The 115,343-nt window shown below is 51.7% G+C and carries 99 protein-coding genes, 3 pseudogenes, 1 CRISPR repeat array and 1 other annotated feature (1 of these 104 running past the window's edge); of the genes and pseudogenes, 22 read left to right on the forward strand and 80 right to left on the reverse strand.

Translation table 11 applies throughout. The annotated features are described in order from the left end of the window. The first annotated feature begins 112 nt into the window (after nucleotides 1–112). A CRISPR array of direct repeats spans nucleotides 113–3,802; the repeat unit is 32 nt; unit sequence GTTTCAATCCACGCTCCCGCACGGGGAGCGAC. A 169-nt stretch (nucleotides 3,803–3,971) separates the two neighbouring features. The 14 genes from cas2 to QOL74_RS13725 all read right to left on the reverse strand — a co-directional run bounded on the left by cas2 (nucleotide 3,972) and on the right by QOL74_RS13725 (nucleotide 20,862). Next, nucleotides 3,972–4,262 carry a CRISPR-associated endonuclease Cas2 gene (gene cas2 / locus QOL74_RS13660; RefSeq protein ID WP_283410055.1) on the reverse strand — a complete coding sequence of 97 codons (291 nt, stop codon included), beginning with the start codon at nucleotides 4,260–4,262 and terminating at the stop codon, nucleotides 3,972–3,974. 11 nt (nucleotides 4,263–4,273) lie between these two features. Beyond that, nucleotides 4,274–5,305 (reverse strand): type I-C CRISPR-associated endonuclease Cas1c, encoded by a 1,032-nt coding sequence (gene cas1c, locus QOL74_RS13665; RefSeq protein WP_283410056.1) that lies wholly within the window; start codon nucleotides 5,303–5,305, stop codon nucleotides 4,274–4,276. A gap of 42 nt (nucleotides 5,306–5,347) precedes the next feature. Then, nucleotides 5,348–6,004, reverse strand: a complete 657-nt coding sequence (gene cas4, locus QOL74_RS13670; protein WP_283410057.1) for a CRISPR-associated protein Cas4 — start codon at nucleotides 6,002–6,004, stop codon at nucleotides 5,348–5,350. A 4-nt stretch (nucleotides 6,005–6,008) separates the two neighbouring features. After that, complete coding sequence (gene cas7c / locus QOL74_RS13675; protein WP_283410058.1) at nucleotides 6,009–6,863, reverse strand: type I-C CRISPR-associated protein Cas7/Csd2; 855 nt, start codon at nucleotides 6,861–6,863, stop codon at nucleotides 6,009–6,011. A gap of 2 nt (nucleotides 6,864–6,865) precedes the next feature. Then, entirely contained in the window at nucleotides 6,866–8,845 is a 1,980-nt protein-coding gene (gene cas8c / locus QOL74_RS13680) for a type I-C CRISPR-associated protein Cas8c/Csd1 (RefSeq protein ID WP_283410059.1), read from the reverse strand. Further along, nucleotides 8,842–9,564: a type I-C CRISPR-associated protein Cas5c gene (gene cas5c, locus QOL74_RS13685; protein WP_283410060.1), complete on the reverse strand. Its 723-nt coding sequence runs from the start codon at nucleotides 9,562–9,564 to the stop codon at nucleotides 8,842–8,844. Before cas5c ends, cas8c begins: the two co-directional genes overlap by 4 nt. A 28-nt stretch (nucleotides 9,565–9,592) precedes the next feature. Further along, nucleotides 9,593–12,082, reverse strand: coding sequence for a CRISPR-associated helicase Cas3' (cas3, locus tag QOL74_RS13690; protein WP_283410061.1), 2,490 nt, complete (start codon nucleotides 12,080–12,082; stop codon nucleotides 9,593–9,595). A 216-nt stretch (nucleotides 12,083–12,298) separates the two neighbouring features. Beyond that, nucleotides 12,299–13,735, reverse strand: coding sequence for an Asp-tRNA(Asn)/Glu-tRNA(Gln) amidotransferase subunit GatB (gatB, locus tag QOL74_RS13695; protein ID WP_283410062.1), 1,437 nt, complete (start codon nucleotides 13,733–13,735; stop codon nucleotides 12,299–12,301). Continuing rightward, nucleotides 13,732–15,210: an Asp-tRNA(Asn)/Glu-tRNA(Gln) amidotransferase subunit GatA gene (gene gatA / locus QOL74_RS13700; RefSeq protein WP_283410063.1), complete on the reverse strand. Its 1,479-nt coding sequence runs from the start codon at nucleotides 15,208–15,210 to the stop codon at nucleotides 13,732–13,734. Before gatA ends, gatB begins: the two co-directional genes overlap by 4 nt. An 11-nt stretch (nucleotides 15,211–15,221) precedes the next feature. After that, nucleotides 15,222–15,509: an Asp-tRNA(Asn)/Glu-tRNA(Gln) amidotransferase subunit GatC gene (gene gatC / locus QOL74_RS13705; RefSeq protein ID WP_283410064.1), complete on the reverse strand. Its 288-nt coding sequence runs from the start codon at nucleotides 15,507–15,509 to the stop codon at nucleotides 15,222–15,224. 78 nt (nucleotides 15,510–15,587) lie between these two features. Then, nucleotides 15,588–16,874: an aspartate--tRNA(Asn) ligase gene (gene aspS, locus QOL74_RS13710; RefSeq protein WP_283410065.1), complete on the reverse strand. Its 1,287-nt coding sequence runs from the start codon at nucleotides 16,872–16,874 to the stop codon at nucleotides 15,588–15,590. A gap of 92 nt (nucleotides 16,875–16,966) precedes the next feature. Next, nucleotides 16,967–17,242 (reverse strand) — a binding site (T-box leader). A 110-nt stretch (nucleotides 17,243–17,352) separates the two neighbouring features. Continuing rightward, entirely contained in the window at nucleotides 17,353–18,288 is a 936-nt protein-coding gene (locus QOL74_RS13715) for a S1C family serine protease (RefSeq protein WP_283410066.1), read from the reverse strand. A gap of 186 nt (nucleotides 18,289–18,474) precedes the next feature. After that, nucleotides 18,475–19,719: an adenosylhomocysteinase gene (locus QOL74_RS13720; RefSeq protein ID WP_283410152.1), complete on the reverse strand. Its 1,245-nt coding sequence runs from the start codon at nucleotides 19,717–19,719 to the stop codon at nucleotides 18,475–18,477. A gap of 72 nt (nucleotides 19,720–19,791) precedes the next feature. After that, complete coding sequence (locus QOL74_RS13725; RefSeq protein WP_283410067.1) at nucleotides 19,792–20,862, reverse strand: HD-GYP domain-containing protein; 1,071 nt, start codon at nucleotides 20,860–20,862, stop codon at nucleotides 19,792–19,794. Between the two features lie 322 nt (nucleotides 20,863–21,184). Here QOL74_RS13725 and QOL74_RS13730 point away from each other — a divergent pair, with 322 nt between their 5' ends. The 5 genes from QOL74_RS13730 (at nucleotide 21,185) to QOL74_RS13750 (ending at nucleotide 25,983) form a co-directional block, all read left to right on the forward strand. Beyond that, nucleotides 21,185–22,390, forward strand: coding sequence for an ABC transporter substrate-binding protein (locus QOL74_RS13730; protein ID WP_283410068.1), 1,206 nt, complete (start codon nucleotides 21,185–21,187; stop codon nucleotides 22,388–22,390). A 156-nt stretch (nucleotides 22,391–22,546) separates the two neighbouring features. Next, complete coding sequence (locus QOL74_RS13735; RefSeq protein WP_283410069.1) at nucleotides 22,547–23,440, forward strand: branched-chain amino acid ABC transporter permease; 894 nt, start codon at nucleotides 22,547–22,549, stop codon at nucleotides 23,438–23,440. 8 nt (nucleotides 23,441–23,448) lie between these two features. After that, the gene (locus QOL74_RS13740; RefSeq protein WP_283410153.1) at nucleotides 23,449–24,510 is read left to right on the forward strand and encodes a branched-chain amino acid ABC transporter permease; all 1,062 of its coding nucleotides are present in this window, start codon (nucleotides 23,449–23,451) and stop codon (nucleotides 24,508–24,510) included. Further along, entirely contained in the window at nucleotides 24,507–25,277 is a 771-nt protein-coding gene (locus QOL74_RS13745; protein ID WP_283410070.1) for an ABC transporter ATP-binding protein, read from the forward strand. Before QOL74_RS13740 ends, QOL74_RS13745 begins: the two co-directional genes overlap by 4 nt. Further along, complete coding sequence (locus QOL74_RS13750; RefSeq protein WP_283410071.1) at nucleotides 25,270–25,983, forward strand: ABC transporter ATP-binding protein; 714 nt, start codon at nucleotides 25,270–25,272, stop codon at nucleotides 25,981–25,983. The genes QOL74_RS13745 and QOL74_RS13750 overlap by 8 nt, the downstream gene beginning before the upstream one ends. 62 nt (nucleotides 25,984–26,045) lie before the next feature. On the opposite strand, the gene QOL74_RS13755 is transcribed toward QOL74_RS13750, so the two are convergent. From QOL74_RS13755 to QOL74_RS13790, 8 genes are all read right to left on the reverse strand, one after another. After that, the gene (locus tag QOL74_RS13755; RefSeq protein ID WP_283410072.1) at nucleotides 26,046–28,133 is read right to left on the reverse strand and encodes a PAS domain-containing sensor histidine kinase; all 2,088 of its coding nucleotides are present in this window, start codon (nucleotides 28,131–28,133) and stop codon (nucleotides 26,046–26,048) included. Between the two features lie 63 nt (nucleotides 28,134–28,196). Next, the gene (locus tag QOL74_RS13760) at nucleotides 28,197–28,643 is read right to left on the reverse strand and encodes a hypothetical protein (RefSeq protein ID WP_283410073.1); all 447 of its coding nucleotides are present in this window, start codon (nucleotides 28,641–28,643) and stop codon (nucleotides 28,197–28,199) included. Between the two features lie 57 nt (nucleotides 28,644–28,700). Beyond that, nucleotides 28,701–29,354, reverse strand: coding sequence for an HAD family hydrolase (locus QOL74_RS13765; protein ID WP_283410074.1), 654 nt, complete (start codon nucleotides 29,352–29,354; stop codon nucleotides 28,701–28,703). A 190-nt stretch (nucleotides 29,355–29,544) separates the two neighbouring features. Further along, nucleotides 29,545–30,783: a GGDEF domain-containing protein gene (locus tag QOL74_RS13770; protein WP_283410075.1), complete on the reverse strand. Its 1,239-nt coding sequence runs from the start codon at nucleotides 30,781–30,783 to the stop codon at nucleotides 29,545–29,547. 150 nt (nucleotides 30,784–30,933) lie between these two features. Beyond that, nucleotides 30,934–32,304 carry a PhoH family protein gene (locus QOL74_RS13775; RefSeq protein ID WP_283410076.1) on the reverse strand — a complete coding sequence of 457 codons (1,371 nt, stop codon included), beginning with the start codon at nucleotides 32,302–32,304 and terminating at the stop codon, nucleotides 30,934–30,936. 122 nt (nucleotides 32,305–32,426) lie between these two features. Further along, a complete protein-coding gene (locus tag QOL74_RS13780) occupies nucleotides 32,427–33,836 on the reverse strand; it encodes a sensor histidine kinase (protein ID WP_283410077.1) in 1,410 nt (469 codons plus the stop codon). Beyond that, on the reverse strand, nucleotides 33,833–34,531 hold the full coding sequence (locus tag QOL74_RS13785) for a response regulator transcription factor (protein ID WP_283410078.1): 699 nt from the start codon (nucleotides 34,529–34,531) through the stop codon (nucleotides 33,833–33,835). The genes QOL74_RS13780 and QOL74_RS13785 overlap by 4 nt, the downstream gene beginning before the upstream one ends. Before the next feature lie 47 nt (nucleotides 34,532–34,578). Next, complete coding sequence (locus tag QOL74_RS13790) at nucleotides 34,579–35,490, reverse strand: MBL fold metallo-hydrolase (RefSeq protein WP_283410079.1); 912 nt, start codon at nucleotides 35,488–35,490, stop codon at nucleotides 34,579–34,581. A 109-nt stretch (nucleotides 35,491–35,599) separates the two neighbouring features. On the opposite strand from QOL74_RS13790, the gene QOL74_RS13795 reads away from it, so the two are divergent. Further along, nucleotides 35,600–36,421 (forward strand): nitroreductase family protein, encoded by an 822-nt coding sequence (locus QOL74_RS13795; protein ID WP_283410080.1) that lies wholly within the window; start codon nucleotides 35,600–35,602, stop codon nucleotides 36,419–36,421. Between the two features lie 46 nt (nucleotides 36,422–36,467). Next, nucleotides 36,468–36,929 carry a response regulator gene (locus tag QOL74_RS13800; protein WP_283410081.1) on the forward strand — a complete coding sequence of 154 codons (462 nt, stop codon included), beginning with the start codon at nucleotides 36,468–36,470 and terminating at the stop codon, nucleotides 36,927–36,929. Between the two features lie 34 nt (nucleotides 36,930–36,963). Here the strand turns inward: QOL74_RS13800 and QOL74_RS13805 are convergent, their stop codons facing one another. Genes QOL74_RS13805 through QOL74_RS13815 form a run of 3 tightly spaced genes read right to left on the reverse strand, consistent with a single transcriptional unit; the run spans nucleotide 36,964 to nucleotide 40,552 of the window. After that, a complete protein-coding gene (locus QOL74_RS13805) occupies nucleotides 36,964–38,331 on the reverse strand; it encodes a VanW family protein (RefSeq protein ID WP_283410082.1) in 1,368 nt (455 codons plus the stop codon). Between the two features lie 38 nt (nucleotides 38,332–38,369). After that, the gene (locus QOL74_RS13810; RefSeq protein WP_283410083.1) at nucleotides 38,370–39,188 is read right to left on the reverse strand and encodes a PRC-barrel domain-containing protein; all 819 of its coding nucleotides are present in this window, start codon (nucleotides 39,186–39,188) and stop codon (nucleotides 38,370–38,372) included. Further along, nucleotides 39,188–40,552: a hypothetical protein gene (locus tag QOL74_RS13815; RefSeq protein WP_283410084.1), complete on the reverse strand. Its 1,365-nt coding sequence runs from the start codon at nucleotides 40,550–40,552 to the stop codon at nucleotides 39,188–39,190. The genes QOL74_RS13810 and QOL74_RS13815 overlap by 1 nt, the downstream gene beginning before the upstream one ends. Nucleotides 40,553–40,897: 345 nt before the next feature. Here QOL74_RS13815 and QOL74_RS13820 point away from each other — a divergent pair, with 345 nt between their 5' ends. Then, on the forward strand, nucleotides 40,898–41,320 hold the full coding sequence (locus QOL74_RS13820; protein ID WP_283410085.1) for an Hsp20/alpha crystallin family protein: 423 nt from the start codon (nucleotides 40,898–40,900) through the stop codon (nucleotides 41,318–41,320). Between the two features lie 192 nt (nucleotides 41,321–41,512). Here QOL74_RS13820 and QOL74_RS13825 read toward each other — a convergent pair whose 3' ends face one another. The 4 genes from QOL74_RS13825 to QOL74_RS13840 all read right to left on the reverse strand — a co-directional run bounded on the left by QOL74_RS13825 (nucleotide 41,513) and on the right by QOL74_RS13840 (nucleotide 45,480). Next, entirely contained in the window at nucleotides 41,513–42,946 is a 1,434-nt protein-coding gene (locus QOL74_RS13825) for a flotillin family protein (RefSeq protein WP_283410086.1), read from the reverse strand. Continuing rightward, a complete protein-coding gene (locus QOL74_RS13830; RefSeq protein WP_283410087.1) occupies nucleotides 42,946–43,545 on the reverse strand; it encodes a hypothetical protein in 600 nt (199 codons plus the stop codon). Before QOL74_RS13830 ends, QOL74_RS13825 begins: the two co-directional genes overlap by 1 nt. A 351-nt stretch (nucleotides 43,546–43,896) precedes the next feature. After that, nucleotides 43,897–44,502 (reverse strand): 5' nucleotidase, NT5C type, encoded by a 606-nt coding sequence (locus QOL74_RS13835; protein WP_283410088.1) that lies wholly within the window; start codon nucleotides 44,500–44,502, stop codon nucleotides 43,897–43,899. Between the two features lie 105 nt (nucleotides 44,503–44,607). After that, a complete protein-coding gene (locus QOL74_RS13840) occupies nucleotides 44,608–45,480 on the reverse strand; it encodes a YihY/virulence factor BrkB family protein (protein WP_283410089.1) in 873 nt (290 codons plus the stop codon). Between the two features lie 88 nt (nucleotides 45,481–45,568). On the opposite strand from QOL74_RS13840, the gene QOL74_RS13845 reads away from it, so the two are divergent. Next, entirely contained in the window at nucleotides 45,569–46,477 is a 909-nt protein-coding gene (locus tag QOL74_RS13845) for a selenium metabolism-associated LysR family transcriptional regulator (RefSeq protein ID WP_283410090.1), read from the forward strand. A gap of 78 nt (nucleotides 46,478–46,555) precedes the next feature. On the opposite strand, the gene QOL74_RS13850 is transcribed toward QOL74_RS13845, so the two are convergent. The 5 genes from QOL74_RS13850 to QOL74_RS13870 form a co-directional block, all read right to left on the reverse strand. Next, nucleotides 46,556–47,275: a HesA/MoeB/ThiF family protein gene (locus QOL74_RS13850; RefSeq protein WP_283410091.1), complete on the reverse strand. Its 720-nt coding sequence runs from the start codon at nucleotides 47,273–47,275 to the stop codon at nucleotides 46,556–46,558. A gap of 114 nt (nucleotides 47,276–47,389) precedes the next feature. Next, entirely contained in the window at nucleotides 47,390–48,493 is a 1,104-nt protein-coding gene (locus tag QOL74_RS13855) for an FAD:protein FMN transferase (protein WP_283410092.1), read from the reverse strand. A 174-nt stretch (nucleotides 48,494–48,667) separates the two neighbouring features. After that, entirely contained in the window at nucleotides 48,668–49,786 is a 1,119-nt protein-coding gene (locus QOL74_RS13860; protein ID WP_283410093.1) for a hypothetical protein, read from the reverse strand. Between the two features lie 354 nt (nucleotides 49,787–50,140). Further along, nucleotides 50,141–50,884, reverse strand: coding sequence for an OmpA/MotB family protein (locus tag QOL74_RS13865; protein WP_283410094.1), 744 nt, complete (start codon nucleotides 50,882–50,884; stop codon nucleotides 50,141–50,143). Continuing rightward, a complete protein-coding gene (locus tag QOL74_RS13870) occupies nucleotides 50,868–51,689 on the reverse strand; it encodes a motility protein A (RefSeq protein WP_283410095.1) in 822 nt (273 codons plus the stop codon). Before QOL74_RS13870 ends, QOL74_RS13865 begins: the two co-directional genes overlap by 17 nt. A gap of 253 nt (nucleotides 51,690–51,942) precedes the next feature. On the opposite strand from QOL74_RS13870, the gene speD reads away from it, so the two are divergent. After that, the gene (speD, locus tag QOL74_RS13875; RefSeq protein ID WP_283410096.1) at nucleotides 51,943–52,770 is read left to right on the forward strand and encodes an adenosylmethionine decarboxylase; all 828 of its coding nucleotides are present in this window, start codon (nucleotides 51,943–51,945) and stop codon (nucleotides 52,768–52,770) included. Nucleotides 52,771–52,801: 31 nt separating this feature from the next. Here the strand turns inward: speD and QOL74_RS13880 are convergent, their stop codons facing one another. Together QOL74_RS13880 and QOL74_RS13885 are read right to left on the reverse strand one after the other, a co-directional pair. Then, nucleotides 52,802–53,794 carry a RibD family protein gene (locus tag QOL74_RS13880; protein WP_283410097.1) on the reverse strand — a complete coding sequence of 331 codons (993 nt, stop codon included), beginning with the start codon at nucleotides 53,792–53,794 and terminating at the stop codon, nucleotides 52,802–52,804. Nucleotides 53,795–53,923: 129 nt separating this feature from the next. Further along, nucleotides 53,924–54,106, reverse strand: a pseudogene (locus QOL74_RS13885) (hypothetical protein); the annotation flags it as partial. 174 nt (nucleotides 54,107–54,280) lie between these two features. Between QOL74_RS13885 and QOL74_RS13890 the strand changes: the two are divergent. Then, nucleotides 54,281–56,140: a YgiQ family radical SAM protein gene (locus QOL74_RS13890; RefSeq protein WP_283410099.1), complete on the forward strand. Its 1,860-nt coding sequence runs from the start codon at nucleotides 54,281–54,283 to the stop codon at nucleotides 56,138–56,140. A gap of 87 nt (nucleotides 56,141–56,227) precedes the next feature. Here the strand turns inward: QOL74_RS13890 and msrA are convergent. The 19 genes and pseudogenes from msrA to QOL74_RS13985 form a co-directional block, all read right to left on the reverse strand. Next, nucleotides 56,228–56,797 (reverse strand): annotated as a pseudogene (gene msrA, locus QOL74_RS13895) (peptide-methionine (S)-S-oxide reductase MsrA); the annotation flags it as partial. A gap of 12 nt (nucleotides 56,798–56,809) precedes the next feature. After that, complete coding sequence (locus QOL74_RS13900) at nucleotides 56,810–57,007, reverse strand: hypothetical protein (protein WP_283410100.1); 198 nt, start codon at nucleotides 57,005–57,007, stop codon at nucleotides 56,810–56,812. Next, on the reverse strand, nucleotides 57,004–57,879 hold the full coding sequence (locus QOL74_RS13905; RefSeq protein ID WP_283410101.1) for a universal stress protein: 876 nt from the start codon (nucleotides 57,877–57,879) through the stop codon (nucleotides 57,004–57,006). Before QOL74_RS13905 ends, QOL74_RS13900 begins: the two co-directional genes overlap by 4 nt. Before the next feature lie 114 nt (nucleotides 57,880–57,993). Continuing rightward, nucleotides 57,994–58,587: a TetR/AcrR family transcriptional regulator gene (locus QOL74_RS13910; RefSeq protein WP_283410102.1), complete on the reverse strand. Its 594-nt coding sequence runs from the start codon at nucleotides 58,585–58,587 to the stop codon at nucleotides 57,994–57,996. Nucleotides 58,588–58,768: 181 nt separating this feature from the next. After that, nucleotides 58,769–60,805 carry a hybrid sensor histidine kinase/response regulator gene (locus QOL74_RS13915; protein ID WP_283410103.1) on the reverse strand — a complete coding sequence of 679 codons (2,037 nt, stop codon included), beginning with the start codon at nucleotides 60,803–60,805 and terminating at the stop codon, nucleotides 58,769–58,771. A 201-nt stretch (nucleotides 60,806–61,006) separates the two neighbouring features. Then, nucleotides 61,007–61,675, reverse strand: coding sequence for a response regulator (locus QOL74_RS13920; protein WP_283410104.1), 669 nt, complete (start codon nucleotides 61,673–61,675; stop codon nucleotides 61,007–61,009). 104 nt (nucleotides 61,676–61,779) lie between these two features. After that, the gene (locus QOL74_RS13925; RefSeq protein WP_283410154.1) at nucleotides 61,780–62,922 is read right to left on the reverse strand and encodes a sensor histidine kinase; all 1,143 of its coding nucleotides are present in this window, start codon (nucleotides 62,920–62,922) and stop codon (nucleotides 61,780–61,782) included. 57 nt (nucleotides 62,923–62,979) lie between these two features. Next, nucleotides 62,980–63,951, reverse strand: a complete 972-nt coding sequence (locus tag QOL74_RS13930) for a HAMP domain-containing protein (protein ID WP_283410105.1) — start codon at nucleotides 63,949–63,951, stop codon at nucleotides 62,980–62,982. After that, complete coding sequence (locus QOL74_RS13935) at nucleotides 63,951–64,298, reverse strand: DUF192 domain-containing protein (protein ID WP_283410106.1); 348 nt, start codon at nucleotides 64,296–64,298, stop codon at nucleotides 63,951–63,953. The genes QOL74_RS13930 and QOL74_RS13935 overlap by 1 nt, the downstream gene beginning before the upstream one ends. A gap of 29 nt (nucleotides 64,299–64,327) precedes the next feature. Continuing rightward, nucleotides 64,328–65,248: a type II secretion system F family protein gene (locus QOL74_RS13940; protein WP_283410107.1), complete on the reverse strand. Its 921-nt coding sequence runs from the start codon at nucleotides 65,246–65,248 to the stop codon at nucleotides 64,328–64,330. A 36-nt stretch (nucleotides 65,249–65,284) separates the two neighbouring features. After that, on the reverse strand, nucleotides 65,285–66,247 hold the full coding sequence (locus QOL74_RS13945) for a type II secretion system F family protein (protein ID WP_283410108.1): 963 nt from the start codon (nucleotides 66,245–66,247) through the stop codon (nucleotides 65,285–65,287). 23 nt (nucleotides 66,248–66,270) lie between these two features. Then, nucleotides 66,271–67,641: a TadA family conjugal transfer-associated ATPase gene (locus tag QOL74_RS13950; protein ID WP_283410109.1), complete on the reverse strand. Its 1,371-nt coding sequence runs from the start codon at nucleotides 67,639–67,641 to the stop codon at nucleotides 66,271–66,273. A 12-nt stretch (nucleotides 67,642–67,653) separates the two neighbouring features. After that, a complete protein-coding gene (locus QOL74_RS13955) occupies nucleotides 67,654–68,880 on the reverse strand; it encodes a CpaE/TadZ family protein (RefSeq protein ID WP_283410110.1) in 1,227 nt (408 codons plus the stop codon). A gap of 46 nt (nucleotides 68,881–68,926) precedes the next feature. Further along, on the reverse strand, nucleotides 68,927–69,661 hold the full coding sequence (cpaB, locus tag QOL74_RS13960) for a Flp pilus assembly protein CpaB (protein ID WP_283410111.1): 735 nt from the start codon (nucleotides 69,659–69,661) through the stop codon (nucleotides 68,927–68,929). An 18-nt stretch (nucleotides 69,662–69,679) separates the two neighbouring features. Continuing rightward, a complete protein-coding gene (locus QOL74_RS13965; RefSeq protein WP_283410112.1) occupies nucleotides 69,680–70,702 on the reverse strand; it encodes a pilus assembly protein TadG-related protein in 1,023 nt (340 codons plus the stop codon). Between the two features lie 7 nt (nucleotides 70,703–70,709). Then, nucleotides 70,710–71,129 (reverse strand): TadE family protein, encoded by a 420-nt coding sequence (locus tag QOL74_RS13970; RefSeq protein WP_283410113.1) that lies wholly within the window; start codon nucleotides 71,127–71,129, stop codon nucleotides 70,710–70,712. Between the two features lie 13 nt (nucleotides 71,130–71,142). Then, nucleotides 71,143–71,655, reverse strand: coding sequence for an A24 family peptidase (locus QOL74_RS13975; RefSeq protein ID WP_283410114.1), 513 nt, complete (start codon nucleotides 71,653–71,655; stop codon nucleotides 71,143–71,145). A gap of 93 nt (nucleotides 71,656–71,748) precedes the next feature. Next, complete coding sequence (locus QOL74_RS13980) at nucleotides 71,749–71,913, reverse strand: Flp family type IVb pilin (RefSeq protein ID WP_283410115.1); 165 nt, start codon at nucleotides 71,911–71,913, stop codon at nucleotides 71,749–71,751. Nucleotides 71,914–71,972: 59 nt separating this feature from the next. Beyond that, a complete protein-coding gene (locus QOL74_RS13985) occupies nucleotides 71,973–72,110 on the reverse strand; it encodes a Flp family type IVb pilin (RefSeq protein ID WP_283410116.1) in 138 nt (45 codons plus the stop codon). A gap of 320 nt (nucleotides 72,111–72,430) precedes the next feature. Here QOL74_RS13985 and QOL74_RS13990 point away from each other — a divergent pair, with 320 nt between their 5' ends. Both QOL74_RS13990 and QOL74_RS13995 read left to right on the forward strand, forming a co-directional pair. After that, a complete protein-coding gene (locus QOL74_RS13990; protein WP_283410117.1) occupies nucleotides 72,431–72,976 on the forward strand; it encodes a sigma-70 family RNA polymerase sigma factor in 546 nt (181 codons plus the stop codon). Further along, on the forward strand, nucleotides 72,969–74,285 hold the full coding sequence (locus QOL74_RS13995) for a hypothetical protein (RefSeq protein WP_283410118.1): 1,317 nt from the start codon (nucleotides 72,969–72,971) through the stop codon (nucleotides 74,283–74,285). Before QOL74_RS13990 ends, QOL74_RS13995 begins: the two co-directional genes overlap by 8 nt. A 226-nt stretch (nucleotides 74,286–74,511) precedes the next feature. Here QOL74_RS13995 and QOL74_RS14000 read toward each other — a convergent pair whose 3' ends face one another. Next, entirely contained in the window at nucleotides 74,512–74,733 is a 222-nt protein-coding gene (locus tag QOL74_RS14000; protein WP_346771756.1) for a DUF4143 domain-containing protein, read from the reverse strand. Between the two features lie 346 nt (nucleotides 74,734–75,079). Between QOL74_RS14000 and relB the strand changes: the two genes are divergently transcribed. Together relB and QOL74_RS14010 are read left to right on the forward strand one after the other, a co-directional pair. Beyond that, nucleotides 75,080–75,304 carry a type II toxin-antitoxin system RelB family antitoxin gene (relB, locus tag QOL74_RS14005; RefSeq protein ID WP_283410119.1) on the forward strand — a complete coding sequence of 75 codons (225 nt, stop codon included), beginning with the start codon at nucleotides 75,080–75,082 and terminating at the stop codon, nucleotides 75,302–75,304. Continuing rightward, a complete protein-coding gene (locus QOL74_RS14010; protein ID WP_283410120.1) occupies nucleotides 75,304–75,567 on the forward strand; it encodes a type II toxin-antitoxin system RelE family toxin in 264 nt (87 codons plus the stop codon). Before relB ends, QOL74_RS14010 begins: the two co-directional genes overlap by 1 nt. A 177-nt stretch (nucleotides 75,568–75,744) precedes the next feature. Here QOL74_RS14010 and QOL74_RS14015 read toward each other — a convergent pair whose 3' ends face one another. Further along, nucleotides 75,745–76,185, reverse strand: coding sequence for a GyrI-like domain-containing protein (locus tag QOL74_RS14015; RefSeq protein ID WP_283410121.1), 441 nt, complete (start codon nucleotides 76,183–76,185; stop codon nucleotides 75,745–75,747). 76 nt (nucleotides 76,186–76,261) lie between these two features. Next, nucleotides 76,262–77,158 (reverse strand): helix-turn-helix transcriptional regulator, encoded by an 897-nt coding sequence (locus tag QOL74_RS14020; protein ID WP_283410122.1) that lies wholly within the window; start codon nucleotides 77,156–77,158, stop codon nucleotides 76,262–76,264. A 243-nt stretch (nucleotides 77,159–77,401) separates the two neighbouring features. Between QOL74_RS14020 and QOL74_RS14025 the strand changes: the two genes are divergently transcribed. Continuing rightward, nucleotides 77,402–79,606, forward strand: coding sequence for a DUF3160 domain-containing protein (locus QOL74_RS14025; protein ID WP_283410123.1), 2,205 nt, complete (start codon nucleotides 77,402–77,404; stop codon nucleotides 79,604–79,606). After that, nucleotides 79,603–81,390, forward strand: a complete 1,788-nt coding sequence (locus tag QOL74_RS14030) for a CapA family protein (RefSeq protein ID WP_283410124.1) — start codon at nucleotides 79,603–79,605, stop codon at nucleotides 81,388–81,390. Before QOL74_RS14025 ends, QOL74_RS14030 begins: the two co-directional genes overlap by 4 nt. Here QOL74_RS14030 and QOL74_RS14035 read toward each other — a convergent pair. The 16 genes and pseudogenes from QOL74_RS14035 to QOL74_RS14105 all read right to left on the reverse strand — a co-directional run bounded on the left by QOL74_RS14035 (nucleotide 81,387) and on the right by QOL74_RS14105 (nucleotide 101,249). After that, nucleotides 81,387–83,567: a serine/threonine protein kinase gene (locus QOL74_RS14035; RefSeq protein ID WP_283410125.1), complete on the reverse strand. Its 2,181-nt coding sequence runs from the start codon at nucleotides 83,565–83,567 to the stop codon at nucleotides 81,387–81,389. The two genes, QOL74_RS14030 and QOL74_RS14035, sit on opposite strands and share 4 nt — an antisense overlap. A 126-nt stretch (nucleotides 83,568–83,693) precedes the next feature. After that, nucleotides 83,694–83,960, reverse strand: coding sequence for a Txe/YoeB family addiction module toxin (locus tag QOL74_RS14040; RefSeq protein ID WP_283410126.1), 267 nt, complete (start codon nucleotides 83,958–83,960; stop codon nucleotides 83,694–83,696). Further along, nucleotides 83,957–84,205: a type II toxin-antitoxin system Phd/YefM family antitoxin gene (locus tag QOL74_RS14045; protein WP_283410127.1), complete on the reverse strand. Its 249-nt coding sequence runs from the start codon at nucleotides 84,203–84,205 to the stop codon at nucleotides 83,957–83,959. Before QOL74_RS14045 ends, QOL74_RS14040 begins: the two co-directional genes overlap by 4 nt. Before the next feature lie 63 nt (nucleotides 84,206–84,268). Further along, nucleotides 84,269–86,185 carry a DUF2207 domain-containing protein gene (locus QOL74_RS14050; RefSeq protein ID WP_283410128.1) on the reverse strand — a complete coding sequence of 639 codons (1,917 nt, stop codon included), beginning with the start codon at nucleotides 86,183–86,185 and terminating at the stop codon, nucleotides 84,269–84,271. A gap of 207 nt (nucleotides 86,186–86,392) precedes the next feature. Continuing rightward, nucleotides 86,393–87,385, reverse strand: a complete 993-nt coding sequence (locus QOL74_RS14055; RefSeq protein ID WP_283410129.1) for a DUF4013 domain-containing protein — start codon at nucleotides 87,383–87,385, stop codon at nucleotides 86,393–86,395. Nucleotides 87,386–87,464: 79 nt separating this feature from the next. After that, entirely contained in the window at nucleotides 87,465–89,255 is a 1,791-nt protein-coding gene (locus tag QOL74_RS14060; protein WP_283410130.1) for an Ig-like domain-containing protein, read from the reverse strand. A 168-nt stretch (nucleotides 89,256–89,423) separates the two neighbouring features. Then, nucleotides 89,424–90,848, reverse strand: coding sequence for a hypothetical protein (locus tag QOL74_RS14065; RefSeq protein ID WP_283410131.1), 1,425 nt, complete (start codon nucleotides 90,846–90,848; stop codon nucleotides 89,424–89,426). A 242-nt stretch (nucleotides 90,849–91,090) separates the two neighbouring features. Beyond that, on the reverse strand, nucleotides 91,091–92,920 hold the full coding sequence (locus QOL74_RS14070; protein WP_283410132.1) for a serine/threonine-protein kinase: 1,830 nt from the start codon (nucleotides 92,918–92,920) through the stop codon (nucleotides 91,091–91,093). 11 nt (nucleotides 92,921–92,931) lie between these two features. Continuing rightward, nucleotides 92,932–94,551, reverse strand: a complete 1,620-nt coding sequence (locus tag QOL74_RS14075; RefSeq protein ID WP_283410133.1) for an Ig-like domain-containing protein — start codon at nucleotides 94,549–94,551, stop codon at nucleotides 92,932–92,934. Between the two features lie 24 nt (nucleotides 94,552–94,575). Next, the gene (locus QOL74_RS14080; protein WP_283410134.1) at nucleotides 94,576–96,588 is read right to left on the reverse strand and encodes a protein kinase domain-containing protein; all 2,013 of its coding nucleotides are present in this window, start codon (nucleotides 96,586–96,588) and stop codon (nucleotides 94,576–94,578) included. Nucleotides 96,589–96,661: 73 nt separating this feature from the next. After that, nucleotides 96,662–97,234, reverse strand: coding sequence for an FHA domain-containing protein (locus tag QOL74_RS14085; protein ID WP_283410135.1), 573 nt, complete (start codon nucleotides 97,232–97,234; stop codon nucleotides 96,662–96,664). Between the two features lie 58 nt (nucleotides 97,235–97,292). Beyond that, nucleotides 97,293–98,033 carry a PP2C family protein-serine/threonine phosphatase gene (locus QOL74_RS14090; RefSeq protein ID WP_283410136.1) on the reverse strand — a complete coding sequence of 247 codons (741 nt, stop codon included), beginning with the start codon at nucleotides 98,031–98,033 and terminating at the stop codon, nucleotides 97,293–97,295. Between the two features lie 125 nt (nucleotides 98,034–98,158). After that, nucleotides 98,159–98,959, reverse strand: coding sequence for an FHA domain-containing protein (locus QOL74_RS18480; RefSeq protein ID WP_430383875.1), 801 nt, complete (start codon nucleotides 98,957–98,959; stop codon nucleotides 98,159–98,161). Between the two features lie 9 nt (nucleotides 98,960–98,968). Beyond that, nucleotides 98,969–99,706 (reverse strand): annotated as a pseudogene (locus tag QOL74_RS18485) (S1C family serine protease); the annotation flags it as partial. Beyond that, nucleotides 99,694–100,470 (reverse strand): PP2C family protein-serine/threonine phosphatase, encoded by a 777-nt coding sequence (locus QOL74_RS14100; protein WP_283410138.1) that lies wholly within the window; start codon nucleotides 100,468–100,470, stop codon nucleotides 99,694–99,696. The gene QOL74_RS14100 and the pseudogene QOL74_RS18485, both read right to left, overlap by 13 nt. Then, the gene (locus tag QOL74_RS14105; protein WP_283410139.1) at nucleotides 100,467–101,249 is read right to left on the reverse strand and encodes a sortase; all 783 of its coding nucleotides are present in this window, start codon (nucleotides 101,247–101,249) and stop codon (nucleotides 100,467–100,469) included. Before QOL74_RS14105 ends, QOL74_RS14100 begins: the two co-directional genes overlap by 4 nt. Before the next feature lie 322 nt (nucleotides 101,250–101,571). On the opposite strand from QOL74_RS14105, the gene QOL74_RS14110 reads away from it, so the two are divergent. Continuing rightward, a complete protein-coding gene (locus tag QOL74_RS14110; protein ID WP_283410140.1) occupies nucleotides 101,572–102,768 on the forward strand; it encodes a serine/threonine protein kinase in 1,197 nt (398 codons plus the stop codon). 99 nt (nucleotides 102,769–102,867) lie between these two features. Here the strand turns inward: QOL74_RS14110 and QOL74_RS14115 are convergent, their stop codons facing one another. Together QOL74_RS14115 and QOL74_RS14120 are read right to left on the reverse strand one after the other, a co-directional pair. Continuing rightward, nucleotides 102,868–103,428, reverse strand: a complete 561-nt coding sequence (locus QOL74_RS14115; RefSeq protein ID WP_283410141.1) for a LemA family protein — start codon at nucleotides 103,426–103,428, stop codon at nucleotides 102,868–102,870. A 42-nt stretch (nucleotides 103,429–103,470) separates the two neighbouring features. After that, nucleotides 103,471–104,889, reverse strand: a complete 1,419-nt coding sequence (locus QOL74_RS14120) for a hypothetical protein (RefSeq protein WP_283410142.1) — start codon at nucleotides 104,887–104,889, stop codon at nucleotides 103,471–103,473. Nucleotides 104,890–105,260: 371 nt separating this feature from the next. Between QOL74_RS14120 and QOL74_RS14125 the strand changes: the two genes are divergently transcribed. The 4 genes from QOL74_RS14125 to QOL74_RS14140 all read left to right on the forward strand — a co-directional run bounded on the left by QOL74_RS14125 (nucleotide 105,261) and on the right by QOL74_RS14140 (nucleotide 110,528). Next, complete coding sequence (locus QOL74_RS14125; RefSeq protein ID WP_283410143.1) at nucleotides 105,261–106,199, forward strand: alpha/beta hydrolase; 939 nt, start codon at nucleotides 105,261–105,263, stop codon at nucleotides 106,197–106,199. 390 nt (nucleotides 106,200–106,589) lie between these two features. Next, nucleotides 106,590–107,819 (forward strand): sugar ABC transporter substrate-binding protein, encoded by a 1,230-nt coding sequence (locus QOL74_RS14130; protein WP_283410144.1) that lies wholly within the window; start codon nucleotides 106,590–106,592, stop codon nucleotides 107,817–107,819. Nucleotides 107,820–107,914: 95 nt separating this feature from the next. After that, entirely contained in the window at nucleotides 107,915–108,637 is a 723-nt protein-coding gene (locus tag QOL74_RS14135; RefSeq protein WP_283410145.1) for a response regulator transcription factor, read from the forward strand. Between the two features lie 19 nt (nucleotides 108,638–108,656). Next, nucleotides 108,657–110,528 carry a sensor histidine kinase gene (locus tag QOL74_RS14140; RefSeq protein ID WP_283410146.1) on the forward strand — a complete coding sequence of 624 codons (1,872 nt, stop codon included), beginning with the start codon at nucleotides 108,657–108,659 and terminating at the stop codon, nucleotides 110,526–110,528. A 56-nt stretch (nucleotides 110,529–110,584) separates the two neighbouring features. Here the strand turns inward: QOL74_RS14140 and QOL74_RS14145 are convergent, their stop codons facing one another. From QOL74_RS14145 to QOL74_RS14160, 4 genes are all read right to left on the reverse strand, one after another. Further along, entirely contained in the window at nucleotides 110,585–111,052 is a 468-nt protein-coding gene (locus tag QOL74_RS14145; RefSeq protein ID WP_283410147.1) for a hypothetical protein, read from the reverse strand. A 170-nt stretch (nucleotides 111,053–111,222) separates the two neighbouring features. Next, nucleotides 111,223–113,556: a hydratase gene (locus tag QOL74_RS14150; RefSeq protein ID WP_283410148.1), complete on the reverse strand. Its 2,334-nt coding sequence runs from the start codon at nucleotides 113,554–113,556 to the stop codon at nucleotides 111,223–111,225. A 437-nt stretch (nucleotides 113,557–113,993) separates the two neighbouring features. Next, nucleotides 113,994–114,680, reverse strand: coding sequence for a DUF4956 domain-containing protein (locus QOL74_RS14155; protein ID WP_283410149.1), 687 nt, complete (start codon nucleotides 114,678–114,680; stop codon nucleotides 113,994–113,996). 63 nt (nucleotides 114,681–114,743) lie between these two features. Continuing rightward, on the reverse strand, nucleotides 114,744–115,343 hold the 3' portion of the coding sequence (locus QOL74_RS14160) for a polyphosphate polymerase domain-containing protein (RefSeq protein WP_283410150.1). Its footprint extends 222 nt past the window's final position; only the last 600 of its 822 coding nucleotides appear in the window; its start codon lies off the right edge, out of view; it ends in the stop codon at nucleotides 114,744–114,746.

A 115,343-nucleotide genomic window follows, 5' to 3' on the forward strand; every position in this document is an offset into this window, starting at 1 on the left:
CTTGATCCCATTTGTATCGTCTCCTTTGTCATTTCATTATATCTTTGACATCGGAAAGTCTCAATTCAACATGTCCTATTTTCATTCTAACATCACCTGCTTTTCGTTTCAGGTTTCAATCCACGCTCCCGCACGGGGAGCGACGCTGCTACTTCATGAGGGTGCAGTCGGATACGCTTGTTTCAATCCACGCTCCCGCACGGGGAGCGACTCCACCCTCTTCACCAACACCCATGCTTTGCTCACGTTTCAATCCACGCTCCCGCACGGGGAGCGACCATTACTACTTCCACTTCTCCCAACTATTTGGGAGTTTCAATCCACGCTCCCGCACGGGGAGCGACTGGGGGGCTGCCACTCATGGAAGCCGTGCTGGATGTTTCAATCCACGCTCCCGCACGGGGAGCGACCCTGGGGGTTTTCCTGCTCAACTCCCCCTCCAGGGTTTCAATCCACGCTCCCGCACGGGGAGCGACAAGAGGCCCAAAGTAGTACATATTTCCACCTGTCGTTTCAATCCACGCTCCCGCACGGGGAGCGACTGATTTAAAGCTGGGAATCAATGAAATCGTCATCGTTTCAATCCACGCTCCCGCACGGGGAGCGACCATTGCAACGCTTGCTGACAGGCAGCGGATCAACGTTTCAATCCACGCTCCCGCACGGGGAGCGACGGCCATCTGTGCCTTCCAGCTGGTCGAGGAAATTGTTTCAATCCACGCTCCCGCACGGGGAGCGACCTGGCCAGCAGCTTTAAAAAGGGTTTCGGGCTGCCGTTTCAATCCACGCTCCCGCACGGGGAGCGACATGATGACAGCTGTGCTGTGGTGACCACCACGGAGTTTCAATCCACGCTCCCGCACGGGGAGCGACCCGTGAGGGTGTATCAAGGAGGAGATGAAAACGATGTTTCAATCCACGCTCCCGCACGGGGAGCGACTGGCATGGAGTCGCAGGAGCAAAATTCCCCCTGGGTTTCAATCCACGCTCCCGCACGGGGAGCGACGGCAGGAGCAGTGGTGGAAGGTGTGTATCCTGACGTTTCAATCCACGCTCCCGCACGGGGAGCGACACAATCACCGTCAATCTGGACGTGGATTCTGTGGCGTTTCAATCCACGCTCCCGCACGGGGAGCGACGTGTCTGGAATTATGCTCGGATACCTTGGATACAGTTTCAATCCACGCTCCCGCACGGGGAGCGACCCTGGCACTGCATCAAACCAGGTGTCGACCTGTGCGTTTCAATCCACGCTCCCGCACGGGGAGCGACAAGCGACCATCATCATCAAGCCGGGGATATGGCAGGTTTCAATCCACGCTCCCGCACGGGGAGCGACCGGTGCATCAACAGGCATAGAAGCAGCCATCGGCAGTTTCAATCCACGCTCCCGCACGGGGAGCGACCGGATACCACCGAGAAAAGAGAGCCAATCTCCACGTTTCAATCCACGCTCCCGCACGGGGAGCGACAGCATTGAAAGAGTCTGACGCTTATCTGTTCGGTGTTTCAATCCACGCTCCCGCACGGGGAGCGACTAGTCAAATTCGCCTTTTGAGTTGACGTAGGGATGTTTCAATCCACGCTCCCGCACGGGGAGCGACGGAGAAAAACCACACAAACTCTTTAATGGCCTTTGTTTCAATCCACGCTCCCGCACGGGGAGCGACCAAGATAGTCGTACAGATCAATCAGCTTTTTATAGTTTCAATCCACGCTCCCGCACGGGGAGCGACTGTGGGTGGTGCGTCCATCAAGTCGGTGCAGCGGGGTTTCAATCCACGCTCCCGCACGGGGAGCGACCTGCGGGCCAAGGTCAAGCATGGATTTGCAGACTGGTTTCAATCCACGCTCCCGCACGGGGAGCGACCTATGATCAATACCCTTGCCAAGCTCAAGGCAGAAGTTTCAATCCACGCTCCCGCACGGGGAGCGACGACAGCTGCCGCAATTCTATTCCCACCGAGAGCAGTTTCAATCCACGCTCCCGCACGGGGAGCGACTCAAGACGGGGATCGAGGCCGGGGATGGCGCAGAAGTTTCAATCCACGCTCCCGCACGGGGAGCGACCAAGGTAGTCATACAGATCAATCAGCTTTTTATAGTTTCAATCCACGCTCCCGCACGGGGAGCGACCCACCGCCTGTCGTGTTGATGCCACTGGCCACAGGTGTTTCAATCCACGCTCCCGCACGGGGAGCGACTGCTGATAGCAGTACATTTCGTGTTCGACATACCGTTTCAATCCACGCTCCCGCACGGGGAGCGACAAGTTCTTCGTCTTGCGACATGGCATGCAAAAAACAGTTTCAATCCACGCTCCCGCACGGGGAGCGACTTAATTTTCAGGCTTGCACCATCACAGGTGGGCTGTTTCAATCCACGCTCCCGCACGGGGAGCGACTCCGGGCGCAGGTAGTGGGCCATCTCCCGGATGGAGTTTCAATCCACGCTCCCGCACGGGGAGCGACTTTCTGCCAGTAGGCTTTTTCCAGGTCCTCAAAGGTGTTTCAATCCACGCTCCCGCACGGGGAGCGACGATCACAACGAGTGCCAACACTGCAAAGCAAATGGTTTCAATCCACGCTCCCGCACGGGGAGCGACCTGACATGCATGTTTCCGAGGTGTCCGGGGAAGGTGTTTCAATCCACGCTCCCGCACGGGGAGCGACAAGGCACATGTAAGCCAGAAAGCGGATCAAGATCAGTTTCAATCCACGCTCCCGCACGGGGAGCGACGAGTCTTCTTCGATGGGTCCGAAATAATAATCTTGTTTCAATCCACGCTCCCGCACGGGGAGCGACCTGTTGAGAAATCGAAACAATCCATTTTCTCTCAGGTTTCAATCCACGCTCCCGCACGGGGAGCGACAAAGGTCAATTGACACAGCTATTGGTACCGGACAGGTTTCAATCCACGCTCCCGCACGGGGAGCGACTTGTGCTGTTCCGGGCATCCAGGACATTTCGCTGGTTTCAATCCACGCTCCCGCACGGGGAGCGACCCTGCTGGGCCGTCCCGTTGTGCTTACTGCCCAGGTTTCAATCCACGCTCCCGCACGGGGAGCGACGGAAAAACGCATCCTGTACCTTCACTTCACCATGGTTTCAATCCACGCTCCCGCACGGGGAGCGACAAGGCGAACAGTTTGTCAGGATTGGGCTCCAGAGGTTTCAATCCACGCTCCCGCACGGGGAGCGACTCATGCAAGTGGTATTTTCACTTGCAATACCGTAAGTTTCAATCCACGCTCCCGCACGGGGAGCGACTATGTGGCGTAGAACTGAAAGGAGAATAGATTTGAGTTTCAATCCACGCTCCCGCACGGGGAGCGACGACAGACGTACACCGACAATCGAGAAAATTATCCTGTTTCAATCCACGCTCCCGCACGGGGAGCGACGTTTATCGATACGCCTCCCATCTGCTCCACGCTGGTTTCAATCCACGCTCCCGCACGGGGAGCGACGTCAGGGAAATATAAAACTGATCGAGGGTGCTGATGTTTCAATCCACGCTCCCGCACGGGGAGCGACATCAGCATATGTGCTGTTTCTTTGGAATGGTTGTGTTTCAATCCACGCTCCCGCACGGGGAGCGACATGCACATATCAGAGAGTACGTTTTACAGATACAGTTTCAATCCACGCTCCCGCACGGGGAGCGACAGGTGATCCGGTACCAAGGGCAGCCAGTACCATAGTTTCAATCCACGCTCCCGCACGGGGAGCGACTTATGTGCCCACGCATGGGATCACCTCCAATCGAAGTTTCAATCCACGCTCCCGCACGGGGAGCGACAGTATTCTTCTCTGACTAAGCATTTTCAATGATTCTACAGTAATTTTCTGCGAACTGCTTTTCTTCGATGTCATAATACTCTATATTACGGTTGTTTTTCGTTATCATGCAGCAGTGGCAAGCTGTGCGGATAAACCAGGAAATAGGTGGGCGCTTGAGGTTCGCAACGTCAAAAAATCATGGTTCCTTCTGGATCATAGGATTCCTTGGCACCAACATGCTCCACCCTGTTTTTCCAGTTTTTACCCAAAAAGTAGTAGCGTAGACTGTCTTTTTCAGGATCGATTTCACTTTCCAATATGTCTTTAAACTTTGCAAATTCTGTTGGATCCAGAAGGCATTCGAAAACAGAATTCTGGACCCGTTGGCCATAGTTAACGCACGTTTTCGCCACCATCCTCAGCCGCTTTCTACCTGCTGCATCTTCTGTGTTAACATCATAGGTCACTAATACCATCATGACTGATCATCCTAACTCATCCGATAGGGTGGATAGAGGTCTAAATCTCCTCTGATGCAACGGGCCATTAAAAGTGCCTGGCAGTAGGGCAATAGCCCAATTTCAACTTTTTCCTGCATATATGGATGGTGCACCTGTTGTTGCTTTCTTTTTTGCCAGGCATCAATCACTGTTTTTCGAGAATCTTCTTTCAGGAGAAAAGCACCTGTTTCTTTTTCAATAAAATCCTTCGGGGATACCAGCCTGTTGTTGATCAGAGACAGTGCCAGCCGATCGGCCATGTAAGGCCTCAGCTCTTCCATGATGTCCAGGGCCAGGCTGGCTCTGCCTGGGCGCAGACGATGCAGAAATCCAACTTGCGAGTCTAAACCGACGGTTTCAAGGGCAGACGCACAGTCATGTGTCAACATGCTGTAGAGGAATGATAATAGGGCGTTGACTCTGTCCATGGGTGGCCGCCGACTTCTGCCTTCAAAAGAAAAGTCCTGCTTCTGTTGAAGGATCAGATGACGAAAAACACTAAAGTACTGTCGCGCCCCGTCACCCTCTATTCCCCGAAGCTCGTCCAACGATGTTGCGTTGAGAACTTTTGGCATCAATAGTTTCAGGTGGTTGGCAGTTGATTCCACTGAGGGTACGCCTGGATCTGATTTGTAATCACGGGTAAACCGATTCAGAACAGCTCTTGCATTGGTCAATTTCCCAACAATCACGCTTTTGCTGATCGCCACACTGTCATCTTCACTGTCGTGCATCTCGTATTGTCTTTTTCGCAACAGGACGTTTCCCTTGCCAGCAGGAGTCACCCGGGCCAACAGCCGGGCATTAGTGGTGTGAAAGGCCAGCGACACACCTCTTTCAGCACACAGATTCATGAGCGCCGGACTGGCCCCGGTATAACCCATGGTCACAATGCTTTCAAGATTATGGATGGGAACCCGGAACCGGATCTCATCATCCACTCGAATGACGACATTTTCCCCCTCTTTGCCAAGATGGGCATCAGAGGAAGTCACATAAAGGGTGTTTAGCAATTTTCGCATCTTCTCACCTGCCTTTTGTCCCCTTAATCCATCTTTGCGTCTTTAATCCATCAGTGTTTGGAGGTATTTCGCCACCGACTGACGTTTCGCCAGCTTCGGCATGCAATGTTGATACAGGCTGCAGTTGTCGCAGGCTTTTTTGTACTCGGGAGCAGGCAACCGTCCTTTTTCAAAGCAATCATACATGGCATTGGCGGTTTCAATGGTTTTTTGTCTAAGAAGTGAACTTAACGTCACCATTTCCCGTCGTCTTGTTTTTCCATAAAAGAGATGCCCTTCAGCTACCGGTATGTTAAATGTTTCTTCCAGGCACATTCCCTGCGCACACAACTGAAGTCGGTCCCAGTCGTTGATCTTTTTCTGTCCATGTTTGTATTCCACGGGCAATGGTTGCCATAAACCGGTTTTTCCTTTCAGCACGACCCCCTTCTCACCCCTATGGTACTCCACCACATCTGCCGTGCCATAAAGCTTTAGTCTGTCTGATCGAACAGGAACCGCCCGGGAGACGTAGATATGCTGTCTGGTTTCCTGATAAGAAGGATCATCGGCCTGTTGGTGCAGTTTTTGACCACTGTAAGTCAGCACATTATCTTGCCAGACATTTTCCAGGTGAATCAGCGCCCACTGCCGGGGACAAAAGGCGAAGTGCTGAATACCGCTGAGCATCAGGTATTCTTCTTGTGTGACATAACCCATGGACTCAATTCCCGTCAAGTATTTCCGGTACGAGGCCTTCCATTGGTTCTACTTGAATGACATAGTCGTCAATGTCTTTTGGTTCGGTAATGCCTTCTTTCAACGACACCTTCAGCGTGCGGTGCACTTTGGCGGAAGAATATTGACCGGTGGGGTTACCGTGCTCCCACCAAATCAGCTTATAGAGCTCCATGCTGCCCTCTGGTCTGGCCGAAGATGCATCGTTGTCAAAAAGATGGATTAACGCCTCTTTCATCAGCAGTGCATCTTCCTGAGAAAAACCTGTTCTGGTGGCCAGCTGGGGATTAATGCTGCCATAGAAAACATACGCCCCATGGTCGACGCGGTGTTTCATACCCATGGTGTCAGATCCTCTTTTGCTTCCATCCCCTTCACTGCTGACACTCTTGGTAATCTGAACCGTGGATGCGTTGACAGGCAGCACACTAAAGGCCGGATGAATGGAGACAGGGCCTCTGATCCCTTCTGATACGCCTTTGGCTTCAGACCCTTTAAAAGCAAAGAGCTGGCCAAAAGCACGGACATCATACCACTTTTCGCAGGAAAGTTTTCTCAGCAGCGCTTTGTCTTTAAACGCTTCTTTCGGCAGTTCACCGGTAGCCCTGCTGTAAAGACTGGGATACTCGTCGAATTTATAGTCGTCGGACTGGACAAAAATCCCCTGACCTTTCTCCAATAACCGGTTTCTGATCTTGCGTTTCAGGCAAACATCCGAAATTTCTCCCAGGCCATCATAGGTCACCCGGGGTCGATTGCCGTTCAATGGGTCTCCGTTGGGATTTGCGTTTTTCACCATGATCACTGCTGCAAAGTCGATTTTGTTTTGAATCACTGCCATTCTTATTCTCCCCCTTCAGTTCCTTCAATTGGTTGATCCTGTGATTGACCCTGTGGTTCATCCTGCTGTTGCTGTTCTTCTGTATTTTTCCAGAGTGCTCGCTTTTGGCAGTGATAACCAAGTAAAAACTCACCCGTCAATTTTTTATCTGAAATAAAGTCATCTGCATCAAACAACGCCATCACTTCTGTCATGCGGTTGATGAGTCCCTTTCCCTTTGCCCCAAGGCGGGCTTTATAGGGATGCAGCGACAGCTCAATGCTGCGCCAGGTTGAAAACGGCCTTTCGGAGAAGCGCTGCATGAGTCTCAAGGCATTGGTTTGTCGCTGTTCGCCGCCTTCTTTCAACGCCCACTCTTCCAGATTGTCTGCCAGTGCCAGTAATCTGCCGTAAAGGTAATCCCTTGTCTTCCTGTTTTCTTCCAGTGCCAATGCATATCCCTCCCTTTCACAATGTTTGCGATACATGGCGCAGGCAATGGTCAGTGTCTTCTCCCATTCCCATCTTTCCATCCCCAGGGGGCTGCTTGCCCGGCGCAGGGTTGTTTCCACCAGGTCAAGGGGCAGGGGCACTCCATCCAACTGACATCTGAGTACCCGCTCCACCGTCTTATTCTGCAGGGTTTCATCCAGCCTTCTCCCATAGGCGGCTTCAGCTATGTCAAACGGGCTGGGCGCTGACACATACCGCTTGGGTGCACTCTCTTTTACCTCTTTGGACCATTTGGGGTTTCGATACGTATGTACCCAGGCCGCCGTCCGATGCCAGTTTTCAATGCGCTGGATAAAATCTTCCGGCACCAGTTCCCGATACAATCGAATGGATAACCGGCCCGTGGTGGCTGCATCCAGCATGATGATCATGACCTCTTTGGTATGCGCCAGCCTTTTCCGGTACCCATAGAGACACTTTTTCAACGCTTCAAAAAATTCCTCGGCCGTATACGCCGTGCGCTGTCCACCGTCGTCACTTACATCTCCTCTTGATGAAAGGCCAAAATAATCAGCCATAGGATCGGGAACCACCTCCCCTTTTTGTGCCCAGGTGACCAGCGCCAAGCTTCCGTTACGTACACCCTGCCTGTCAATGAGCCATCGCAAGGCATTGTGTGCTTTTTGAGTGACTTCAAAAGAAACCCCTGCTGTTTGCTGGCCGTCATGAAATCTTCCCCTGAATGTATATCCACGGATATCATTGGATGATATCAGCTTTGCCTTGTCTCCTTGATTGCGAAGTTTGGCAGGGTGACTCAAAGCCAGTTCACTGGCCTGCCCTGTCACGTAGCAGAGTCCTTTAAAGGATTGCATGGATATATAGTAGCTGATCCAGGCATCATAGAGAGTGATGTCTGTCCACACTTCCCGCTGGGGGTTGCCTGGAATTTCAACAACCCAACGTACAAAAGCATCACTTTGGACTGCTGTCGGACTTAACACACGAAAAATTTCCGGCATGTTGTCCTTGTCATCTTTGGGCCACTCTACCAGCAGCTGGCCATCTTCATCTGTCCAGAGGCATTGACTGCTAATGAGGTCTGACACCAGCGTCCTTTTTTTGACATAGTGGTAAATGGCTGCCACTTTTTCATGTGTTGCCGGTGATTCGACCCATTGCTTCAGATCCTGGCAGTAGAGTTCGTACGGTTCGCCGGGATTTTTCTTAAAGCCAGAAGTCACTTTTCCTCCATGAAGACTGAAATCACCGGCCACGTATTGCAGTTTGTCACATAAAGGATGGTTGACGGGTTTGACGCCTGCCCGGGAACCTGAACTTTCGGTGCAGGGGATGATGGTCTGACTGTCGGCAGCCGGGATAACGGAAGCTCTAAGAAAGTTGCCTTCGCCATCAATCACCACGGTAATTTGTGCTTTTTGAGTGGTGTGGCAGATGGGAAGCAGTACCGGTGCATCTTCACCCCTGATGACTCCTGCCAGTTGTTTGTTTTCTTCATAGGTTTCGTATAGCTTTTGAATCCAACTCATTGCCACTCCTCCTGCCATACATCTGCCAAAGACAGGTCGTCTTCCAGTGGGATCGCCTGGATGCTTTCAAGCGTCATGGGCCGAACATTTTTTCGAATATCGCAGGCGTCCGGAGTGATGAAATCCACAATACCCTGCTTCATGTGTGGTGTCCAGAAGCGTGAAACCAGGGTTTCCTGACCCGTTTCGCTAGGGTAGTCAAAGCCATGGAACATAAGCCCGAAGCTTAACTGATCGTATTGATCATAAAACCCTTCGCCGTCTCCAAAAGTGCAGGGCTCCACATAGGCCTGGCATTCCCGGGTACCCAGAAAAACATCCCGCCTCCCACCTCTTTCAATCATACGACGGGCCATAAAGTAATGCTTATTCTCATTTCTGTCATGGCTTAGATCCGGCCTGTTTTCATTCCACACGAAATGAGCCTCCACCTGATACGCCACGTCACGCAAATAAGTATAGATGGATAAATCATTGCCACCACTGTACTTCAATGGCTTCACATTTTTGCTCTCTGTTCGTATGGCTTTCATCACCCGCACCCGGTCAATCACCCAGACGATGGTGGGTTTCCAGTAGATGGATTCCAGAATGCCCTTCAGCGCTTGGTAGGTGGGTATTTGGTACGATGATTTTTCCCCGCCCACGCGTGTTAGCGGGTCAGAAAAAAGGGCGTACCTGCCGTAAACGGTGAACGCAACTGTGTTTGCATTTTGCATTTTCTCCCCCCTTTGGATTGGTTCCTCATCAGAATGTCATGGTATCCATGGTTTGAAGCTCACCCTGCAGCTGAAGTCCTTTCTCTCGAGAATAGTGCCGGCCATTGAGGTAATAGATGCCTGATCCCTGGGTTGTTTCATGAAGGGCCCCTTCGGCCACAAGACGATTGAGCTCATGGGCATAACAATTCACGGCGTATTGCTGTGACAGCTTCAGAAGTTCTCCAGGACTGTCCCAGGGGCTTAATCCACATAGCGACTTGATGATTCTCTCCCCCTCCTCTCCATAGGGCACGATGACACCCTGTGTGCTTTTATCGATGGCCTGAAAAGCCTTAGCCGCTGTCTGGAAAGACTGGCGCAGCATCATGTCAGGACTCTGTCCATTGATGCGTTGATGGGCGGCAACAGCCTGGGGATTAACTGACAGCAACTCGAAAAGACAGCTGTCATTCCCCACGCCTGCAGAGCGGGGAAGGGGGTAACTCATTTCATGTTGACGCTGATAAAAGTAGTACTCATAGTAACGATTCATGGCCTTTGCGCTCAAAAGATCCTCATCAAAATCAGCCGGGCTGTTGTGAAATTCATTCAACAGGCGCAACGTCACTTCTTTTCCCTCGCGTATATCTGTCAATCTGCTGAGATTCTCATTTTGGAGCTGAAAAAGAAACAATTGACCCTGGGGAATTTTCCCATGGCGATTGCACCGCCCCGCCGCCTGCTGAATGGAATCAAGCCCTGCCAGTGCCCTAAAAACAGTGGTGAAATCAATGTCTACGCCGGCCTCTATCAGCTGTGTACTGATACAGATCACCGATTTTTTCTCATTGAGGCATTGATTGACATCCTCCAGAATCTGCCGGCGGTGGGCAGGGCACATATGGGTACTCAGATGAAAGACTTTTGTTTCGCTTCCTGTTTTATTTCGAATATCGTCCACGGCATCGTACACCAAGGCGGCATCTTTCTTGGTATTAAGAATCGCCAGAACTGAAGCGGTTATTTCAGCAGCAGTCATGATTTTTTCTGCCAACTCTTCGTGTGACCAGTGATTCCCATGGTTTTCGTCATTCACCTTTACCCGCTTGAACTGCTGAAAGAGAGCTTTCACATCGGGAGTGATTTCAGAAATGGCCTTGGAAGAAAGAGCTCTTGAAGCAGGTTGCACCGCTTCCAACAGCGGCTGGGTAGCGGTACATAGAACAACCGTACTATGACACGCCTTTACCAGAAACCGCATAGCCAAGTTCACCATATGGGTGCATCGAACAGGCAGTGACTGAATTTCATCGAAAATGATCACCGCTCTGGTCATTTGATGGAGACGTCGAACCGGGCCGGTGCCTGATCCAAAAAAAGATTCAAGAAATTGGACCATGGTGGTGAGCACCACGGGGGCATCCCAGTTCTGTGTCCAGAAATGGTCATTTTCAGGTACTTCCCTAAGAGGATCCAGGTTGGAATGATGCTCCATGACAATTGCCGGATCTCCCGCCTCTGTTTCCAGTATGTTTCTGATGGTGCGGGCATTCTGATCGATGATGGCTGTATAGGGAACCACATAGATGATGCGATCCATCTGATACTGGTGCGCATGATGAAGGGCAAACCGGAGGCTTGCCAATGTTTTGCCTCCCCCAGTGGGGACTGTCAGGCGAAAAACGCCTGGCTTCTGGTTTGCCATTTCCCGGCATCGTTCTGAGACTTGCTGCCGATACCTGTCAATGTCGTTGGTGACTGAAAAGCGACTCAGCGTTTCTTCAAGTCGTTGCACTAAGGTTGTCCATGAAATATACTGCCCATCTGGTCGCTCCAGTGCCACCGTGGGATTTTGATGGTCGATGGTATCCACCCGATCGGCATCCAGCAGGGTTGAGAAGAGCATGCGTGTCAGCAATCCCAGTTTAAAAGCTCTCCCGGTCGGATCATCTTCCGATTCCAACATTTCTTTGATCACGATGTGAAGAGACTGTTCCAGTTCTGGATCGGATGCTTTTTGATACATTTTTTCTTTGAAATCATCAGGCAAATTGGTCATCACTTCGTCATAATGTGTTCGCAATTTGTCTTTATCCATGCGCTCCAGAAATCGATTCTCCCCATCTGGCGCAAGGCAGTCGATGAGTTCCGAGTGATGTGAAGCTGTGATCAGCGGCAGCAGCTGTCGGGAGAGTACATTGCCTGGCATTGCTTTCAAATGCTGATATAACCACTGGGCTCCTGCCGTTGAGTGGTCGATGCTTCCTCTGCCCATGCGTTGCTGCGTGCCGGAAGTTGTAGGCAATCCTTCGGCCGACCGGATATAATCATTAAAGGCCTGGCTTGCCTTTCCCAGATCATGGACGAGACCACACAGGGAAGCGGGTTCCTGGAGACTGATTTTTGACGCATTGGCGGCGGCGCGGTCACTCACATTTGCCAGGTGAGACCACACATCCTGAATGGTGCCGTCTTCTCTACGGTAATGGGCCACAAATTGATTTGTCTGTTCTTTATCATGAATTTGTTTGGACATGAAACCCCTCCCATGTTCCCACTGCCCCTATTATATAATGAATTCAAGGAATATTGTGCTTATTTTGCTATTTTGTTTTACTTTTTGTTTGTTCTTTTTTCTGCACACGCAAAAAGACCCCACAGAATCTGTGGAGTCTCAGTCTGCTGACAACATCTCGAAGCCAAGGGATCTGGTCAGAGCTGCTTTTAAAATTTGGTAAACCAACGCGTCTTTCTATGCCTGCAGTGCCTTTTCCAGCATCTCTTTCGCCATCTTGGGGTTGGCCTGGCCGCCGGTGGCCTTCATCACCTGGCCCATTAGAAAGCCCAGGGCCTGTTTCTTGCCGCTGTGGTAGTCCTCCACCGAGGCGGGATTGGCTGCCAGCACCTGGCTAATGATGGCTGCCAGTTCGCCGGAGCCGCTGATTTGCTTCAGGCCTTTTTCTTCCACAATGGCTTCTGGATCTTTGCCGGTGTCATACATTTCCTGAAAAACCTCTTTTCCCACGGTGCCGCTGATGGTGCCTGCTTCCACAAGTTCAATGAGTTTTGCCAGTTGAACAGCCTGCAGGGGCTGGTCTTCGGCTTCGATGTCGGTTTCTTTCAGGCATCGTAGAAGATCCCCCAGAATCCAGTTGGCGGCCGCCTTGGCACCGGCACCAGCTGCCACAGTTTCCTCAAAGAAACGGCTGAGTGCTTTTTCGCCGGTGAGAATGGCGATTTCCTTTGGCGTGAGTCCGTAGGCCTCACTGAAACGGGCGGCTTTGGCCGCCGGCAGCTCCGGCAGGGTGCTTCTGGCCGCTTCAATGGCGGCTTCTGGAATCAGAATGGGCTTCAGATCCGGTTCGGGAAAATACCGATAGTCATGGGCGTCTTCTTTGGTACGCATGGAGATGGTGCGGCCCTTGGCGGCGTCCCAGCGGCGGGTTTCCTGCACCACTTTATGACCTTCGCCAAAGCTGTACAGTTCCATTTGCCGTTTTTCTTCCTTTTCAAGGGCTTTTTGCAATTCTTTGAAGGAGTTGATGTTTTTCAGCTCCACTTTTTCGTTGAGGGCTTCCTGTCCATAAGGACGCAGGGAGATGTTTCCGTCACAACGCAGAGACCCTTGCTCCATGCGGCAGTCGGAAACGCCGGCGTACTGAAGCACGGCCCGCACGGCCCGAAGATAGGCCACAGCTTCTTCCGGCGAACGCATATCTGCCTCTGAGACGATTTCAATGAGGGGCACTCCCACCCGGTTGTAATCGATATAGGAAAGTGGCTCGTATTCATCATGGATAAGTTTGCCTGCATCTTCTTCGATATGGATGCGGTGGATGCGAATGGTTTTCTTTTCGCCATTCACTTCGATCTCCACAGAACCACCGGTGCAGATGGGCAGGTCGTACTGGGAGATTTGGTAGGCTTTGGGCAGATCGGGATAAAAGTAATTTTTTCGGTCCATTTTGCTGACGGTTTGCACTTCGCAGCCCAGGGCCAGCCCAGCTTTGACAGCCATGTCCACCACCGCCTGGTTCAGCACCGGCAGGGTGCCGGGAAGTCCCATGCACACCGGGCAGGTGTGCTGGTTGGGAGCGGCTCCAAAGGCGGTGGGGCAGTCGCAGAAAATTTTGGTTTTGGTATCAAGCTCTGCGTGAATTTCCAGTCCGATGACGGTTTCCCACTTCATTTCAGCACCTCCTTGGCTACCGGGCTTGTGAGATCAAGACCCAGGGTTTGTTCCAGCTGGTAGGCCACATGCAGCAGTTTTGATTCCTGCAGATGGCCGCCGATGAACTGAACGCCCACCGGCAACCCGGATTTGGAAAATCCACCAGGAAGGGAGAGTGCCGGCAGGCCCGCCAGGTTCACATCGACGGTGAAAATGTCACCCAGATACATTTCCAGGGGATTGTCGGTTTTTTCTCCCTGCACATAGGGCAGGGCGGGCGTCACTGGCCCCAGCACCAGGTCGTAGGTGCTGAAAATACCGGTGAACTGTTCCCGAATCTGGTTGCGCAGAAGCTGTGCCCGGTGGTAGTAGGCATCGTAGTAGCCGGAGCTGAGGGCATAGGTGCCCAGCATGATGCGCCGCTTGACTTCGCTGCCGAAGGCTTCTGAACGGGTTTTCAGCATCAGTTCTTCCAGATTTTCAAAGGTTTCAGGACGGTAACCGTATCGAATGCCATCGAATCGGGCCAGATTGGAGCTGGCTTCGGCGGAGGAAATCAGGTAATAGGCAGAAAGCCCGGCATCGGAGTAGGGTAAAGATACTTCTTCGATGACCATTCCCAGTGATTCCAGGGTGGCTGCTGTTTCTTCCATCACCCGGCGAATCTCAGGGTCGATGCCCTCCTGGCGGTATTCTTTTGGAAAAGCGGCTTTCATACCTGTGAGAGGCGCTTCAAGACCGGCAGTGTATGAAGCCGTTGGCGCATATTGAAGGCTGGAGGCATCCCGGCGGTCATGGCCCGCCAGCACGTCCAGCGCCAGGGCGCAGTCTTTCACGTTTTTTGTCATGGGGCCAATCTGATCAAGAGATGAGGCGAAGGCAATCAGGCCGTAGCGGGAAACCAACCCGTAGGTGGGTTTCAGCCCCACCACGCCACAAAAAGCTGCCGGCTGGCGAATGGAACCGCCGGTGTCTGAACCCAATGCCAGGGAAACGGTGCCGGCGGCCACGGCGGCGGCTGAGCCGCCGGAGGAGCCACCGGGTACCCGGGTGAGGTCCCATGGGTTGGCTGTCACCTGATATGCTGAGTTTTCTGTGGTGGAACCCATGGCAAACTCGTCAAGATTGGTTTTTCCCACAATCACCGCACCAGCGGCCTGCAGCTGGGTGGTGACGGTGGCATCGTATGGGGGCACAAAGTCTGCCAGCATTTTGGAGGCACAGGTGGTGAGAATGCCATCGGTGCACATATTGTCCTTCAGTGCCACGGGCACACCGGCCAGCGGCCCCAGGGGCTCCCCGGCGGCAAGCTGCCTGTCCAGCCGGTCTGCCTGTTCCAGGGCAGCGGCGTCACACACTGTCAGATAGGCTTTGACCTTCGGTTCTGTTACTGCAATGCGCTCCAGGGCAGCAGTGGTCAGTTCTCGGGCAGATGCCTGCCGGGTGATGAACTGGTGATGCTGTTCCTGCATGGTACTTGTGGTGGTGTTCATGCTGCCGCCTCCTAATCCAGTATTTTGGGAACGACGATGAGACCGTCTTTCCGCTGTTTCACGTTTTGATGAAGCTTTTCCTGTTCTTCAAATAACCGTGACTGGTCTTCCCTCAGGGGCACCGGGGCCGCCTGGCTGGGGTCAAAAGCAGTGACCTCCGAAAGGTCGTAGCCATCAATAACGGCAAAATGGGCCAGTATATCGTCAAATTCCCGGGTCATTTGCAGGGTTTCTGCTTCTGTGAGAGACAGGCGGGCCAACTGGGCCACCTTGGTCACTTCTTCAGGCTTAATACGCATGGTCACATCCTCCTTTATGGGAGTGTTCAGTTTGTCAGTGTCAGGTTTGTACACATCCGGTTATCACGCATCAACGCTTTAAGGTGTCAAGCGTTTCATATCCCGGGGCAGCAACGTGGCTTCTCGAATGTTGGTCAGACCGCAAAGTTTCATGGTAAGCCTCTCAAGACCGATGGCCAGGCCGCCGTGGGGAGGCATGCCGTACCGAAAGCTCTCGGTGTAGAAAGCAAAATCTTCCGGGTTCAGGTCAAAGGCTTTCATGTTGCTGACCAAGTGCTGGTAGTCGTGAATCCGCTGGCCGCCGGTGGTGATTTCCAGACCGTTCAGCAGCAGGTCAAAACTGCGGGTGACTGTGGGATCATCTTCAAAGGGCATGGTGTACACAGGCCGCTTGGCAGTGGGGTACCGGGTGATGAAGACAAAGTCAGTGTCATAGGTTTCCTGAATGTAGGCTGACAGCAGCTTTTCACCCTCTGCATCCAGGTTTCCCGGAGGGGAAGCCTTGCCATATTTTTCCTGAAGTATTTCCTGAGCTTCTGCCAGGGGCAGCCGGGGGATGGTGCCCACTGCAGGCAGGGTGACGCCCAGCAGTTCCAGCTCTGCCTGACAGTGTTCCTGCAGGTAGGGCATGAGGAACCGCATGAAGCCTTCCTCCAGGGCCATGATATCTTCTTCGCTTTCGATAAAACCCATCTCCACGTCAAGGCTGACATATTCATTCAGATGGCGCCAGGTGTTATGCAGCTCGGCCCGGTAGGCGTGTCCAATTTCAAAGACCCGTTCGAAACCGGCACCCACCATCATCTGCTTGTAAAACTGGGGGCTTTGGGCCAGAAAAGCCCGGGTATCAAAATACTTGACAGTGAACATTTCTGAACCGCCTTCGGTACCTGCTGAAAGGATCTTAGGTGTATGAATCTCTGAAAAATGGTTGGCGGTAAGGTACTGACGGAACGCTTCCACAATGGCCTGCTGCACCACAAAGGGGGCCCGGGTTTTGGGCTGGCGCAGGCTGATGGTGCGGTGATCCAGTTTGGTTTCCAGGTGTACCTGCTCTTCCCGGTTGACGGCGATGGGCAGCACCTCATAATCCGGTTTGCCCACAATGGCGATGGCAGCCACGGCCACTTCCAACCCCAGAGGAGCTTTATCATTGGCCTGACAGATGCCCTTTACTTCCACTGCTGCTTCCAGACGCAGGCCTTCCTTCTGGCTTTCCTCCAGCACCAGCTGTACCAGACCGGTTTTATCCCGCAGCATCACAAAGGTGATGCGCCCCAAATCGTGAATGCGATGAACCCATCCCTTTAACAACACTTCCTGACCTAATTGCTCCTGCAGTGATTTCACATAGATTCTTTCCATGATCAAAACTCCTTCCGTTATCAACATCATTACCCCTGTTAAGCAGCGGTACCCATGCAAAAAACCCGTCCATTGCACAGTCTGAGACTGTTGCAAGGGACGGGTTATCTTTTCCGCGGTGCCACCCTGATTAATTTGGCTTTCAAAACCAAATTCACTCATATTGGTACGGAAAAGCCACGCTTTTCGATACCTGTTCCCTGTAACGGGGGACGGCCGTCCGAGTCTACTGGGCGCTGGTTTCTCCATTGCCGGTTCGGTCGGATGCTCCCGGGTGTTCTTCAATCCGTTCCGCCTGCCGGGCTCACACCTTCCCCGGCTCGCTGAGAGTTGGATACTGGATTTACTCTCCCGTTCAACGCACGTTGCTGTTGGATTGTGAATCATTATAACCAAATGAAAAAGATTATGCAAGCTTTTTTTGAAATATTTATCGCCCGCACATTTAAGACAACTCAAATGCAGGTGTGGTTGAGATTTATGGGTTCACCCAGTGAGGGTTGGCATCAATGAGTGCTTTCACTTCATCAGCAGAAATGGCGAAATTCAGATTTTCTGATTCCGTCACCTTGAAGGTGGTGAGGCCCAACAGTTCGCCCTTCATGTTCAGCAGGGCTCCACCGGAATTGCCCGGTGAAATGGGGGCTGAAATTTGAAGGTAGGTGGTGCTGTCAAACTGTCTGATGCCTGAAACGATTCCGTCTGAGATGGTATTCATGAGACCCCGGGGGCTGCCGATGGTGACAATGCGCTGGCCCGCCGACACTGTGTCGATGCTTCCCAGGGGAATGGGCTGCAAGCTGAGATCCCGGCTTCTTTTGAACTGAAGAAGCGCCAGGTCTTTGCTCCTGTCGTATCCCAGCAGCATAAGTTCCCACTGACCTGCCACGCCCGTATCGGCATCAAGCGTTGCCTTGACCAGGTAGGGAGAGTCTTCGATTACGTGGAAATTGGTGATCACATGCCCCTGGCCACTGATGACCACACCAGAGCCCTGGCTTTCCCCTGCTTCCAGCAGTACCACACTTTTTTTCAGTGCGGCGATCTGTTCCATGGATTTTTCAAGGGGTTCTTCCAGCCGAAGGTATGCAGCAGTCATTTGCATGGGGGGTTGCGCCAGCAGTGGTACCTCTTCTGATTCCACCGGCGGCGGCACATCCTCGCCTTCACTTTCATCCAAAGAAATCATGCTGTCAAAGGAGCTTTCAGTACCTTGACCAGGGCTTTCCGCAACAGATGGTGCTGATGCAGGATTCTCACGAAAGTATTGAAAAAGTAAGAATCCGGCTGTTCCATAAACAAAAAGCAGCATGAAAGTAAACCCGGCGATCATGGTGATGGCCAGGGATTTGGAGACGGTTTTCGTTTTTGATGCCGGGGCTTCTTTTGGTTGCCCGGTTTTTTTCGCTGGCATTTTGATCACCACTGATTTTCATTCTTGTAGCTGCTGCATTGCCCGAACACTCATGAAAAGACCGCTGCAAACTCTTTTTACAACGATTCCATCAGCTTTCGGCTTTCATTCTAACACGGCCTGTCTGAAATGTACAGACAGGCCGTAAAAAAAAGCAAATCTGATTCAGCTGATCATGAAGGTCAACTACTCATGGGATTCCCAACCCGAAAGATATGCCTGCTGCTCAGGGGTGAGGGTGTCGATGGAAAGCCCCATGGCGGCCAGTTTCATATTCGCCACCCGATCGTCGATTTCACGGGGAATGGCATGTACCCCAGGCTTGAGGGTTTCCCGGTTCTGCAGCATATGCAGCACTGCCAGTACCTGAATGGCAAAACTCATATCCATGATTTCCGCAGGATGACCATCACCGGCTCCCAAATTCACCAGACGGCCCTCTGCCAGCAGGTTAATCCAGCGTCCGTCAGAGAGTCGGTAGCCTCTGATGTTGGCCCGCACCTCTTTTTCTTCCACTGCCAGTGCCTGAAGTTCAGGAATATCAATCTCCACATCAAAGTGACCGGCGTTGGCCAGCAGCGCACCGTCTTTCATGCTGGCACAGTGACGGCCGCGAATCACCTGACGGCACCCTGTTACTGTAATAAACACATCACCCAATGATGCCGCTTCATCCATGGTCATCACCTGGTAGCCATCCATGGCAGCTTCAAGTGCTTTCACCGGATCCACCTCACACACCACCACCTGTGCTCCCAATCCCTGAGACCGCAGGGCGACGCCTCTGCCGCACCAGCCATAGCCGGCCACCACGACGGTTTTTCCAGCTACAATCAGATTGGTGGTACGGTTGATGGCATCCCAGACCGACTGGCCGGTACCATACCGGTTATCGAATAAGTGTTTGCAGAACGCATCATTCACTGCCATCATGGGAAATTCCAGCTTGTTTTGAGCGGCACGGGCCCGCAGCCGCAGCACGCCTGTGGTGGTTTCTTCTGCGCCGCCATAGAGGTTTTTCAACAGGTCACGCCGTTCCTGATGTAAGAGATGCACCAGGTCGCCGCCATCATCAATGATAAGTTGTGGTCCAATGTCAAGAGCTGCCAGAAGGTGCTCTGTGTACTCTTTCGGAGTGGCTTGATGCCAGGCATAGACGGCAAGACCGTCATCTGCCAATGCTGCTGCAATGGCATCCTGGGTGGAAAGGGGGTTGCTGCCGGTCACTGCCACCTGTGCTCCTGCAGAAGCCAGCACCTTGGCCAGGTATGCCGTTTTGGCTTCCAAATGAATGGACATGGTGAGGCGTATGCCTTCCAGGGGGCGGGTTTTTATAAAATCTGCCTCCATTTGTCTTAACAGGGGCATGTGCCTAATTACCCACTCGATCTTTTGATGGCCTTCTGCTGCCAGGGCAGCGTTACGAATCATGCTTGGTTTTGTCAATGTGGTCACCTCTTTTGGTTTTTTGATTGATCTTCTCCGGCGAAAGAATCAGGGGAGTTAAGATGATCCTTGTGGATTCGAAACACTGCGCAGGATCACCAGATTTCTCTGTTTCAAAAGATCCACTTCGCGACCCTTCAGCGGTCCTTTCACCATTTTCACCACAGGCCGTGTGTGAAAAGGACTGTTGGTTTTTTCCACGACCCCCAGGCTGCCGTCGTTCATTTCCACAAGTGAATTCAGGGGATAGGGATTGATGTTTTTAATGAATTCTTTCACCAGGCGGGGATTAAACTGTAACCCGCCGTCGCCCATGATATATTCAAACACCTCAGACACCGGGTGGGCTTTTCGGTAGACCCGGTCGCTGATCATGGAATTAAATACATCTGCCAGCCCGATAATCTGCCCGAAAAGAGAAATTTCTTCACCGGATAGACCCTCCGGGTAACCGGTTCCGTCCCACCGCTCCTGATGCTGCAGCACCGGCAGTAAAATCGTTTCTTCCAGCTGGGTGTTTTCTTTCAGAAAGCGGTAACCCAGGCGGCAATGGTTCTGAATCATCTGATACTCTTTGGGATCCAGTTTTTCCTTCGCCAGTATATGAGCAGGGACAAGCAACATACCCACATCATGGAGCATCGCTGCCAATCCCAGTTTTCGCAGTTCTTCCCGTTTCAACCCAAGGCTTGTGCCCAGCAGCAGGGAGACAATCATTGTGCCCACCGAGTGCTGGTAGAGATATTCCTGAACTTTTCTCATCTCCAGTACTTTTTTCATGATGGCCTTTTCATTGAAAAAGTCTTCCACCACTGATCCCATCATGGCTCGAATAATATTCAGACCAATTTCTTCCGGGCCGGAATCATTCATTTCCGAGATGCTGGATAAGTGCCGGAGTTGTTGTATCGTTTTCTGCTGGAAGTCAGGTCGAATCACTGCATCTATCTGGTATTCTATATCGTCTTCATACACATCAACGATTTCATGGCCTTCCATCATTATCCGTGCGCGCACAAAAACCGTCATGAAAGTACCTTTATCATACATCAACTGTCCCGTGGCGTCGTACACAGGCTGAGCCAACCGGTCCTTTTCAGCTGCAAAACTGGTTTTTACGCGTTTCATACCATTCTCTCCTGTTCTATTCCCTTAGCTGCGTCTCTCAGTTTGTGACGCTTCAATACTTTTTATGCCTTATCATACGCCGAGTCCGGTCATTTTCTCCTCTGCCGGCCACAATCTCATTATATCCCATTATTCAACCATCCACAATGCCGGTGACCCAAAGGCCACTCACCGAGCCGGTTACTTTCCATTCAGTCGGCAGAGTCTGTCTGCCTATTCTCAACGTAAAAATATTTTGTCAAACATATCTGAATGGGGTATAATGAAGGGGCAACCGATGGGAGACATTTGTGCATACCACGAAAACAAAGGAGGAAGAGGTGTGAAAAAAAGTTTATTGCTGATCATGATGCTGCTACTGAGTTTATCACTGGTGTTGAGTGGCTGTGGCGGTTCCCAGCCTGCTGCTCCTGCACCCGCAGCGCCCGCAGAAACAGAAAGTGGCGAGACCCCTGCAGCAGACGGTGATGTCATCCGAATTGGTGTTTTTGAACCCATGACGGGAGCCAACGCTGCCGGTGGAGCCCTGGAGGTTGAAGGGGTGGAACTGGCAAACGAGCTGTATCCCACAGTTTTGGGAAGACCCGTTGAGTTTGTGGTTGTAGACAACCGTTCTGATGTGGTTGAAGCTGCCAACGCCGCTTCCCGCCTCATCGAACGGGAGAATGTGGTTGCCGTCATTGGCAGCTGGGGCAGCGGTTATTCCATGGCTGCAGGTCCTATCTTCGAAGGTGCTCAGGTGCCTGCTGTGGCCGCATCTGCAACTAATCCGCTGGTGACACAGGGCAATGACTATTATTTCCGCGTCTGCTTTATTGATCCATTCCAGGGTACGGTTATGGCCAACTATGCCTACAACAACCTGGGCGCCCGTAAAGCAGCCATCATCCGCGAAGTCTCCAACGACTATGCCGTTGGTCTTGCCAGCTTCTTTGAAGCAGCCTTCAAAGAACTCACAGGCGACGCTGATGCCATTGTTGAAATTTCCGATTACCAAACCGGTGACCAGGATTTCTCCTCTCAGTTACTGAACGTCAGCTCCAAGAATCCCGATGTCATCTTTGCACCGGGTAACTTCACTGAATCTGCGCTGGTCATCAGCCAGGCAAAAACCCTGGGTATTGAAATCCCCTTCATTGGCGGAGACACCTGGGAAACACCTGAGTTCATTGATATCGGCCAGGACGCCGTTGAGGGTGTCGTGTTCTCCACCTTCTTTGATGCCGACGCACCACTCACAGCAGAAACCGATGTCTTCCTGCAGGCTTACCGTGCCAAGTACAACCGGGAACCTGCAGCGGTTACCGCGCTGGGCTACGATGCCTACATTCTGATTCTCGATGCCATTGAACGAGCCGGAACCACCGACGGCGTTGCACTGCGGGATGCCATCGCTGCCACTTCCGGATTCCCGGGAGCTGCCGGCATCATTACCCTGAATGCCGATGGTGACGCCGAGAAAAATGCTGTTATCAAAACTGTCCAGGATGGTGTTTTCACCTACCTTGACACTGTTGAACCTCAATAAATAAATCTGGTGATTCTTTCACCCGATAAAGACCGATCCCATCAACTGAACAGTATGCTTCCCTTCCTGTCAGGAGGGGAAGCATCTGTTTGAACAACCCTTTTCTTTTGATCTCTGACAAAAAAGCTACTCCAATCCATTACGGGTGGTGACAAGATGTCTTTTGATTTATTCATGCAGTACCTGACCAACGGTATCTCTCTGGGCAGTCTGTACGCTCTGATTGCCATTGGTTACACCATGGTGTACGGGATTCTTCGACTCATCAACTTTGCCCACGGAGAAATTTTTATGATGTCTTTATACTTTGCTTTTTATGGGGTGGCCCTCTTTGCACTGCCCTGGTACATTACTTTTGTGGTGGCCATCCTGATGACCGCCCTGCTGGGGATGACGGTGGAACGGGCCGCCTATAAGCCCCTGCGCCATTCTCCCCGCATTACCATCATGGTTTCCGCCATTGGCGCTTCCTTCTTTCTTCAAAACCTGGCGGTGGTTATTTTTGGCGGACGTCCAAAAGCATTCCCCACGGTTCCTCTTTTCACACAGGTGATCCGCATCGGCAATATTTCCATGCAGGCCCTCACCCTTTACATCCCCGTGGCCACAGTGGCTTTACTGGTTGGTCTTCATTTTCTCATTCATAAAACCAAAACCGGGCTGGGGATGCGGGCCGTTTCCAAAGACCATGACACCGCCCGTCTCATGGGTGTCAACGTGGACCGTACCATCACCATCACTTTTGCCATTGGTTCCATATTGGCAGCCTTCGGCGGCATCATGTGGGGCATGAAATTTCCTCAAATTGTTCCCACCATGGGTTTGATTCCCGGCCTCAAGTGCTTTATTGCGGCTGTGGTGGGTGGTATTGGCAATATTTCGGGAGCTGTGCTGGGAGGCTTTATTCTGGGCATCGGCGAAATCATGCTTGTCGCCTTTCTCCCCGGACTTACAGGCTATCGGGATGCTTTTGCCTTTGTTCTTTTAATTGTCATCTTACTGGTGAAACCCACCGGTTTGATGGGCGAAAAAACAGCAGAGAAGGTGTAGCCATGAAGATGAACCAGAAAAAACGGAATCTGATCCTGAACTTGGCGGCCATTCTGGTGTTGTTCCTTTTCCTGATGTACGCCAACTCAAATTTCAGTTCCTATAACATCCGCATTCTCAATTTATGTGCCATCTATGCCATTCTGGGCATGAGCATGAACCTGATCAACGGTTTCACCGGATTGTTTTCTCTTGGCCACGCCGGCTTTATGGCGGTGGGTGCCTATACCACCGCTCTGCTGACCATGTCGCCGGCGGTGAAGGAACAGAATTATTTTCTGGAGCCCATTGCAGCACCTCTCGCCAACCTCAATGCCCCTTTTCTGGTGGCCATTCTGGTGGGCGGTTTTCTCTCGGCAGTGGTGGCTTTTATCATTGGAGCACCGGCCCTGCGTCTTCGGGGCGATTACCTGGCCATTGCCACCCTGGGATTCTCTGAAATCATCCGCATTGTCATCACCAATACCCAAAGCATCACCAACGGTGCCCTGGGCCTGAAGTCCATTCCCACCACCACCAACCTCTGGTGGAGCTTTGGTGCTGCCCTGGTAACGCTTTATATGATGTTCGCCATTGTGAACAGCAGTTACGGAAAAGCCTTCAAGGCCATACGGGAAGATGAAATTGCAGCTGAAAGCATGGGCATTGACCTGTTTAAGCACAAGGTATTGGCCTTTGTCATCGGCGCCTTTTTTGCCGGTGTTGGCGGCGGTCTGCTGGCCAGTCTCCAGGGAGCTGTCAACCCGCTGATGTTCCGTTTTGTTCTCACCTTTAACGTGGTGCTCATCGTGGTGCTGGGCGGCATGGGCAGCATGAGTGGTTCTGTCATATCTGCCTTTGTGGTGACTTCCGGTCTTGAAACGCTACGGGTGCTGGATGAAGCCATTCGCATCGGCCCCATTAATCTGCCCGGTGTATCCGGCTTACGGATGGTGGTCTTCTCCACCATGCTGATGATTGTGGTTATCTTTTTCCAAAATGGCTTAATGGGTACCACCGAATTATCCTGGCAGCGCCTCATCGACTTTTTCAGGAAGCGCTTCCCCAAAAGGGAGGTGCCGTCTGAATGAGCCTGCTAAAAACCAATGCCATTACCATGCAGTTTGGCGGCCTCACCGCCGTCAACGAACTGAGCCTTGCCATTGACAAGGGTGAAATTGTCGCCGTTATCGGTCCCAACGGCGCCGGCAAAACAACGGCCTTCAACATGATCACCGGGGTGTATAAACCCACCAAAGGAAACATTCAATTCAATGATCAGGATATCACCGGCCTGAAACCCCATCTCATCACCAAACAGGGCATGGCCCGCACCTTCCAGAATATCCGTCTGTTTAAAGACCTTTCGGTGGAAGATAACATTTTCATTGCCCAGCACCTGCATCTGAAAGCCAACCTGTATCAGGCCATGTTCAGGCTCCCTGGATACCAGAAGGAAGAAAAACTCATTTTGGAAAAGGTGTTTTTTCTGCTGGAAAAAGTGGGCCTTGCAGACCTGTCCCGCGAAAAGGCTTCAAGCCTTCCTTACGGATTGCAACGAAAGCTTGAAATTGCAAGGGCCCTGGCCACTGATCCCCAGTTGCTGCTACTGGACGAACCGGCGGCAGGAATGAACCCCAAGGAAACTGAAGATCTAACCCGCTTCATTCGTCAGATTCGAGATGAGTTTGATCTCACTATTTTACTCATTGAACACCATATGCAGGTGGTCATGGATATTTCCAACCGGATTTATGTACTGGATTATGGTGTCACCATCGCCGAAGGAACACCTGTGGAAATTCAAAATAATGAACGGGTCATTCAGGCCTACCTGGGGGTGGATGAAGATGCTTGAAATTAACAACCTGGTGGTGGCCTATGGCGGTATTCAGGCACTGAAGGGCATCAACCTCAGTGTGGAGCAGGGGAAGATTGTGGCCCTTATTGGTGCCAACGGTGCAGGCAAAAGCACCACGCTGAAGTCTATTGTGGGGCTGGTGAAGCCAGTGAGTGGCAGTATTGTGTACGAGGGAAAAGACCTGCTGAAGGTAAGTACCAAAGACATGGTGCGCCACGGTCTGACACTGGTGCCGGAGGGCCGGAAGATTTTTCCGGATCTGACGGTGTTGGAAAATCTGAACATCGGTGCTTTCTGCCGCAGTGATACCAAAGACATTAACCGGGACCGGGACTGGGTCTATGAGCTGTTTCCCATTCTTAAAGAGCGAAACTGGCAGTTGGCCGGTACCCTTTCAGGCGGCGAACAGCAAATGCTGGCCGTTGGCAGGGCCTTAATGTCTCGCCCCCGGCTGCTGATGATGGACGAACCTTCTCTGGGGCTGGCTCCCCTGATTGTCAAAAATATCTTCAGCATCATTCGGGAAATTCATGAACAGCAGGGTGTCACCATTCTCCTCATTGAACAGAATGCCAATGTCTCTCTTAAAATTGCCGACAAAGGCTATGTGATTGAGACAGGCATGATTAAGCTGGAAGGTACCGGGCAGGAGCTTCTGGTGAACGAAGAAGTGAAAAAAGCCTATCTGGGTGAAGCCCACTAACATCTAAAACTGCAAAAAGCCCGCTGGTGTCAAGCGACCAGCGGGCTTTGTTATTATTGTGATTATGATGGTGTTTGATTTTTCAGCGGACAGGTGAAATAAAAAGTGCTTCCTGCTCCTTCAGTGCTTTCCACCCACATGCGGCCGCCCATTTGCTCCACAATTCCCTTCGAAATGGCCAGTCCCAGTCCGGTGCCTCCATATTTTCGGGTGGTGGAACTGTCCACCTGCTGAAAGCTGTCAAAAATTTCCGGTTGCTTATGAAGAGGGATCCCAATGCCGGTATCGCTCACCTGAAAAACCAGCTCTTCTTCCCTGGTTTCAATATTACTCAGATGCCTGACTTGAATCAGGATTTCCCCTCTTTCGGTGAATTTAATGGCGTTGCCCACCAAGTTTGTCAGCACCTGCCGCAACCGAAAAGGATCTCCCGAAATTTTCACCGGAACTTTTTCAGAAACATTGCAACCCAGGTGCAGCTTTTTTTCCCGGGCTGACACCTGAAAAAGACTCACCAGATCCTTCAACAGTATGTGTATGTCAAACACCGTTTCTTCCAATTGAATTTTTCCGGCTTCTATACGGGTATAGTCAAGGATGTCCTGAATAACTACCAGCAGTGAATCAGAGGCCGTCTTTGCCAATTGCAGGTATTCTTGCTGCTCGTGATTCAGTGCTGTCATTTCCAGAAGCTGCATCATGCCCATCAATCCGTTGAGAGGAGTGCGTATTTCATGTGACATATTGGCCAGAAACTGGCTTTTTGCCATATTTGCTGTTTCTGCCTGCTCTTTGGCAAAGCGTAATTTTTCCTGAGACATCATTCGTTCCGTTTCGTCGTGAATGTAACCCTGAATGCGAATTTCTTCGTTATCTTCCCGATACTCCGGCACATTATAATCGTAGATCCATCGATAAAAGCCATCCCTGTGACGCACCCGATAGGTCTGAGTATAATGGTGCGCCCGTTTCCTGCGAAATTCAACGGCTTCTTGTACCACCCGGTGGTAATCATCGGGGTGCATAAGCATTCCATATTCAAAATCTGGTGCCATTATGGTTTCAGGGGTATATCCCAGCAGTTTTTCCACATTGGCAGAGACTCTTTCCACTTGCCACGAACCCGGCGAACCCTGCCATGTGAAAAACACCACCGGCCCTGAGGCGAAAAGATCCCTCTCTTTTCGTATTTCAAGCTCAACTTCCTTTTTGGCGGTAATATCCAGGTGGGTGCCTGACATGAGCAGCGGCTGGCCATCGGCTGACCATCGTACCACCTTCCCCTGATCCATGATCCAAATCCAGTGGCCATTTTTATGTCTCAGGCGGCATTCCACCTCATAAAAGGGTTGCTCACCGGCAATCACTGCCTCCAGTTCCCGGTTGCTCATGATTTTGTCTTCCGGATGAATCAGTCGATACCATGTGCCAAGATCAATGGGTTCCATTTCTCTTCGGGTATATCCGACCATTTCCAGATAGCGGTCATTGACTGCCATGGCATTTGTTTGAACGTTCCATTCCCAGGTGCCCACCCGTGTTGCTTCAATAATATCCGCCAGCCGTTTTCTCTCTGCCATCAGCTGTGCTTCCGCCTGATTTCGGTGAAGAGAGACGGATGAAAGCGAAGCGTAAAACTCCAGTATTTGCCGGGGAGGGTCTGGTTGATCTGCTGACAGGCCAATGGTGGAAGTGCCATAGAGTTGCCCGTCCAGCAAGTGAATGATGGAAATGTAGCGATCGAGACCTGTGAGGCGTTTCACCACTGCCGAAATTTCAGGTGAAACTTTCCCTTCAGTGGCTTCTGTCAGGCCTGACCAGTACATTAACTGACCCTCAGCTTTGGTATCCATGAGCTTGAAATCCACGGGTATTTCCACACTCAGCAGTTCCCGCCCTGCCAGTCGTATGACATTTTGAAGGAGACGGTTATCCACATCCACCTTACTGACCTTCAGCGCATTTTTTTCTTTTATGTACTCTGTCCAGATGGCAATTCTGGTTCCAGAAATTTCTTTTAACTGCTGCATCATAATCAACACCAGTGTATTGGTGTCTCTGACGGTTGCTTGCTCCGTTGCCATCCGCTGCAGTCTTGCCAGACTGTCCAGCACCGATATCGATGTGGCTTCAGTTTTTCGTTCCATCATCTGAAAACGGCCTCCCACTCTTCAGTCACTGTCGGTTGTTTCTTTTAATACCGGATGCTGCTCTCAGCGGCCCGGGAGATGCATTCGTTTCATATCATAGATGATGTACTCAGTGGTGAACAATGCCCGATGATCCGGATCAAAAACGTAGGTATATTTCAGGTTATCGGCTTTTGGGAAGGCGGTCATATCAAGATAATAAAGTTGTCTGTCCGGATTCAGGTGGTTTTCGCTGAAAAATGCCGCCAGATCCTTCTCTTCATCAAGTTTCATCTGCCCTGACAGGGGATAAGTGCCGTGATCCTGTCCATAGGCCACCACCCACTGCTTCACTTCATGATACTCGGCTGCATAGGTGTCATGCACCCATGCTTCATAACGAAAATACATGGGCAGGCTGAAAGCCGCCAGCACTATCAATATAAAAGTCAGGGCAATCCGCTTGCCGGTATACTTGGTTTGCTTTACTTCAAAAAGAGATTCCAGCTTATCCCGCAGGGTTTCCATCATTTCATCACCTCATGTCTGCTTTCCTTGTTGTTTTAATCATATCGTCTGTTCTCTGAACTACTTTCCCTCCAACCGGTTCATCAAGGCACTCACATCTGCCACCACCTCAGTGGCGCCGGCGTCGGTCAACTCCTTTTCTGTGCCGTATCCGTAAAGAACACCGATGACAGCCAGGTCATGGGCTTTCGCCCCGATCACATCATGTTCCCGATCACCCACCATTACGGTATCTCCCTTATCCAACTCCTGTTCTGTCAGAACCGCTTCAATCACTGCTGCCTTGGCAGTTCGCCGTCCATCCAGAAAACAGCCGTATATACCTGAAAAAAAGCTGTCCAGCTCATCCTTTTCCAGCATCTGCCGGGCAAAGGGTGTTGGTTTCGAGGTGGCCACATACAGTACTTTGCCTGCCTCTTTCAACCGCAGCAGCATTTCAGGAACACCTGGATACACACTGTGTTCAAAAATGCCCCTGGTGGTGTAATAGGAACGGTAGTGGGTAAGCGCTTGCTGGGCCTGAACTTCATTCAGGCCATGAATGCTCATAAAGGAATCGAGGAGCGGCGGCCCAATATACGCCTCCAAATCATCAAGATTGGACACCCTGATACCAAACTGATCCAGCGCATACTGCACACCCCGGGTAATCCCCGGTTTGGAGTCTGTCAGAGTACCATCCAAATCAAAAAGAATCGTCTGCCACGTTTTCATTGATGTCTTCATTCCTTTCAGTGAGTCATGATGGGAAAATGCTGGGTCATATGCAATCTGATCAACAAATGGATAACGCAGCGGTACGCATTAACAAAAATGTATGGGGTAGCAAAATGCATGAGACAACATAAGCGAATGAGACAACATAAGTGAATGCACTAACATAAGTGAAGGAGATGCCTTGATACTAAAAAGCACTCACATGAGAGACAGCGTTACCGCCTTTGCTCTTTGATTTATAAAGCCCTCTGTCTGCCTGTTCAATCAGAGACACCACCGTGGTGCCATCCTGAGGATACACGGCGATTCCCATGGAGATGGTAAAGGGAGGTTTGGAATTTTCCTTGATACGCTCCCGCATGCGTTCTGCCACCATCGTGGCTTCCGGCAGGTTCAAAGACGGCAGCAGAATGATAAATTCATCACCTCCATAACGGCCCAGCCGGTCTTCTCCCCGAATCACATTGCCAGCGGTGTCTGCCAGATGCCTCAGTGCATTGTCACCTGTAACATGACCATAATTGTCGTTGATGGTTTTGAACTTGTCAATGTCAAACATGAGAATCGCAAAGGGTTTCTGAATGTTGCTTCGTATGCGTTCATCAATGAAATCCATGATACTGATGCGATTAAACGCTCCCGTTAATCCATCTTTTTTGGCATTTTCCATGAGTGTCTGATGTGTGCGATTCAACTCATTCTCGCGTTTTTTCGCTGCATAAAAAGCCGTTTTTTCCGAATGGCGCTTCAGATGATCCAATTCCTGCCGGCTGGACAGCACTTCTTCCCGTGCTGTCAGATAAAATGAGAGAGTCCACAACCCGTAGGCGAACACCTTCAAACCGAGAGAAACTTCAGGCATGTACAGCGACCGGCCAAACAGCTGCACCCCATAGGCCGCAGTCAATATGCAGCTTCCTGTGAAAAACAGCCTGATCCTTCTTCCTTCGGCGCGTCCCTGCCTGTAAAGAATGGCCAGTAAAAGTACCAGGGGCCATACCATGTGGTGGTCAGGGATGTTCTCCAGCAGATGAGCTGCTCTCACATACAGTATTCGGGTCAATAATACCATGCCCATAGGCACCCACACAAAGGGCACCCACATGCCTTCCAGCACTTTCCCCCGCTCTTTCATGGGAATGATCAGCACCACCAGCGTGAGTACCAGCACATCTCCCAGCCAAAGTACCTGCTCAATGCGCAGACCGGGCGTAAAGTGGAGAGCATTCATCACAAACAGTGTCAGCGGCACCATAAAAACCCGGCTGCGACGTTGTATCACCTCATCATTGAAAGGATGAAAGGCAGCCAGAAGAACGATGCTGCTGCTGGTAACCAGAGAGAGCAGCCATGTTAATCGATTAAGAAGATAAATGGTATCCAGCGCCAGCACCTCTTTCTTTGCTTTGATCCATAGTACAATCATACCATTCTTTTGCCGGCTTATTCGTCAGAATGTGATTTTTTCTCCAAGTCTTCTATAAATTTGGTGGTTCTCGCGCCAAAACACCCCCAGGGCTGATGATGCAACCCTGGGGGTGTTTTACGCCAATGATCAAACTGCCTGCGTGGTTGATTACATGTTTTTCTCTGCCAACTGAGCCAACGGGCTCCGCTCTACCTGTCGCAAGGTGATGTGACCGGTGATATCAAAGGCTTTCATACGGTCAACGGTGTACACCAATCCGTTGGATTTGGAATCCACCAGTACGTTGTCAATCTGGTTATCGGAAGGATCGCCCAAAAAGAGAAATTTTGCCCCTTCTCCTGCCCGGGTAAGCATCAGTTTTGCCAGGTGAGGTGTGGTTTCCTGGGCTTCATCCACAATCACCAGCGAATTGGCTAAAGTGCGGCCCCGCATGTAATTGAAGGTTTTCATTTCCAGCACGCCTGCATCCATATAGGTGCTGATGAAATGCTCCACAGAAAAGTCCGGCTTTTCACCTTTGCGGTAGGTCTGACCTCCACCTTCTGGTTTTGCTTTCTGTTTCAGGTCAAAGAGGTTATCCACTGCGTCATAAAACGCCTGCATCCACGGTTTGAGCTTCTCACGTTCTTCTCCGGGCAAAAACCCAATGTCATTGCCGGCAGGTACCACCGGGCGCACAAAAATGATTTTTCTGAAAAGCCCCTTTTCAAGTACCGCCTGCAGGGCATAGGCAATGCTGAGAATACTCTTGCCGCTGCCAGCCCCACCCATGATGCTGGCAAAGTGAATGTGAGGATCATGGAGAAGTTCCATGGCCATTTTTTGCTCCCGGTTAATGGGTTTAATTCCCCAGGTGTATTCGTTGGTGTATTCCAGAGGCACCACCATACCCCTGCGCAGCTTGGCCAGGATTTCATGCCCCGTCTGGTCCTGGCTTTTCACGTGGAAAAAATGGTTGGGATATACCGGCTCTTCAAATGCTTCAGGCATGGGAAGCCCGCCGGCATAAACCCGGTTGATATCTGAGGAAGACAGCATGATTTCGCTGAATCCCTGATACAGGTCTTCTGTGCGCACCTTATCCGTCTCGTAGTCCTCCACCTTAAGCCCCATGGCATCAGCCTTTACAGTCATGCACATGTCTTTGGTGACCAAAATGGTGGGTCGTTCCTGATCTTTATCTGCCAGATTTTTAGCGATGGCCAAAATTCGGTTATCATTCTTTTTGGTATCAATGCCTTCCGGCAGGTTTAACACGTCGGTATGGTTCATTTCAATGCGAATTTTCCCCCCTCCCGGCAGAGGAATCCCATCCACAAAATTACCCCATTCCCTGGCTCGGCTCAGTTCTTTCAGCACTTGCCTTGCATGATAGCCCACCATACCATTGGCTTTTTTAAGGCCGTCCAGTTCTTCCACCGTCACCAGGGGAAGAATCAGGTGGTTATCCTGAAAATTATAGAGGAACAGTGGATCATGGATCATCACATTGGTATCAATAACATAGTTTTTAATCATCGGTTCAGCTCCTTTATCCTGAAAGAGTCTTTTCCGGCGCGTCACCTGCCGATTCACCCGGTGCCCGCTTTCTCATATCATACCCCATTGTAAGACCGGCGAATGAAAAGATATGGTAAATTTTATGGATTTTCCGGCATGTCAAACCAGAAGGTGGTCCCCTCTCCCAGACGGCTGGAGACGCCAAAGCGGGCCTGGTGACCTTCCAGAATGTGCTTCACAATGGCCAGTCCCAGTCCTGAACCTGTATGAAAACTTTGGGACATGTGATGACGCGAACGGTGATAGCGTTCCCAGATGGCCTCCAGCTCTTCTTCAGGAATGCCGCTTCCTGTATCGGTAATGCTGATGTGTACCCGGTTCTGGACAACTTTCCCCTCTATGCGAACACTGCCGCCTTTCGGCGTATGTTGAAAGGCATTGCTCAGCAGGTTCACCAGCACCTGTTCCAGTCGCCGGGGGTCACCCATCACCTGGCAGGCATTTTCGCAGACTGCTTCCAGCTGTATATGGTGCTGATCCGCCAGCAGCTGGAAGGCTTCTGCCGTATGCATGATTGCCTTGCACAAGCTCACAGGCTGTTTTTCAAGCTTCAGCTCCCCCGCCTGCAATTGTGACAGGTGAAGAATGTCATCCACAATGCGGCTGAGGCGCTGACTTTCGTCAATGATAATCCCAGCGTGTCGATTCCTCTTTTCAGGTTGTTCACCACTGAGATCCCGAATGGTCTCCGCATATCCCTGAATCAGGCTAAGCGGTGTTCTCAGCTCATGGGAAACGTTGGCGATGAGCTCCTGACGCAAGACTTCCACCTGGTTGAGCTGTGCCGCCATTTCATTGAAGTTTTCAGTCAACCGGCCAATTTCATCCTGGCTCTTGATGGGTACCCGTATATCAAGTTTACCGGCGGTTATTTGCTGCGTGGCGTCCGTTAACTGATGAATGGGGGTCACCACCATACGGGCCAGCAGTAAGCCGATGATGATGGTGAAAACCGTCAGCAGTAAACTCACCTGAATCAACTGTGTTTTCAGCACGCCCACCGTTTCTGACACCGATTCCATGGGAATGATCACCTGCAGGGTTTCCACCAGTTGATCCTCCTGCAGCTGCGGCAAACTTACCAGCAGCAGCTCTGTCTGAAACCGGGTGTTCCCCATACCCATGGAAACCGTCTGCCGCTGAACGCCGGATTCTGACATGTGGATGCGGGGAGCCATGCGCCCCATGGCTCGCATCATTCCAGGACCCGTTACTGTGTGACTGCTGGATATCAATTCTCCCGAAGGGCTGATCCTTTCAAGACTTAGTCGATGACGATAAGCAAAGGCTTCCAGGGCTTCTTCCAGTCCTTTTTCATCTGTTGGCCCGGTCGCCTCATAGATGTGGGCCGCTTCCCGCCGAATACCGCTGATTTTGTGATTGATATACTGCTCCTCCAGAAACACCACCTGATAGAACCAAAGAATACCAATGGTGGCGGCTGTGAGCAGGAAGAGAATGGCAATGATCTTGGTTGAAAGATGTTTCATGGCCCTTCCTCCGCTTCAAATTTGTAGCCATGTCCCCACACGGTGACAATGAGGTTTTTATAGGGTTTCAGATTTTCACGGAGCATTTTGATGTGGGTATCCACCGTTCGATCTTCCCCTTCAAAATCATAGCCCCAGACCTGATTCAGCAACTGTTCCCTGCTGAATGCCTGCCCCGGATGCTGTGCCAGGAACACCAGCAGCTCATATTCCCGGGGGGTTAGTTTCACCGGGGCGTCGTTAATTGTCACCCGCCTGGCTGGCAAATCAATTGCCAATCCCTGAAACCGCCAGCGGTCTTTCTTGGTTCCGGTTGAGTCCCCATCAGTTTCGCTCCGCCGCAGCACTGCTTTCAGACGCGCCATCAATTCTTTGGGACTAAATGGCTTCACCAGATAGTCATCCACGCCCAGTTCAAACCCAAAGAGCTTGTCATACTCTTCTCCCCTGGCCGTGAGCATAATCACCGGCACTTCCGAATGGCGTCTTATTTCACGGCACAGTGACCACCCATCCAGCTCAGGCATCATCACATCCAAAATCATGGCAGCATATGCTTTGGGGTTTTCCCGAAACAACGCCAGTGCTGCCATGCCGTCGGCTGCTTCTGTCACCTGGTACCCATGGGCTTCCAAATGTTCTCTTATCAGTTCGCGTATACGGCTTTCATCATCGACAATCAAAATATGTTTCATACCTCGACTCCTCTCCACCAATGGCAGTGGTAGTCCGGGAAGTACTTTCATTGATTTTGGGATGCTGCCTCCCAAAGCAGTGTGCCATTCTGAACCCGATGGCACAGTTTCCCCATTTCTGTCAATCCACTGGCATGAGCCGCAAAGGCAGTACGGTATAAATGATATTGGGAGATGGTTTCCATCCCTACCCCATAGTGACTGCAAAACCGACTGAGCAGTTCATCCAGCATTGCCTGCGTCTGCGTGTTTGTCAGGATCCATTCATCAATGAGATCAAGCGCGGCCAGATTGCGCTCAACAGAAGGGCGATGATCTTCCATGGGGGTTCCATGGCCTGGCACACACCAATCCACCGCCAGATCTTTTAAACGGTACAGCGACTCCCGGTGGCGTATCACGTCAGAATTGAAGGGGATCAGATGCTTGTCCAGGTATTCGGCTCCCAGCAGCACATCAGCGGCAAACAGAACTTCCTCACAGAGAACTCCCGTTTGTTGGGGCGAATGGCCGGGCAACGGGACCAGTGTGATCTGAAAGTCCTGCCACTGCCAGATGCTGTCATCAGGTTCAAAAACACCGGTAACCCGGGACGGTTTTGCCTTGAGAAATTTATTTTGCAGAGCGGCTGGCGGGTGGGCTGCACCAAAAAGTCCAAAAGCCTCCAGGTAAGGATCTTCAATAAAGGGTTTTTCCAGCCGTGGAGCAAATACCGGCAAGCCCCGCTTGTGCTGCAGTTGAGCGTTACCGCCACAATGATCGGCATGGGAGTGGGTGTTGATAATGGCAACGGGTGTTATGTTTTCAGCTTCCAGTGCTCTGATCATTTTGTTGGCATGATCTTTGTCAAGACCGGTATCCACCAGGATCGCTTTTGCTTCGCGAACCAACACCCCCGTGTTCACCGGCGCCGGTATGTAGGCCACTGATTTGGTCAGCCATTTTAGTCTGGGTTGCATTGATGTTTCGCCTCCTGTTTCCCTTTGATCTAAGTGTTTTATTTCAGCTTCTACGGGTATTGTATCAGTAAATTCACCATCGGCAAAGCCGCATGAAGGAGGGGACACCATGAATTTTATTCAAACCATTGAAACCATGAAAACTGTTCGTGATTACAAAAACAAGCCAGTACCGGCAGATATGCTGCGGGAGCTTATTGCCAGAACGCAGGCAACAGAAGGTCTGCTCTCTGACAAGACGTTTTCCATCAGGGTGATTGAAGATGGCCCTGGGTTTTTCGAGATGATGAACGGAAAAGCCGGCTATTTTGGCAAAATGATTGAGGCACCTCAGTATGTGGCGCTATTCGACAACATACGTCCCGGTGCTTATGAAAACAGCGGGTATCTGATGGAGTTTCTCCGGTTAAACGCCTGGCATCTGGAGCTGGGGACCTGCTGGCTGAGTATGGATGCCCCTCTTGACCTGACTGCCTGGGTGAGTGAACCGGTGACAGGAACAGCCGTGGCGCTGGTGGCCATCGGATACACCGACAGCGGACTGTTTCGTCAGGATATCCTGAAAACCAGCAGCCGCATGCCCTTAAGTGATCTGGTCTACCTTGAGAAGTGGAACCAACGCTGTCCACTGGAAGAGCTGGAAACCAGGGGCCTTTCAGAGATACTGTTTTATGGTAAACTGGCGCCCTCCTGGGGCAATCGGCAGCCTTGGCGCTTCATTCTCCACCGCGAGAAGGTGTATCTCACCGTACCACTGAATACCGATGAAAAACGGGCGCGCACCGACGCCGGCATCGTGATGCTTTATGTGCAGCAGGCTGCTCACGACCGGGGCATGCCCATGAACTGGGCGCTCCTTGAGCCGGATGAATCGTTGCGACAGGCGCTTTCCCTGCCAGATTCCGAAACGTTGATTGCCAGCTTGTCCTGAACCGATACTGCCCCTGGCAGCCGCTGCCGACAAAGGAGGACGAACCATGGATGAAGACCTGATTATTCTTATTGCAGAAGACGATGAGGGACATGCCCGGCTGATTCAAAAAAACCTGAAACGTGCGGGCATCATCAACCGCATCATCCGTTTCAGGGATGGGGAAGAAACATTGGATTTTTTATTGCAGCAGCCCAAACCCAAAGAATTGGAAAAAGGTCACTATCTGCTGATGCTGGATATCCGAATGCCAAAAATCAGCGGCGTGGAAGTGCTGGAGCAGGTGAAAGCACATCCCTGCCTGCGGAAGATCCCCGTCATTATGCTGACCACCACTGATGATCCCCGGGAGATTGAAAAATGCCATCTTCTCGGTTGTAATAATTATGTTGTCAAGCCTGTGGAATATGAAAAATTTGTAGCCACCATCCAACAACTGGGAATTTTCATGCGTATGGTACGCATTCCAGAAACCTCTTTCACCCAAGACCTCCGCTCCCCAGAATGACCGAAGCCTTCCGGCATGCAATCGCCGGAAGGCTTTATTTTTGATCATCCAGTTCTTCTCCTGTTCCCCGTCTGATGACACGGGCCACTGGTCGATAATAATCGTTGGAAATCAATTCTTCCTGAAAATCACTTTCGTTCCGGCCGGTTAATCGGAAAACCGACAATCTGTACCCATTTTTACCCGCCTGTTGAACCACTTCCACTCCTTTTGCCAGTACAGGATCTTCAATCACTCTCACCGGCGGTGAAATGGCCTGCCGGTTCCTCACTTCAATCTCAATCTCAGGGAGCCGGGCGCTTTCAGGCCCGAGAATCACCGTGTGATAATGCTGTTCATCCAGCCATGTACCAATCATCACAGGGAAATCATAGGGATTGGCAAAACGGAAGTCAATGGAGCCATAAGCGATGGTGGCATCCAACCCCAGTGGCAGGTAGCCAACAGGCAGACTGTGATTGGATCTTTCAACAATTTGAAGCCCGCCGCGCAGTGCCGCCTGGTAGAGGGTGCTGCTGGTCTGGCAGATACCACCGCCAATCCCCTGCACCAAGCGCCCCCCCTGAATTACAGGAGCACGCTGATATCCGTCTTCTGCCGTCACTCTACCCACCGTTTCATTAAAGGAAAAAACTGCTCCCGGCAACAGTCGCACACTGTTAATGCGTTCTCCTGCCAGACGTATATTCTCCCGACGATTCACATTTTCTCCCAGTACCGTGCTGTATTCGGTCAGTCTCTGGTTGAAGTCGCCCAGATCAGCCAGGGTAACCGCCGGTGCCGTCACCGCCACCTCAATTTCAATCGGTTCAAAATCGAGGGAATCCAATGCCGCTCTCACCGGTTCCGTCACATCGGCAGGCTTCAGTAGCCGGCCATACTGCTCCGATACTTCATGCAACTCCCCCCGATCCACCCAAATTCTGGCATCATGAGGTTGCAGCGTAATTGCAGAAGCCAGTTCATCTGCCCATTGATTCAAGGCAGATTCTTCGTAATAGAGGGCTGTCTCAAAATAATACCCCGGAGAGGTTAACCGGATCTGGCTGAGCCACAGCTCCTGCCACTCGGGCTCCATCACCGGGTCCAACCAGTTTCGAATTTGTTGCTCATCAAAACGGGCCTTCACCAATGACAACGGCAATGCCATTTCATCCATCACATTGTTTGCTTCATCCATCAGCCTGATTTCCAGTGCCTCTGGCAGTGTCTCCTGAAGCGCATTCAGGGCTTCTTCAGATGTCAGGCCCGCCACCGACATGCCATTGATCCAGGTGTCGACGGGCAGCTGTTCCCGGGTTCCCGGGAATGTCAGGAGGGCAGCCATGCCCACGTGGGTTGCCATGAGAAGTGCCATCAGAATGGCTGATTTGATGCGGAAGACTGTCGATATATGTGTCATCCGTCAGACCGGCCTCCTTTTGTTATCATGCCGACAGCTTACTCTGTCAGCATTGTCAGTTCAATTACCTTTTGTCTTCCCATTCCCTGCACCTGGTCAAAAATATCCGGTGTAATGACAGTACCTGCAGCAGCAATCACATTGCCTTCCAGATCTTTCAGATCCTGCTTCAGTTCTTTCCCCAAAAGAAAGCTTTTTTGCCGAGCAATGAACATTTCCACAGAGCTGCCGCTTTCCTGCTCAACCATTTCTTCAACCGGTGCTGCAACCAGACTTTCCTCAGAATAGCTGAAAGATTCCACAGCTTCTGCACTTACCGGTGTTTCTGTAACTGCTTCAGTTGCTGTATCGTCAGTTTTTTGGGAATCTGTCAGTAAATCAGCCGCTTCCTCCGAAACAATCACCACCTGACGCCCAATGCTCACCAGGGTTTCCAGCGGCAGTGTACCCTCTTGGCCAGTTTCTTCCACCAGCAGCAGAATTTGGGGAATGCTTCCCGTTTCAGTATCTACCATGTAATCGGTGATGCTTCCCAGTAATTTCCCTTTTCGGGTCACCACTTTTTCGTCAATAATGTTCACCCGGTTTTCCAGCAAACTGCCGGCAATATTCATTTTGTTCAGGTCCAGCAATACACGCTGGTGTTCGATGGTCACGGCATAATTGCCTACACCCACTGCTTCCCGAAAGGGAATGGCCAGGATTTCATTTTCATCTGACCCTTCATTTTTATCCACCAATAAAAACTCCACACTCTTTTTATCCGGATTGACAACCAGCTCCCGAACCGTCCCCAACTCCAGCCCTTCCTGTATGCTAATCACCGGAGAGTTGACGATCTGTCCGCTTTTTTTCATTACGCTTCACTCCTGTTCTGTATTTTTTCCTGATAAGCCAGTGCCATTTTCTTCAATTCTTCCGGCAGTTCCGAATATGGGCTGTCTGCCGGTATGCCGTGCGCGTTCAACAGGCTTAAGAGCCGTTTAAGGTAGTGGGTGTGGGCTTCGATGATCCCACTGTATCCAGATGCCTTCATCGCCTGCTGTTCCAATAAGGTTTCACCGAGATCAATTAATGGCTTCAGCCCTCCCCTTTCGGGCATGATTCTCTTCAACTCTACATAAGCCATTGCCTGCTGTTCCGGAAGAGTACCTCTTTGACAAACCAGCTTCAGCGCTGCCACTGCCTCGTCTTCTTCCTGATCATCCAGCGCCAGCATGGCACTGGTTAACAGCACTTCGCCCAGTGTCTCAGACAGCTGCTGAGGCAATTGCTGTTCCATCCACAATACCACCGGTTCCGCAGGTTTTTCAGACACTTCCGGCACTATAGGTTCTTCTGGTTCTGCTGGTTCCACCGGTTCTTCTGGTTCTGCTGGTTCCACCGGTTCTTCCGTTACCTCAATTTCTTCAGGTGCTTCAACAACAGCTGTCATTTCCGGTTCCATGAGTTCCTCAGGTTCTTCGAGTTCTATGAATTCTATGAGTTCTTCAGGCTCTATGAGTTCTTCAGGCTCTATGAGTTCTTCAGGCTCAAATGCAATGGCATCTGTCTGAATTTCGTCGCCTTCTCCAAAGCTCTCTGTGGGTGTTATTGGTTCCAGAGCCACTTCTTCAGCAACTACTATTGGATCTGTTGCAGAAAACATTTCAGATTCACGCAACTGTGCTGCCAGGTCATCCGAAACAGTTTCTTCAGCCACATGAAACAAATCATTTTCAGTAATCTGTGTTTCTTCAGTTTCGGGCACTGTCACTTCTTCCAAATACACCGGTACTGTCACTTCTTCCAGCGGTGCCGCAGCGGCTAATGCATCTTGTTGAAGCACGCTCTCATCCGGCAGCTGGACAGGTTCGGTTTTCTCTTCTGCCGCTGGTTTGTCTTTCAGAGCAGGCGATGCCTTCGTCAATGTCTCTTTTGATTCTGACATGACACCCTTCACACTTTCTGTTTCGTCTCCCTGCTCTGCCCGACCAGGCAACAGACTGGCAACCGGCAGAAACAGCCCGATCACTGCCGCCATTGCCAGAATGATTCCCAGAGAGGCCGCCGGTGACATGGTTTCCAGCAAGAGGGGCAACGCTGCGGCCAGTGCCAGCGACACCAGCATCATCTTATGAACTGCCTTTCGCTGGTAAACCGGTGCTCTGCGAACAATCCACTGAAGCAGCGCCCAAATCAGTGCGGCGGCTGCCATTACTGCCATATAATAGGGAAGCACTCTTTCACCTCTTCCTGATATTGTGATATCCTTCAACATATTCGACAAAGGAATCCGAAATCCTCTATTTCCGACGAAAAAAAATCCAAAGACTCATCATGATTGAAAAGTTCCTCTTCCTAGCATTTTACCCTCAAACCGCTGAGAAAACAAATAAAAAAACAAGAAAAACCGACAAATCACGAACTTTTTTTTCATAATCGTCTCTCGCTGGTGAAATTCACCTTTTTATGGCCATAATCCCCCTTTATATTTTTGACTTTCTTTGACTTTCGTTTTACAATATAACCATAGCAAGACCCCATCCCATTCACTGATTTTCACTTTAAAGAGGAGGTATGAAGTATGTTTAACAGTCTTGTTCCATTTCAAAACCGAAGAAACCGCGACCTTGACACACTGTTTGATCGTTTTCTGCAGGATAGTTGGATGACTCCTTCTGTTGGCACCGGTATCAAGGTGGATATACAGGAGAAGGATGACCAGTATCTGCTGGAAGCAGAGATTCCCGGTGTCGAAAAAGAGCAGATCAGGATGGATTATGACAATAACTACCTGACCATTGCGGTGGAACAACAGGAAGAGATTAACGAAGAGAAGGGGAACTATATCTGCAGGGAGCGCAGAATGGGACGCACCAGCCGCACCTTCCATGTGAAAGATATTGATCCTGATGCCATCAGTGCTTCCTATGAAAACGGCATTCTGAAAGTAGCCCTGCCCAGAACCCAGGAAGCCAAACGCCGTACCAGCATTGAAATTCGCTGATCACAGGCTGCTACAAAGCCCTTAACACGAAAAGGACACGGACCATTTTCCATGAGGTTGTCGAAGGTGTCATGTTTCGTGCAACTGCTTCACTTATTTTTATATAAAAAAGGCATGATTCCTAAACTCAATAGAAATCATGCCTTTTTTTGTTGTTATGGTTACCCTTGCTCTTTCATCATTTTATGCCTGTTATTCTCGGTTGTTTTCTACAGGATTATCTGTGTTGGCTTCATTTGTGTTCATAGGAAATTCTTTCGTTTCCTTTGTTTGCAAAAGATAGTTTGGCAAGTCCAGCCCAGCACTATTAAATATATCCTGCAAAGGAGGCAGCGATTGCATCATTCCTGATAAAAAGTTGGCTGTCGCCGGTTTTCCACCATCTTTTCCACCACCCATGTTATCCCATACAGTGACTTTGTCAATGTTGATGCCTTTAATAGCTTCTACCTGTATTTTAACCAGCTCTGGAAGTCGATCAGCGATCATCATCATCACTGCTTTTTCTGGTATGCCCCCGGCAGATTCAATAAGCTTTTGGAAGCCTTCTGCTTGTTTTTCAAGCACTTCTTTCGTACCTCTGGCCTGTGCTTCCATCTTAGAAAATATAGCATCAGCCTCACCTCTGGCTATTCTTCTGAATTCTTCAGCCTGGGCCTCTGCTTCAATTTCCAGCTTTTGCTTTTCAATTTGTGCATGAACAAGTACATCTGCTTCCATTGTGGCTTTTTCTCTTCTGGCCCTGGATTTTTCTGCTTCTTCCTCAGCTAAATAAGCTTCCTCCAGTGCCTTTGCTGCCTGAACCTTTTCAGAAGCACTGGCTCTTCTTTCTGCCTCAGCAGTCCGTTCTCTTTTCTCTGCATCAGAGTTTGCAACAGTGATTTTTGATTTATTTTCACCTTCAACCGCTGTGGCATCAGCCTCTGCCACCTTAACTCTTTGGTCACGTCTGGCCTGTGCTTCACCAATGGATCCATCTCTATCTTTTTCAGCAACACTCTTTTTCGCATCATTCACTGCCTTAGCAGCCGCTTCTTTTCCCAGAGCCTGTATGTATCCCGATTCATCATTAATGTCTGTAACGTTTACATTGATTAGTCGTAGACCTATTTTTTTAAGCTCCGATTCTACATTGCTGGAAACAGCCTCAAGAAATTTATCCCTGTCAGTATTAATTTCTTCAATGTCCATGGTTGCAATGACTAATCTTAGCTGTCCAAAGATAATGTCTTTTGCCAACTCCTGTATTTCAGCAAGACCTAATCCCAATAATCTCTCGGCGGCATTTTGCATGATGCCTGGTTCGGTGGAGATACCCACTGTAAACCTTGAAGGTACATCAACCCTGATATTTTGCTTACTCAGGGCATTTTGAAGATTAACTTCGATTGATAAGGGAGTCAAGTCTAAAAACTCAGAATGCTGAATCACCGGCCAGATGAAGGCGGCTCCTCCATGAATACACTTAGAAGACCTGTTTTCATCTCCTTCTTTCCCCACTTTACCATACACGACTAAAATTTTATCCGATGGACATTTTTTATACCTGGCGAAAAGTGCTGCAATTGTTCCAAATATCACAATGACAACAACCGTAATTAATATGACTCCATATGTTGAACCCATTAAGCATCCTCCTTGTTCATTTTTTCAACCAATAAAATACCATTGCTGATTACATCTTTGACAACAACCATATTTCCTGTTGTAATCACATCATCTTCGTCTGTCATGGCATCCAGTTCCCTTAAGGAACCTTGGAGCTTGATACTTACTTTTCCCATACCTTTTCTTTTGGCAGGAATCCGCAGATACACTTCTCCGGTAACGCCTTTGGCCCGTTGAATATCCATCGTCCCACTGTCGGCAAGCTTTGTAATAAAATAAAAAAGCGCCGATACAATAAGCAGTACAATGATACCAAGTATGGTGGATAACAAGATAGTCGCGAATTGTCCTAATCCAGCATTGGAAAATGTGATTCCAGCCCATCCAAATACTGCGAAAAAGGTAATGAAATTTCTCACCGTAAATAATTGAAATCCCGGTTCAAAATCTCCATCTTCCCCCAGATCCAGCCCATCTTCGCCGCCGTCAAGACCTCCTTCGCCGCCAATCCCTACAAAAGTCGCCACCAGCTGTATTGCTAACAGTACGGTGAAGGGTATGGCTAAATACCAATAAACTCTATCAAATGCTAAAACTTCCGTAAGCCAATCTATCAAACCAACTCCCCCCTTTTTTAGCCCCACATTAAAATTCATCCTATATACAAGACAGTTAGGATGATAAAATGTTTCAATTTCCAGCTATATTTTTTTCAGTTCCATTGCTTGTTGCCCTCGTTTTTATGTGAAACAATCCACATCTGTTATCCAGTGTATCACAGAAATCGACTAACAAATGTTTATGCCAGTCGAATTAAGCCCGCCAGCCCATGTTTTTGAGCCGCTTTTTCAAATCACAAAAGCACTCAGTTTGGCCTTAAATCCTTTTTCTTGGCCGCCGAATGCTTCTTCTTTGTTTCATTTGGTTATTGGTTAATTGAGTGACCACTGTCTGTTTATTGAGAGGTGTCAGGCCGAGAGACTCCGAAGACCACTACCCATAGACTTTTCAAGCAAACGCACCGCCTTTTCCACCTGATGCCAGTTGCTGACCCGTTTCACATTGCCGGGAAGGGGGAGGTTTCGGTTATAATGGCAGTCAATCAACAACACATCAATGCCGCTTTCTGCAATGGCAACCGCATTTTCATACCGGTCTTCCACAAAAAGGTGACAGCCCAGTCTTTGAGCCGTGGCCACCTTATCGTGGCTGCCCAGCAGGTGCAGCCCGTTCTGGGGAATTTCATAGCGCTCCAGCCATTCCTGGGTCACCTGGCGCATGCCCGGGTGCCGTGCCGTCACGTAATGGAGCTGATGGTCCTGCGACAGGCGCAGGAGAACTGCCGGCGCTTCCCGGCGCACATGGCTGGCCCCATGAAGGGCTTCCCCATAACGGGCGTAGAAATCAAGGTATTCTTCCTCGGTGATCCCCAAAACCGTGTGAATGTCATAACAGGTGACATCCTCCGGTCTCAGACTACGGTCAAAATGTGCGTTGGCCCACGGGAGCCAATAGTAAGCTTCTGTGAGTGTGGCGTCAATGTCAATTCCCAGTGTCATGGATTTGAAAAACATGGATTTCCCTCCTGTTGAACGTCTTCGTTGTCAGTATACCAACACTGCGTCAATCTTCCGTGAAGAATGGGTTAATATTTGGTTAACCTTCATTTTATAAACAACTCACGACCCGGAAGCCTTCTTTTCCAGCTTGTCCCGCAGCCGCCAGGCATTAATTTCACCGCCCAGCAAAATCACAATGCTGCTGAGATAAAGCCAGGTGAGCAGTACAATGATCCCGCCGATACTGCCATAGGTGACGCTGTAGTTCCCAAAGGTGTTCACGTAGTGGGCAAACCCGTATGACAGTACCAGCCATCCAATGGTGGTGAACACAGCCCCCGGAAAGGATTCCCTCAATTTGATCCGTTGCTGAGGACTAAAGGTGTAAAAGAGGGTAAATACTAGGATCATCACCGCCAGAGATGCCGCGATCCGGGCCCATTGCCAGGTTTTTCGAAACAGCTGTGAAATTCCAAGTAATTCAAAAAGGTAGGTGCCGATGAGCTGACCAAAGACCAGCATTAGCAGCGACAGGAGAATGGTGAACGCCAGCACCAGTGTAAATATCAACGCCATGCCCCGCACTTTCCAAAACGGACGTTTTTCCTGGTTCCTGAAGGCTTTGTTTATGCCCCGCAGTAGGGCTGCCACCCCGTTGGACGCCAGAAATACGGTGGTGATCATGCCGGTGGACATGAGGGTTCCCCGGGGCATGTCCATCATCTGTTGTACATTTCGCATCACCAGCTCAAAGGCTTCCTGGGGCAAAAAAGGCTGCAGCTGGTAGAGCACTTCTTCCTGAAGAAGCGGCGTGTAGCTAATCAGGGTGATTAAAAAAATCAAAAACGGAAAGAATGACAGCACCAGATAATAGGTGGACTGCGCCGCCAGGGCTGTCAGTTCATTTTCCTGAATCCGGTTGCCCAGCAGCCGGAGCGCTTTCACTTTTGGGTGTTTCAACAAGTTTAAGTCTTGTAATCGAAACCCTTTCATCTGCGTTCCCTCCAATGGGGGATATGATATAATCGGTGTAGCCGACGACCTTTTTCATCGGCCAAATCATTTCACAGGAGGCCAAGCAATGGATTTTAAACAGCTGGAAACATTTTGTGCAATTGCCAAGTACAAAAGCTATTCCAAAGCGGCTGAGCATCTGTTTCTCACCCAGCCCACCCTCAGCAGCCACATCATTAATCTTGAAAAAGAACTGAAGACAACCCTGGTCAACCGCAGCAGCAAACAGATTTCTCTAACCCCTGCCGGGCAGATTCTATACCAGTATGCCGTGGATCTGCTGTCACTGAAAACCAATGCCCAGTTCAAGCTGGATGAGTACCGGGGTACCTTTGTGGGTCAGGTGGAAATTGCTGCCAGCACCATTCCTGAGCAGTATGTGCTGCCGGAACTGCTCTGCCAGTTTCACCAGGAATACCCTGATGTCACCCTGAGCATGCACCACCTCCCGTCAGAAAAAATCATCGAAGGCGTTCTCTCTGAAGAGTATAATCTGGGCATTGTGGGCAGCCGCAGCACGCACAACCATTTAGCCTTTCACGAGCTGGTCACGGATGAACTGGCCCTCATTACCCCCGCCAGTGAAAAATACCGCCGTTTTAGTGAAACCCTCACCTGGTCTGATCTCATATCACTGCCCTACATCTTCAGAGAACAGGGTTCCGGTACCCGCAAACGCTTTGAAACGGCGTTGAAACGCAGTCATCACACGCTGAAAGATCTAAGGGTGGTGGCTTACATAGAAAACACCGAAGTCATTAAGACCTGTATTCGTAAAGGGATGGGTGTTTCTATACTTTCACGCCGTGCAGTTGAACAGGAATTAATGGAAGGCCTGTTTTATGCCTTTGATATCCCCGATTTAGAGCTGCATCGCCACTTCTACCTGGTACATCACAAATACCGGTCACTTTCACCTCTTGAAGTACGCTTCCGTGATTTTCTCATTGAAGCACTCCGCCACCAGGCCACCTGATGGGGAATCTTGCATAGCGGCCAGGAGGTCGCAGGTTGACGCCACAAGGATCGTGAAGCCCTTCACGAACCTGTGGCGTTATTTTTTTGAATCCCCGGCGTCTGGTGCCTCTCCCAGGTTCAGCACCGTGTACTCCTGTTCAAAAAGATCAATGTACAGCATCCGATGCCTCAGCAGGGTGCCCCGGTTAATCAGCAGCTTCAGCACTTCACTCACCTGTGCCGCCCCCACCAGCGCCGGTGTAAAGGAGGGATTCCCCAGATCTCTTTCGATCCCCTGATTATCTGCCCCGGCATAAATCACATCCAGGGTTTTATCTCCCGGCAAAATCGTGGTCACCTGCCCATACCAGCCGCCAATGGCCCCATGCACCAAAGGAAGTGCCATGGCTTCTGCCACCTGCTGCAACATCAGCCGGGTGCCGATGCGGTCCACAGCATCCACAATCACCTGAGCCCCCGCCAGCAGCTCTGGTGCATTTTCAGCTGTCAGCAGCTGTTGTACTGCTTTGACTTCCACATCAGGGTTCACCAGCGCCATGCGCTCCACCGCTGCCTCCGCCTTTCCCTGGCCCATATTCCTTGTATGTGACAACAGCTGGCGGTTCAAATTGCTGGGTTCGAAAACATCTCCATCCACCGCAATCATCTTTCCAATTCCCAGCCGGCCCAGCATTTCGATGATGCCGCCCCCCAGGCCGCCGCAACCCACCACCGCCACGCAGGTTTGGCGCAATCGACCGTTTTCTTCCGGTGACAGCATCTTCATATTCCGGCTGTAACGCGCTTCATCAACCATTTATCAACGCCCTCCTCTCGCCATTTCCTGCAGCCAACAGCCCTCACTGCCCTTCTGACAGATCTCTCTTTGCAGTTCATGCAGGTGCATCAATCTATTGGATGCCGGCCCTGGCTAATACAGCGTCAGCATGACTTCCAACCCCCCGGTCATCTCAATGCTGCCATCAGGCATCACCCAGATGACTTCCAGCCCTTCGATACTTTCTGCCATGGGCAGGCTTTCTTCAAAGGGGAGGAGAAACAGTTCTGTGGAAAAAAAGTCTGCCTGCCCCGAATCTTCCATTACCACAGTGAGCGCCCGGTAGTGGGCAGCAGGCATCAGCGTAACAGGATCGATCAGGTGATGCACCGGCTGCCCGTCAACAATGTAGAAGCGCTGGTAATCGCCACTGGTGACCACCGAAGCATTGGTGATGGAAACCGATCCCAGCAGGCTGTTGCCTTCGGCAAAAAGAGAGGCATCCGGGTTGTGAAGTCCCACTGTCCAGGTTTCCCGTTCGTTGTCAAAGGGACGGTTTACCGCCCGTACATTTCCGCCGGCACTGATGATGAAGCTTTCCAGCCCTGCGGCCTCCAACTCTTTTGCCACCAATTCAGTGGCATATCCTTTGGCGACAGCGCCAATATCCAGACGCATGCGGGAATCCGGAAGATACACGGTGCCTGCGGCTTCATCCACTTCGATCAGATGGATATCCGTGTAGGCAGTGGCCCGCTGCAAATCCTCCAAGGGAGGCAGTTCTGCCAGTGATGGGTCAAATAATCCATCTGCCCGGTAGTCATGCCAGATTTTCAGAACAGGCCCCATGGCGACATTGGTTCTGCCAGCTGTGCGATCATGCCACTCCCGGGCAAAAAGAATGAGGTTGATCAAATCTTCGTCCACCGCCACCGGGGCGATCCCAGCCTGGTCGTTAACGGTTTTCACGTTGTTCATCCCTGAATAGGTGTTGTAAATGTCATAGAGCTGGTGCAGTTCCCGAAAACGCTGGTGAATCTGCTCAAATGCCTGTTGAAACTCTTCCTCAGATGTGGTGTAGGCTATCACCTGAATCAGCGTGTCAAAGGTGTCAAAAAAGCTGTCGGTATGTCTTTCATAGCCTTCATAAGGGTTCTGGGCAGGGGCGCACCCCACCGCCAGCATCATCAGCGTTAAGAGCAGGGCCAGTGCTGGCCACCATCTTCGCCGGTTATTTTTGGCTGATACATGATTCAATGAAATCTCCTCCAGTATGGGTCTGTTCCGGTTGGTTATATCTTCAAAGATTGTAACATGCTTGATACGCCTCACTCATTGCCCTTATTCTACCATGAAGGGGCCTGAACTTCCAGTAACCAAAAAAAACAACTCCCCTGCCGCAGCAAGGGAGTTGAGAAGGGACTTGTGTGATTATCTGGCGTTGGTGTAGGCTTCTGCCACTGTGGCCAGGTAGCTTTCCACTGTGATGGTCACAGATGAAGTCAGCTCAGGAACGTCTGGCACGCTTTGATGTGCATCGTCAACCACTTTCACGGGAAGTGCCTTGATTTCGTCAACAGTTTTGCCAATCATCCAGGCTTCCAGTTCAGCAATCTGCTCATACCAGTTTTTGCCGATGGCTGAAACAGCTCCCATACCATAGCTGTCACCCAGTTCCACTTTTGAAAGAACCGGTGCCGCCTTGTCTGAAGTGACTTTACCTTCAGCGTCATAGTTCACACGTGTTTGTGCGTTGTCAATCTGAACGCCTACCACCGCACCGGCAGCATCAAAGGCAACGGCAGAAATCACGCTGTCCACCTGTGCCATGGGCAGGGTTTCTTTGCCGTCTGCATCGACAGCATAGTCTCTTGATTTGGCGATGGAAACTTCGGTTCCAAGACCCAGGCTGGCCACGTTGCTTACAGGAACAGCGTTTGCGTAGGCTTTTTCAACTGCTTCCAGATATGTGGATACACTCATGGTTACTGTAGAGGCCATTTCCGGAAGATCAGGATAGCCATCATTCATGGGAAGGGCTTTGATTTCATCAATGGTCTTGCCAACCATCCATGCTTCCACTTCAGCAATCTGTTCGAACCATTCTTTACCGATGGACGACACATTTCCCATTCCGTAGTCGGCACCCAGCTCCACTTTGGTTTTCACCAGAGCAGTTTTGTCGGAAGCCACTTTCAGCTCCTCGTCAAAGTTCACACGGGTTTGGGCGTTGTCAATGATCACATCAACCACACGGCCTTCACTGTCGAAGGTGGCGGCAGCAATCACGGTATCCACTTGTGCACGGGCAGTTTTGTCTGCTTCTGCATCGGTGGATTTGCCGATGGATGTCAACAGGGCCAGACCCATGCTGACGGCTTCTCCGGCTTCGCCGGCAGGTGCTTCTGTTACTTCCTCTTCAACAGTTTCTTCTACTTCTGCCGGAGCTTCGGCAGGAGCCGGTTCTTCAGTTGCGCCGGTGGTGCCGCAGGCAGTCACCAACAGTGTCAGGACCAGCAGTAAGGCTAACAATGAAAATGTCTTTTTCAATCCTCTTCCTCCTCAAAATGAACTCGTTTGTGTTTTATCTAACGATTTAGAAAACCGTTTTCCCCAGAGGTATTTCTCGTGGGACAATTCTCATTCTAACCTTATTTTGATGAAAGTCAATATGACAGGGACAACAGCGGGACGTATTGCAATTACTTGAGGATCTATGTCCCGTCATCTGTTTTGCGGGGCAGACAACTGTCTTCCCCCGGCGGTGAAAAGAGCTTTGCACATACGCTTGCTTAAACTTAAAAAAACCTGCAGCAACACCTGCAGGTTTGAGGTTGAAAACAAAGGGCTTTGGTCAGGGCAGCTGACGTCTGAAACCTGCAGCAACACCTGCAGGCTTTCATTTTATGGGGTGAGCACGGTGATTTCGATACGCCGGTTATTGGCACGTCCCGTACTGGTGTCATTGGTGTCAATGGGGTTTTGTTCTCCGAAGCCAGTCACCGACAAACGTTCCTCCGTCACCCCCAGATCGTAGATCAAATACCGGGCAACAGTGATGGCTCTGGCGCTGGAAAGTTCCCAGTTGGAGGGATATGCGGCAGTACTGATGGGTACATTGTCTGTGTAGCCTTCCACCACTACCGGGTTTGGTATTTCTGTCAACTTTCGGCCAATATGTTCCAACAGCTCCAGCCCCTGGGGAGATACTTCAGCGCTGCCGCTGGCAAAAAGAACGCTGTCTTTGAATCGAATCATTAGCCCCCGCTCATTGTCCAGAATCTGCACCTGTTCCATCAAATCGTTATCTCTTAAGAAGCTGATAAAATCTTCGCGGGAATGGCTCAGATCCTGCTGCAAGTGATTGATACCAAAAAGATGCTGAGAAAGCAGCTGTTTTTCCTGCAGCAGCCGGCTGTTTTCCATGGTGAGTCGCCCCACTTCCCTGTCCAGGTCGTCCACCTGTGCCGTCAAACGCAGGCGCAGTTCCTGGAGAGTATCAGACTCACTGGCAGATAAAATGAAAAAAACCATGAAAAAACACAGCATGATGGTGATCATATCACTGTAGGTAATGAGCCAGTTGTTGGAAAGTTCAATTTCATAGTCTTGACCGACGGCAGGTTGCTGATCAAATCTCAGGTCCAAAGGAATTCACCATCCTTTCGCCTTCACCCCGACGGGGGTAAATCAATCGGTCGTCTTCTTTCAGCATCACATTCATTTTATCAAAGACATTCCGGGCCGAGTCATTTCCGGCAATGAGAAGCACACCTTCCATGATCATGCGGTAACGAAGCACCATCTGCTCAATATATTCCCGCAGTCTTACCATGAGCGGAACGGCAATAAAGCTGGCGATCAGGCTGCCATAGAGGGTGCTCACCAGTGCGGTGGCCATGTGCCCCATAATGGCGTAAGTCTGGTCCAGATGTGACAGCAGACCAATCATGCCAATGAGGGTTCCGATGAGGCCAAAAGAAGGCGCCACATAGGAAACCACTTTCAGCAGGTTGTACGATTTGTAAAGGTTGGCACGCCGGGACTCAATGTCTTTTTCCATGATATTCTGAACCACTTCCGCTTTCTTGTAGTCATTCAGGAGAATCAGGGCATCCCGGACGAAGCTGTCAGTTTCACTATCAATGTCTCCATTCAGTGATAGCAGCCCTTCTCGCTTCACCTTGATGGAAATCAGGTGAATTTTATGCAGATCTTCCTCGTATGTGACGGGCTGGGTGAAACTGTCACGGATCAGTGTCACCGTTTCCACCACCGTTTGAAAGGAGAATCCAACGATGACAGATAGAATGATACCCGCCAGTATGATCTCCAGCGCGTAAAGGTTAAAGAGGGCCGCCATGGAAATACTGCCGCCGATGGAATGAATCATCAGCACCAGCATGATCAGCACGATGGGTACTTTGGTATTGTTAAGCCACGAAGCCTTCATGAAATCCATCCTTTATTCATATTTCTTTTTCTGTTTCTTGTGTTGTTTCTTGTGTTGTTTCTTCTCCTGCTTTTTCCGGCTGTCATCGCCAGATGCCCCTATTGTATCAGAAAGCCTCCTGGGAATAAATAAAAAAACCGGGAAAATCCCATTATGACCTTGCAGTCCTGTGAGACCATGTTATAATAGTATTCACCAGGCGGCACAGGGCCTGGCTTTTGTGGTGTCCGGAGGATTATGAGGAGGGATTTTATTGAAAATAAAAGGCATTGACAAGTTGAAACTCTACGACTTTAATAATTTAACCAAGTCGCTGAGCTTTAATATATACGATATCTGTTATGCCAAAAGCTATGAACACCGTCAGGATTACATTCGGTACATTGACGAACAGTATAATGCCACACGGCTCACAGAAATCCTCACCAACGTGACCCATATCATCGGCGCCAATGTGTTGAACATTGCCCAGCAGGACTACGATCCTCAGGGTGCCAGTGTCACTATGCTCATTGCGGAAGGCCCCGTGGAAACCCTGGGCGCCGCCAATGGTTCTGCCCGGCCGGGCCCGGACGCCGGACAGGTGCACAAAGAATCAGTGGTGGGCCATCTGGATAAAAGCCATATCACGGTACACACCTACCCCGAGAGCCATCCCGATAAAGGGGTCAGCACTTTCAGGGCCGACATTGATGTCTCCACATGTGGTCAGATTTCACCGTTGAAAGCTCTCAATTATCTGATCAAGAGCTTTGAGTCAGATATTATCATCATGGATTACCGGGTACGGGGTTTCACCAGGGACATGAATGGAAAAAAGTGCTTCATTGACCACAAAATCAACTCCATTCAAAACTATCTTCCCGCCAAGACCCGAAATCAGTACCAGATGATTGATGTAAACATTTATCAGGAGAACATTTTTCATACCAAGATGATTCTGCGGGAGTTTGATCTGGACAATTATCTTTTTGACTCAGAAAGAAATGAATTTGACCCTGCTGAACGGAAGAAAATCAAGAAAAAAATCAAGAAAGAAATGTCAGAAATCTTTTATGGCCGTAACATGGTCAACGTCTAAAAGAGCCCGCCGAATGATCCGGCGGGCTCTTCTAATAGATCAATACCTGACGACTGAAAAGCACTGACGCCGGCGTCATGTGAAGGCTGGCCAGATGGCCCTGGGGAGCCGATGCAGGTTGGAAGGCGTGACCGGTTCCCGGAAGCACATTGCCACCGGCATAAACACCGGTATGGGTGAGAAAAAATTCATCCAGCTTCTTTTCAGCCATCAGATGCCAGATCCAATGGGGAGATTCCACTGCCATCTGACGAATTCCCAACTGGCGCAACAGAGGCAGCAGGGTGTGAAAGTCGGGGAAATTATCATCCGGCAGGGTGATCACCACATGCCGGGGGTCGGTGCCTTCCGGGTCTTTTTCCAAATGCCGGTTCACCATCTGTGCCGACATGGCCGCCATGCCGGCAGTTTCCTGAGGGTTAGCACCGTCGATCACCCCATAGCAAAAGCGCCCGCCGGGGCAATCCACCAGTTCCTGACGGCAGGAACCCGGCACAACCAGCAGCACGGGAATCTGAGGCGTTGATAACACCGGGTGCTGCCAGGGCAAATCTCCCGGCCGCCGGGTGATCATCACATTCCAGGGGTTTCGACAAAAACGACTGTCATGGGCCTCCCGAAAAGCCTGAAGATCCGGGTCATACACATGGCCGGTGAACTCCGGCTCTTCCTTCAGGGTGCCGGTGCCCAGCAGTACGGCATCTGCCCAGGTGCGCACCAGATTCACCATCCACAGATCTGTTTTCCCCTGGCTGTGATCCAGTTTGTTGGCACTGGTGAGGGTTCTGCTGCTGGGTTCATTTTCAAACCCCAGGCGCCCGTCAAGGGAAAGCACCAGACAGCCGGTGAGATAGGGGCGGTCTGGCGGCGCCGCCGGAAAAAGAAGGGGGCCGTACACCCGTTCCACTTTTTCGGGAATCTGGCGAAAGTCTGCATTTTCTGCCATTTGACGTAACAGGTTTTCGTTTCTGTAAAGGCATTGTAACGGTAACTGAGATGCAGGAAAAGCGATTTTTTTCAGCATAACTGCCTCCGGTTTCACAATAGTCTATTTTTTGACAGTGTGTTTCTTGATGGTACGATTCCTGTGATGCTTCGCCTTTCAGCGATAATGAATGATCATTGCCTGATATGGGCAACAGATTTTCCTGGTCTAATATTTCTCCAGCATCAGTTTTTTCCATTTGAACAGCTGCGACAGTGAAATCACCACTTCACTGCTTTGGGCCGTCAATTTTTTGGGGATAAAGAGGGTAATCCCCTGATGCTGAAAAGCTTCGTAATCCTCCGGATTACTTTCGGGCTCCCAAAGATCAATCACCGCCACATCCACGGTGCCCGAGTGGCATCAACCCTGTTTGACATAGTGAATTCCTGCCTTGCCTCCGTTCTGAAGGATGTATTCCACCGCTGCTTTTTCCATGCTAATTTTCATGGGGTTTCACCCTTTCCATCTTGTGCTATAATAATACCACTGCAGACATCACCGCAGCCTGAAAGGAATCTAACGATGACACAACCATTTTTACCCGTTACACTGGAAGAAGCCGAAAAACGGGGATGGGAATTTCCCGATTTTGTTCTGGTAAGCGGTGACGCTTACGTAGACCATCCTGCCTTCGCCCCCGCTGTTATTGGCCGGTGGCTGGAAGCCCATGGGTTTTCTGTGGGGATCATTCCCCAGCCTGACTGGACCGACCCGGAGGCCTTTTCTGTTTTCGGCACGCCCCGGCTGGCTTTTCTGGTGACCGCCGGCAACATGGACTCCATGGTGAACCATTACACCGTCAATAAAAAGCGGCGCCGACAGGATGCCTACTCTCCCGGCGGCGCATCCGAAAAGCGTCCCGACCGGGCAGCCACTGTTTACACCCGCAAACTGAAGAAACTCTTCCCCAAAACACCGGTGATTTTAGGTGGGCTGGAGGCCAGCCTGCGGCGCATGGCCCACTACGACTACTGGGAAGACCGGATGAAGCCCTCCATTCTCATGGACACCAAGGCTGACCTGCTGGTTTACGGCATGGGAGAACGCACCATTCTGGAAATTGCCGAGGCACTGAACAGCGGTCTTGCTGCTGCCAGTCTCACCTTTATCCCCGGCACCGCTTTCTTTTCCCGGGATTTGGAAACTTTCGACACCCCCCTGGTACTCCCCTCCTGGCGCACCCTGCAGGATTCCAAAAAACAGGTGGCACGAAGTTTTCTCCGGCAGATGGATCACAACGACCCCGTCACCGGCCAGCCTCTGGCAGAACCCTACGACACCGGGTTTATTGTACAGCTGCCCCCGGCAGAACCACTGACCACAGCCGAAATGGACCAGGTGTACCGGCTGCCCTACCTCCGCCGCGCACACCCCCAGTACGACAAAGCCGGCGGCGTTCCCGCTCTGGATGAAGTGCAGTTCAGCCTCACCAGCAGCCGGGGCTGTTTTGGCGCCTGTCATTTTTGTGCCATCACCTACCACCAGGGCAAAACGGTGCAACCCCGCAGTCATGAGGCCATCCTTGAGGAAGCTGCCGCCATGACCCAGGACCCGGCTTTCAAAGGTTATTTTCACGATGTGGGCGGCCCCACGGCCAATTTCCGGCAACCGGCCTGTGAAAAAATGACCACCTCCGGTGCCTGTACTCACCGCCAGTGCCTCACGCCTCAGCCCTGCCCCAATCTGACAGTGGATCACCATGATTACGTGACCCTGCTGCAAAAGCTGCGCAAGCTGCCCCGGGTGAAGAAGGTGTTTGTACGCTCTGGCGTGCGTTATGATTATGTGATGGCTGATTCAGACCCCACTTTTTTTGAAGAGCTCTGCCGCCACCATGTGAGCGGCCAGTTGCGGGTGGCTCCTGAGCATGTGGACGAAAAGGTGCTGGCACTCATGGGCAAACCCTCCAAAGAGGTGTACGAAGCCTTCCGCAAGCGTTTCGAAGACTTTAACACCCGGGAAAACCTGAACCAGTTTTTGGTGCCCTACCTGATCTCCAGCCACCCCGGCTCTGATCTGAAGGCGGCCATTGAGCTGGCTCTCTACCTGAAAGAACTGGGCCACACCCCTGAACAGGTGCAGGATTTTTACCCCACTCCCGGCACTCTTTCCACTGTCATGTATTATACCGAAATGAACCCCTTTACAGAAGAGCCCCTTTTCGTTCCCAAAGAGCCGGATGAAAAGCGGATGCAACGGGCACTGCTCCAGGCCCGGCTGCCTGAAAACCACGCACTGGTGCGCCAGGCCCTGAATAAAGCGGGTCGTCGTGATCTGATCGGCCGTCACCCGGACGCATTGGTGCCACCCGGCGACGAAGTGAAAAAAGCAAAGCCTGCACCACCAAAATCCCAGGGGAGCAGGCGCAAAAATCACCGTTAAACAGACTGTCGCCAACATACAATGAAGATAACAGATTTGGTGTAAGTCAACCTCTGAACTGCCGGCATGATTGCCGGCAGTTTTCTTTTACCAATAAGCCGCTGCCATGCGGCGCAGCTGCTGTTCTGCCTCCGCCGACAGATTCATCCATTTCAGGTCTTCCTCCATCTGCTCCGGTGTTCCATGACCGGCCAGGTAACCGTTCACTCGGGCGGCGGTGGTGGAGTCCACAAAGGCATTAAAGGTGTCAAACTGACTTTTCACCTCGCCAAACAGCTCCCGCCGGTTCTGCAGATAATATTTCTGGTGGTAATCCTCGGCTGAGTAGAAGGTCACTTCTGACCGAATCACTGTCTGCACCTGCCGGCCTTTGGCAGCTTCCAACTGCTGGATGGAATTCTGCAGTATCTTGGCCTGCGTGTCGTCGTGGGTAAACACCATGCTGCGGTACTGGGCTGACCAGGCCCTTGCAAAGGGGTCGTGGTTTTCCCAGAAGATGTGAAGCAGCGCCTCATATGTGATCACTTCAGGGTCATAGACAATCTGAATGGTTTCTGTATGATCGCCAATCTGGTGGTACGTGGGGTTGGGGGTGGTGCCTCCGGCATAACCGACACGGGTGCGCATCACTCCCGGCTGTTGCCCGAACCGGGCATCAGGTCCCCAGAATCAGCCAAGGGCAAAAGTGGCTGTTGCTTCATGGGTGGTTTGATCATTGATTTCCTGCATTTCATCACCTCTTTCAGTTTCTGACGCGGGATTACCCGCGTGTTCTTCCCGGCAGCCAGTAACGACTGCCGCCACTAATACCCATAACAGCAGCAATCCCAAAACCGGAAACCGCCGCCTCTTCAGATTCTTGTTCACCGTACACCACTTCCATTCATCACATGGGTGTCGCAGGGCACCAACAGCACCGGCTGCTTTGACTGGCGGGCCACAGCTTCGGCAGTGCTGCCCAGTAACAGCTGCTGAATAAAGCCTTCCCCCCGCCGGGGCATCAAAATGAGGCTGACAGCTTCTTCATCAGCAATTTCAAGAATACGCCGGGAGGGAGTGCCGTCAGTGAGATGTACCGCCACTTCACAGCCAGCCGCTTCCAGTTCTTTTCTCATTTGCTGCAGTTCCTGCTCGTTCCGATCCCGCAGCTCCTGCCACATGGCTTCGTCCCGAACCTTCTGTACCACTGATACCAAGACCGCCGAATCAATATAAGGCGCCATGTTCAGCAGCTCCTGCCACACCTGCCGGGCGCAGGGAGAAAAATCAGTGGGAAACAAAATCCGGTTAAATTTCAGCCGACACACCGGTGTGTAATCTTTTCGGTTTACGTCTCTGAATTTTTCCACCAGTACTGGTACGGGGCTGAGGCGAACCACATCAAAGGTGGTACTTCCCAAAAACAGGCTGCGGATCATGCCGCCCCCATGAGAGCCCATGAGAATCAGCGAAGCCCCTTCTTCCACAGCTGTGTTAATGATTTCTTCCGGTGGAAATCCCATGGGCACCCGAATGCTCACCTGATACCCTTCCGCTTCCAGCCGTTTTTTTTCCTGTTGCAGCCGTTCTTCGTAGTGGCGCTGCACCTCCAGGGCACTTCCCTGGGCTCTCACAATGCTGACAGCATGAAAAAGTATCACTTCTTCCATTCCATGTGCTTTCAACTCCGCCAGGCAGGCCATCAGTTCCTGGGCCGGCGGTGAAAAATCGGTGGCCAGCAGTATTTTTTTCATCAACATCAAAAAAACCCCTCTCAGGCTTTTACCTTTAGTGGATATATACCCATCAAGGCTGGCTTTTAAGAAGAGGCTTTTAGGATGCATTTTTTTCAGATGCGGCTTTTTCGAAATGGATTACGGGGCCTGAAGGCTGTCCAGCAACAACTGTACGCTTCCGATGTGCTTCTGCACGTCTTCTCCCTGATGCAGTGCCAGATGAATCAAAAAAGATTCCACCAACACGTATAGGGTAAAGGCCATGCTGGGTGTGGGCATGTCCCGGATTTCACCTTTTTCAATACCCTGGTCCAGCAGTTCCTGAAAAGTGTGACGAATCTGTGCCATATGATCGTGCACCAACTCGATGGAGGGGTGTTCTTCCCGAATCATAATGAGCCAGAGGTCCACTAACACCACCAGTTTCCGATTGTTGTCGTACTCTTTGAGAATAGCCGGAATCAATTTGCGGATGGTCTGCAGGGGGCTTTCTGCCTCGTCGGCCAGAATGATCCGAAAATCGTCCCGCAGTGATTCAAACAGGTGGGCAATGGTATACTGCAATATTTCATCCTTGTTGCGAAAATACTGATAAATGGTGGTTCGGCCGATGCCGCAGGCACTGGTGATATCCACCAGGTGAGTGTTGTGAAAACCTTTTTGCAGAAAGGAATCCACTGCTTTTTCCATGATCATGCGTTTTTTGGCTTCGTAGTCCACAATTTTTGGCACTTCTTTCACCTCTTTAATGACGCATACGTCATTTATTTTCAATTTTTAGTGTACCATATCTCAGATATGTGGAACAAGTGTAACAACCTCAACAAACTTATTTTTATCAACAAACTTAATTGCAACAGCCTATTGCATTTTCTTTTCAGGCGCAACAGCCACCTGACAACCAATAATCACTTTACTCCGGCAATACCGAAGGTGACTCCTGGGCCACCACCCATTCCTGAATCACCTGATGCAGTTTCTCCATATCAATGGGCTTTGACAGATAGTCGTTCATTCCCACTGCCAGACACCGCTCTTTATCCTGCTTTAGTGCGTGGGCACTGATGCCGATGATGGGAGTGCGTTCTCCAAACTTCTTCTCGAAGGAGCGAATCACGGAGGTCACTTCAATACCGCTGATGGTGGGCAGTTGCACATCCATGAGCACCAGATCGTAGGCGGTGGTTCCGAACATGCGAATGGCTTCGAAGCCATCCTGGGCCAAATCCACCTGGGCCCCCAGCTTGCGGCAGATTTTGCGAAGAAGAATCTGGCTGATTTCGTCATCTTCCACAGCCAGAATGCGAATGCTTTCTTTCACATGGGAGAACATCCTTTGCTTCTGACTGGCTGCTTCTCCATTTCCTGCATGAAGTTCGTGGACACGCAGTGGAACCTCAAAATAGAAGCGGCTTCCTTCTCCCGGCGCACTGGAGAGAGACACGGTGCCGCCCATGAGCTCCACCAGCTTCTGGACAATGGCCAGTCCCAGGCCGGTTCCCTGATAGGACTTGGAATAGGAGTCATCCAACTGGGTGAACCGTCGAAAAAGCTTCTGCTGGTCTTCAGAAGCAATACCAATCCCTGTATCAGCCACGGCGAATCGATAAATGCCAAAAGGATTTTCATACCGAACCAGGTCTGCCTCCAGGGTTACTTTTCCCGTTTCAGTGAACTTGAAAGCGTTACTCAACAGATGATAAAGTACCCGGGCCAGCTTGCTCCTGTCGCCCACCACCTTCACCCGGCAGGCCTCCGGCGCTTCAAGAGCAAATGGCAGGTTTCGGCTTTCCCCCAACACCCGAAAAGGTTCCATTACTTCTTCCAGGGTTTGGATCAGTTCAAAGACCTCTTCCCGCAGTTCGATGCGCTGCGACTCAATACGGGCCACATCCAGCAGGTTGTTCATTGTTTCCACCATGCGCCCTGCCGACTCTGTGAGAATGTGTACCAATTCCAGCTGTTCCTGGGAGAGGGGAGTGCTTTCCAGCAGCATGGCGGCACCATAAATGCCATTCATCGGTGTGCGAATTTCGTGGCTCATATTGGAGAGAAACTGACTTTTCACCTGGCTGGCTGCCTCTGCCCGCTCTTTGGCTTCCCGCAGTTCCAGCTCTTCTTTCTTTCGCTGGGTGATATCGGTATAAATCGCCTGGTACCCCACAATCGCATCATCCACAATCACCGGGCCGCCTCTGACAATCACCGGCACCCGGCTGCCATCCTTGTGAACACGCACTGACTCCATCTCCACAAATTCATTCGATTGTGTCCGGCAGGAGACGAGTGCCGCCTCCTTCAGTAAATCTTCATCTGTAATGAGCGGGTCCAGCGACAACCCCACACATTCTGCCTCGGTATAGCCGAAAAGACGGGTGAACTGCTGATTGATTCTCACTATTTCGTGGCGGGTGTTCAGATGGGCCAGGGCTTCGGGAGAATACCTGAACAAAGACTCCAACACACTTTTCTGGTATCGCAGTGATATCTCTGCCTTCTTGCGCCGGGTAATATCCTGATGGGTGCCCACCATACGGGTTGGTTGACCATGTTCGTCCCATTCCACTGTTTTCCCCCGGGAAAGAATCCATTTTTCCTGCCCATCCTTGGTTCTCATGCGAAAAACCGAATGATAATGTGCCAACTCACCTGTGATGTATAGTTCTCTGATTTTTTCCATCCGTTTCAAGTCTTCAGGGTGAACGTGTGTCAGAAAAAAATCGTAGGTATGACGAACTTCGTCGGCTGAGAAGCCAAGCATCTGAGCCCAGCTCTCAGAAATAATATTTTCACCCGTCACCAGGTTCCAGTCCCAAATGCCCTCCTGCGCCGCCTCCAATGCCATTTTGGCCCGAAGCAGTGCATTCTGTGAAAAAGCGTGGTCACGCTGGGCTCTGCGGGAATAGCGACTACCCTTTGAATGAAAATACCGGTGCGTTATCCCTGGCATCAAGATCACCCCATCCTTTGCGGTCTCGTTTCAATCATAGGGTGAATACCCCATCTGGAACGTTCGCTAACATATAAAATCAAAAGAAAAGTACCCGCTCCCACAAGAGAAACGGGTACTTATTACCGGCCAAACTCACCCGGTGATGATATGTGGTCACTTGACATCATTTCTGATACAGTATGAGTGCTGTCAAACGGTTCATGCCAGATGAATCCAGTTGTTTTTCAGACCGTGGAGCACTGCCTGGGTGCGGTCGGTGACGCCGCATTTCTGAAAGATGCTGGTTAAATGATTCTTAACGGTTTTTTCGCTGATAAACAGTTTCTGGGCAATATCCCGGTTGCTCAGCCCCAGGGCCAGTTCCTGGAGAATTTCCAGCTCCCGCACTGTCAACCGGTCGGGGTCTGGTTCCTGAACAGCGCTGGAGAGTCGGTTCAGTTCTTTCAGCACTTTTCCCATGAGCACCTGGGGAATATAGGATTCTCCCCGGAATACCTGATGAATGGCATTCACCAGTTCATCGGGCCGCACATCTTTCAGCACATAGCCTGAAACCCCCGACCTGATCAGCTCCACCAGATATTCCTCCTGATCATGAATGGTCAGGGCAATGATGGGCAGTTGGGGGTGATGGGCCCGGATTTTTTTCACGGCAGTGATGCCGTCCACCCGGGGCATATTGATATCCATGAGAATGACGTCCAAATCCAGGGTGAGGGCTTTGTCAATGGCTTCCTGTCCATCCTCGGCTTCTGCAATAACGTGAATGGTGGGTTCCAGGGATAATACCTTCATCAAACCCTGGCGAATCAGCGCATGGTCATCGGCGATCATGACTCGAATGACCGGTTCTTCGACTTCTTTCATGCTGTTCACCACCTTACTTCCTTCTTCAATTGTCTTCTTCAATCATTTACTTCAATGATCTTCTTGTTTAGTTACTTTGTTTTCTTCTTTGTTTTTCTTCTTGACTATTTGCTTTGCTTTTCTTCCTCAAGAGGAATGGATACCAGCACCTGGGTGCCTTTACCCGGTGCAGACCGGACATCAAACTTGCCCTTCAGCAAATGTACCCGTTCGCCCATGCCGGTGAGACCAAAGCTGACCCCCTGCTTTTCCTGGCGCACCTTTGCCATATCAAAGCCACGGCCGTTATCCCGCACCATGAGATTGATGCGGTCTTTATGGTACTCGATGGTGATCACCACCTCCGGCGCTCCTGAGTGTTTACGGGCATTGGTGAGGGATTCCTGAATGATGCGGAAGAGGGCAATTTCCAGGGAATTATCCACCCGTTGCTCCCGCCCCATCACATTTAGTTCCACATGAATCTTGTAATCTTCCATGTACTGTTCTGTATACCGTTTCACGGCGGCCAGCAACCCCAGGTCGTCCAAAGACATGGGGCGCAGGTCAAAGATGATTTTTCGCACATCCTCCAGACTGCCCCGCACCAGCCACATGAGATCCTGAAGCTCATCCCGCACCTGGTCCGGGTTCACATCCATCAGCTTCAGGCAAAACTCTGCCCGCATCACAATGTTGGCAAAGCTTTGGGCCGGCCCGTCATGAATGTCACGGGCCACCCGGCGGCGTTCTTCCTCCTGGGCTTTGATGATGGACAGCCCCACGTTGTTGGTATGCTGCACTTCTCCCAGTTGGTTGAAGTATCCAGTCAAATCGTGGGTGAGGAGCTTCAGGGCCATGCTGATGCTGCTGATGAGGTCTTCTGATCGTTTTTTGGCATTTTCCAAGGTGCGCAGGTTCTGCGCCAGATGGTCCCGCTGGAGCCGCAGAATTTTTTCAGTCTCCCTTTTCTGCATCAGCTCCATCATTTTTTCATGGGCGGCATCATAGGTTTCCTTGATGGCTTCCTTGCTGTACCGGTTAAAATCCCGGTTCACCACCATCAGCTGGTTTCGCAGTTTGCGTGACTCATCCTCCAGACGATCCACTTCGCCAATCACCCGGTCAATGCGAATCTTGATGTCCAACAGCTGCCGCAGGCACCGGTCATACTCATTGCGCACGTCTGTTTCCAGCCGAAAAAGATCTTCCTTGCCCCGCTCCACGGCCTCGATGGTGTTGGCGATGACATTTTCAAGTTTCTTCATATCGAACACGGGAATCGCCTCCGGCATCATGCATTCAGGTTGGCTGGGCTCCCTGCCTTACGAACGTTCGTCTTTCACCTGGAACTGATTCAGGAAAGTTTGCAGTTTCTGGGATACCCGGGTCAGCCGCTTGCCGCTGGAAAGAATTTCCCGCAACCACTCCTGCTGCTTGTCAGCACTCCAGGAATCGTCTGCTGAAGCCATGGTTTCTGAACGGTTGACAATGAGTTTGGAGGCATAGTCCATTTCTTCCACCGTTTGATAGATGGAGCGAAAAAGCACACCCAACTGGCGATTCATCAGATTAAACCCTTCTGCCAAGTGCCCCAGTTCATCGGCTGCCGCCGGTTCCAGCTCTCCCGAGAAGTCTCCCACCGCTGCCTGTTCAGTGGCAGTCAGCAGCTGCTTCACTGGTTTTCCCACAGATTTCACAATGATGATTCGAATGAGCACCAGGCTCACCAATACCACACCCACAAAAATTTTCACCCACTGGAGAGCACTTTCCATGAGAAACTGCTGGGCAGGCAACAGGTCAGTGGTGAAGTGAAGGTAGGCATCCGTTTGACCCAAAACATTCGCCAGGGGAACCACAAAGAGCAGTACCGGCCGGTCACCGGTTTCGCTGGTGGTTTGCTGTACCTGCAAAACACCCTGTTCCATGGCGGCACTCAGCGCTCTTGATTGCATGTGATTGCCCAGGCGTTCCTGCTGGTCATGGGCCATAATTTCCCCTTTTATATTAGTTACGTAAACCTGGGTGATTTTGGGGTCCTCTTTCATGAGAGAAATGACTGACAACATGGGTTCGGTGTCACTTCCTGTCATGGCATTTTCCATGATTTCGCCTGCAAACATGGCAATGGACTTCCCTTGCCGTGTTTCCTGTTGGATTAATACCCTTTGGTTCATAAAATATGTCATGGTTCCCATCCCCAGCATTAAAAATGTGATGAGCAGGGTGATGGTCATGCTTACTTTAAAAGTGAGCGAAAAGCCTTTTCGTTTTTTGGCAGTCATGCGTTTCATCAGATTCCCTCTTTTCTTTGGTTAAGATCAATGACATCACCCGGCTGAATTCCCAGCCGACAGGCCTGGCCGGCGGCCATTTCCAGCACCCGGCAGGCACCGGGCACCTTCTGTCCCCAGGTATTGGGGGAAAGGGTGGCAGCCACCTGCAGCACCCGGTTGTGATCATCGAGAAACAGGACGTCAATGGCATACCCCATGCCCCAGGTATGAATGCTGTTGCAGGGTTCCAGCAGCAGACCGGTGTCGGCCGGCAGCTGCCGGGTGCCCAGCAGCCCTTTGAGACGGCTGAAAAAAGTATTGGCATAAATTACCTGGGTCACAGGTGCAATCATCCGTTCCGACATGACGTTCCCTCCCGATTTCAAGTCGATTTTCACTGAAACACCCGCATGATCTGAAGCACGGCCGGTCCCAAAAGAACGATGAAAATGGCGGGAAAAATGAACATCACCATGGGAATCAGCATTTTAATGGGGGCTTTCATGGCGGTTTCTTCTGCCCGCTGCCGTTTTTTCTGCCGCATTTCCTTTGACTGGATGCGCAGCACGTTTCCGATACTGATACCCAGCTGTTCTGCCAGTACGATGGAGCCCACAAAGTTGGAGAGGCTGTCCACATTCAACCGGGCCGCCATGTCTTTCAGGGCATCCCGCCGGGATTTGCCCATTTTGGTTTCCCGAAGCACCGTGAGAAATTCGTCGGAAAGCAGTCCGTTGGTTTTCTCCACAATTTTCATCAGTGCTCCCTCAAACCCCAGGCCCGCTTCCACACTTACCGTCAACAAATCCAACAGATCAGGCAGGGCCCGCTGCACTTCATCCCGACGCCGGCGCACCCGCCCCGAGAGCCAGGAATCAACCATGAACCAGCCCACAAAGAACAGGGGCACCATCATCATCACTGCCTGCCATTCCGGCCGGCCTGTCCGCTGAAAAAAGAGCCAGCATAGCCCTGCAAAGGCAAGGGCCAGGAGGGTTTTGATCACCATCCATTCCCGGGCGTTCAGGTTACCGGGGCGGCCGGCCTCCATCACTTTTTTATCCAGATCTGCTTCCCGGGTGAAGGGAATGACTGCCAGTACCAAATTGGCAGTTTTGCCCAGAACAGGCCGAAACATCCGCTGGTAGAGGGGGGCCGACAGTTCCTGCTTGCGAATGGGCACTTCTTTTTCTCCCAGCACATGGTCCATGCGCTGGGACATGCGCATTTTTTCTCCAAACACAGCGCGGTGCAGCAGCAGAAACAGGGTTCCTGTCAGGCCAAACACTCCCGCCATGGTCACGGTTATAAACATGTTTATTCCTCCTCAGTCATTCCCCGACTTTCCAGACTACACCCGAATACGAATGATTCTGCGGATAAAGAGAAAGCCCACCAGTTCGCCGGCCACTGCCATCAGCAGCATCACCCGTCCCACCGGGTGGGTGATCAGCTCCATCAGGTAGCTGGGGTTCACCAACAGCATGAAGAAGGCGAGAATCACCGGCAGAAACCCGATGACCATTCCCGACAGCCGGCCCTGGGCCGTGAGGGTTTTAATTTCCCCCTGCAGCCGCACCCGCTCCCGAATGGTTTCGGCAATTTTATCCAGCACCTCTGCCAGATTGCCCCCCACCTGTCGCTGGATGAGCACCGCGGTGATCACCAAATCCAGGTCATCACTGTTCACCCGGCGGCTCAGGTTTTGAAGCGCCCGTTCGGTGGAGGCTCCCAGATTCACTTCCCGAAAAGTACGGCTGAACTCTTTGCTGATGGGTTCAGGCATCTCTTTGCGCACCATGTCCATGCTCTGCATGAAGCTAAAGCCGGCCCGCAGGGAGTTTGACATGATGGTGAGGGCATCACAGATCTGGGCATTGAAGCTGGCCAAACGCTTGGCTCTGGCCCGTTTCACCAGAAAAAAGGGAATGAAGAGCATCATGGCACCGGCGGCCAGCCCCACCAGGGGATTCAATGTGGCACCGGAGAAAAACAGGAAGGTGATGAGCATGCTCGCCAGAGCCAGCGCCATGAATTCACCGCCGCTGAGGGGCACATCGGACTCTTCCAGCTGTTTGTCCATGCCCCGACCCATGCGGTTCAACAGCCGCAGGTTACCAAAGGCTGCCAGCAGTTTTCGGGGCAGGTCTTTGGTGTCTTCTTTTCGGGAAGGTGACGCCCCGTCTTCACTGCTGCTGATGGTTTTCACCCGTTTGGCCACACTGGGGCCGACGGGCTGCCGGGCCTGGTGAAACCCCAACACCAGCAGAAAGCCGGTGAGAAAAATCAATATGGATAACATGGTTAGATTCATGAGGACACCGCCTGTCTCTGACACTAAAAGATGGATGGGTTAAAAAGGGTGTGGGGCAACTGAATGCCGTTGGATTCCAGCATTTCAGTAAATTTGGGGCGAATACCGGTGGCCACAAATTCTCCAATGACCTTGCCCCGTTCGTCGACGCCGCTTTGTTTGAAGAGATACAGGTCCTGCAGGGTAATGACATCTCCCTCCATGCCCTGTACTTCGGTTAAGTGGGTGATGCGCCGGGATCCGTCCCGCAGGCGGCTCTGGTGAATGATCAGGTCCACCGCCGAGGCAATCTGTTCCCGGATGGCCCGCACGGGCAAGTCCATGCCGGCCATGAGTACCATGGTTTCCAGCCGGGAAATCATGTCCCGGGGGGTATTGGCATGGCCGGTGGTGAGGGACCCGTCGTGGCCGGTGTTCATGGCCTGGAGCATGTCCAGGGCTTCGCCACTGCGCACTTCTCCCACCACTATCCGGTCGGGGCGCATTCGCAGGGAGTTTTTCACCAGGTCACGAATGGAAACGGCTCCCTTGCCCTCAATGTTGGGCGGGCGGCTTTCCAGGGTAATGACATGGGGCTGCCGCAGCTGTATTTCTGCCGCATCTTCAATGGTGACAATGCGGTCACTGTCGGGAATAAAGGAGGACATCACGTTCAGCGTGGTGGTTTTACCACTGCCGGTGCCTCCTGAAACAATGACATTCAGTCGTCCCTTGACGCAGGCATCCAGAAATTCAGCCATCTCCCGGGTGAGGGTGCCAAAGTTGATCAGGTCTTCCACGGTGAAGGGATCGGTGGCAAACTTACGAATGGTCACCGTGGGGCCGTTGAGGGCCAGGGGCGGGATGATGGCATTCACACGAGAGCCGTCGGGAAGACGGGCATCCACCATGGGGCTGCTCTCATCGATGCGCCGGCCAATGGGAGCCACGATGCGTTCAATCACATTGAGCACATGGTCGTCATCCCTGAACCGAACCCCGGTGAGTTCCAGTTTTCCGTTCCGCTCGGCGTACACCATGCGGGGGCCGTTGACCATGACTTCGCTCACGGCTTCATCCTGAAGCAGGGGATTGATGGGGCCATAGCCAATGATTTCATCCACCATTTCCTGCTTCAGCCGCAGCCGGTCCATCCGCAGGTGCACCTCAGTGCCGGTTTCCTGCACCAACTGGTCCACCAGCTCTTCAATGCGCTTGACCACGGCTTTTTCCGAATCCTGCTCTGTTTCCTTTTCATCAGGCTTGGCATTTTTCAGCTTGTCCACAATTTTGCCGTGAAGCTCATGCTTCCAGGCCGCATGGGGGTCTGCCAGTTCCACCAGATTTTTCGGTTGCTGTTCTTCCTGGCTGCGGTCTTTTTCTTTTTTCTTTTCCAGCTTTTGTAATAATGACATGCCCCATCACTCCTAAAAGTTAAACAAACGGTTAACGACCATTTTATTCTTTCGGCTGCTGCGGCTCTTGTCGCCTTCCAGCAGGTTCAGCTCTTCCATCAGATTCATCACACTGATGGACACACCGGCATTGGGCTGGCTGATGACAAAAGGCTGGCCCTTGTTGATGGCGGTGCGCACCACCCGCTGGTCTTCAGGAATGGCGGCGGTGAGGTGGGTGTCCAGCGTGGTTTCCAGGTCTTTCACCTTGATGCCTTCCCGGTTCTGCTGGTTCAGCACAATACTGGTGCGGCCGGCATACTTGAGGGTGGCGAAAATTTCCCGGGCCGATTTCACATGTTTCAGGGTGGTCAGCTCCTGGTTCAGCATGAGGGCAATCACATCGCTGGCATCCAGCACATTGAGATTGATGTCGCTGTAAGAAGGCGCCGTATCCACCAGAATGTAATCATAATGGTTGCGAAGGATTTTGAGAATTTTTTCCACATGGTCAGCCTCCACCAGTTCTCCCTGCTCGGGGCTGGAGGGGGCGGCCAGAATCTGAACGCCGGTGAGATGGGGCACCATGTAACTTTCAATGAGGCCCAGATCCATCCCGTTTTCGTCCTGCACCAAGTCGGCAATGCTGCCCTTGGCTGCCACGTTCAGCATCACTGAAACGTCGCCGGAGGCCAGGTCCAGATCCAGCAGAGCCACTTTTTTCTGTGTCTGCCGGGCCAGTGCCACTGCCAGGTTGCAGGCCAGGGTGGTTTTTCCCACGCCGCCTTTGGTACAGAAGAAGCTGACGATCTTCCCCTTCTTCGCGTAGCGTTCCTGGATGGTTTCCTTCACCGGTGCGCCGCCGCCAAACTGCAGATTGCGCCGCTGCTGGCTCTGGTGCACCCGGCGAATGGTTTCAGCCAGTTCGGCAGAGGTGAGGGGTTTCACCATGTATTCCCGGGCACCGGCGGCCATGGCCTTGCGCAGGTATTCCTGTTCTCCCTGAATGGAGACAATGATGATGGCCGATTCAGGCACTTTCATGGAAATTTCTTCGGTGGCGCCGATGCCGTCGAGACCGGGCATGTTGACATCCATCAGGATCACATCCGGCTTCAGATCCATGGCCAGGGCCACGGCTTCGTGGCCGTCGCCGGCTTCGCCCACCACTTCCATATCATCTTCAAAATAAAGCAGTCGTTTGATATCTTCCCGTGTATTGGCGATATCGTCTGTCACCAGAACCCGAATGGGTGTCATGGGATTTCCTCCTTCTTCTCTTGGCTGGTTGATTACGTCACCTGGTTCATCGCATTAAGCCTTCCACGCCCACCATGGGAATCACCACCACCCGGTCGTCTTCCGGCGAGCGGAGGGACAACTGAATGCTGCCATACTGAATGGCCAGGGCGATTTGCTGGGCCTCTTCCGGTGCCACCATGAGGGTGACGGTTTCCGGTTCTCCCGGTCTGTCGGTGCCGCCAATCACCCGGTCATCAATGGCCAGTACCGGCACATGGTGAATGATGGTGGAGGTGGCGGTGTAGGTTTTTTCATCGGTGCTGCCGGTTTCCGGGTTGCGTGTCTCCACTTCATAGCGGAAGGTGACCAGCACATCCACACTGTCGTTGACTTCCAGCAGCCCATGGAGGGCACTCACATACCCCACGGGGATGGAGACGGCCCGCTTGCCCTCTTCCACCTTCACAGCCAGGCCTCCCTGCTGGTCTTCCCGTGACATGAGCTTCTGGCTCATCACCTGTTCTCCGGGGTATATCTCACTGCGGGCCAGCTTGCCCACGGCATCTGCCGGGTCCAGAATGGCACCGGGCATCACATATTCCACCGGCACCTCCACAAACTCCAGCATGCTTCCCTGAATGGTGGCCCGGGCGGGAATGGTCTGCTTGGCGGTGGCCACCTGGGTATAATTGCCGGAAAGCTGGTAGGTGGCTTCCACAGTGCGCATGTACTGGAAGGCGCCAAAGGCGGCTATGCCTCCAAAAAGAATAGCCAGCAGTAAAATCAGTTTATTTTTCATGGTTTGCACCTGCTCTCTTTATTGAATCAGCCTGGCAGCTGCCAGCCCATAATAGTCCTGGTTGAGGTCAGTGTCATATTCCATGCCATCCGGCGGAATACGCTCGAGAAAGTAGCCTTTCACATTGTTTTGATTACCGCTGCCCTCCACCTCCTGGGCAAAGAAGGCGGCAAAACCCACCACGGTGACGGTGGTTTTTCCCTGCAGTGTCTGGGGATCGTAAATGGGGACAATCATCACCCGGCTGCAGTTGGGTTGGTAATTTTCGTGGGTGCAGACCGGTGAATGCTGACACTGGTTAATGCGGAAGTTAACTCCGGTGGTGGTGGGGCCGGACATGTTTCCCGGTTCTGTGGGAATTTCATCCCCCACCCGAATAATGCCGTCGTAGCCATATTTGATGTTGTTCTCGTAAGAGGCAGCTCCAGGCAATCCAAGGGCCAGCGCCCCGTAGTTTCCAGGGCCGTAGTCGTCCTTTGATCCGGCTTTCAGTGTGTACGGGGTGTTGTAGAACAGCTCCTGTTCCGGGATGCCGAAGGGCACAATGCCCCGGCCGCCGGTGACCGCGCCGTACTGGGCGGTGGCACTGGCTGTGACGGTACCGCTGGAAACGCCGATCACCGGCCCGAAAACAAAACTGCGGTCACGGGTGGCAGTGACGGTGATCTGGCGGTTCTGTTCCCCGAAGGTGACGGTGACAGCCGATGCTTCCACATCATTATAGGCGGCGTAGCTTTTGGCAACGGCTTCTGCCACAGTTGTCTGAGGCAGCTCCCGGGCACCCGCCAGAGCGGCGGCATCCACTGCGTTCACCAGGCGGCTTTTCTCCAGCCGCAGGGCTCCCAGGTCAATCACCAGGGCACTGAAGCCAAAGGCAGCCATGAGAAAGACGGCGAAGATCACCAGCACCGACCCCTGCTCCTGTTGCAGCAGGTGTTTCATCCAACGGTTCATCCGATTTTTCATCTGATTTTTCATCCGTCGTTTCAAATTCAGTTGTGTGTGAAGGGGGGTTCCCCCCGTCATGGTTTTTTCCTTCATCGCCATCTCACTCCCTGCGCATGGTAGCCGATGCCGTCAGGGGCACCGGGTTGGGCAGATAATCGCCGATGAGGGGGGTGATCAGCGGCATGTTGTAGCGAATTTCAACCGTTACCGGCACCCCCGGCGGCCGGCTTCCCTCAGCGGGGGTGATGCTGAGAATCTGCAGCCGGGTGTCACTTTCTGCCAGGGTGACGGCTTCCCGAATGCGGGCTTCAATCTCTGCATCATTCTTGCCGATGGCCGCCACCCGTACCCCCTCCCGCACTCCGCTGGTGACGGTGATGTACGAGTAGAACACCCGGCCGAACTCCACGGTGCCAAAAAGCAGCAAGACGATGATGGGTAAGATCAGCGCCAGTTCCACCAGTGACTGGCCATTTTCATTTTGAAATCCTTTTATGGATCCGTTCATCCGTCGTTTCATGCTTTTCCCACCTTTACCCCATAAAATATGCCAGAAAAGTACCTGCCGAAATGGCAATGCCGTACGGAAAAGCGATGGCCCGGGGATGCTGCAGTGTTTCCAGCACCGCTCCCCGGGGAATCATCAGCAAGAGTGACGTGAGGGCGGTTCCCAGCCGGCGGAAGGTCTCTCCCATTGCCTTCCTGCGGGCCAGCAGCACCAGGGCGATAACCCCCCCGGCCAGCGCTGTCATGAGAAAGGCCTGAAACACAAACGCCGGTCCCTTCAACAGCCCGATGACCCCCAGCAACTTCACGTCTCCGGCGCCGATGCCCCCCAGCATGAAGGGAATCAGCAAAAGACCCATTCCCGCCAGAAAACCCAGCAGGCTGGTGGTCAAACCGGAAAAACCCTGACCCAGCGTGTTGGCCGCCAGCCCCAGCACCAGTGCCGGCAACAGCACCTTGTTATAGATTTTTTGTTCCCTTAGGTCGGTGACAAGGCAAATGATCACGGTGACCAGCAAGATCACATCTGTGGGTTTCATGTGATTTCCATCCTTTCCCTGGTAGAAAAAGGACCCTGAGCCAGATTGTCAGGGTCTTTCTCCATTGGCTTCATGTTCATCCACTGAAGCGAATTATTGCAGTTCGTCAGCCACTTCCTGCATTTTGGTGCCAACACCGCTGCCCAGAGCGATGAGTGCGCCGATGACCACAACTGCCACCAGTGCCAGAATTAGTCCGTATTCTGCCATACCCTGCCCGCTTTCGTCTTTTACCAATGCCATCATTTTTTCCATCATTTTGTTAACCTCCTCATATTTTCCTTTGTTTTTTAACCCGTCTCGTCAATCAAATCCCATCAATCAAAAAGTTCTGTCGTCCTGATGAATGATTCCTGAAGGCTGTTTCCCAAAGCTCCCAGCGCTGTGAGTACCGCCAGAAAAACAAAAGCGAGAATCAGGGCATATTCTGCCAGTCCCTGGCCAGATTCCTCCATCAGCAATTTCATCATTGGTTTCAGTGGGCGTCACCTCCAGATTCTTTTTTCGATGTGGTGAATGATTTCATTATACGGGGGATTAACTCGACACACATGAACCATTTGTCTGGTTTAAATAAAAAAGCAAGTCCCAATTAGTCTGGGACTTGCGGTGATTTCGTAGGACCTTTGGTCCTGGGTCTGTTGGTTATTGGGGTGAATGGTGGGGAATTGTTTTGATTTAAAACCAAACATTTTGTGCAAATCTATTTCTTTTGAAAAGATGTAAGAGAAAAGCCATATTGCCAACGTAGTACTTGGTGAAAGGAGTTGAGAGAATGTCCTTTTCAGAGAATGAGCTCATATCTGAACTAAAAAAGCGGAATCTCAACGCTTATGAATATCTTATCAGCACCTATACCAAGCCTGTCTATTATTTGACCTATCGCATTTTAAATATCGGCAACAGCAAGGAAGATATCGAAGAATGTGTTTCAGATGTTTTTCTGGATGTCTGGTTAAAAATCGTTGATTTCGACAGCGCAAAAGGTAACTTCAAAACCTGGATATTGATCCTGGCCAAATACAAAGCCCTCACCTATAAGCGTAAGCTGAAGAAAAATCACATGGACAACATTGATGATTACCAGCTTGAAGAGTCTGTTGCCATTGAAAACCAGGTCATCGACAGGGAAACCCAGCAAAAGCTGCTGGATACCATTGAAAGCTTTAATGAGATTGACCGGGCACTTTTTATCCGGCGCTATTACTTCAACGAAAAAATCGAAGATATCATGCACACTTTTGGGTTAAGCCGTTCAGCGGTTGACAACAGGCTCTTAAGAGGCAGAAAAGTGATCAAGGAGGCCTTGTTCCATGACTGAAAAGCAAATCCAGACGTTAATGCAGCAACTTGATAATGATCTGTTGGCAGAAGAGTTTCACCATACACTGGGTGACCTTGACATCGATGTTGACGCCATCAGTCAAAAAACCTTTGCCAAACTGAAAAAGGAGCGATTGAAAATGAAACGAAAAAGAATGTATCCCCTACTGGCAGCATCATTGGTGGCAGTTGTGTGTGTCAGCAGTGTCTATGCTTCCGATATTTCAGATTTTGTTAAATCATTCTTTCCCCAAAAGGCCATCTACTCGACCGTTGTGGCCGGGGAAGCCTTCTATCTGGATACACCCCTGCCCTTGAATGAGTCAAACAAGCTGGAAACCGTGATGTTCACCGAGACTGGTTTGGAGATGACCTTAACCTTCCCATTGGCCGAGGATAAACTGCCGGAGATCACCGTTGTCACTGAAGATGGTCATCACTACAAGCCCGGTGGCTACGGTTACGAAGGTGATCATCTGCTCCTCAGCTTCTGGAATGAAACCGATGAAAACTACATTTTTTTCCCCACCAATGCCTTTGAGTTGATTATTGAAGAGAACAGCTATGCAGTCCGTTTAACCGAAGGCACCTCTGTGGTGAATAACGGTGAAATCAAGCCAGCCGAGGAAACTACTATCGACTGGATTAGGGTGGGTTACCAAAAAACTGATCACGGCGTCCACATTTTAACCAACTTTGACGACCCCGAGCTGAGATTGGTCAATATCGGAGAACCGATGTATCGAGAAGTGACTCAAATGTTTAAGAATGAAAATGGCATCATAGGTTCCGCCACTTCCCCAATGACCCATCCACTCCTGGGCTATGACGATGAGAACAACGTTTATACCTATTCACTGGCCCAAGATGCCGTTGGCAGGCCCATCACCCAGTTCGAGGCGCAGGTTCCTGATGGCAAAAAAATCAATCTGAAGATTCCCAGCCTCATTGTTGGCTACCAAAAAACCTTCGACAGCTTTAACGTGAATATTCCTGAAATAAACGAAGAAGTAACCATTGACCGTGAAATTGACCTGAACTTGCAGAAAATGGTTTTGCAAAGCATCAAAAGAACCTCCGCAACAACAGCCGAATTAGTATTTGGCGTCAATACAGGAGGCTCCAATGAAGTCACTGTTCGTGATGTGGATTTTTACAGTGAAGATGTCTTCAGCGGTGAAAGCGTATGGCAGGGCAATACTTGCACCATGACCATCACCTTTGAAGAAGACCTGACAAGTGCTGCATTCAACGCCAGCTGGCCTACCTTTGAAGTGAAAGGTGACTGGGAAATGATGATTGAATAAACCGCTGTGATATTAAGCTTGCTGCATGTTGTTGCTGATGCTACACATGCATGATTGATGATGGTTGAAAAATATAACCCTGGGGACTGCGTCCCCAGGGTTATCAATTATCTGTGGGCAATGGAAAGATGCAACGGTTAGGAGTAACCCATTAGGTTATTTTCCAGAGAAAGTCAGCTGAAGATTTCCATCCCCTTCAATTAGTAAGTCAATTACTATGATGTCTTCATCTCGATAGCAGTACAAAAAACTTTCTTCCCATGTTTTGATAACTTTTCAGGATTTTGCTGACGGTGTAGGTCTCGAGAAGCGCTCCTCTCATGGCACCATTCATCGCTGTTTCAGCACTGCTCCATTTTGTCAGGTAACAAGCAAAACCCGTGTCGTAAAAATACAGTTTTGGTGTTTTGACAGTACGCTTGAGAACACCATTGTGGTAGGGATGCAAATAGAAGATGATCCCCAGAGTTTCAAGAGAAAATCTTTATTACTAACGTATTACAAAGAGGCCTTGTTCCATCCTCAAAATCTATCTGTTCAACGATTGTGGCCGGCGAAGCCTTCTATCTTGAAGCACCCCTGCCTCTTAACTGAACAAACAATCTGGAAACCGTTGTTTTCAGCGTGACTGGTTTGGGGCGTCTCTGCGGTTTCCGAGGTCCGGAGATGGTCCTATGGTTGGCTCCATCACCATCACCCCTTTTAGTGTCTAAACAGGAGCTTTCTCATGCTTGATGATTGACAGGAATCAAGAAATGTAATACAATGTATTCATAAAGGAAGGAGTGTTTGACATGACTACTATTTCGTTGCGGCTAAGCGACGATGACAGCACGTTGATCAAAAGATACGCTCAAATGCACGGCGTTTCTGTGTCTGAATTAGTCAGACAATCCGTATTGGAAAAAATTGAAGATGAGTATGACTTGAAAGCCTACGAAAAAGCTCTGGATGACTTCAAAAAGAACCCCATCACTTATACCCTTAATGAAGTAGAAAAAGAGTTGGGGCTAAAATAATGTATCTAGTCAAGTTCACAGAGAACGCCAAAAAAGAACTTCAAAAACTGGATAAGCATACCAGTAAATTACTCCTTGCCTGGATCAGAAAAAACCTGGAAGGAACGGATAACCCCTGGCAACACGGAAAGGGACTCACTGCCAACAAACGCGGCCAATGGAGGTATCGGGTGGGAGAATACCGTTTGCTGGTCGAGATCAAAGACACCGAATTAATCATCCTGGTGCTGGCTGTAGGACATCGAAAGAATGTATACCTGTAGGAGCAGCTTGTTCTATTTGTGTCTCTGTTCGCAAAAGACGCCGACCAGGGTTGATCTGGTGGCGTCTTTTCCTTTGCAGGTGATCATTCTACCCGACAGTTTCAGAACAGGCAACGTTGTCAAAAATCGGTCATTTGGGACCAGCATCAATCTTCGCTCTTCAACTCCACACATCTCTTACTTCAGCGCAATATAAATATCAATATCAGCCTCTTCCCAGTCACTGTTCAGATACTCTTCAAAATCTCCGGTGAAGCTTCTGTCCAGATCCAGTTTCCAGATTTCTCCCCAGGCTTCTGCCACAGCAGTGACCATGTGCCCATGCACCGAGAATTTGGCATATTTGCCCGCGGGGATTGTTTTCACTGTCAGCTCATCATTCGCTGCCTTCGACACTTCATTACCAGCAGTAACGCAGTATTGGTCTTCGGTGTAGTCTGAGTACAGGCCAATGGCATGGTCGTTCACCTTGTTTTTGATGGTGGCATTCACGCCGCCCTGGTAGAGCTTTTCCCAGAGCCCGCTGATGATTTCTCCCATTTTGGGATCGTTGTTGCCGGTAACGGCGCTGACTCCCACAACGGTTTTTTCTGCCAATGTGACGATTTGATAATTCATTTTTATAACCTCCTTGTGTTTGGTAAGGTCATTATATCCTCCCTAATAAGACAACTGTATGTCATATTAAAAAAAGTTATTCGTATTTTTTCAACATTTTTTCCAGTTCTCGTTTCATTTCCCCGCGCACATCCTCTGGTTCCAAGATTTCACAGTGGCTGCCGAAGGTGGTGATGTAGTGAAAAAGCCATTGCCCCTTTGGGTACTGAATTTCGGCGATGAAACTGCCGTCTGCCAACTGCTGGTAACTGTCAAACTCATCGTAGACCCGAAAGGCCATGGATGGGGATATCTTAAGCTTCAGCTGCACAAAGGTTTCCTGAAACCGGGTTTCCTGGGAGAAGATCTGTTTGGGCGACGGGCGCTGAAAGGTTTCTTCCTGTACCTGAAGTTCTTTAATGCGCCTTAATTTAAAGAAACGGAAATCTGACTGCTGCCGGCAATACCCATACACATACCAGGCTCCGCTTTTGAAGCAAAGCTTGAGGGGTTCTGCTTTTCGCATGGTGGTTTGCCCCTTGGCGCTGTTGTAGGCAAAAGTGATGGTGCATTTGCCCAAAATGGCGGCTTTCAGGGTGCTGAAGGTTTCCATCTCTGTCTCCCCATTGGCCCAGGAGGAAAAGTCGATTTCGATCCAATCGGTATCTGAATCTCCAAAAAGGCTACCCAGCTTCCCCAAGGCTGTGTCCGTTTTCCCCTGATTCACCGCACTCATTGCCTTTAAAGAAGCCATGATCTCTTCTTTTTCTTCATCAGTGATCACGGCTTTGTTCAGCACAAAGTCAGGCAACAGGGAAATACCCCCACCCCGGCCTTTGCTCATGTGAACGGGTATGCCTGCGGCTGAAAGGGTTTCAATATCCCTAAAAATGGTTCTTGAAGACACTTCAAACCGTTCTGCCAGTTCTCTGGAGGTGACGGTTTTTTTATCCAGTAAAATATAGATGATTTCAAACAGGCGATTGATCTGCATGCGCCCACCCCCTGTCAGTATACCCCGATGGGCGGCCTGCCACAAGCCGATTCTTTTCTGAGGAAGTTCTCAAATTTCTGAACAGTGGTACCGTGAGATGCCCGTCACCACCCATCAGCACCTCGAAACAGACTGCAGCTTGTTGAAACTATGAAGAACCCTGTGAAACATGATAGATTCTTTTACGTCTTTGTTGATAGAATGAAAGCGATTCACCACCATTCCTGTGAGGAGATGTTTTGGATGAAAAAAAGTGTTCTGTCACTGATTGCTGGCATCCTTTGTCTGGCGTTACTGTTCTCAACTCTGACGGCCTGTGGAAGGAACCCGGATCCGCTGGAAGACCCATCCCCACCTGCAGAAGAAAGCCCTGCCGCCGGCGATGAGGCCGCTGTTTTGCCACCGCTGGCACCACTTCTGTCGGCGACAGCTTCCTTTGCCTCTTACCAGGAGGTTCCCACGGCCTACACCCCGCAGGTGCCTGCTTACAGCGTGGCCCCCGACCTGTCCAACATCACCAATCTCAGTGATTTTGAGTTCTCCCCCGCCGCCATGCGGCTGCTGGCTGAGAACGGGTTTGTGGTGGTGCCCAATGACTATTATCAGGAATTTTTTGTGGTGTATGAAACGAATCTGTATGAGCCTGTTCCCGGCTTTATTACCACCGACTCCATGCTTCACAACTATCATCTGTTCTTCAGCCATTTGCTCCGGGTGACGGAGCGGGACCACCTGGTACCGGAGCTGAAGGCCCTGACATCTGCCATGATGACGGCCACAGAATCTCAGGCCGCCGCCCTGGAAGGCACCGACTGGCACAATGCCGCCCTGCGAAACCTGGCCTTTTTGGCGGTGGCAGGAAGACTGCTGGACCCGGCCATGCCGGTACCTGAAGCGGTACAACCGGTGGTGGCAGAAGAGCTGGCCCTCATTGCCGCCCATGAGGGCATCACCATTTCGCCGATGATGAACCTGGGACAGCAGCAGTCTGAGCTGGATGCCCTGCAGGAGGATTATTCCCAGTACATTCCCCGGGGTCACTACACCACTGATGATGCACTGAAGTCCTATTTTCAGACCATGATGTGGTATGGCCGCATGACCTTTCGCCTGAAAAACGAGGATGAAACCCGCTCGGCACTGCTCCTCACACTAGCCCTCTCAGAGGAAGACAAGCTGACCCGTTGGGACCGAATTTACCAGCCCACCAGCTTCTTTGTGGGAGACAGTGACGATCCGAATGTGATTCAGTTTCAGGAGCTGATGTACCAAATTTACGGCAATCAGGTGACGGCAGCCCAGTTTCCCGGTGATGCCGCCAAATGGGAAGCCTTTCGGAAAGAAGCTGCCAAACTGCAGCCGCCCCAGATCAATTCCATTCCCATTTTTGATGAAAGCCTTCACCCGGACCGGGCCGCTGAAATCACCGGTTTCCGGTTTATGGGCCAGCGCTTCACCCTGGATGCCGCCGTTTTTCAGCGCCTGATTTACCGGGAAGTGGGAGAGAACAGCCAGGGACAGCGGCGGATGCTTCCCAAAGCCCTGGATATTCCCGCCGCCCTGGGTTCTCAGGAGGCTTACCAGTTGCTTGAAGCCGCCGGAGAGACAGATTATGCCGGGTATGCGGAAAACATGACCAAGCTGCAGACTCATTTTGAACAAGTGCCTCCCCAGTTCTGGAGCGGCACCCTGTACCAGGGATGGCTCTATACCCTGGATGCCCTTCTCACCACCCCAGGGGAAGGGTACCCCGCCTTTATGCAAAACCAGGCCTGGACCCGGAAAAACCTGAACACCTTTCTGGCCAGCTGGACGGAGCTGAAGCACGACACGGTGCTCTATGCCAAGCAGGTATATGCCCAGATGGGGGGCGGCATGGAGGACAAGGACGACCGGGGCTATGTGGAGCCTAACCCGGAATTGTATGCCCGCCTGGCTTCTCTGGTGAGCATGACCCGGGAGGGACTGGACCAGCGGGGACTGTTGAATGAGCAGGATGGGGAGAGCCTGGAGCGACTGGAGGCGTTGGCCCTTTCGCTGAAAACCATGTCGGAGAAACTGCTGGAAAATCAGCTGCTCACTGATGAAGAATATGATCTCATTCGTTCTTACGGCGGCCAGTTGGAGCATTTCTGGCTGGAAGCCCTGCGGGATGAAGGAGTGGATCATCGTTCGGCCCTCTCTGAAAACCCTGCCGCCTTGGTGACTGATGTGGCCACCGACCCCGGCGGCCAGGTGCTGACAGAGGCCACGGGAACCATTTTTGAAATCTATGTGGTGGTACCGGTGGATGGCAACCTGCGGGTTGCCCGGGGAGGCGTCTTCTCCCATTATGAATTTCCCTGGCCCCTGAACGACCGCCTCACCAATGAAAAATGGCGTCACATGGTGGACACCGGTGAAACACCGCCGCTGGCCTCCTGGACAGAAAGTTATGTAGCCCCATGAAACCCCTGAGTGCAGCAAGACGGCCCTCCCCCCCGGAGGGCTTAAGAACCCTGACACTGTTACTGGCTCTATTATCAGTGCTGGGGCTGTTACTGGTGCTGTTATTAGTGCTGCCGGGAGAAAGGAACCCAGATGCCGAAAAAGCCATGGGCAAAGATCCCAGCCGGGTATTGAGTGGTGTTACATCCGAAAACGAAAAGGGTGGGGACGCTGCGGTTGGAGTTGAAGGGAACGCTACGATCCGAGTTGAAGAGAATGAGGCAGGGAACGATGAAAGCAACGTCGGAGGTAACCATGCAGGCAGTGTTGCCGGGAGCGGTGGAAGCACCGGTGAAGAAACCCTGGCTGAAAGCTTTGAATCCTTTAGGGCCCGGCGGATGGCTTTGCCTGAAACCGGGCCGCCCATCACCCTGGTGGCAGTGGGGGATGTGATGTTATCCCGCTATGTGGCCCGGGTGGCCCGGGAACATGAAAATCCGGGTTATCCGCTGGAGCAGGTGCGGTGGCTGTTGCAAAGCGGCAATATCACCCTGGGGAATCTGGAAAATCCCCTGACCCCGGGGCGGGAAATCAAGGTGCCTGAAATGGTGCTGCGGGCTGACCCTGAAATGGCAGTTGCCTTAAAGGAGGCCGGTTTTACGGTGATGTCGCTGGCCAACAACCATGTGCCGGATTTCGGTCATCAGGGGGTGCTGGACACCCTGCACCACCTGACAGCCGCCGGCATCACCTCCATGGGAGCGGGAGAAAATGAGACAGCTGCCTATGCCCCCGGTTTTGTGACCGTTGAAGGAACCACTTTTGCCTTTCTGGGGTTTTGCAGTGATGTCTTTCTGCCCCCGGGTTATGGGGCGGCAGACCATCCCGGGGTGGCTCTGATTCAGCAGGAAAAAATGGCGGCTGCCATTGCTGACGCCGCCAAAAAAGCTGATTTTGTGGTGGTTGCCCTTCATGCAGGCACCGAGTATGACCCCACCCCCGATGACACCCAGGTACAGGCCGCCCGTCAGGCGGTTGATGCGGGGGCCGACCTGGTCATCGGCTCCCACCCCCATGTGATTCAGCCCCACGAAGTGTACCGGGGGAAACTGATTTATTACAGCCTGGGTAATTTCGTTTTTGACCAGCTGTGGTCGGAGGAAACCCGGCGGGGACTGGCGGTGCGCCTCACTCTGCAGAACAACCAAATACTACAGGCGGAGCACTGGGAAGTGTACACAGATGACCAAGCCAGGCCCCAGGTGCAGGCGGCCTGGCTGGCGGGGGACCCCATGCCGCCCCAGCGGCTTTTTCGGGAAGAGCAGGCAGACCTGAATGCCGATGACCACCAGGAAACCTACACCCTGCGAAACGGCCGTCTCACCGTCACTGACCACCATAAGGCTCTTCTGTGGCAGTCACCGGAAGAATGGTGGATTGACGATTTCTATGTTGGTGATATCACCAACGACGGCCGACAAAACCTGAGCCTGTCGGTGTGGCGGGAAGGCAGTTATGGTCCTTACCGGCCATTTTGGGTGGAAACCAATGACACACTGGTGCGCAACCATCTGTTTGTCTACCAGATGGAACCTGGCGGAGAGCACCCTCTGGCAAAGCCTTCCCTGAAAGCTGTCTGGCAGTCTTCCCATCTGGCCCGCCCCAATCACCAGGCCTTTATCGCTGAAATAGACGGAGACAGCCAGAACCATCTGGTGGTGGTGCAGGGGGACTACGAAGACCCGCAGGCAGGCGAGATTGCCTTCTGGAAATGGAACGGCTGGGGGTTTTCCCCCAGCCGTTAATAGATCACCCATCCATAGACTTCCTGGCCGTTTTCATCCACCAACTGTAGCTGAAGCCACAGGTTATAATCGGAATCCACCTCATAATCGGTGACATATATGTCGCCGTCGCTGGTGATCTCTCCCATGAAAACACCTTCAAAGGGGTCTGACCACACAGGGGTTCCCGATGCCACATACACCCAGGTAAACCAGAGATCATAGCCCAGCTCATAGAGAGCCTGCAGTGTTTCATCATATTCATGGTCGCCTTCAAAATCGCCGTCATAGCCTTCGAAAAATTCAGTGACAGTGATGAGGTCCACCTTGCGGTCAGAGAATCCCTCGAACATGACGGAATAACCCTGTGCATGGTAGCTTAGCAGGTGAGATTGATTGGATGCCCCGATTTCATCCCATTCCGGATCTCCGTAGACCTGACGCACCTCATCGAATGCCGCCTGGGAAGAAATGCCCGGCAGCTGGCGGAAACCCAAGAAAATCACTTCCCGCTCAGCACTGTATTCATTAATCATGGCATAAAAATCATTGTATTCGTAGAAAGTGCCCCCTTCCCAGTAGAAGGTGCTGGCGGGCTGCCCGTGGCGCTGGAAGAGCTCCGCCTCGCTGATGCCCAGCAGGTCCAGGCGCCCTGTCTGATTCAGGGCCCTGTAGAGATCCACCGGTACCGGTTGTTCCTGCACTGCTTCTTCCTGAACGGGTGCCAGACCGGCAGCTTCTGTTTCTTCAGTCACTTCCACCGGTGCTTCCGTTGGGGGCGTTTGGGTTGACTGTGCTGGATCTGCGCCACTATTGCCTTTGCCACCTCCCAGGTTCATGCCCACCACCAGGGCAATGACCACTGCGGCGACAACCACCCCGATGCCCAACAGCCATTTTCCGGCACCAGGTTTGGCTGACTGCCCAGCTGACTGCCCAAAGGAAGGTGCACTCTGATAAAGGGGAGATTCCCCTGGTGAAGTTCCCGGCTGCGGAAAGGAAGGTGCAGTGGCTGACGGGTCTGTCGAAACCGGCGGGACTGCTTGCGATAAAGGAGGTGTTAGTGACGATGGTGCTGGCGATGATGATGGTGATGACGAATTCGAATAAGATGCATGCTGCGATGAAACAGGTGAAACAGCTGAGCTTAACGATGATGACTGGGACGATTCAGGAGGCAGAGGTGGCGACTGAAAGGGGAGTGCAGGAGCTGCTTTCCCTGAAGCCATCATTCCCGTGGCCAGCGCTTCCTGAAAATCTTCTGCTGTCTGAAACCGGTCTTTACCCATGACTGCCATGGCCTTCAGCAGTGCTGCCTCAGTGCCCTGAGAAATAGCTATTCCCATAGCTGAAGGAGGAATCAGTTCATCTTCTGCCAGTCTGTCCAGTGATTCCGGCGGCATTTGGCCGGTGATGGCCCGGTACATGGTGGCTCCCAGGGCATACAGATCTGTCCAGGGGCCCTGGTGGCCTTTTGACCGGTATTGTTCTTCGGGGGTGAAGCCGGGCTTCATGATGATGGACATGCTGCGCCCTTTATCCTTCACTGCCTGACGGGCGGCTCCAAAGTCAATGAGCACGATTTGCCCCTTGGCTGTCATGAAAATATTGTCGGGGCTGATGTCCCGGTGAAGAATGCCGGCCCCATGAACTTCTTTCAGGGCTTCCAGCACGGGCATCATGATCATCACCGCCTGTTCTGCAGGTATTCGGTCCCCCTGCTCCTTTACGTACTCTTTCAGGGTAATGCCTTCGATATAGCTCATGACAAAATAAGCTGTCTCATTGGCCTTGAAAAAATCCCGTACCGATACAATGTTGGGATGGCCTTCAAAACGGGCCAAGGTTTTGGCCTCCTGAAGGAATCGTTCCAGCCCATCATGGTAATGAAGTCCCAGGCTTTCAGTGTGGACGCTGACCTCCTGCCGGCCATGACTTCGGGAAGCCAGGTCCTGAGGGAGGTATTCCTTGATGGCCAGCTTCACATCCAGCATTAAATCACGGGCAAGATAGGTGATCCCAAACCCGCCCTGCCCCAGGGCCCTGCCCACCAGGTATTTTCCCTGCAAAATGGTGCCTGGAGGTAAATGCATCTGTGAAAGGGGACCTGCACCATGCTCCCATCCGCATACAGGGCAGATGATTTCCTCATCCCGGTCTCTCATGCAGCCTCTGCACACCTTATCCTCATTGGTCATGCTTCATCGCCTTCTTCCATTCCTGAATTCAACTGTTCACTCTGATAATACCATTTTTTCAGGCTGGCAATCAGCCTTTATCAGAAGTCGCCATCACAAAAACGGCTGGAGGTTTTCCCCCAGCCGTTAAAGATCATAATGTGTCCAGAGACTGATGATTTTCACAACTTGTTCTTCTTCAATTACTTCATACACCAGGCGGTGCTTGATGTTAATACGCCGGGAAAAAGCGCCCTTTAAATCCCCCTGCAGCTTTTCAAAGGCAGGCGGTGTTTGATAGGGGTTGTGACGAATCACATCGATAAGGGCTTTTGCTTTTTTATCAAGCTTTGCCGCCTTAAGATTCGGAATATCGCCCACTGCTTTTCTGGTATAAACAATGGTGTAACTCACCATTTGACCTCATCTTCAGGTACACATTCGTTGATGGGAGTTCCCAACCCTTCAGCAATTTTTTCTTTCATTCCCGGCACGGAAGAAAGATGCAATGTCTCCATCAGGCCATTATAGTCTTCTTCACTGATGATCACGGCATTGCCATCTTTCGTGGTGATATTCACCGGTTCATTGTATTTAATGGTCTGCTCCAGTATCACAAACAGGTTTTTTCTGAAATTGGTGATGTTGGTATTGTACATCAGAACCACACTCCTTGTATGTACATTATAATGTACATATGGAGCACTTGTCAATCTTTCCCTTTACCGGAAGCCGCCGCCTCCGCCGCCTCCACCGCCACCACCACCGCCGGAGAACCCGCCCCCACCACCGCTGCCGCTGGAGCTGCTGGAGGATTTCACGGCGTCTTTGATGGAGGTGCTGAAGCTGCTTTCAGCCGCCTGAACAAACTGGTTCATCTGCTGGTACTGGAGCATGCCGGCACCCATGTACCAGGTGGCCCCAAAGTGATAGCCGTTCTGTTCCATGTTGGGGAAGACCATTTGAAGCTGTTTCATGACTTCTTTGGCCACCCCCAGGGGAATGGCATACACCAGGTAGTGCTCCCAGATCACCAGGGCCGGAATTTCACGTTGGTCCATGAGAGAGAAGTCGGTTAAGAACTTGCGGAAGGCCTTCCAGCGGTGGTAATCTTCCAGGCCCCGTTTTGAAAATCGCTGCATGGAGGCCAGTAACACGAAAGCAATGACTCCGCTGAGAATGGCGGCAAAACCAAGGAAAAAGAGTTCAAATCTGGCCATCACTGCAATGCCGGCAGCCACCAGCGCCACGCCAGCGACCACCTGCAGGGCATACCAGCCCAACGTGGGGTCTTCAAAAAACTGGTGTTTTGCTGCTTCATTTCCCACTTTTTTGCAGAACTCCTGATACCCGGCATAAAAAATCTGACCGGTCTTTTTCTTTTTGGTGAAGGCTTCGATTTCTCCCAGACTTACCCGGACGCCCTCTGTGGTTTCAGACACCCCTGCCACGTCTTTGAACAGGAGATTCATCAGGGCCTGCTCTGAACCTTTCAGCTCTTTCAGCTTGCTGCCCCGGCTCACCAGGTAGTAATCTTTGTCCCGGCCCCGTTTGAAAATGAGGCCTTTTTTTTCGGGGGTGAATTCTTCGATGATCAAGTACCCCCTGCGGGCCAGGTCCATAATGGTGGCCATCACGATGAGGGGTTTATCCTGGTTTTTGTGCCAAAGCCTGCTGAGTACCGCAGGGCTGTAGTCTGCCGGCAGCTCCCGGTAATAGTCACCCATAAATTCCAGGGTGTGGGCCTTGATGAACCGGCGTCTTCTGAACAGTAACCCCGCCAGGGAAAGGATGATTAATGCCGGGGCCAGATAGATTTCTGACCGGTACAACTGCCGCTGTACATTGGCCTGCCGGGCCCACTGTCCCTCTTCTTTCAGAATGGTTTCCAGTGCCTGCCGCCCGGTTAAATCGGTTCCCTGGGGCACCACGTGGATGGGAAAGGTGACGCGGCCCTCCAGCATGGTGTTGGCCGGCAGAGGTGCCACCCGCCAACTGATCTGGCTGCCGCTGAGAATATCCACCTGGCCGTGAAGGGGGCCATGCCCCCAGGCTCTGATGTCTTCGACAGTGGCTCCCGGGGGCAGTGTCAGGTTCACCTGCACCTGGCCAAAGGGGTGATCCCATTCATCACCCACGAACTGATAGTAAAGCTCTGCCACGTCCTGATGCACCTGAACAGCATGGTTGATGCGGTAGCGGAAGGTGTATTGGCGTCTGGTATTGTAGGCGTCGATGGACCAGTCCACCAGAATCCTGTCTGTTCCCTCCCATTTAAAGAAGTAAGTGCCCGTGGGCCCGTAGCTGGTGCCGGGGTTCCATTCAAAGGCACGCCCGTCTTCTTCCACCCAGATGTTTTCAATCTCCATCCTGTTTTTCAGGTACAAATAGCGAAACATGCCATTGAACTGGCCTGAAAAAGACACATCATAGGTTTCGGCCACGGTCATGGAGCCATCGGGGTTCACCTGGGCGTCCACCATCAGGCTGTTAATTTCAGCTGTTCGGGCATACGCGGGCATGACCGTCAGCATCACTGCTGCCACGACGATCATCAACACCCGAAAGCCTTGTATGTGCTTTCTGTCTTTCCTGCCGCACTTCTTTTGGTGAAGGCTTTCACCGTGACGCTCCATCATTCATCCGCCCCGCTTTCCGTCAGTTCTCATTGCTTCATGATTTATAGGTTCCATGATTTATAGATTTTATGATTCACAGGCTTCCATTATGATACTCTTTTACCGTTTATCTTCTTTAAATGACGTATTCTTTCATGACTCATATCCTTTTTTTCCTTATCCTAAACGGACTCCCGATACGATATGCTTTCCCCGGAGCTCCCGATGTCAGGCGCCTGTTGCCTGCATGTTTCTGTAAACCGCCCCATAAAGCAGGGCTGCCACCATGTGTACGTAAAAGAGAAGGATGATTCCCAGAGGATACCCCACATAGGGAATGCCCACCAGCAGCATGTTCAGGGGAAGCAAGCAGAACACCAGCAAAAACACCAGCAGGTAGGATGTTCCGGCACGGCCAATGTTTCTCAGAATTTCAGGGAGCCTGAAGGCGGCTTTCATGGTTCCGGTGTGCACACAGCCGGCCACGGCCATGGGCACAAGAAACGATGCCAGCAGATAGGCAAGACCCGTGGTAATGAGCATGGTATAGAGAAGTCCTGCAGAGATATCTTTTCTGTAGGTGGCGGCAAAAAAGAAAATGGCCACGGCTGATGGCAGCAGGTAATAGACGATTCTGATCAGCAGCAGTTGCAGCCCTTTCAAAAATAGGCTGCCCCAGTCTTCCCATTTGGGCAGTGCCCATTGATGGGCCATGCCCTGGCGATACAACCCGTAGCGATAGCCCAGGGTAAACACTTCGATGACGGGAATGCTGGTGAGCAGGCTTCCCAGCAGCCATCTGGGCCATCCCTTCATTTTCAGGGGGGCCAGCAGTGCCGCTGTCAGGGGAGGGGCCTGGGCCGACGATGGTGACAGTGATGACACCACCCCTGTGGCATCTGCCAACACCCCGACGGTTTCCATTTGCTGGTTCATCAGACGGGTACCGTCAAAGAAAAAATTGCCGCCTTTGAACTGAATCCACTGGGGTGGGTTTAGGCGTACCGTTCCCTTCACGGGAACGCCATCCACATAGGTGCCGTGGGTGCTGTTGAGATCAGTCAGATAAAGGTCTGCGCCGCGCCGTTGGATAACGGCATGTTTGCGGGACATATCCGGGTGCTGAATCACCACCTGATTATGGGCCGGGTCACGCCCGATGAATAAGCTGGCACTCACCCCTTCGCTCATTGAAAAGTGATGGTCTGTTTCTGGCGACATGATGGATTCCCCCCTTTATGAATGCCTCAGGGATTTTGATTCCTCAAGAAATGTTGAATCTTTAGGAAAGAGTGAGTCTTTAGGGATTTTTGCGTAGATCAACGGTGGGATCATAGGGTGGCGGCTCACTGTAAAACATGCCGATGAAACGATCCAGCCAGTCGTCTCCGAAGGCGAAGCCCATGGCATGGTCTGCCGCCTGGGCAGCCGGAGTTTCTTTTTTGTAGCCGATGGCTGCCACCACCAGTTCCTTGATCAGCGAGGCCCAGCTGTCGCCGCCGGCCTGGATGAGTGCAATGTTCAGCAGTGTTCCCACGCCCGAGGGGTCGTAATCTTTAATCTTCCAGATCAGTGAATCTTTCAGAATGGGGGGCAGGCGTGTCAGCCGCCGGTTGAGCATGAACTCCCGCAGTTCTTTTTCACTGCTGATCTTTTCCAGATTCTCCCACAGGGTGAGGTAATCGTCGGTGGCCACATTGATGGTGATTTCTGCCGACAGTCCGTTGGCTGTCACGGCCCGAATCACCGATTGGTCTGTGTCTGCCACTGCCTGTGCCGTCACCAGCATGCGGGGATAAAACCGCCCGGTGTTGGTGCGTCGCCCCGCTGTCTGTTGCAGACAGGCCACTGCTGCCCTTCTGGAGGTGTCAATATACAGATCTGCCTCCTGGGGGGTGCCCAGAGAAACCGCTCCTGGATTGCTGCTGGTCCAGGACACGCTTTTATCCAGGGTTTCATTGGGAAAAATAATGGCATCCAGCCACACCGATTCTCCCGGCTTCAGAAAGAAACCGGCCTTTTGATAGTTTTGATTGGGGGCCGACAGATACGTGCCACCAGCACCCACCTGAAGTTCAACACGCTCTGCCCGGGGCATCACTGCCACCTGGAGCACTGCCAGATCAACGTCCCGGTTATTCCTGTCCACAAAGGCGGTGATCTGAACATCTGAAGGGTTCATTCCCGCTGTAATTCTCACAGTTCCGGAAGCCGAGGTGCTTTCACTGCTCACATAGGCAACACCCCTGTCACGGGTGCGCCACTGAAGTTTTTCGGTGGCATTGTCAGGCACCACTGTATAGGTGACATTGAGGGACTGGCCTGCTGAAATGCACACGGCACTGCGGTGAAAAACAATGGATTCAATGGGGATGTTCCCCACCGTCACCTGAATGGCATCTTTCACGCCAAAAGCCTGCTCCAGTGAAGCGCTCACGCTGGCGGTGCCCACTCCTGTGGCAGTGACCCGGCCGCTTTGATCCACCTGGACCACCTGTTGATTGGATGATTCCCAGTAAACAGCGGGAAAGGCCACTCCGGGAGCTTCCACCAGGGCATTTAACTGAGCGATACTGCCCACTGTTTCCATCTGAAGTTCTCCGGGCTGAATGACAATGCTGAAGTCATCGGGCTCCGGAGGCGGTTCCGGCTCTGGCTCAGGTTCCGGCTCTGGCTGCGGCTCGGGCTGGGGCTGGGGTTCAGGCGGCGGCTCTGGCTCAGGTTCTGGCTCAGGAGGCGGCTCGGGAGGCGGCGGGGATGCTGCTTCACCCTCCACCACAATGGTGTAAGTATCCACAGAACCCGGGTAATAGGCCTTGATCTGGGCCTGCCCTGGAGCGTGGGCACGGATTTCCACTGCATTGAACCCATCACCGATGTACACGCTTCCCGTTGCCACATCTGTGTTGGAAGATTCAATGGATCGGATGGGATCGGCACTGACGCCTCTTCGGGTTACTTCTCCGGGTTTCATGGTGATTTGAATATTGGCATGCACAAAAAGATCCATCATTGATACACACATGAATAAGATCATAGTGGTGAATGTGAGCAATACGATGCCACCAACGGGTTTTCGAAGGTGTCTCATGACAATCCTCTCCCTTTTACTGCCGTCGCCTTGCTGCTGTGTCAGCCGCTGCCTTTCAGCTGAATCAGCCGCTCTGAATAAGTGGAAATGCCCTTTCCTTTTGCTTGAATGAATGTCTTCAGCCTCATCCCATGGGTCGAGGCTGAAGACATCATGCTCTGAAATTTGCTATTTCTTTTTGCGGGAAAGTGTCAGATAACCACCGGCAGCCATGAGAGAAACCGCTGCCATCATTCCCAGAGGCAGCGCACTGCCGCCATCGGTTCGCGGCAATGCCACGGGAGCCGTTGGTGCTGCCGGTGCAGGGGCTGGTGCTGGCTCAGGAGCCGGTGCAGGGGCTGGTACGGGTACCGGGGCCGGCGCTGGTGCCACGGCTGCCACTGGCTGGGCAAAGAGGCCAAAGAGGCTGAAATCAACAACAGTGGCCCATACTTGTCCGTTCTTCATTTCTGAAGGAAGCAGATCCCAGACGCCGGTGGCTTCATTGAAACGGTACAATGCCAGGGTGTCGGCATCAACGCCTTCGGGTACTGTAGGCAGATCCACCTTGATGGTAGCCTGAACACCTTCAAGTCCTTCTGAACGTTCGATTTTCATGAAGACTCCCAGAGCTTCCAGTTCTTCAGGCAGGGCTTTATCTGTGGCAGTCATTTTATCAAGGCTGACGGTTCCTTCACCGCCGCCGGGGAGAAGCAGTTCAATGGCCACCCCTGCTTCGGGGAAGCTGACGGTGCCGGGTACGTTGGGAGCCAGTTCAATGGCTCGCTGGTTGGCGGCCAGGGCAGGTACTGCCACGGGTGCCGCGGAACGCACATAGGTGAAGGTGAACTCGCTGGTGCCTCTTTTTGACCAAACGTCGATGCGCTGCCCGTCGGCACTCATGGTGATGGTGCCTTCGTCACTTGCGGAGGTGCGCACGGGAACCCCATCCTCCCGAATCACCCACAGGTCACGGGCCGACCATTCGTTGTCACCCACCAGTTGAATCTGGCTGAATTTCACGTTGCCAAGGCTGGCCACTCCTGCTTCACCGGCATCCATCCATTCATTGGATTCGGTTCCAAAGCTGGCCAATACACCTGTTGACCCTGAAATTTCAATGCCAACGCCATCGCCTTCCCGTGCCCAGTAGCCGTCAAGGGAATGTGTGGCTGCCGGCACCACTGCCGGAGCTGCTGCGACGAAGTCAAAATAGCCCACTGCCAGCGGATCGTCATAACCCAGATCCTTGTCCACATGGATGGCCAGCTTGTATTCGCCGGAGACCCACCCGGTGGTGTCGATGGAGAGGGAGCCCTGCACCTGGAACTGACCACCCACATAGGTGACAGTCTGGCGGTACTCTTTCACCAGTTCGTAGGGTTCCATGGTGTAGTAGCGGTAGGTGACGGTTCCTGTTGTGCCGTCGGGGGTGTTGTCCTGCACCCGGAAGGTGCCGCTGAAGTTGGTGCCCTGATTGATGTTAAAGTTGATCATTTCCAGGTCATAGTCATGGAAATTTGCAGCAAATGCCATCATTCCTGTTGTCATGGCCAGTACAAGACAAAAAATCAGTGTAAGCATGGAAATGCGCAATCCGACTCTTTTTTTCAAATGGTATTCCTCCTTTAATGATGATCCTCATGTCATCCGTGCTGTTACCGTTACACTTTGTTGCGTCCAAGGATGTCTAATAGTGCCTGAATGTCCCTGATGATCGTTGAAAATCCCTTAAAACCCCTGATGATTTCTCAAAAGATTGATATGATTGCCTGAAGGGTTCACCTCCTTCACAAATGAATCACTTCCTCAACCAGCGAGCTTTGCCCGGCTGATGTTGTTGCTGAGGACTGATATTACTGCTGAAATTCGTTGTTCACCCAGTTTCCCTCCAGGGTATTGCCATCGGCGTAGGTCAATCGGCCTTCACCATGTTGAAAGCCATCCCGCCAGGCACCCACATACTGGTCACCATTGGCCCAGGTGTAGGTGCCCTGGCCGTCCCGAAGGTCGTTTTTCCAGTTGCCGCTGTATTCAGCGCCGTTGGGCCAGGTTTCGGTTCCCATGCCATTACGTCGGTTATTGGCCCATTCGCCCACATACCGAACGCCGTTGGCAGAGAGATAATCCCCATAGCCTTCCCGGTTGCCCCTGACCCAGCTGCCTGAGTATACATCGCCGTCGGGTCCTGTGAGTGCACCCTCCCCGTGGGGAAGGCCATCTTCCCAGAACCCAGTATACACTTCACCATCGGGGCCCTCCCAGGTGCCTTCACCATGGGGCTGCTGATTCACGTGGTCGCCGGTATAACTGCCGTCCCGGTATTCAAAGGTGCCAGTTTCCACCACCCCTGGTGGTGTTTCGGTATTGGCTGCGGCTTCACCGTTACCGCCGGACGTTCCCTCTGCTGCCTGCTGACCTTCCAGCTCTTCCTGACCTCCCTGCTCTCCCCGGCCTTCCTGCGCGGCTGCAGAAGATGATGCTGCCGGGGCTTCACCGGCGGCGGGTTTGTCGCCGCCACCCATGAAGAGCGCCAGGGCAGCCACCAGGATTACCACCCCGACACCGGCGGCTAAAAAGATTATTTTGGGGCTGGTTGCCGGTTTGTCATGTGCTTTTGAAGCTGATTGGAAAGCCGGGGCGGTTGCCGCTGTCCCACTGCCAAAGGACTGGGAAGGCACTGCCGAGGGTCTGGACATACCCGTCACTGGGTCTGATGCCAGGTGGCCCAGCAGCTCCTGCTGAAAATCTTCCACTGTCTGGTAGCGGTTGGCGGCCCGCACGGCCATAGCTTTGAGAATGGCGGCTTCCTGCCGGGGCGTGATGTCAACGCCCAGCTGAGAGGGCGGTATCAGGGTGTCTTCTTCCAGTCGGTCCAGTGATTCCGGCGGCATCTGGCCGCAGATGATGCGGTAGATCATGGCTCCCACGGCGTAGAGATCTGTCCAGGGGCCTTGTTTTCCCTGGCTGCGGTACTGTTCTTCGGGGGTGTAGCCTGGTTTCAGTACCACGGAAAGACTGCGGCCCTTCTCGCCGATGGCCTGTCTGGCGGCACCAAAGTCGATGAGGATCACCTGGCCCTTGGTGGTGATGAATACATTGTCGGGACTGATATCCCGGTGGAGAATTCCCACCTGATGGACTTCTTTCAGGGCATCCAGCACCGGCAGTATGATCTGCAGGGTGCGATCCACTGGGAGCCTGTTATCCTGACTTTTCACATACTCTTTCAGTGTCATGCCTTCAATGTAGCTCATGGCAATGTAGGCGGTTCCGTTGGCCTGAAAGAAGTCCCGCACCGATACGATGTTGGGATGCCCTTCAAACTGGGCCAGGGTCTGGGCTTCCAGCAGAAATTTCTCCAGCCCGTACTGATACTGGTCTTCCAGAGTGCTGGTGTAGACGGTGACTTCGCTGGATCCCACTGCTCTGCTGGCCAGGTCTTGGGGCATGTATTCCTTGATGGCCAGTTTCAGCTTCAGGTTCACGTCCCATCCAAGATAGGTGACGCCAAAGCCGCCCTGTCCCAGGGCTTTTCCCACCAGATATTTTCCCTGAAGCATGGCCCCGGGAGATAAGTGCATGTGAGACTCTGCCGGCGTGCCGTGAACCCAACCGCAGGCAGGGCAGGCGTCGCCCTCCTGCCGGGGAGCCATGCACCCCAAACATACATGTTGTGCTGTCATGCCTTCACCCCCTATGCCTCTGAAGGATCATCATGATCCTCATCGTATCGAATTTCAAAAAGTTCGCCGGACACTGCCAGGTAAAACTGCTGACCGTCTTTCACCGGCACCGGTTCATCGTGGGGCAGCCGCTGGTGATTTTCCGGCAGATAGGTGCCTGTGGAGGACAGGTCGCGCAGGGAGCATATGCCTGTTTCGCCGTCATGCTCAATGACCACATGTTTGCGGCTGATCATTTCAAAGCTGCCGGGATACACCAAGTGAGCGAAGAGAGGATCCCGTCCAATCACCAGAACGTCTTTCGCCAACTCAAGGGTGTGGCCCTGAAACTCTCCCGACAAACCTGTCACCAGCACCCGGCTGCCGCTGTTGATGATGACCGGCGGTTCCACCCGTCTGGTCAGGTTCGCCGGCGGCTCTTCCCGGGCTTCGGCAGGCGATGCCCCCTCCCTGGCCATGACAGGTGAGGCTCCCTGCTTGCTGGGTTTTTTCTCTGACAGACTCACAACGCCTGATTTTTCTTTTTTCTTTTTCAGAATAATCATCAGGATTGCCACGCCTACCACTGCCGCAGCTGCTGCCAGCCCTGTCATCAATAACAGATTTCCCTTTGTCGGTGCCCCCGGTTCCCTATCGCCGCCATCTTCCGGATCATCAGGATCTCCAGGGTCATCTGGTTCGCCGGGGGCCGATTCTGCTGTGCCTGTTGTTCCGGGCGCCACTCCCGTGGAAGGGGCTTCAGGATTGTCTGAAACGGTGATCTGAAGGGAATCAAAAATCTGCTGCTCTTCTGCAGAGCGCGCCACCACTCGGGTGCTGCCCTCTCCCACTGCGGTGATAAGGCCTTCTTCATCCACGGTGACCACTTGCACATCTGCTGATTCATACCGCAGGCCGCGGCTGGTGGTATCCAGCGGATTGAAAATGACGGGCACCCGGGCCGTTTCTCCCGGGGGAAGTGTTAGCTCTTTCATTTCAAAGGCAATGGCCTCCAGGGGAACGATGACAGTCACTTCAGTCACCGCCTGCTTGCTGCCGTCTTCAGTGGTCACAGTGAGAGAAGTGCTGCCCGCCGTCACTGCCCGCACCCGAAGGGTGCCGTGACTGCCAAAGCTGCCGGGAGAGCCGGCGGTGAACTCCAGCACCTGTTCATCCCCGATCTTCCAGCGAATCCGTTTATTGCTGGCATCTCCCGGCTGTACGGTTGCGGTAACTTCCACCTCCTGCCCCCGCAGAAGGGTGAGGGTGGTCTCAGACACAGCCACCCCGGAAACGGGCACCCGCACCGTCACCTGGCAGGTGGCCCCCACAGAGCCGTCGGGCAGGTTCACCGTCACCACTGCAGTTCCCTGTGCCACGCCTTCCACCCGGGCCCGGCTTCCACCGGCCTCCGGCAATACCCGCACCACGTTGGTGTTGCTGCTGGTCCACTGGAGGAACTGTGTATCCGCCCCATCGGGTGTCACCTTTGCTTCCATCATGGTGGTGCCACCCCGGTTGAGCGTCAGGCTGGTTTGATTCAGTTGGATTCCCGTGGGGGTGATGGCTGCCGCCTGGGTCACTGCCCCCATGAACAGCAGTCCCATGAGCAACACGGGGAGCAACACTGTGCGCACGCTTCTCTGGAACAAGGATCTCCACTCCTTTTAGGCCAGTTATTCTCTGCCCATGTATATGTCTTGCTCCCACCTTCCCCGCTGAACGGAGCCGTCGGGGTGTCTCATAACGCCACTGCCGTGCTTCATACCGTTTTCCCACTGCCCTTCGTAGGTACGCTGACCACTGGCGGACAGCTGTCCAAAGGCGCCTGTGGAACTGCTCCTGTCCTGTGTCCAGGTGCCTTCGCCGTGGGGTTTGCCTTCCATAAGCTGGCCGGCATATTCGCCTCCGTCATAAGAAATGGTGCCTGTGGTCAGCTGGGGAGGTGTCTGGGCACCGGGCGCCTGGGGGGTACTCTGATGCCGGCTGGCACCGCCGCCCAGAACGAAGAAGATGCCAGCGGCCACCAGGGCCAGGGCCACCACCGCTGCTACCCCAATCATCCACCCCCGGCTGGGTGACTGCCCTGCGCCGAAATCGCCCCCGGGACCGCCAGCAACACCCGGGTTGCCGACAGCTCCTGAATTGCCAGACGCACCTGAAATGCCGACGGAAGACGGCTGACTCCAAAAGGCCTCGGCACTCTGAAGGTTGGGTTCATGGCTGCTGTCACGGGAATGCCAGAGGGTTCGAATGATTTCACCCCGTTCTGACAACAGGTAATTGCCGTCAAAGTACACACTGGCCTGGCTGAACTGAAGGTAACTGCCAGGATTGATCACCACTGGCTGTGTTACCCTGACCCCATTCAGATAGGTGCCGTGGGTGCTTTCCAGGTCAATGAGGGTCCACTGCCGGTTTTCACACACCAGCCGGGCATGGTACCGGGAGACGGTGTCGTCCCGAATGACGATGTCGTTATCCATGGCCCTGCCCACCGTCAGCGTTGTCACCACTGATTCCTGCCCATGAGGCTGTGCCATCACCGGGCGGTTTGCCAGTACATCCACCGACTCACTGCCGGTGGGCTGGCGGTGATGCCGCATGGCCGATACTTCCCACGGGTTGGGATCAGCCCTGGTCCCTTGAGATTGCGGAGGATGCGAAGGATGTTGGGGCTGCTGAGGCTCTGCTGCCGGCTGAACCGGCACTGCGGCCCGGGAGGCTCCCTGAAACAAGGCATTTTGAAATGCGGTGACAGACTGATACCGGTCTTCAGGCCGAGGGGCCAGGGCGGTTTCAATGGCCAGAAGTCTGGTCTCCGGCAGTTGGTCTGAAATCCAGTCGGGCCACCGGAGGGTATCTGCTTCCATTCGCTCCAGGGCATCGGGGGGCATGGTGCCGGTGATGGCCTGGAAAAAGGTGGCGGCCACGGCATACACGTCTGTCCAGGGGCCCTGGTTTCCTTTTTGCCGATACTGCTCCGGCGGAGCATAGCCGGGTTTCAGGATAATGGAGTATTGCCGGTTCTGCTGATTCATGGCATGACGGGCTGCCCCAAAGTCCAGAATCATCACCCGCCCATGTCGACTGATATAAATGTTGTCAGGGCTGATGTCCCGGTGAAGCATACCGGCTTCATGCACGGTGCTGAGGGCATCCATCACCGGCATCATGATCTGAAGTGCTTCATCAAAGGCAAGGACCGACTGGCGGCTTTTCAAATAGTCACTGAGGGCCACCCCTTCAATGTAGGGCATCACCAGATAGGCTGTCTGGTGACTCTCGAAAAAATCCTGCACCGAGACAATGTTGGGATGCCCTTCAAACTTGGCCAGGGTTCTGCCTTCTTCCAGAAATTTTTCCATTCCGTACTGGTACTGCTCCATCTGCTGCTGGTGGTAAAGGGCGACAGAACAGCCGTCCTGGTCACGGGTCACCAGTTCCCGGGGAAAGTATTCCTTAATGGCCAGCACTCTGTCCAGGTAAAGGTCACGGGCAATATAGGTAATGCCGAAACCACCCTGTCCCAGGGCTCTGCCCACCAGGTATTTGCCATGGAGCAGAGTTCCCGGCGGCAGATGCAGGGCAGATGAAGCCGGGCTGCCTGCCAGCCAGCCGCATATGGCGCAATGGGCTTCAGAGCCTCCCTGGGCCATGCATCCCATGCAATAGGCGGTATTTTCCATCTTTCATCACCCTTATCTGTCACAGTCTGAATCCGTCGGCCGCTGTCGAATTAAGCCTGTTTGTGTCTGTCACCTATGATTCTTCAGTTTCTGTTGAGCCTTTTTTCTTCCAAGTAAAGGCTTCTCCACAGAAGGGCAGGAACATCAGCCTGGTTTCTCCCAGTTCGATCACGTCGTAGGGATTCAGTACCGCCGGCATCACCAGCTCTTCGTCGTTGAGATACACCAGCCCCCTGCCGTCTCCGGGATACAAGCGAAACTTATGATCTTTGGGATTATAACTGACGATGGTGTGATTTTCCCTGGAGATGGTTTCATCGCCTTCGATGCAAATATCCATGGTATTGCTGCGCCCCACAAAGTTCTTTTCTGCCACGATGCGGTAATCTCTGCCCCGGTCTGGCCCTTCAATACAAACAAACCAGCCAACCACCGGGTCAATGCCCATTTTTTTATGGAAAACGCCCATGGTGCGGCCTTCCTGAGCGGGAGCTCCCTTCCCGCCTGCTGCCGGTGGAGGCGTTGGACGCTTGGCCATGGTTTTCTGAATGTCAATATCCAGGCTCTGCACCCCGCAGTAGGGGCACCCGCTATGTTTTGAGGCATCATAGTAGTGGCCGTTGTTACATCTTGTCAACTGATTCATGCTGTAACCCCCTCTTGTGATTTTTCCCCTGCCGGTGATTCATCGGATTGTCACGTGATCACCGCATCCACACAGCCAGGGCCGAATAATTGTCATGGTCGGACGGTGCCTGTTCCAGCAAACTATTCTCCATGCTTTTCAGCCATGCCTCCGGCGATGGCGCCGATGCCAAAAATGCTGTCATTTCAGCCTCTGTCACCAGTTCCCAAAACCCGTCGGAACACAGGAGAAAGGCGTCTTGGCCGCCGGGACTGATGGAAACACGGGCGGCATGCCACCGCAACGCTTCCCCTCCATCCAGCACGGCCGTCAGCCGATTTCGGTCTTCATGGTGGCGAATGGCATCTTCAGATATTTCTCCAATATCTGCCAGTTTCTGGGGCAGGCTGTCGTCTTTTGTTCTTGACACCAGCACCCCTTCCCGAAAATGATACAGACGGGAATCTCCCACATGGCCCCACACCGCCTGGTCACTGTCACAGGCCCACAGCACCAAAGTGGTTTTCATGCGGCCCAGGGAGGGGTCATCCTGCTGCTGTTGCTGCAGCGCACCATTGGCCTGACGGGCGCAGGTTTCCAGCAGGCTTTCCTGAAGGCGGTGGAGCCCTTCTCCCTGCTGCCAAAAGGTGATTTGGGCTGTTTCAACGGCGATGGCTGAAGCAATCCGTCCGCCCCGATGGCCGCCCAGGCCGTCTGCCAGGGCGGCAAAGGCTCTGGCAGCTTGTTCATCAAAGCACAGGGCATCTTCATTGTATTTTCGCCCTCCCGGTTTTGTAAGGGAGGCTGTCAGGATTTTCATGAACGCTCACCTGTTCTTTCACTGGTTCTGAAAGGCTGTTTTTTCAGTTGTTATAAAGCCTGTTATTCAAGTTCCATAAGGCTTACTCATCGGTTTGAAACTCCCATCCTGTCATCTTGTCATTGTCAACCTGTCACCGTCAGTTCAAAGACTTCTTTGGGGTCTGCCAGATAGAAGCGGTCACCCGGTTTCAGGTAGTAGGGCTTCCCTGAATCCAGCTGTTCACTGGATGAAAGGAAGGTGCCGTTGGAGGAAGAATCTTCCAGCACAAACTGACGGGTTTTATCGTCAAACCGAATGGTCACGTGTTTTCGGCTGATTTCTTCGAAGGATTGAGGATACACCAGGTGGGCCATTCGAGGATCGCGCCCGATGGTGAGCTGACCGTTGACAAATTCCACCGACTGGCCAGCAAAGTGACCGGAGATTCCTTTGATGCCGGGGCCTGGGGTGACAGCAGCTCCTGTTTTGGCTTTTGTCATGGGAGCTGTCTGGGGATCAAGGGCCGCTGGTTTTGCCCGGGTGACGCCTGGATCCACACTCTGGGAGTTGGGAATCTGCGGCGGCGGCATATGGGGTTGAAACTGGGGCTGGCCTGACTGCCCGTACTGGAAAGATGCCTGGGCAGGGGCTTCTTTTTTCTTGCCTTTCATCACCATCACCACCACGCCAATGACCACCAACAGTGCCACTGCGCCCCCAATGATGAGCAGCATGGACCCGCCGGATTCTGGCTCTGGTTGTGGCGGCGGTGGTGCAGGGGTCGGTGTGGGTGCCGGTTCGGGGGTGGAGGCTGGTTCCGGTGTGGCGGCGGGTGCAGGAGCTGCGGCTGCACCAGTGCCTTTTGGCTGGCGAATGCCCCGGCGATCTAACACCTCTGTCAGGTAGTCAATCTGCATGGACCCATTCACGTTTTGTGCTTCCATAAAGGTAAATGTATTGATCCCCACCACTTCACCCAGTTCATTTACCAGGGGACCACCGGAGTTTCCAGGATTAATGGGGGCATCAATCTGATAAGCACCAATGCCGTTCCAGGTGGTGGTTTTGCTGATGATTCCCTTGGTCATGACCACATCGGTGTAATAGGAGGACCGGAAGTCTTCCACGTTTTGATCCGGGAAACCCAGCGCCCAGACATCATCGCCCACATTCACCTGGTCACGGTTTGCCATCACCAGGGGTTCATAGCCGTAGAGCAGATGATTGGGGTCAATTTTCAGCAGGGCCATGTCGGCATTGGGCAGTGAATGGAACACAGTGGCCGGTACCAGGTCATCGGCTGATATCCAGACGCGCACGGAGATGTTCCGCACTTCCCGACCAAAAATATCCATCCACATATCACCCAGCTGCATATTGATGTAATCTTTGTCTACCACATGAAAATTAGTGGCGATGTATTCAAAGGGTTCGCCATCTCCCACCACAAAACCGGAGCCATGGCCCAGGTACCCGGCATAGGGATCATTGAAATCCCGCTGTACATCTGCGTCCCAAACGGTTACCCGCACTACGCTTTTTCTGGCTTCTGAGGGTGAACTGGCATGCACCGGCACGATCACACATGTCATTAACAATGCCAGCACTGCCAATACTGCTGCATAGCGCATTAATTTTCTTCTGCTCTTCATCCCATTCACTCCTTTGGTTTTTTGTCTTATGCAGTGCATTCGACGATAATCACTGTCACATTGTCCTGGTGCCGCTTTTGCTTTGCCAGCACCTGCCGGATCATTTCGGTTGCCGGATCATGATGGTGACCGCTAAGAAGTGCCTCCATCTCCTCCCGGGTCAGGACTCCCGACAAACCATCGGAACATAAGATCACCCGGTCGCCCAGTTTCAACTGCAATGGTTCCTGGCCGTGGTTAATTTCAGGTATTTCCGGCAGTCCCAGATAGCTGGTGAGGTGATCCCGTTCAGGATGAACCTGTGCTTCCGCTGCTGTCATTTCCCCGTTTTTCACCTGCATTTTCAACTGATTGGCATAGACGTGCTCTGTATTTAGCTGCTGCAATCGCCCCTCTCTGAAATGAAAAATGTGACTGTCACCGACAGAAATCCAGTGGAGCTTATCTGTCTCTATGAGTATTGCCACCAGGGTGGTACCCAGCTCCACCTCCTGCCCGTCAATAAACGCTTTGTCAAACACGCTGACATTGGCAATGCGTAACGTACGTTGCAGAAATGCGGCGGCCGGTTCCTCCTGTGGCCGTTCACGGTGTTCCTTTAGAAATCTGTCGATGGCCGCGTGGCTGGCCCTGCTGCCGTGGGATAACCCTCCCATGCCGTCGGCAATCGCCGCCAGATACCCCTTTTGGTTGATCAGTTCCACATCATCCAGGCTGGTGACCCCCAGGGCGTCTTCCTGATACTCTCGGGTTCCCTGGTGCTGCGCCTGAAAAACAACCAGCGATTTTTCTGCTGCATTCATGGATTCATCAGCACTCCTTTATCTGTTAGCTGCCCATTGGTATCTGGTTGCTGTGTTTCAGTATCCGGTTGCCGCATCCCGGCATTGATTCGCTGTGTCTGTGTCACTTCCCGTGCTTCCTGCACTTCCATTGACTCGATAGGCTGCCATTCTTTCAGGTAGGCCCTCACAATCAGCCGGTGAGTCGCCGGGCTGTTTTTCGGCTCACAGGTCTGAAGGGTGATGGCCGGCACTTCTGTGAAATTAATAACACTCCAGTCGTAAGGGTCCACAATTTTGACCCAGGCAACCTCATAGGCCAGCACATGGCTGTCGGTTTTCAGATAAATGGGGTCACCGGCTGCCAGTTGGTCCAAGTCTCTAAAGTAGGCATACTGCCCTCTGCGGTGGGCGGCAAAGGCGGTATTGCCCTGGCGTGTTCCCGGCAGGTCACTCATTTGAAAGTGAACAGGGGCAATACGCAGATCTGCATCACTGAAGACATCACCGCCTATGACTTCCATTTCAAAGTCAAGAGCAGGGATGGTCATCGTTGTTGGCACAAAGGTTTCCGGCTCATAGTGATGTTCTGTGGCGGCTCCACTGTCCCTCTGCTGGTCTGAACCGCCGGGCAAAGGCTTCAGCGCCAGTTCGCTCTGCTGAACCCGGCGGGCGGCATCAAGCCACTCCTCTGAAATCGGGTCAGTGTCAGGAGTGTTTTGAGGGAAGAAAATAAAAAAGAGAACGATTCCCATGAGCAAGAGAACGACTCCCGCCCATCTTCGTACCACCATGGACATGATGATCACTTCCTCTGAAAAAAGTTCCATTCATTGATGACATGCCCCGAAGTTGCATGTCATATTGTGCCCGCTAATATGCCTCAATTTCAAACATATTATTTCGGAATATTGTAGCAATATTATAGCACATTTAGGTCATTGGCCTCAATTATATGCAAACGTTTGCATGCATTTGTCATGTTTTTCCTCCCATAACGTCACCTTTTGTCATTGCCTACCGAATCCCTCTCATTTGTCATCTTTGCCGCTCTATTTCGGATGATTTTCATATGATAAAATATAGTTCAGCAGTTGACGATTTTGGAGGGAGGTTATTGCCATGGCTGACTCAAACCATACCCACCTTGCACCCGGTACGATTTTGCAGGGAAAATACCAGATTGAAAGTACCCTGGGCCAGGGAGGGTTTGGCATTACTTATCTGGCAAGAGATCTGAATTTGGAAATCAATCTGGCCATCAAGGAATATATGCCTCAGGATCTGGCCACACGGCTGCCGGGGAATGCCGAAGTAAGCATCCATTCGGGAAATCTGCGGGCGCACTATGATGATGGTCTGACAAAATTTTTGCAGGAAGCCCGAACGCTGGCACGTTTCGAATCCCACCCCAACATCGTTTCGGTGCGGGATTATTTCGAGGCCAACCAGACCGCCTACTTTGTCATGAACTATATTGAGGGGATCACGCTGAAAGAATTTATTCGGAACAACGAAGGCATCATCAGTGTTCCCCAGGCGCTGTCGGTTTTCATGCCTGTGCTGGATGCCCTTCGGGAGGTGCACGCCTATGACGTACTCCACCGGGACATCAGCCCCGACAACATCTTTATGACGGCAAAGGGCCAGATCATTCTCATTGATTTTGGCGCTGCCCGCCAGTCTGTTTCCAACAAGGGACACAGCATGTCCATCATCCTCAAACCCGGTTACACACCAGAAGAGCAGTATCGCTCAAGGGGACTGCAGGGCCCCTGGACTGATCTTTATGCCCTTGGTGCCACTTTTTACCGGGCCATTACCGGTCAGATGCCGGTGGAATCGCTGGACCGGCTGGCACAGGATGATCTGATCCCCCCTTCGGCCCTGGGTGTAGCGATTGATGCGCCTCTTGAAGCCGCTCTTCTTCGTGCCATGGCTGTCAAGGCTGAAGATCGGTTTCAGACAGCTGCCGACTTTCAGGCTGCGCTGCTGGGCGCCGGGACAGCTGCTGCACCACCCAGTTCAACCGCATCTTCTGAGGCGGCTTTCGAAGCGGCTGCTGCACCTCCAACCTCCGGGGCGGTTTCCGCTTCTCAGCAGCCCCATGCGATGCCGCCGCCACAGCCGCAACCACAGCAACCACCATCAGCCGGCCATCAGACCGCCGGCCTGGGGGCTGCTGCACCGTCCGCCGCTGCCCCACCCACATCCGTTTCAGGCTCTGTCGGTCAGGCACCAGTACCAAAGGGAAAAGTGGCCCTGATTGGAATGGTGATTGTAGGCTTGCTGCTGGCAGTCCTTTATCTGGCCCGGTAGGGCAGTAAGCACAGCATGGCAGCAAACCATCTTTCCATACACACCAAAAAACCCCTTGACTTGAACCATTTTTCGGTTCAAATCAGGGGGTTTTTCAATTTAAAACCGTACCTGAACGGCCTGTCTTTCTGATGTTTCCAATACTTCAAAGTATGGTATCGCCTGGAATCCCATGATTCCCGCCAGCAACACACCGGGGAATGCTTCGATTTTGGTGTTGAACTTCATGGTGGTGTCGTTGTAAAACTGACGGCTGTAGGCGATTTTGTTTTCTGTTTCCGCCAGATCACGCTGCAATTGGGAGAAGTTTTCACTGGCTTTCAGTTCCGGGTAAGCCTCTGCCACTGCAAACAGCGATTTCAATGCACCCGAGAGGGCGTTTTCCGCCTGCTGGCGGTCTTCCACCGACTGGGCCTGCAGGGCTTCTGCCCGGGCCCGGGTGACCAGCTCAAAGGTTTCTTTCTCATGAGCGGCGTATCCTTTGACTGTTTCCACCAGATTTGGGATTAAATCTGACCGCCGCTTCAACTGCACATCGATCTGCGCCCAGGCGTTTCGTGCCAGGTTGCGCAGTTTGATGGTGCTGTTGTAGAAGACCACCAGCCCCATCCCCGATAAAATAATGACCACGATCAGTACTGCCAGTAACGTGCTCCACATTGCATTGATCACTCCTTTTGTGTGTTAAGGTGGTTGCCATTGTTACATTAAGAAACTTCCACTGATGACAATTCCCATGACTGCCAGCATCACCAGCAGCGGAACCACCATGGGGGATTTTTGCCATGCACCACTGGCCGGCAGGTAGGAGAGCTTTCTGTCAGTGGCTGGTTGGGGGATTCTGGGGATACCAGCGGTTTCAAGATGATGAACCAGCCCGCTGCCGCCCACCAGCATCTCCTGCTGCCACTGATCAGTGATCCAGAAATCCATCTCATCACCACCCCTGAGATTCAGGCGAATCCCCTGGGCCATTGTGCCTGCTCCCGTCACCAGTTGGCTGGCCATGAGAAACTTCATGGAGCCCTTTGAAACCAGGAATCCCAGCCAGGTCATGCGCCGCATCCACCGGGGTGACTCTTTCACCACAGGCTGAAACGACTCCACCTCACCGAAAGGCACCACCACGTGCCCCCGATATGATCCCATGGCAAGGCTGTCATTCGTCACCACCATTTCGAAGCTGGCGGTCCAGGCATTGATGTACATGATCCAGAGAGACAGACCCGCCATGCCCCAAAAAATCACCGTAAGCGGCAGTGCAATGGTGACGGCCTGAAGGGATCCGCCGCTGATGAGAAAAGGCATGGCATAAAACACCAGAAACAGCATGACCATGGCCACGTCGGCCAGCCATACTTTGAAACGGGGGTGTGTGATGGCCCCTTTGTAACGGCGGGGGCGCGGCAACAGCCCATACATGAGCAGTCCCGCCAACATCACCCCATAACCGAAGGGCCGGGCCCTGCGGATCATTCCCGAAGGCGGGAGATCCAGCGCTGAACCGCCGCCAATCCTGAGCTCTTCCAGTGGAAAAGGCAAGTACGTGAGTTTTGCATAGGTGGGAGGTGATCCCTGGTTTTCAATCACCAGGTACAGAGAGTCTGTGTTTCCGCCTGCATGGCTGAACCAGCCGGCCACTGGTGCTTCCTCCGGGTGAAAATAGATTCGGGGAGTGTAACCGCTTTTCAACGTTTCAGCCTGCACCCGATGCTTCCATTCCTTTGGAACCACCCGGCGTTCCAGCAAATTCAACGCTTCTGTGAACTCTGGCCATGCCGCTCCCTGAAGCATCAACAAATCATCTCCTGCAATGGCCTGCACGTACGCTTCCAGAGGAAGGGCCGCCAGCTGGCGCTGCGTCTCTGTGGCAAAGGGCCGTTCAATCTCCCGGCGCTGCTGGCGCTGCATGTCCACTCCCTCCAGCCTCACCAGAGGCGCCGGTGAAGCATAGGCAAATAACCAGAATCCCACCGCCAGGCTCAAAAGAAGCAGGAGACGACGCCAGAGCTCGAAGGTGCCCGAAGACTCAAGACCGCCTGGAAGATCTTTGGTGCCTGCATCACTTTTTCGAACTCGAATGGCCTTCACCTCCCGAAACAGATGACTTTGTTTTAGCATACTTGCTTCTCAAACAGTTGTCAATTAGTGTCATTGTAGATTTACTTGACTTTATGACACCCTCTTCCACTCAGAAGCTATGTGAATCTGTGATGAGTTATTTTCATCAGTTCTCTGACACGTTGCATTCGTCCATCCATGGAATCACTTCCATTTTTTCATCCCCCTTCGCCTGCATCGTTGCTACTCTTTTGGATCGAAACTTTTCCATTCTCAGGATAAGCTGCAAGATGCAACCTTAATATTCTTCATGTAAACTGGTTAACTTTATTCATTTATAAATCTCAGAATTGACAGATAATATAATCAGGGCCACCAAGAAATCGTTTTCATTTTTCGTTTGCATTTTCACAATAAAAGGAGGATAATCAATGAAAATTATCAAATTGAAACAAACCCTGTGCATGACACTCGTGATGTTGTTACTGCTCACTCAATTTAGCTTTGCTCAGGGAAAGCACGCATTGGATCTACAACCGACTGAGCAATATCATGTCAAATTGATCAAGGATGTTAATTTTTCTCAATCGGGTGAAGGAAATCAACCAAATCTTTCCATGGATATTTTGCGCCCAACCAGCAACGAACCCTTGCCAGCCATTGTTTACATTACCGGAAATGCATGGCGGTATGCTGATCGGTCTGTCAACCTGCCCATGTTTTCGGAAATCGCCCGAAGTGGCTATGTGATTGTCTTTATTGACTGGCGAGCAAGTACCAACCACCTATTCCCTGCTCAATTGGAAGATGCCAAGACAGCTGTTCGATTCCTTCGCGCCAATGCAGCAAAGTATAATATTGATCCTGATCAGATTGGTACCTGGGGACATTCTTCGGGCGCGCACCTGGCTGCCATGCTGGGAACAACGGGAGGCATTGCTGATTTTGACAAGGGCGACTGGCCAGGATACTCCAGCAAGGTACAGGCCGTGGCAGCATGGTCTGCTCCCATTGATCTGCTAACGATTAATCCACCTTCAAAAGCCGACGAACTTCACTTGATTTACGAGTCAATCTTAACAGGCCTCAATGTCTATGACCCTGCCAATGCAGCCAAGGTGGCCGCAGCAGGACCAACTCAGTACATTACACCAGATGACCCCGCATTCTTATTGATGTATGGCGACAGCGACCCTGTCATTCCCATTAAGCAAGGGGAAGATTTCCACGAAGCCTTAATTGCAGGAGGCGTTGACAGTACTTTTTATACCGTCATTGGTGGTGTTCACAGTTCGATTCAGTTTACCAACCAGGAACGCCTCATGACCCTCACCAAAGAGTTTTTTGACCGGGAACTAAAAGGAAAGTAGCTGAGTTGGCTATTTTCATCCTCTACAAAGACAGCTCTCCCGAAGAGCTGTCGAGGTTGAAGACAAAGGACTTTGGCCAGGGCATCTGATTCCAATCTTGTGTGTTTTTAGTCGAAAGTCTCGAAAACAGCGCCTGAACTCACTTCGCTCAAACAGCAGGCGCTGGCGGTTTTCTCATCTTTTCGAAAAACACTGACAAGATTTCCAAGGCTGCTCTTTACCAAATCCCTTGTCTTCATCTTAGTTTGTCTACAGTCTGGACAGCTCTCCCGAAGAGCTGTCTTTAACTGCAAAAATGATATAATGAACTGATATAATTGACTTGTGTGATAGGCTGGAAACACCAATATTTGAAACACTGATTGATCGTTAGATTCGAGGGTGATTTGATTGAAATTAAAAATTTTGACAGCCATGATTCTATTCCTTTCTCTCAGTTTGGTATCATGCCATCAGCAGCACACTGAAACTATCTTGCAGGATAACCCTGTTGAAGAACGCGTCGTCATCACCCTGTGGGACTATCTCATTGAAGGAAGCGATACTTCAGATGTCATTGCCGCATACGAAACGATTCATCCCCATATCCATATTAACCGGCAATATATCCCTTTTTCAGACATTAAAAAAAAGTTGGTTTATGCCGCAGCTCTTGGCGAAATGCCGGACATTATTTTGATTGATGATCCGTTTTTTCAAACCTTAGCTGCCATGGATGTGCTTTTTGATCTCACAGAAGCTGTAATGGAGTGGCATAATCCACAGGATATTTTTGCTGACATTCCTTTAAACAGCTGCACTTATAATGGAGACATCTTCGGCCTGCCCATGGGCGTACATAACCTGGCACTTTTTTATAACCAGGACATGTTGGAAAATGCCAACCTTCAACCACCCGAAACCTGGGATGAACTGCTGCTCGCTGCCGAAAAACTTACCACAGAAGACGTTGCCGGTTTCAAGCTAACTGCAGTTAAAAATCAGCAATCTATCTACACCTTTTTGCCCTTTTTATGGCAAACAGGTTCAGATCTTGAAACACTTAATGATGGCGGCACTCTGGAAGCTCTTCAGTTTTGGAAGACAATGATCGATCATGGTTATATGCCCCAGGACATCTTAAGGGACAATTCTCAAACAGTGATGGTTCAGTTCAGTCAGGGCAAAGTCGCCATGATGGTTAATTCAAGCTGGCAGGTCAAATTGCTGAAAAACTTTCCCCATCTGCGTTGGGGCGTTGGAAAACTTCCCGGCCATCATTATGACGCCACCAGCCTGGGCAGCGAGAACTGGGCTATCACTGCCACCAGCTCCCACAAAGAGGCTGCATGGAATTTCCTTAAGTTTACCCAGGAAAAAGAAAACTTGGTACCCTTACTATTAAGAACCGGGAGGTTGCCTGCCCAAACCAAATTACTTGACGAGCCTGAGTGGCAGGCAGATGAACATTTGAAGGTTTTTATTGACAGCTTGGATTTCTCAAGGCTTGGAGACTACGGAGTTAACTACCCCGAAATTTCCGTCTATCTTCAAGATATGCTGCACCAGTCACTCAGCGGCAACCAGCCCGTTGAAGAAGCTGTCGATGAAGCCTACGCAAAGATTCGTCCGCTTCTTTAGGTGCATCACTGATTCTCACCGCTTCCCTCCTGCACACCCTTCCCAAAACAATCTTGCGAGTCTCTCAATTCTCATCGTTGGAGATGATGTTATTTATGTTGAAAATACTAATTGTTGATGACGAAGCTATTATTCGCAAAGGCTTGGAAAACATGGTAAAACAGTGGTGTCGATTTCGGGTGATTGGCGTTGCGGACGATGGTGAAACCGCCCTTCAATGGCTCCATAAAACCGCGTCTCTGCCTGACCTGATAATCACAGATATCTATATGCAACACATGGATGGACTGAAGTTGATCCAGCAAGTGAACACACTGTACCCTGAGATCAAGTGCGCTATTCTTTCAGGCCATGAAGATTTTCACCTGGCACAAAAGGCCATTGAATTAAAGGTTTGTCAATATATCACCAAGCCTGTGGTAAGCCAGTTTCTTTTTGATTCACTGGAAAAAATTCTGACAGAAATCAGCCCCAATCCCATCTCCGGTAATGCGCTGTATCCAAAAGATGTGGTGGAAATTACGATTCAGTACATTCGCAATTACTATCAAAATCCCGCCCTCTCTCTGCAGGAGCTTGCTGATCATGCTTCTGTTCATCCCAATTATCTCACCCAGCTCTTCAAACGAAGAATGGGCATTCCCTGCATGCAGTTCCTGACACAGGTAAGAATGGAAAAAGCAAAAGAATTGTTGCTGCAATCCAATCTCAAAGTTTCCACAGTGGCTCGTCATGTTGGCTATGAAAACCCCCTCTATTTCAGCTCATACTTCAAGAAATGGGTCGGTGTGAACCCCTCAAAATACCGTGAAGCTTAATGAAAAGGCTGTGAAATGGATGATTGATATTACAAAGCACCACTTGGCTTCCTTTTGCAACAAGATAAGCCGGCGCATCATCTATAAACTTTTACTGATTATCATACTGCCCAATATGATCTTTCTATTCATGATTCAGCATCTGATGAACCAGCACTTAAAGCAGCAAACACTTGAAATGGATAATATGTTGCACGTTTTGAATCACGCTGTTTCCCGCGAGATCAGTAGTCTTTTTAACAATATGAGAGCCTTATCAAGCGAAGTTATTGTCAATCCCGATGTGCAGCGCATCCTAACTGGAAAATATCCGCGCCTTATGACCGGGTACCCCTACGATATTTGGTACAAAGAACAGTTGTCAGATGATCGTTATCTTGATAACCGCACCATGGAAGAAATTCTCTCGCATTACCGTATCCTTTGGGACGTTTTTTCCATCGCTGTCATCAGCTGTAGTAATGATATTTATTTAAGCACTTCTCCCATCTATGATTATCATATTTCTCCTTCTGATCTGAAAAATTCTCACGTGTTGCAATCCGTTCAATTTTCTGATAGCTCCGACTTTTCCTGGAGTGTTAACGATGCTTTGACGCAGGATCATAACGTGATCACGCTGGCACGTCAAATCCACAGTATTGACAACCCCCAAGAAATTGCCGGCTATATTGTTATCAATCTTTCCCTTGAAAAAGTAAAAAACTCTTTTTACACCTACAGTTACTACGAAACCATGATATTTGGCCTTATTGACGAAAACGGCCAAAGGTGGATGATCTATGATGGTCATGAAATATCTGGAGGAAACACACCTCCATTTGATGATATCAGAGACGGCTTGTTTTCTTCTTTCTGGCAGGGTCAGCCCTGGCACCTTTATCTGTCGATCAATGAATCTGGAAACCATATTATCGCAGGGATTGATGAATCTTACATGATTCAGCGCTTTAATGATTTTAGAAAAACGCTTTTTCTGAGCTACACCTTCTTTTTGCTGGCAGCTATTTTCATTTCAATATATGGAACCAAATCCATCACCGATCGGCTGCACCAGCTGGAAAAAGCCATACGAAGTTTTGGCGATAAAAACTGGAAAACACGCATCTCCTTGCGAGGAAATGATGAAATTCAAATGATCGGCAACACCTTTAACGAAATGGCCCATCACATCGAAGATCTGGTCGAGAACGTTAAAGAAGAGCAGCATCAAAAACGTCTTTTTGAGTTAAAAGTATTGGATTATCAGATCAATCCTCATTTTTTATACAATACCCTCGATTCCATTAACTGGCTGGCTTTGGAAAACGACCAGCAGGAAGTCAGTCAGATGGTTAATGGTCTTGCAAGGCTTTTTCGAATTATTCTCAGTAAAGGGAGTGAATTTTTTGCTTTGAGAGAAGAATTTGAAATGGTTGGCATCTATTTGGATATTCAGAAGATTCGCTTTGGAGAACGATTTGAATACAGCCTCTTCCTTGATCCCGCCATTTCCCAATACCCCATTGGAAAACTTCTGTTGCAGCCGCTTGTTGAGAATGCAATTGTTCATGGCACGAAAGGACTGCGGACCAAGGGACACATCTGCATAAGGGGCACCCGCCAGAATGGTCAGGTGGTTTTAGAGGTTAAAGACAATGGTGTGGGCATGCCTGCCGATGTCATCGGCAATTTAACAGATTATCTCAAGCAGGACATCTGGCACCACAGTGTTCCTGCTGAATTGGGGTATGGCGTTAAGAATGTGGACTCTCGTTTAAAGCTGGCCTATGGCATCCATTCTTCTCTCACGATTTCATCAACTCAAAAAGAACCATCCGGTACCTCCATTCAAATTCATATCGATGAGTCCGCTTTGCAAAAAATACAACAAACAGCCGGCAGATCTTAATGGATCTGTGCCGGCTGTTTGTTGTTGACAGGCATTATTTCAATTCAATGGCTGTTTTATCTCACTTCCTCAAAAACGGGTGCATCATTGCGCATCAGAAATATGAAGACAGGCCCCATGAAGGGAATGATGATGCTGAGAAGCAGATACAGCACCGCCTGATCGGGCCGGTGAATCTTATAGAGCTTGTGGAGGGCAAAGAGACTGATCACCGCCGCTGCAATGGAGATAACAGTCCCGATGAGGGGAATCATTCCCAAAACAACACTGGCAATGGCAATTCCCGGGAGCACCAGCTCCACCTGGGGAATTTCATAACCGCCAATGTTCAGAGTGCGAATCACCTTGCCCAGAATGTAGAGTTGTGCCACGGGAATCCAGGCAACCCAGGGATTTTCAATGTTCCTCTTTTGAGCCATGGTGTACAGTCCCAGTGCTGCCAACACATAGGAAGCTATGGCGATGAGAAAAAAGAATAAAAAGAACGTCCCAAAAAGTGCCGCAATGCCGTATTCCATTCGCATTTTAAAACCTCCTTCGTCTCGCTTGACGCCTTCTGTTTTACCCGACAGTTTCAAGGGGCGGCATTTGCCGTGCCCTCTTAAACCATCACGTATTTCGACTTATATAAGGCTATTACCCAGATAAGTTTTCAGCAAACGAATGCGGCAAATGATTTGTGATGACGTGATTGTCATGCAGTTGATAACTGATCTTTCTCTTTCTGGCGCTGATCCCGATAGTAGTTCATTAAGCAGCCAGATCTGATAATCTGCCGTTCCTCTTCATTCAGGGGAGGCAGCTTCAGTTGAAGGGATGAGACCGGTTGTTCTCCTGTTTGCCCCAGCACATAGGCTTTCACAGTATCCCTGTTTTCTGTCAGAGCCTGGATGATCTCCGGGATCAGCAGGTACTGCCCCACCTGAAAGTCCAGTTCTTCAGGATAGAGGAAGGGCAGCATTCCCCAGTTAATGACATTGGAACGGTACCGGCGGGTGGCATATTCATTGGCGATGTTAGCCCAGCCTCCGAGAATTCGCTGACAGCTGGCCGCCTGTTCCCGGGCAGAGCCGTCTCCCGGTTTTCGGGCTGCGATGAGGCTGCCAACCCCCACCTCTTCCAGTTGAATTTGAGGGATCAACGCCTTAATCTCCTGCCCTAATGATGCCAGCACTTCATTTTCCAGCAGGGGACTTCTTCCCTGTGTACGCTCCGTTTCCAGCGCCAGTGTTTGACGGGCTCTTGCCACATAGCCCGGATCTCGTCTTGAAAGGGTGTACTCTGCCAACAGCTGGGGGTTTGAACGGTAGGAAGAAGCTTCTCCCGAAGGAATCAGTTCATCGGTGGTGGTCACCGGGTCAAGAATGACCGAAGCCACCTGCAAGAGCAGGTGCCGGGTGAGGGGCGAAATCTCCGGCCATTCGGTGATGTTGGGGCCCATCACAAGAGACTCCTTGGCTTGCGGTTGATCGAAACCGGCATAAACCCGCTTGGTGTAAATCTCTTGATGGAAGGTGTACGGCGGCAACTCTCCAGTCATTTCAACTTCTGTCGCTGCTGTCAGGGCACCGCCGTTGGCAGCTGTTGCTGCGATGGAACGGGCGTCCATAAGGGCCACCGACGCCATTTGCCCGCTGCCGGGTTTGGAGCCTTCCCGATTGGGGAAGTTGCGGGTGGTGTGGCGAATGCTGAAACCGTTATTGGCCGGCACATCTCCCGCCCCAAAGCAGGGGCCGCAAAAGGCTGTGCGCAGGGTGGCCCCTGCTTCCATCAGGGCTGCCAAAGACCCATTTTCCATAAGTGCCATATTCACCGGCTGACTGGCGGGATAAACGCTGAGCGAGAAGCTGCCGGCTCCAATGGATTTTCCCGAAAGAATTTCTGCCGCAGCACACAGGTTGCCGTAAGTGCCTCCGGCACAGCCTGCAATCACGCCCTGATCCACATAAAGCCGGCCATCTCTGACTTTGGATTTCAATGAAAAGGTTGCACCCAGCTGATCTTTCCCCTGACGGGCTTTCAATTCCACTTCATGCAGCACCTCATCCAGGTTTTCCTTCATTTCCCGAATGGTATAGGTGTTGGCAGGGTGAAACGGCATGGCGATCATTGGTTCGACGGCTGACAGGTCCAGGTGTATCAGGGCGTCATAGTAAGCCACTTGCCCGGGTTGGAGACATCGATAGTCTTCTGCGCGCCTATGAATCCCATAGTATTCCCGCACTTTTTCGTCTGTTCGCCAGATGGAACTGAGACAGGTGGTTTCAGTGGTCATCACATCGATGCCGTTGCGAAACTCAATATCAAGGGAGTCAATGCCGTCACCAATGAATTCCAGCACCCGGTTATTGGCCAGCCCACTGTGAAACACTTTGCCAATGAGGGCCAGGGCCACATCCTGTGGTCCCACTCCGGGTCGGGGTGTTCCTGTGAGATAGACTGCCACCACTTCAGGATAATTCAGGTTGTAAGTTTCCCCCAGCAGCTGGCGCACCAGTTCCGGCCCGCCTTCTCCGACGCCCATGGCTCCCAGGGATCCGTACCGGGTATGACTGTCTGATCCCAGAATCATGCGGCCACAACCGGCCATCATTTCACGCATGTACTGATGAATGACCGCCAGATGAGCCGGCACATAGATGCCGCCATATTTTCGGGCAGCACTCAACCCGTAGAGATGATCGTCTTCATTGATGGTGCCGCCAACGGCACACAGGCTGTTGTGACAGTTGGTCAGCACATAGGGCAGTTGAAACCGTTCCAGACCGCTGGCTTTCAGGGTTTGAATGATGCCCACATAGGTAATGTCGTGGGACGCCACGGCATCAAATCGCAGCTTCAAATTCTCCATGTCTCCCGAGGTGTTGTGGGCCGCCAGCATTGCGTAAGTGATGGTCTCTTGTCTGGCCCGTTCTCTTTCAGGCTGCCCGCCTGTCAGTTTTTCCAGCAGCTGCTGTGATGCGGGTTCGTCGGTGATGATGGATGTTTCATCAACGACATACACCCCTTTTTCCCAGATTTTCAACATGTTTCTTCCTCCTTTAAGCTGTCTTTAATGGCCACATATCTTCGGAATATTTGACGACCACTCGATTTTATCATTCATTTTTTGAACAAACGCATTGATCAAATGATAACTTTCATTTTTTCTCCTAAGCGTTTGTTTGCCCTTTTTCATTGAAAGAGATTATATCTCTTTTCTCATTTTTGATCAAGCCTTTTTGATGGAAATCATTGTATTTAAGAAAGATTTTTATTTTAAGTTGCAATTTACTCATTTTTCTCTGTGTTTTGAGGGCACTAAAAAGGGCATGTGTCGTTGACACACGCCCCGGATCGCAGGCAAAGCACGATGAAAGCAAGGAATTTGGTAACGAACAGCTTCGGAAAGCTTGTCGGTGTTTTTTTCAGCATGAAACCAGTGGCCCAAGTCTGGCAAGGGTAACCATCGAAGGTTGCACCCTCTTATGATCCCCAGTCATGATTTTCTGTCAAACTGAGGACAATATTCAAATTGCCGTTGCGTTTCCGAATATCATCGATGAGTTCCTTCTGCGAATCAGGATTCACCATGGCAACTCGGTAACATAACTCAAAGAGAGATCCGAAATCTGTGGTTTTCACCCGCACCAGCCGGTAATCGGACAGGTAGGTATCAAAAATGTCGTCAAAATGACCGTGGTAATTCAAGTCTTCGGGAATGGTGATTTTCAGCTGCATTTTGGGAGAAGTGGAAACACCGTATCGGGTGAGGGTGATGAGCACCATCACCAGGCAGAGAATGACCGCAAAAATGGCTGCGTAGGCAATGAAACCCATGCCGCAGGCCAACCCCACCGCCAGGGTAAAGAACACGTACGCAATGTCTTTGGGATCTCCCGGAGCACTGCGAAATCGAATGAGGCTAAATGCACCCGCCAGACTGAAGGCTCTGGCAACGTTGTTGCCCACCAGCAAAATGATGACGGCGATGATGGCCGGAAGCATGATCAGCGTTACGGCAAAGCTGCCGGCATACCCTTCCTGTTGATGGGTCTGGATATACACCAGACTGATGAAAAGCCCCAAAATCAGTGAAGACAACACCACAGTGAGGGCCCCGCCCAGCGTAAAGGCTTCTGCGGTGGTTGAGGTTAAAATTGTATCCAACATATTGTGTCACTCCTTACAATCGGTAATGTGGACGCCGGCAGATCTTTGCCCGGCATTCAAAATTCATATTTGAACAGCATGTGAAAGCCCTTCGAAATCCTTCGGGTGATCACCGGACGCTGCCTTTTCAGAGAACGGTCGCACCTGCTGTTTGACCGCTTGAACCCGGTGGACATACTGCCGGTATTCTTCCCCATATTTGGAAAAGCTGGTAGGGTAGATCCCCGCTGCAGACAACTGGCGTGTCAGCCACAGGGGATATGCGCCAACTGTTTTGATTTCCATCAGAATGCGGTCTTCCGGGATAATCAGTTCTCCCACCCGTCCTTTTCGCAGGTCAATTTGATTTCGACGGCTGATGAGGTTGCGATCAAAGGTAATGCGAAAGCGCTGGTCATTTCGGCAAAAGTAAGCCGTTCGTTCATAGCTGATGAATACTTTGGGCGCCAGTGAATGACGACTCAACAAGTACTGAATTTCCGACGCCACCTGACGGCTTTGCCAGTCTGACTCTTCAGAAACAGCCGGCAACTCTCCTGTGGCTGTAAAGGTCATCGCCGCTGACAGTGGGAGCATCAGCCTTCTCTTGGAGACAGTCCCGCAGATTTTCTTTTTCAGCTCCAGAAACACTGGTGCTTTTTCATCCACGGGCACTTCATAACT

Origin of the sequence: Anoxynatronum buryatiense, assembly GCF_900182905.1 — a bacterium.
Taxonomy (GTDB): Bacteria; Bacillota; Clostridia; order Peptostreptococcales; family Tindalliaceae; genus Anoxynatronum; species Anoxynatronum buryatiense.

Bases quoted from the DNA above. Each gene is read 5' to 3' on its own strand.
- QOL74_RS13760 (WP_283410073.1), bottom strand. From the start codon at position 28,643: ATGATGGAAACCCTGCGGGATAAGCTGGAATCTCTTTTTGAAGTAAAG.
- QOL74_RS14105 (WP_283410139.1), bottom strand. From the start codon at position 101,249: ATGTCCATGGTGGTACGAAGATGGGCGGGAGTCGTTCTCTTGCTCATG.
- QOL74_RS14070 (WP_283410132.1), bottom strand. From the start codon at position 92,920: ATGACAGCACAACATGTATGTTTGGGGTGCATGGCTCCCCGGCAGGAG.
- QOL74_RS14055 (WP_283410129.1), bottom strand. From the start codon at position 87,385: ATGTCGCCAGAAACAGACCATCACTTTTCAATGAGCGAAGGGGTGAGT.
- QOL74_RS13750 (WP_283410071.1), top strand. From the start codon at position 25,270: ATGCTTGAAATTAACAACCTGGTGGTGGCCTATGGCGGTATTCAGGCA.
- QOL74_RS14090 (WP_283410136.1), bottom strand. From the start codon at position 98,033: ATGAAAATCCTGACAGCCTCCCTTACAAAACCGGGAGGGCGAAAATAC.
- QOL74_RS13965 (WP_283410112.1), bottom strand. From the start codon at position 70,702: ATGAAGGAAAAAACCATGACGGGGGGAACCCCCCTTCACACACAACTG.
- QOL74_RS13940 (WP_283410107.1), bottom strand. From the start codon at position 65,248: ATGTTTATAACCGTGACCATGGCGGGAGTGTTTGGCCTGACAGGAACC.
- QOL74_RS13715 (WP_283410066.1), bottom strand. From the start codon at position 18,288: ATGCCAGCGAAAAAAACCGGGCAACCAAAAGAAGCCCCGGCATCAAAA.
- QOL74_RS14035 (WP_283410125.1), bottom strand. From the start codon at position 83,567: ATGACCAATGAGGATAAGGTGTGCAGAGGCTGCATGAGAGACCGGGAT.
- QOL74_RS13820 (WP_283410085.1), top strand. From the start codon at position 40,898: ATGTTTAACAGTCTTGTTCCATTTCAAAACCGAAGAAACCGCGACCTT.
- QOL74_RS14145 (WP_283410147.1), bottom strand. From the start codon at position 111,052: ATGCGAATGGAATACGGCATTGCGGCACTTTTTGGGACGTTCTTTTTA.
- QOL74_RS13920 (WP_283410104.1), bottom strand. From the start codon at position 61,675: ATGAAAGAAGTCGAAGAACCGGTCATTCGAGTCATGATCGCCGATGAC.
- QOL74_RS13795 (WP_283410080.1), top strand. From the start codon at position 35,600: ATGAATTTTATTCAAACCATTGAAACCATGAAAACTGTTCGTGATTAC.
- QOL74_RS13995 (WP_283410118.1), top strand. From the start codon at position 72,969: ATGACTGAAAAGCAAATCCAGACGTTAATGCAGCAACTTGATAATGAT.
- QOL74_RS13850 (WP_283410091.1), bottom strand. From the start codon at position 47,275: ATGGTTGATGAAGCGCGTTACAGCCGGAATATGAAGATGCTGTCACCG.
- QOL74_RS13785 (WP_283410078.1), bottom strand. From the start codon at position 34,531: ATGAAACATATTTTGATTGTCGATGATGAAAGCCGTATACGCGAACTG.
- QOL74_RS14115 (WP_283410141.1), bottom strand. From the start codon at position 103,428: ATGTGGAGCACGTTACTGGCAGTACTGATCGTGGTCATTATTTTATCG.
- QOL74_RS14010 (WP_283410120.1), top strand. From the start codon at position 75,304: ATGTATCTAGTCAAGTTCACAGAGAACGCCAAAAAAGAACTTCAAAAA.
- QOL74_RS13915 (WP_283410103.1), bottom strand. From the start codon at position 60,805: ATGCCAGGGATAACGCACCGGTATTTTCATTCAAAGGGTAGTCGCTAT.
- QOL74_RS13755 (WP_283410072.1), bottom strand. From the start codon at position 28,133: ATGATGGAACGAAAAACTGAAGCCACATCGATATCGGTGCTGGACAGT.
- QOL74_RS14080 (WP_283410134.1), bottom strand. From the start codon at position 96,588: ATGGAAAATACCGCCTATTGCATGGGATGCATGGCCCAGGGAGGCTCT.
- QOL74_RS13790 (WP_283410079.1), bottom strand. From the start codon at position 35,490: ATGCAACCCAGACTAAAATGGCTGACCAAATCAGTGGCCTACATACCG.
- cpaB (WP_283410111.1), bottom strand. From the start codon at position 69,661: ATGAAAAATAAACTGATTTTACTGCTGGCTATTCTTTTTGGAGGCATA.
- QOL74_RS14135 (WP_283410145.1), top strand. From the start codon at position 107,915: ATGTTGAAAATACTAATTGTTGATGACGAAGCTATTATTCGCAAAGGC.
- QOL74_RS13735 (WP_283410069.1), top strand. From the start codon at position 22,547: ATGTCTTTTGATTTATTCATGCAGTACCTGACCAACGGTATCTCTCTG.
- QOL74_RS13990 (WP_283410117.1), top strand. From the start codon at position 72,431: ATGTCCTTTTCAGAGAATGAGCTCATATCTGAACTAAAAAAGCGGAAT.
- QOL74_RS13745 (WP_283410070.1), top strand. From the start codon at position 24,507: ATGAGCCTGCTAAAAACCAATGCCATTACCATGCAGTTTGGCGGCCTC.
- cas7c (WP_283410058.1), bottom strand. From the start codon at position 6,863: ATGGCAGTGATTCAAAACAAAATCGACTTTGCAGCAGTGATCATGGTG.
- QOL74_RS13740 (WP_283410153.1), top strand. From the start codon at position 23,449: ATGAACCAGAAAAAACGGAATCTGATCCTGAACTTGGCGGCCATTCTG.
- QOL74_RS13880 (WP_283410097.1), bottom strand. From the start codon at position 53,794: ATGCTGAAAAAAATCGCTTTTCCTGCATCTCAGTTACCGTTACAATGC.
- QOL74_RS13835 (WP_283410088.1), bottom strand. From the start codon at position 44,502: ATGTTTTTCAAATCCATGACACTGGGAATTGACATTGACGCCACACTC.
- QOL74_RS13930 (WP_283410105.1), bottom strand. From the start codon at position 63,951: ATGAAACGCATGACTGCCAAAAAACGAAAAGGCTTTTCGCTCACTTTT.
- QOL74_RS13980 (WP_283410115.1), bottom strand. From the start codon at position 71,913: ATGATGGAAAAAATGATGGCATTGGTAAAAGACGAAAGCGGGCAGGGT.
- gatA (WP_283410063.1), bottom strand. From the start codon at position 15,210: ATGAACACCACCACAAGTACCATGCAGGAACAGCATCACCAGTTCATC.
- QOL74_RS13905 (WP_283410101.1), bottom strand. From the start codon at position 57,879: ATGTTGATGAAAAAAATACTGCTGGCCACCGATTTTTCACCGCCGGCC.
- QOL74_RS13805 (WP_283410082.1), bottom strand. From the start codon at position 38,331: ATGACACATATATCGACAGTCTTCCGCATCAAATCAGCCATTCTGATG.
- QOL74_RS14030 (WP_283410124.1), top strand. From the start codon at position 79,603: ATGAAACCCCTGAGTGCAGCAAGACGGCCCTCCCCCCCGGAGGGCTTA.
- cas1c (WP_283410056.1), bottom strand. From the start codon at position 5,305: ATGCGAAAATTGCTAAACACCCTTTATGTGACTTCCTCTGATGCCCAT.
- QOL74_RS13925 (WP_283410154.1), bottom strand. From the start codon at position 62,922: ATGAAGAAACTTGAAAATGTCATCGCCAACACCATCGAGGCCGTGGAG.
- QOL74_RS13770 (WP_283410075.1), bottom strand. From the start codon at position 30,783: ATGATTGTACTATGGATCAAAGCAAAGAAAGAGGTGCTGGCGCTGGAT.
- QOL74_RS13985 (WP_283410116.1), bottom strand. From the start codon at position 72,110: ATGGAGGAATCTGGCCAGGGACTGGCAGAATATGCCCTGATTCTCGCT.
- QOL74_RS14140 (WP_283410146.1), top strand. From the start codon at position 108,657: ATGATTGATATTACAAAGCACCACTTGGCTTCCTTTTGCAACAAGATA.
- cas3 (WP_283410061.1), bottom strand. From the start codon at position 12,082: ATGTCCAAACAAATTCATGATAAAGAACAGACAAATCAATTTGTGGCC.
- QOL74_RS13955 (WP_283410110.1), bottom strand. From the start codon at position 68,880: ATGACACCCATTCGGGTTCTGGTGACAGACGATATCGCCAATACACGG.
- QOL74_RS14060 (WP_283410130.1), bottom strand. From the start codon at position 89,255: ATGAGACACCTTCGAAAACCCGTTGGTGGCATCGTATTGCTCACATTC.
- QOL74_RS14020 (WP_283410122.1), bottom strand. From the start codon at position 77,158: ATGCAGATCAATCGCCTGTTTGAAATCATCTATATTTTACTGGATAAA.
- QOL74_RS14045 (WP_283410127.1), bottom strand. From the start codon at position 84,205: ATGTACAATACCAACATCACCAATTTCAGAAAAAACCTGTTTGTGATA.
- QOL74_RS13840 (WP_283410089.1), bottom strand. From the start codon at position 45,480: ATGAAAGGGTTTCGATTACAAGACTTAAACTTGTTGAAACACCCAAAA.
- QOL74_RS13720 (WP_283410152.1), bottom strand. From the start codon at position 19,719: ATGATTCGTAACGCTGCCCTGGCAGCAGAAGGCCATCAAAAGATCGAG.
- QOL74_RS18480 (WP_430383875.1), bottom strand. From the start codon at position 98,959: ATGGAAGCACAAAACGTGAATGGGTCCATGCAGATTGACTACCTGACA.
- QOL74_RS13870 (WP_283410095.1), bottom strand. From the start codon at position 51,689: ATGAAGGCTTCGTGGCTTAACAATACCAAAGTACCCATCGTGCTGATC.
- QOL74_RS13950 (WP_283410109.1), bottom strand. From the start codon at position 67,641: ATGTCATTATTACAAAAGCTGGAAAAGAAAAAAGAAAAAGACCGCAGC.
- QOL74_RS14155 (WP_283410149.1), bottom strand. From the start codon at position 114,680: ATGTTGGATACAATTTTAACCTCAACCACCGCAGAAGCCTTTACGCTG.
- QOL74_RS13725 (WP_283410067.1), bottom strand. From the start codon at position 20,862: ATGAAACGCGTAAAAACCAGTTTTGCAGCTGAAAAGGACCGGTTGGCT.
- QOL74_RS14110 (WP_283410140.1), top strand. From the start codon at position 101,572: ATGGCTGACTCAAACCATACCCACCTTGCACCCGGTACGATTTTGCAG.
- cas5c (WP_283410060.1), bottom strand. From the start codon at position 9,564: ATGCAAAATGCAAACACAGTTGCGTTCACCGTTTACGGCAGGTACGCC.
- QOL74_RS13800 (WP_283410081.1), top strand. From the start codon at position 36,468: ATGGATGAAGACCTGATTATTCTTATTGCAGAAGACGATGAGGGACAT.
- QOL74_RS14085 (WP_283410135.1), bottom strand. From the start codon at position 97,234: ATGAATCAGTTGACAAGATGTAACAACGGCCACTACTATGATGCCTCA.
- QOL74_RS14120 (WP_283410142.1), bottom strand. From the start codon at position 104,889: ATGCTAAAACAAAGTCATCTGTTTCGGGAGGTGAAGGCCATTCGAGTT.
- QOL74_RS14150 (WP_283410148.1), bottom strand. From the start codon at position 113,556: ATGTTGAAAATCTGGGAAAAAGGGGTGTATGTCGTTGATGAAACATCC.
- QOL74_RS13765 (WP_283410074.1), bottom strand. From the start codon at position 29,354: ATGAAAACGTGGCAGACGATTCTTTTTGATTTGGATGGTACTCTGACA.
- QOL74_RS14125 (WP_283410143.1), top strand. From the start codon at position 105,261: ATGAAAATTATCAAATTGAAACAAACCCTGTGCATGACACTCGTGATG.
- QOL74_RS13775 (WP_283410076.1), bottom strand. From the start codon at position 32,304: ATGATTAAAAACTATGTTATTGATACCAATGTGATGATCCATGATCCA.
- QOL74_RS13975 (WP_283410114.1), bottom strand. From the start codon at position 71,655: ATGAAACCCACAGATGTGATCTTGCTGGTCACCGTGATCATTTGCCTT.
- cas4 (WP_283410057.1), bottom strand. From the start codon at position 6,004: ATGGGTTATGTCACACAAGAAGAATACCTGATGCTCAGCGGTATTCAG.
- QOL74_RS14015 (WP_283410121.1), bottom strand. From the start codon at position 76,185: ATGAATTATCAAATCGTCACATTGGCAGAAAAAACCGTTGTGGGAGTC.
- QOL74_RS13845 (WP_283410090.1), top strand. From the start codon at position 45,569: ATGGATTTTAAACAGCTGGAAACATTTTGTGCAATTGCCAAGTACAAA.
- aspS (WP_283410065.1), bottom strand. From the start codon at position 16,874: ATGGAAAGAATCTATGTGAAATCACTGCAGGAGCAATTAGGTCAGGAA.
- gatC (WP_283410064.1), bottom strand. From the start codon at position 15,509: ATGCGTATTAAGCCTGAAGAAGTGACCAAGGTGGCCCAGTTGGCCCGC.
- relB (WP_283410119.1), top strand. From the start codon at position 75,080: ATGACTACTATTTCGTTGCGGCTAAGCGACGATGACAGCACGTTGATC.
- cas8c (WP_283410059.1), bottom strand. From the start codon at position 8,845: ATGAGTTGGATTCAAAAGCTATACGAAACCTATGAAGAAAACAAACAA.
- QOL74_RS14025 (WP_283410123.1), top strand. From the start codon at position 77,402: ATGAAAAAAAGTGTTCTGTCACTGATTGCTGGCATCCTTTGTCTGGCG.
- QOL74_RS13825 (WP_283410086.1), bottom strand. From the start codon at position 42,946: ATGGGTTCAACATATGGAGTCATATTAATTACGGTTGTTGTCATTGTG.
- cas2 (WP_283410055.1), bottom strand. From the start codon at position 4,262: ATGATGGTATTAGTGACCTATGATGTTAACACAGAAGATGCAGCAGGT.
- QOL74_RS13945 (WP_283410108.1), bottom strand. From the start codon at position 66,247: ATGAATCTAACCATGTTATCCATATTGATTTTTCTCACCGGCTTTCTG.
- gatB (WP_283410062.1), bottom strand. From the start codon at position 13,735: ATGAAGTGGGAAACCGTCATCGGACTGGAAATTCACGCAGAGCTTGAT.
- QOL74_RS14050 (WP_283410128.1), bottom strand. From the start codon at position 86,185: ATGATGGAGCGTCACGGTGAAAGCCTTCACCAAAAGAAGTGCGGCAGG.
- QOL74_RS13935 (WP_283410106.1), bottom strand. From the start codon at position 64,298: ATGTCGGAACGGATGATTGCACCTGTGACCCAGGTAATTTATGCCAAT.
- QOL74_RS14100 (WP_283410138.1), bottom strand. From the start codon at position 100,470: ATGAATGCAGCAGAAAAATCGCTGGTTGTTTTTCAGGCGCAGCACCAG.
- QOL74_RS13890 (WP_283410099.1), top strand. From the start codon at position 54,281: ATGACACAACCATTTTTACCCGTTACACTGGAAGAAGCCGAAAAACGG.
- QOL74_RS13810 (WP_283410083.1), bottom strand. From the start codon at position 39,188: ATGAAAAAAAGCGGACAGATCGTCAACTCTCCGGTGATTAGCATACAG.
- QOL74_RS13970 (WP_283410113.1), bottom strand. From the start codon at position 71,129: ATGAAACGACGGATGAACGGATCCATAAAAGGATTTCAAAATGAAAAT.
- QOL74_RS13780 (WP_283410077.1), bottom strand. From the start codon at position 33,836: ATGAAACATCTTTCAACCAAGATCATTGCCATTCTCTTCCTGCTCACA.